The organism is Roseibacillus persicicus (assembly GCF_014651675.1).
GTDB classification, from domain to species: Bacteria; Verrucomicrobiota; Verrucomicrobiia; order Verrucomicrobiales; family Akkermansiaceae; genus Roseibacillus; species Roseibacillus persicicus.
The window spans coordinates 1-102,902 of sequence record NZ_BMXI01000019.1 but is presented as its reverse complement, the minus strand read 5'-3'; the positions used below and the strand labels follow the sequence as shown (position 1 = coordinate 102,902).

General features: G+C 55.3%; 71 protein-coding genes, 2 tRNA genes and 2 pseudogenes. 48 read left to right on the top strand and 27 right to left on the bottom strand.

The features are described from left to right. Positions 1 to 224 precede the first annotated feature (224 nt). A complete protein-coding gene (locus IE099_RS18640; RefSeq protein ID WP_189573561.1) occupies positions 225 to 746 on the bottom strand; it encodes a hypothetical protein in 522 nt (173 codons plus the stop codon). A gap of 402 nt (positions 747 to 1,148) precedes the next feature. On the opposite strand from IE099_RS18640, the gene IE099_RS18635 reads away from it, so the two are divergent. The 9 genes and pseudogenes from IE099_RS18635 (at position 1,149) to IE099_RS18600 (ending at position 11,427) form a co-directional block, all read left to right on the top strand. After that, positions 1,149 to 2,279 (top strand): integron integrase, encoded by a 1,131-nt coding sequence (locus IE099_RS18635; protein ID WP_345778130.1) that lies wholly within the window; start codon positions 1,149 to 1,151, stop codon positions 2,277 to 2,279. Between the two features lie 244 nt (positions 2,280 to 2,523). Beyond that, a complete protein-coding gene (prmC, locus tag IE099_RS18630) occupies positions 2,524 to 3,387 on the top strand; it encodes a peptide chain release factor N(5)-glutamine methyltransferase (RefSeq protein ID WP_229809588.1) in 864 nt (287 codons plus the stop codon). Between the two features lie 18 nt (positions 3,388 to 3,405). Next, the gene (murA, locus tag IE099_RS18625; RefSeq protein ID WP_189573559.1) at positions 3,406 to 4,680 is read left to right on the top strand and encodes a UDP-N-acetylglucosamine 1-carboxyvinyltransferase; all 1,275 of its coding nucleotides are present in this window, start codon (positions 3,406 to 3,408) and stop codon (positions 4,678 to 4,680) included. 211 nt (positions 4,681 to 4,891) lie between these two features. Continuing rightward, complete coding sequence (locus IE099_RS18620) at positions 4,892 to 5,938, top strand: hypothetical protein (protein ID WP_189573556.1); 1,047 nt, start codon at positions 4,892 to 4,894, stop codon at positions 5,936 to 5,938. Between the two features lie 305 nt (positions 5,939 to 6,243). Next, the gene (locus IE099_RS18615) at positions 6,244 to 7,152 is read left to right on the top strand and encodes a CPBP family intramembrane glutamic endopeptidase (protein ID WP_189573554.1); all 909 of its coding nucleotides are present in this window, start codon (positions 6,244 to 6,246) and stop codon (positions 7,150 to 7,152) included. Further along, positions 7,077 to 7,361: pseudogene (locus tag IE099_RS21160) on the top strand (double zinc ribbon domain-containing protein); the annotation flags it as partial. The gene IE099_RS18615 and the pseudogene IE099_RS21160, both read left to right, overlap by 76 nt. Positions 7,362 to 7,376: 15 nt before the next feature. Further along, the gene (locus IE099_RS18610; protein WP_189573551.1) at positions 7,377 to 7,892 is read left to right on the top strand and encodes a ComF family protein; all 516 of its coding nucleotides are present in this window, start codon (positions 7,377 to 7,379) and stop codon (positions 7,890 to 7,892) included. Positions 7,893 to 8,115: 223 nt separating this feature from the next. Then, positions 8,116 to 8,949 carry an acetyl-CoA carboxylase, carboxyltransferase subunit beta gene (gene accD / locus IE099_RS18605; RefSeq protein WP_189573549.1) on the top strand — a complete coding sequence of 278 codons (834 nt, stop codon included), beginning with the start codon at positions 8,116 to 8,118 and terminating at the stop codon, positions 8,947 to 8,949. A gap of 30 nt (positions 8,950 to 8,979) precedes the next feature. Beyond that, on the top strand, positions 8,980 to 11,427 hold the full coding sequence (locus IE099_RS18600; RefSeq protein ID WP_189573547.1) for a tetratricopeptide repeat protein: 2,448 nt from the start codon (positions 8,980 to 8,982) through the stop codon (positions 11,425 to 11,427). Between the two features lie 69 nt (positions 11,428 to 11,496). On the opposite strand, the gene IE099_RS18595 is transcribed toward IE099_RS18600, so the two are convergent. The 3 genes from IE099_RS18595 to IE099_RS18585 all read right to left on the bottom strand — a co-directional run bounded on the left by IE099_RS18595 (position 11,497) and on the right by IE099_RS18585 (position 13,808). Beyond that, positions 11,497 to 12,441 carry a phosphotransferase gene (locus IE099_RS18595; RefSeq protein ID WP_189573543.1) on the bottom strand — a complete coding sequence of 315 codons (945 nt, stop codon included), beginning with the start codon at positions 12,439 to 12,441 and terminating at the stop codon, positions 11,497 to 11,499. A gap of 216 nt (positions 12,442 to 12,657) precedes the next feature. Further along, a complete protein-coding gene (locus tag IE099_RS18590) occupies positions 12,658 to 13,269 on the bottom strand; it encodes a type II secretion system protein (protein ID WP_189573540.1) in 612 nt (203 codons plus the stop codon). A 311-nt stretch (positions 13,270 to 13,580) separates the two neighbouring features. Next, positions 13,581 to 13,808, bottom strand: coding sequence for a hypothetical protein (locus IE099_RS18585; RefSeq protein ID WP_189573537.1), 228 nt, complete (start codon positions 13,806 to 13,808; stop codon positions 13,581 to 13,583). Between the two features lie 300 nt (positions 13,809 to 14,108). On the opposite strand from IE099_RS18585, the gene IE099_RS18580 reads away from it, so the two are divergent. Next, positions 14,109 to 14,714 (top strand): rhomboid family intramembrane serine protease, encoded by a 606-nt coding sequence (locus IE099_RS18580; RefSeq protein ID WP_189573535.1) that lies wholly within the window; start codon positions 14,109 to 14,111, stop codon positions 14,712 to 14,714. A gap of 5 nt (positions 14,715 to 14,719) precedes the next feature. Here IE099_RS18580 and IE099_RS18575 read toward each other — a convergent pair whose 3' ends face one another. Beyond that, positions 14,720 to 16,627 carry a glycoside hydrolase family 2 protein gene (locus tag IE099_RS18575; protein ID WP_189573532.1) on the bottom strand — a complete coding sequence of 636 codons (1,908 nt, stop codon included), beginning with the start codon at positions 16,625 to 16,627 and terminating at the stop codon, positions 14,720 to 14,722. A gap of 107 nt (positions 16,628 to 16,734) precedes the next feature. Between IE099_RS18575 and IE099_RS18570 the strand changes: the two genes are divergently transcribed. The 3 genes from IE099_RS18570 to IE099_RS18560 are packed head-to-tail and all read left to right on the top strand — an operon-like array spanning position 16,735 to position 20,938. Next, the gene (locus tag IE099_RS18570) at positions 16,735 to 17,124 is read left to right on the top strand and encodes a Dabb family protein (protein ID WP_189573529.1); all 390 of its coding nucleotides are present in this window, start codon (positions 16,735 to 16,737) and stop codon (positions 17,122 to 17,124) included. A 58-nt stretch (positions 17,125 to 17,182) separates the two neighbouring features. Next, positions 17,183 to 19,735, top strand: coding sequence for an endonuclease/exonuclease/phosphatase family protein (locus IE099_RS18565; protein ID WP_189573528.1), 2,553 nt, complete (start codon positions 17,183 to 17,185; stop codon positions 19,733 to 19,735). 51 nt (positions 19,736 to 19,786) lie between these two features. Then, positions 19,787 to 20,938 carry a PQQ-dependent sugar dehydrogenase gene (locus IE099_RS18560; protein ID WP_189573526.1) on the top strand — a complete coding sequence of 384 codons (1,152 nt, stop codon included), beginning with the start codon at positions 19,787 to 19,789 and terminating at the stop codon, positions 20,936 to 20,938. Between the two features lie 10 nt (positions 20,939 to 20,948). Here IE099_RS18560 and IE099_RS18555 read toward each other — a convergent pair whose 3' ends face one another. After that, a complete protein-coding gene (locus IE099_RS18555) occupies positions 20,949 to 22,232 on the bottom strand; it encodes a DUF4832 domain-containing protein (protein ID WP_189573524.1) in 1,284 nt (427 codons plus the stop codon). A 98-nt stretch (positions 22,233 to 22,330) separates the two neighbouring features. Between IE099_RS18555 and IE099_RS18550 the strand changes: the two genes are divergently transcribed. Beyond that, positions 22,331 to 23,380, top strand: a complete 1,050-nt coding sequence (locus tag IE099_RS18550; protein ID WP_189573521.1) for a Ca2+-dependent phosphoinositide-specific phospholipase C — start codon at positions 22,331 to 22,333, stop codon at positions 23,378 to 23,380. Here the strand turns inward: IE099_RS18550 and IE099_RS18545 are convergent. The 3 genes from IE099_RS18545 to IE099_RS18535 are packed head-to-tail and all read right to left on the bottom strand — an operon-like array spanning position 23,377 to position 26,233. Further along, positions 23,377 to 24,819, bottom strand: a complete 1,443-nt coding sequence (locus IE099_RS18545) for a methyltransferase (RefSeq protein WP_189573519.1) — start codon at positions 24,817 to 24,819, stop codon at positions 23,377 to 23,379. The two genes, IE099_RS18550 and IE099_RS18545, sit on opposite strands and share 4 nt — an antisense overlap. Beyond that, a complete protein-coding gene (locus tag IE099_RS18540; protein WP_189573517.1) occupies positions 24,816 to 25,697 on the bottom strand; it encodes a type VI secretion system tube protein Hcp in 882 nt (293 codons plus the stop codon). Before IE099_RS18540 ends, IE099_RS18545 begins: the two co-directional genes overlap by 4 nt. A gap of 23 nt (positions 25,698 to 25,720) precedes the next feature. Further along, the gene (locus tag IE099_RS18535) at positions 25,721 to 26,233 is read right to left on the bottom strand and encodes an Hcp family type VI secretion system effector (RefSeq protein WP_189573514.1); all 513 of its coding nucleotides are present in this window, start codon (positions 26,231 to 26,233) and stop codon (positions 25,721 to 25,723) included. Positions 26,234 to 26,427: 194 nt separating this feature from the next. On the opposite strand from IE099_RS18535, the gene IE099_RS18530 reads away from it, so the two are divergent. Continuing rightward, positions 26,428 to 26,925 (top strand): CHRD domain-containing protein, encoded by a 498-nt coding sequence (locus IE099_RS18530; RefSeq protein ID WP_189573511.1) that lies wholly within the window; start codon positions 26,428 to 26,430, stop codon positions 26,923 to 26,925. A 46-nt stretch (positions 26,926 to 26,971) separates the two neighbouring features. On the opposite strand, the gene IE099_RS18525 is transcribed toward IE099_RS18530, so the two are convergent. Continuing rightward, the gene (locus IE099_RS18525; protein WP_189573507.1) at positions 26,972 to 28,366 is read right to left on the bottom strand and encodes a sulfatase family protein; all 1,395 of its coding nucleotides are present in this window, start codon (positions 28,364 to 28,366) and stop codon (positions 26,972 to 26,974) included. 39 nt (positions 28,367 to 28,405) lie between these two features. Next, a complete protein-coding gene (locus IE099_RS18520) occupies positions 28,406 to 29,440 on the bottom strand; it encodes a class I SAM-dependent methyltransferase (protein WP_189573504.1) in 1,035 nt (344 codons plus the stop codon). A gap of 93 nt (positions 29,441 to 29,533) precedes the next feature. Here IE099_RS18520 and IE099_RS18515 point away from each other — a divergent pair, with 93 nt between their 5' ends. From IE099_RS18515 to IE099_RS18485, 7 genes are all read left to right on the top strand, one after another. Then, positions 29,534 to 32,017 (top strand): transglycosylase domain-containing protein, encoded by a 2,484-nt coding sequence (locus IE099_RS18515; protein WP_189573501.1) that lies wholly within the window; start codon positions 29,534 to 29,536, stop codon positions 32,015 to 32,017. Beyond that, on the top strand, positions 32,017 to 33,120 hold the full coding sequence (locus IE099_RS18510; RefSeq protein WP_189573486.1) for a hypothetical protein: 1,104 nt from the start codon (positions 32,017 to 32,019) through the stop codon (positions 33,118 to 33,120). Before IE099_RS18515 ends, IE099_RS18510 begins: the two co-directional genes overlap by 1 nt. 27 nt (positions 33,121 to 33,147) lie before the next feature. Next, complete coding sequence (locus IE099_RS18505) at positions 33,148 to 34,488, top strand: TonB-dependent receptor (protein ID WP_189573483.1); 1,341 nt, start codon at positions 33,148 to 33,150, stop codon at positions 34,486 to 34,488. A 13-nt stretch (positions 34,489 to 34,501) separates the two neighbouring features. Beyond that, on the top strand, positions 34,502 to 34,948 hold the full coding sequence (locus IE099_RS18500) for a hypothetical protein (RefSeq protein ID WP_189573480.1): 447 nt from the start codon (positions 34,502 to 34,504) through the stop codon (positions 34,946 to 34,948). A 64-nt stretch (positions 34,949 to 35,012) separates the two neighbouring features. Then, positions 35,013 to 36,314, top strand: a complete 1,302-nt coding sequence (locus IE099_RS18495) for a cation:proton antiporter (RefSeq protein ID WP_189573478.1) — start codon at positions 35,013 to 35,015, stop codon at positions 36,312 to 36,314. A 78-nt stretch (positions 36,315 to 36,392) separates the two neighbouring features. Beyond that, a tRNA-Leu gene (locus IE099_RS18490) sits at positions 36,393 to 36,480 on the top strand. Between the two features lie 133 nt (positions 36,481 to 36,613). After that, the gene (locus IE099_RS18485) at positions 36,614 to 37,717 is read left to right on the top strand and encodes a metallophosphoesterase (protein WP_189573475.1); all 1,104 of its coding nucleotides are present in this window, start codon (positions 36,614 to 36,616) and stop codon (positions 37,715 to 37,717) included. Positions 37,718 to 37,754: 37 nt separating this feature from the next. Here IE099_RS18485 and IE099_RS18480 read toward each other — a convergent pair whose 3' ends face one another. Further along, entirely contained in the window at positions 37,755 to 38,357 is a 603-nt protein-coding gene (locus IE099_RS18480; RefSeq protein WP_189573472.1) for an SOS response-associated peptidase, read from the bottom strand. 69 nt (positions 38,358 to 38,426) lie between these two features. After that, positions 38,427 to 39,968, bottom strand: a complete 1,542-nt coding sequence (locus IE099_RS18475; protein WP_189573469.1) for a hybrid sensor histidine kinase/response regulator — start codon at positions 39,966 to 39,968, stop codon at positions 38,427 to 38,429. A gap of 440 nt (positions 39,969 to 40,408) precedes the next feature. Between IE099_RS18475 and IE099_RS18470 the strand changes: the two genes are divergently transcribed. From IE099_RS18470 to IE099_RS18455, 4 genes and pseudogenes are all read left to right on the top strand, one after another. Further along, positions 40,409 to 41,206: a carbon-nitrogen family hydrolase gene (locus IE099_RS18470; protein WP_189573466.1), complete on the top strand. Its 798-nt coding sequence runs from the start codon at positions 40,409 to 40,411 to the stop codon at positions 41,204 to 41,206. Continuing rightward, positions 41,203 to 52,116, top strand: a complete 10,914-nt coding sequence (locus IE099_RS18465) for a non-ribosomal peptide synthetase/type I polyketide synthase (RefSeq protein ID WP_189573463.1) — start codon at positions 41,203 to 41,205, stop codon at positions 52,114 to 52,116. Before IE099_RS18470 ends, IE099_RS18465 begins: the two co-directional genes overlap by 4 nt. 2 nt (positions 52,117 to 52,118) lie before the next feature. After that, complete coding sequence (locus tag IE099_RS18460; protein WP_189573460.1) at positions 52,119 to 52,784, top strand: 4'-phosphopantetheinyl transferase family protein; 666 nt, start codon at positions 52,119 to 52,121, stop codon at positions 52,782 to 52,784. Between the two features lie 83 nt (positions 52,785 to 52,867). Further along, positions 52,868 to 54,750: pseudogene (locus IE099_RS18455) on the top strand (peroxidase family protein). Between the two features lie 72 nt (positions 54,751 to 54,822). Here IE099_RS18455 and IE099_RS18445 read toward each other — a convergent pair. After that, positions 54,823 to 55,080, bottom strand: a complete 258-nt coding sequence (locus IE099_RS18445; protein ID WP_189573451.1) for a hypothetical protein — start codon at positions 55,078 to 55,080, stop codon at positions 54,823 to 54,825. 107 nt (positions 55,081 to 55,187) lie between these two features. Here IE099_RS18445 and IE099_RS18440 point away from each other — a divergent pair, with 107 nt between their 5' ends. The 3 genes from IE099_RS18440 (at position 55,188) to IE099_RS18430 (ending at position 58,457) form a co-directional block, all read left to right on the top strand. Beyond that, the gene (locus IE099_RS18440) at positions 55,188 to 56,144 is read left to right on the top strand and encodes an SDR family NAD(P)-dependent oxidoreductase (RefSeq protein WP_189573448.1); all 957 of its coding nucleotides are present in this window, start codon (positions 55,188 to 55,190) and stop codon (positions 56,142 to 56,144) included. 115 nt (positions 56,145 to 56,259) lie between these two features. Further along, positions 56,260 to 56,943 (top strand): putative polyvalent protein kinase domain-containing protein, encoded by a 684-nt coding sequence (locus IE099_RS18435; RefSeq protein WP_189573446.1) that lies wholly within the window; start codon positions 56,260 to 56,262, stop codon positions 56,941 to 56,943. After that, positions 56,940 to 58,457: an ArnT family glycosyltransferase gene (locus IE099_RS18430; protein ID WP_189573444.1), complete on the top strand. Its 1,518-nt coding sequence runs from the start codon at positions 56,940 to 56,942 to the stop codon at positions 58,455 to 58,457. The genes IE099_RS18435 and IE099_RS18430 overlap by 4 nt, the downstream gene beginning before the upstream one ends. 12 nt (positions 58,458 to 58,469) lie before the next feature. Here the strand turns inward: IE099_RS18430 and IE099_RS18425 are convergent, their stop codons facing one another. The 5 genes from IE099_RS18425 to IE099_RS18405 form a co-directional block, all read right to left on the bottom strand. Continuing rightward, positions 58,470 to 59,180, bottom strand: a complete 711-nt coding sequence (locus IE099_RS18425; protein ID WP_189573442.1) for a DNA alkylation repair protein — start codon at positions 59,178 to 59,180, stop codon at positions 58,470 to 58,472. Positions 59,181 to 59,206: 26 nt separating this feature from the next. Next, positions 59,207 to 59,473, bottom strand: coding sequence for a type II toxin-antitoxin system RelE family toxin (locus IE099_RS21095; RefSeq protein WP_189573440.1), 267 nt, complete (start codon positions 59,471 to 59,473; stop codon positions 59,207 to 59,209). Further along, complete coding sequence (locus tag IE099_RS18415; RefSeq protein ID WP_189573438.1) at positions 59,454 to 59,648, bottom strand: hypothetical protein; 195 nt, start codon at positions 59,646 to 59,648, stop codon at positions 59,454 to 59,456. Before IE099_RS18415 ends, IE099_RS21095 begins: the two co-directional genes overlap by 20 nt. Positions 59,649 to 59,727: 79 nt before the next feature. Beyond that, positions 59,728 to 61,173, bottom strand: coding sequence for a MiaB/RimO family radical SAM methylthiotransferase (locus tag IE099_RS18410; RefSeq protein ID WP_189573436.1), 1,446 nt, complete (start codon positions 61,171 to 61,173; stop codon positions 59,728 to 59,730). A gap of 117 nt (positions 61,174 to 61,290) precedes the next feature. Continuing rightward, a complete protein-coding gene (locus tag IE099_RS18405; RefSeq protein WP_189573434.1) occupies positions 61,291 to 61,911 on the bottom strand; it encodes a hypothetical protein in 621 nt (206 codons plus the stop codon). 157 nt (positions 61,912 to 62,068) lie between these two features. On the opposite strand from IE099_RS18405, the gene IE099_RS18400 reads away from it, so the two are divergent. Further along, positions 62,069 to 62,977, top strand: a complete 909-nt coding sequence (locus tag IE099_RS18400; RefSeq protein WP_229809586.1) for a tyrosine recombinase XerC — start codon at positions 62,069 to 62,071, stop codon at positions 62,975 to 62,977. 54 nt (positions 62,978 to 63,031) lie between these two features. Here the strand turns inward: IE099_RS18400 and IE099_RS18395 are convergent, their stop codons facing one another. Continuing rightward, positions 63,032 to 63,796: a hypothetical protein gene (locus IE099_RS18395; RefSeq protein ID WP_189573430.1), complete on the bottom strand. Its 765-nt coding sequence runs from the start codon at positions 63,794 to 63,796 to the stop codon at positions 63,032 to 63,034. 122 nt (positions 63,797 to 63,918) lie between these two features. On the opposite strand from IE099_RS18395, the gene IE099_RS18390 reads away from it, so the two are divergent. The 4 genes from IE099_RS18390 to IE099_RS18375 all read left to right on the top strand — a co-directional run bounded on the left by IE099_RS18390 (position 63,919) and on the right by IE099_RS18375 (position 70,943). After that, positions 63,919 to 64,761, top strand: coding sequence for an ABC transporter ATP-binding protein (locus IE099_RS18390; protein WP_189573427.1), 843 nt, complete (start codon positions 63,919 to 63,921; stop codon positions 64,759 to 64,761). A 221-nt stretch (positions 64,762 to 64,982) separates the two neighbouring features. Continuing rightward, on the top strand, positions 64,983 to 65,945 hold the full coding sequence (locus IE099_RS18385) for a hypothetical protein (protein ID WP_189573424.1): 963 nt from the start codon (positions 64,983 to 64,985) through the stop codon (positions 65,943 to 65,945). Positions 65,946 to 66,049: 104 nt separating this feature from the next. Next, entirely contained in the window at positions 66,050 to 70,420 is a 4,371-nt protein-coding gene (locus IE099_RS18380; protein ID WP_189573421.1) for a beta strand repeat-containing protein, read from the top strand. A 211-nt stretch (positions 70,421 to 70,631) separates the two neighbouring features. Next, positions 70,632 to 70,943 (top strand): type B 50S ribosomal protein L31, encoded by a 312-nt coding sequence (locus IE099_RS18375; protein ID WP_189573418.1) that lies wholly within the window; start codon positions 70,632 to 70,634, stop codon positions 70,941 to 70,943. 393 nt (positions 70,944 to 71,336) lie between these two features. Here the strand turns inward: IE099_RS18375 and IE099_RS18370 are convergent, their stop codons facing one another. Further along, on the bottom strand, positions 71,337 to 72,326 hold the full coding sequence (locus tag IE099_RS18370; RefSeq protein WP_189573415.1) for a hypothetical protein: 990 nt from the start codon (positions 72,324 to 72,326) through the stop codon (positions 71,337 to 71,339). Positions 72,327 to 72,511: 185 nt separating this feature from the next. On the opposite strand from IE099_RS18370, the gene IE099_RS18365 reads away from it, so the two are divergent. Both IE099_RS18365 and IE099_RS18360 read left to right on the top strand, forming a co-directional pair. Then, the gene (locus tag IE099_RS18365) at positions 72,512 to 74,944 is read left to right on the top strand and encodes a DUF1592 domain-containing protein (RefSeq protein ID WP_189573412.1); all 2,433 of its coding nucleotides are present in this window, start codon (positions 72,512 to 72,514) and stop codon (positions 74,942 to 74,944) included. A 4-nt stretch (positions 74,945 to 74,948) separates the two neighbouring features. After that, positions 74,949 to 76,229 (top strand): DUF1552 domain-containing protein, encoded by a 1,281-nt coding sequence (locus IE099_RS18360; protein ID WP_189573409.1) that lies wholly within the window; start codon positions 74,949 to 74,951, stop codon positions 76,227 to 76,229. Positions 76,230 to 76,243: 14 nt separating this feature from the next. On the opposite strand, the gene IE099_RS18355 is transcribed toward IE099_RS18360, so the two are convergent. The 4 genes from IE099_RS18355 to IE099_RS18340 all read right to left on the bottom strand — a co-directional run bounded on the left by IE099_RS18355 (position 76,244) and on the right by IE099_RS18340 (position 80,444). Further along, positions 76,244 to 77,272 carry a YHYH protein gene (locus IE099_RS18355; protein ID WP_189573406.1) on the bottom strand — a complete coding sequence of 343 codons (1,029 nt, stop codon included), beginning with the start codon at positions 77,270 to 77,272 and terminating at the stop codon, positions 76,244 to 76,246. Between the two features lie 95 nt (positions 77,273 to 77,367). Beyond that, positions 77,368 to 79,782, bottom strand: coding sequence for an ATP-binding protein (locus tag IE099_RS18350; RefSeq protein WP_189573375.1), 2,415 nt, complete (start codon positions 79,780 to 79,782; stop codon positions 77,368 to 77,370). Between the two features lie 65 nt (positions 79,783 to 79,847). Further along, positions 79,848 to 80,033 (bottom strand): hypothetical protein, encoded by a 186-nt coding sequence (locus IE099_RS18345; RefSeq protein WP_189573372.1) that lies wholly within the window; start codon positions 80,031 to 80,033, stop codon positions 79,848 to 79,850. Beyond that, positions 80,034 to 80,444 carry a hypothetical protein gene (locus tag IE099_RS18340; protein WP_189573370.1) on the bottom strand — a complete coding sequence of 137 codons (411 nt, stop codon included), beginning with the start codon at positions 80,442 to 80,444 and terminating at the stop codon, positions 80,034 to 80,036. It lies immediately after the preceding gene. A gap of 193 nt (positions 80,445 to 80,637) precedes the next feature. On the opposite strand from IE099_RS18340, the gene IE099_RS18335 reads away from it, so the two are divergent. The 3 genes from IE099_RS18335 to IE099_RS18325 all read left to right on the top strand — a co-directional run bounded on the left by IE099_RS18335 (position 80,638) and on the right by IE099_RS18325 (position 85,864). After that, a complete protein-coding gene (locus tag IE099_RS18335) occupies positions 80,638 to 83,376 on the top strand; it encodes a hypothetical protein (RefSeq protein WP_189573367.1) in 2,739 nt (912 codons plus the stop codon). Positions 83,377 to 83,546: 170 nt separating this feature from the next. After that, the gene (locus tag IE099_RS18330; RefSeq protein WP_189573364.1) at positions 83,547 to 84,737 is read left to right on the top strand and encodes an N-acetyltransferase DgcN family protein; all 1,191 of its coding nucleotides are present in this window, start codon (positions 83,547 to 83,549) and stop codon (positions 84,735 to 84,737) included. Then, positions 84,728 to 85,864 carry an alanine/ornithine racemase family PLP-dependent enzyme gene (locus IE099_RS18325; protein ID WP_308428535.1) on the top strand — a complete coding sequence of 379 codons (1,137 nt, stop codon included), beginning with the start codon at positions 84,728 to 84,730 and terminating at the stop codon, positions 85,862 to 85,864. The genes IE099_RS18330 and IE099_RS18325 overlap by 10 nt, the downstream gene beginning before the upstream one ends. A 164-nt stretch (positions 85,865 to 86,028) precedes the next feature. Here IE099_RS18325 and IE099_RS18320 read toward each other — a convergent pair. Next, positions 86,029 to 86,121, bottom strand: a tRNA-Tyr gene (locus IE099_RS18320). A gap of 62 nt (positions 86,122 to 86,183) precedes the next feature. After that, the gene (locus tag IE099_RS18315; RefSeq protein WP_189573361.1) at positions 86,184 to 87,158 is read right to left on the bottom strand and encodes a DeoR/GlpR transcriptional regulator; all 975 of its coding nucleotides are present in this window, start codon (positions 87,156 to 87,158) and stop codon (positions 86,184 to 86,186) included. 159 nt (positions 87,159 to 87,317) lie between these two features. On the opposite strand from IE099_RS18315, the gene IE099_RS18310 reads away from it, so the two are divergent. The 9 genes from IE099_RS18310 to IE099_RS18270 all read left to right on the top strand — a co-directional run bounded on the left by IE099_RS18310 (position 87,318) and on the right by IE099_RS18270 (position 102,427). Further along, positions 87,318 to 89,432, top strand: a complete 2,115-nt coding sequence (locus IE099_RS18310) for a cadherin repeat domain-containing protein (protein ID WP_189573358.1) — start codon at positions 87,318 to 87,320, stop codon at positions 89,430 to 89,432. Positions 89,433 to 89,435: 3 nt separating this feature from the next. Further along, positions 89,436 to 89,891, top strand: a complete 456-nt coding sequence (locus IE099_RS18305) for a hypothetical protein (protein WP_189573355.1) — start codon at positions 89,436 to 89,438, stop codon at positions 89,889 to 89,891. 18 nt (positions 89,892 to 89,909) lie between these two features. Next, the gene (locus IE099_RS18300) at positions 89,910 to 96,623 is read left to right on the top strand and encodes an FG-GAP-like repeat-containing protein (protein WP_189573352.1); all 6,714 of its coding nucleotides are present in this window, start codon (positions 89,910 to 89,912) and stop codon (positions 96,621 to 96,623) included. Positions 96,624 to 96,724: 101 nt separating this feature from the next. Beyond that, entirely contained in the window at positions 96,725 to 97,015 is a 291-nt protein-coding gene (locus IE099_RS20880) for a hypothetical protein (RefSeq protein ID WP_189573349.1), read from the top strand. 88 nt (positions 97,016 to 97,103) lie between these two features. After that, positions 97,104 to 98,093: a tail fiber protein gene (locus tag IE099_RS18290; protein WP_189573346.1), complete on the top strand. Its 990-nt coding sequence runs from the start codon at positions 97,104 to 97,106 to the stop codon at positions 98,091 to 98,093. A gap of 18 nt (positions 98,094 to 98,111) precedes the next feature. Beyond that, positions 98,112 to 99,113 (top strand): tail fiber protein, encoded by a 1,002-nt coding sequence (locus tag IE099_RS18285; RefSeq protein WP_189573343.1) that lies wholly within the window; start codon positions 98,112 to 98,114, stop codon positions 99,111 to 99,113. A gap of 17 nt (positions 99,114 to 99,130) precedes the next feature. Further along, positions 99,131 to 100,105: a phage tail protein gene (locus tag IE099_RS18280; protein ID WP_189573341.1), complete on the top strand. Its 975-nt coding sequence runs from the start codon at positions 99,131 to 99,133 to the stop codon at positions 100,103 to 100,105. Between the two features lie 2 nt (positions 100,106 to 100,107). Beyond that, positions 100,108 to 101,067, top strand: a complete 960-nt coding sequence (locus tag IE099_RS18275) for a phage tail protein (RefSeq protein ID WP_189573339.1) — start codon at positions 100,108 to 100,110, stop codon at positions 101,065 to 101,067. A gap of 145 nt (positions 101,068 to 101,212) precedes the next feature. Beyond that, positions 101,213 to 102,427, top strand: a complete 1,215-nt coding sequence (locus IE099_RS18270; RefSeq protein ID WP_189573337.1) for a tyrosine-type recombinase/integrase — start codon at positions 101,213 to 101,215, stop codon at positions 102,425 to 102,427. Positions 102,428 to 102,902: the final 475 nt, after the last annotated feature.

The following is a 102,902-nucleotide window of genomic DNA, read 5'->3' as shown; positions in this document are numbered from 1 at the left end:
ACAAATCCGAGGAGCCAACCTAGAGTTCAGCTCGAAAAAACCAACGTTCCACTGCCTCGTCAAAGCGAAAGAAATCGTCCTAATAATACGATTCCAAGCGAACGTTCCAGCCCTGCCAAACCGACCGTTCAGCGAGCTTTCACTTGTTCTACAACCTACAAGCATGCTGTCAATTGCCAACTCGCCAGCGCGGTCGGGTTTGGCAGCGGCGCCTTGTTCTGCACCTATTTTGGCAACCAGCCTCGAATTTCTGCAGAGCATCTAAGGTATGCCTCTAAATACAAAAAATCAGGAAAAATACCGTAAGCTCTCTCGAGGGCTTCGGCTCTAGTCTCAGGAACGCCAACTGGTATGCAAACAACTCGATCTTCAAGTATATCGAGACACCACGCATCGCCATCAGAATAGTCTCCGGTCCAAGACGCAAACTGAACTAGCCCAGAATCAGCAGCCAGCTCACTGAGTGGCGAGCAGTCCGTTTGATCTTCAATAAATGTAGATGCACCTAGAACCTCAATAATTTCAGCATTGTAGTAATCTTTACGCAAAACAGTAGAGAGAAAGCCTTTCATAACAGGATTCCCATTCTTTGTTCTTGGTAGGCGAATCAGTTCAAACACCTTCTCGAGCTCGTTTTCTGACGCTGGAAGTTTCGACGAGAGGCTCACTCCTAGTTCATCAAAAAGACGAAGCAATTTTTGTCCGGCCTCCTGCCCATCACTATAGCTTCCAGAATAGATTTCCATTTTAAGGATTTGGCAGAACGTTAATTAGACAGAATAGCGGATATTGTCAATTCGGCAGAATACGTGCGAATGGGATTAGGCAGAATCTGTCTAATCCCGTTAGTCCGATTTGGAGGTGACTTTTTGGCGTTTTTGGCGTTCTGAATGTTTATCATGGGTAAGAAGGACCAGGATTCAGGGAATAAGGCGAGTTCGAGACAGCAATTTGCAGTCCAGTTCCGGAGCCTACTTACCCAAAAGGGGGTCTCGGAGGCGGCTATTCCCTATTACGAAAAGCGTTTACAGCACTGGGGTCGAGTTTTGCGCGAAAGAGCTGAAAATCCCAAGGATGTTGCTTTTGTCAATTGGATCCGTTCTTTAGCAGAAAGACCGCATGTGGAGTCTTACCAAATTCAGCAGGCGATGCGCGCTGTGCGTTGGGCACATGGCGAGATTCTAAAGGAAAGCTGGATTAATTTGGTAGATTGGAAGGAGCTGAAGGATGAGCTCAGTCTGATGGAAACCTCACAGGAGGTGGATCGGGTTTCTCGCGAGGAGTATGGGAGGCGTCTGCGGAACAAGGGGTTTAACCCGAGTAGCTTGGCGATCTTGATGAAGGTTTTTGTTGCGCTACGGGGTCGGAACTATGCGCTCCGAACCGAAAGAACCTATTTGAGCTGGGCGGAGAGGTTTGTGCGGTCTGTCGAGGCTAACAAGTCTCGATTTTCGACTGAGCAGGCACAGTTGTTTCTAGAGAATCTGGCGTTGGAAGACCATGTTGCTCCTGCGACCCAGAAGCAGGCGCTGAGCTCTTTGTTGTTCCTATTTCGCGAGGGCTTGGGAATGGATGAACCGAATTTTGGTTCGTTTGCGCTGGCAAAGTCAAAGCGACGGATGCCGGTGGTGCTTTCGCGGGACGAGATGAAGAGCTTGTTGGGCGAGATGGAGGGCACGTGGGGCCTGATGGCGGAATTGCTGTATGGTTCGGGTTTGCGGCTGATGGAGGTGATGCGCTTGCGGGTGAAGGATATCGATTTCGATCTGGGAATGATTGTGGTGAGGGAGGGCAAAGGACGGAAGGATAGACGGACGGCATTGCCGAGGAGTTTGGAAGAGAGGTTGCGGGCTCACTTGAAGGAGATTCGGGCTCTTTACGATTTGGATAGGAGTGAGAATTTGGCAGGCGTCTGGCTTCCGTATGCGGCGGAGAAGAAGGCTCCGAGCTGGGCGAAGGAGTGGGGATGGTTTTGGTTGTTCCCTTCCCAACGTCGCAGCGTTGATCCTCGCGGGGGTCATGTGAGGCGCCATCACCTGAATGAGAATGGTTTACAAAAAGCGATCAAGACGGCTGCCATCCAAGCTGAGATTGCGAAGAAGGTGAGCTGCCATTCGTTGAGGCATTCCTTTGCGACTCATTTGTTGGAAAGCGGGAAGGATATCCGGACGGTGCAGGAGTTGTTGGGACATGAGGATGTGAGAACGACGGAAATTTATACGCATGTGTTGAATCGTCCCGGGGATGTGTTTGTGAGTCCTCTGGATGATTTGGGGTGATTTTTTTGACAGGATGGACAGGAGTTCTCAGGATGGATTTCTGGGACAGAATTGACTGAATTTTTGGAATTACTTTTGGGACGACGGTTTTTGGGGATGGGATTGGTGGGGAGTTTTTTCGACAGGATGGACAGGATTTTCTGGATGAGGTTTTTTGGGACAGAGTTGACTAAATTTTTGGGATTGGGGCTGGGGGACGGTTTTTTTGGGGAGTGGGCAGGATTTGCGATGGATTTGGAGGCGGGTGTCCCCCACCCTTGCGGAGGTGACGACTGTTTTGGAGGTGATTGATGGGGGGACGGCCTATCTGGAGAAGCGCGGAGTCGCGGATGCTCGATTGAATATGCAACGGTTGGTGGGTCACTTTCTGGGATATACGAGGGTGCAGCTCTATCTGGAGTTCGACCGACCACTGACGGAGGAGCAACTGGCTCCGATCCGGGAGGCTTTGAAGAGGCGGGGGCAGGGCGTGCCGCTGCAGCATGTGGTGGGTGAGGTGGAATTCATGCGCCGGGACTTTCTCTGTGATGGCCGGGCCCTGATTCCCCGCCCCGAGACGGAGGAGTTGGTGACCCTGATTTTGCAGGAGAAAGAGACTTTGGCTGAGCCGACCCGGGTGCTGGATGTGGGAACGGGGTCGGGGGTGATTGGTCTTTCGCTGGCGTTGGAGCTTCCAGCGATGGGCGAGTTGGTTTTGGCCGATGTCTCGCCAGACGCTCTGTCGTTGGCGCGTGAAAATGCGACTGCGCTGGAAGTGGAGGCTACTTTTCTTGAGAGTCATCTCTTTTCGGCAGTGGATGGAACCTTCGATCTGATTGTGGCAAATCTGCCCTATGTGCCGGAGAATGACAGGGATTCGCTGGAGCCGGAGCTGGCCCATGATCCGGATTTGGCGCTTTTCTCTGGCCCAGATGGGTTGGATCTTTTGAAAGCTTTTATCGCAGAGGCAGGCGAATATTTGAATCCCGGCGGCCTGTTGGCATTGGAAATCGGGCATGAGCAGGCGGAGGCGGTGTCACAATTACTGCTGCACTTTTCGTTTACGGACATTGACATCCGGTCCGATCTTTCGGGAGTCTCCCGTTTCCCGTTTGCCCGAAGGCTCTAATCCCCCCATTACAAATCTATGGACACACTACTCGTTCACGGTGGCACCCGCTTGAAGGGCGCCATTAATATCTCCGGCTCTAAGAATGCTTCCCTCCCGATTCTCGCAGCTACCTTGCTAACCGAAGAGACGGTTATTATCAGCCGGGTGCCCGATGTCTCGGATACGAATTATATGCTGCAGATTCTTTCGGCGCTTGGCGCGGAGGTTGAGCGGTCGTCGGGCACGGTGCGAATCAAGTGTGCGAACATTGTGCCGGATGCTCCTTATGAGTTGGTGCGCCGGATGCGGGCGTCCATTTGTGTGATGGGTCCCCTACTGGCGCGATTGAATCGAGCGACAGTTTCCCTCCCCGGTGGATGTGTCATTGGCGACCGTCCGGTGGATCTGCACATCAAGGGCCTGGCGGCTCTGGGTGCCGATTGCGATGTGGAAGGGGGTAACATGGATCTCAAGGGCCCGCAGGGTGGTTTGGTCGGTTGCGAGTTGGACTTGCGCGGAAAGCATGGCCCGACCGTGCTGGGCACGGACAACATCATGATGGCAGCTTGTCTGGCGAAGGGGACGACGATTATTGAGTCAGCGGCCTGTGAGCCCGAGGTGGTTGATCTCGCGAACTTCCTAATCTCGATGGGAGCAAAGATCGAGGGTGCGGGGACCCGCCGAATCACGATCGAAGGGGTGGAAAAGCTAGGTGGAACTGAGCATACGGTGATTGCGGATCGCATCGAGGCAGGAACCTTTATGGCTGGGGCTGCTGCTTACTCCGAGGGGGTGACCTTGCACCGGGTGGTCGAGGAAGACTTGGCGGCAGCGACGCAAGTGCTCCGAAACTGTGGGCATAGCGTGGAATTCAGCAACGAGGGAACATCGGTTACGGTAAAGCCGGGTGAGAATCCGATTGGGGCCCAAATCACTACGGCCCCCTACCCTGGATTCCCGACCGATATGCAGGCACAGTTCAGCGCTTTGTTCGCGACGACTCCGGGGATCTCGGTGATCGAGGATACGATCTTCCCACAGCGATTCATGCATTGCGCGGAACTGTCGCGAATGGGTGCCAATATCAAGGTGGATAATGGGACTGCCGTGGTGACGGGGGTGAATCAGCTCTCTGGGGCGCCAGTGATGGCTTCGGACTTGCGTGCTTCGGCGGCTCTGGTTCTGGCCGCGCTGTCGGCGAAAGGCACGACTGCAATCAATCGCCTTTATCACATCGACCGGGGTTATGAGCATATTGATGAGAAGCTTTTGCTGTTGGGTGCGGAGGTGGAACGGGTTCGGGAAAAGTAGATCGTTATAGCCTTCTTTGCGGGGCCGCAATGAGGCTCAGAATTCGCGCGGGACGTCGGCTTTGGCGGACGAGGGCTCTCGTTTTTTAGTCGCCAAGCGGTTTGGGTTTCTTGGGGAACGGGGCTTTTTTCTTTTGAATGGCAACCCGTGGTGGAGTTCCGGGAAGTGCCAAGTTCTCGACAGGCCGTTCGGGGTGCGGTAGCAAGAGGTGATGAAATGGCCCTTTGCTCTGATTATTCTGGCTCCCTTTTCCCATGGTGAAGTGGTCGATGTGACCCTAACTTTGACTGCGGCGACGGCGGATGAAAACATTTTGGACTTGGGCCTCTCCGTCTCGGGTATCGCGAGTGACGACACTTCGGAGGCTTCCGGCACGGTTTCGGCGCGCATTGATATTGCGCCCGAGTCTGGAGAAATCTCCACTTTGGAGCTTGTTACCGCAGACGTCACGACCACTGGGGTGAGCTTTGTCGGAACCTTCATTTTCGCAACGGTTTACGATCTCACGACCTCTGATCTGGGGGTGACGCTCGATACTCCTGCTCCGCCGGCTCCTGTCTTCGATTCCCTGTGCGCGGCCGATTTCCATGAATTGACCATCAATTCCGGAACTTTGACTGGCTCTTCGGCAGTCGGCGAGATTCCGCCCCAAGACTTTGCCGATACTCCGGTCACCGGTTCTGGAAGCCCGGGTGACTTTATTGAGATTTCTTCCACTCTGAATGTGGAGCTCTCGACAGCCACTGAGAAGGTCTATGATCTCAACTTTGTCTATCCCGTTGCGATCACACAGGTGATTGAGGTGACTGAAGACTTTTCCGCGACTGTTGCGGCCAATGGGACGGTTCGCGCGATTGGACAGGTGAGCCTAATGACCGAGCCTCCGAACCCTTATCTGGAATGGGCGGCGGAAAACGGCGATTCTGACGCGCCCTTCGTGGGAAATGATTTTAACATCGAGCTGGAAAATGGTCTGTTCTGGGCTTTGGGATTCGAGGCAGGCGATACACCCAGGATTTTTGACAGGGAGGCAGCTGGCGCGTTCGCCTTGGAGTTGCCTGCCGGGGGGACGGTGGCCGAAGTGGTGGTAGAGGTCGCGACAGACTTGGATTCGGTCGAGCCTTGGACTCCCCTTCCAAGTGGCCAGCTGAGTGGAGCGGTGAATCCGATTCCGGCGGGGACCACGGGGACCTTGTCCATTGAGTCGGTTGGCGAGGGGAGGTTCTATCGCTTGTCGGCAGAATCGCCGGTGGAGTAGGGGTGGAAGGCCGTTGCCTTGTGCTTTTTTTTGGCCAGGAAAGACAGGATCTTTCAGGAGGCGTTTGGGTGAAAGTTTCCCAGCTATCGGGTGATGGCAATTTCAGGTTCGGGTGAGGGTTGGATCGGCGCTTGCGCTAGGCTGGGTTGGTCGGCAAGCTTCGACTGCGCGTGAGAAGTCTCTGGTCCAATGATGTAACGAAACTGCTGCTCTTTCTGGTGGCGACGTTCGCGCTGGCTGCGTTTCTGGTTCCTCAAGTTTACAACTTGGGAATGTTTCTAGGGGAAATTACCGCAAACAAGTCGGTGAACCCATTTTTAGACTATGTGGGCACTCATGCGCGTAAGGCGGATTACGCGCGCTTTTTCAATCGCTCGCTCTATCTCGCCGCTCTCATTCTCCTGCCTTTTCTGCTCTTTTCTCTGGAAGCCAAGAAGGCAATCGCGACCACGCGGGGCCCCTGGTCCTTTGCTCTCCCGGCTCGCTCCATTGCTCCCAATCGAGGGCAGGCCCTGGTGCGGCCTCCCCACCCATTTCGTCAGGTGCTGGGCGGGTTCTTGTTGGGCTCAGTCTTTCTCTCGGCTGCGGGGGCCTTGGCCATTCTCTTTGGGTTCTTCGGATGGAAAGGAACGTCCCCTTCAGCCGTGATCCCCGAGGCGATGACGACTGCGACCGTCGTTGCCTTGCTGGAAGAATTCATCTTTCGCGGGGTGATTCTGGGCATCTTTCTCCGGACCTTTCGACCTTCTTTCGCAATCGTCTTTGCGGCTTTTCTCTTTGCCTTTCTTCACTTCCTCAGACCGCCGGACGGTCTGGTAATGGCCAATCCGGAAGGCTTGTGGACGGGCTTCGATTTTCTGCAGGTGACAGTCCAGCGTTTGTTCGAGTGGGAGCTCATTTTGCTTCAGTTCGCACCGCTGCTCCTCGCAGGGGTTCTTCTTGGAGTGACCCGCTTTCTGACTTCGTCGCTGTGGCTACCCGTCGGCCTCCATGCGGGTTGGGTGTTCGCCTTCACCGTATTCGGTGATTTGGCCACTCCCCGGGAAGGTCATCCGGAGTGGACGAACTTCGTGATCGGGGAGAACCTCGCGCAGGGGCTATTGCCCTTGGCCACATTGGGGATGAGCGCTCTGATCATTTGGGTCGTCTACCGAGAGCCCGACTACTACGAAGAGGTGCACCCCGACAGCCCCTTGGATCCCTCCCCTACCTAGCCGACCCTCAACCCCCAAGTAAATCCCCCGCCTTGGCCACCCTCCTCGACTGGCTCTATCCCCCAATCTGTGTCCTCTGCAAGCTCTCGCTCCGGGGAGGGAAGAACCTGTGCGAGAGCTGCGAGACTGCGCTACCACGCCTTCCCAAAAGCCACTGCAGACGCTGCGGACAGGTTTTCGATGGAGACTTCGAGCCTCCGGCAGGATGCCCGAATTGCTTGTCAATGAAGCCAGCCTTCGACTTCGCCGTTGCTCCCCTGCGGTCCAGTGATGACAGCATCAGCCTCATCCATCAGCTCAAGCTTCTCAAGCATCCCGAACTTGGAGCTGATCTGGCGGGAATCGTCGCCAACTTTTTTCACGAGGAGAGGCGGCTTCGAGAACTCAAGGAGCCGCTGCTGATTCCTGTTCCGTTGTCAGGCAAGCGCTTGCGGGAGCGACAGTTCAACCAGGCGGAAGTCATCGCCCGCCCCTTGGGAACGGCCCTTGATTTCCCCGTCTTGCAGGCGCTCAGGCGGGTGAAAGACACCCAACGACAAGCGACTCTTTCCCGAAAAGAACGACTCAAAAATCTCCGAAAATCCTTCGCTCTCCGCGTTCGGCCGGAGGTTCTCGCGGGACAGAATCTCATTCTGATCGATGACGTTTTCACCACAGGTTCGACTGCACAGGAATGCTCGAAAGTTCTTCGCGCGGCTCGGCCCGCCTCGATCACCGTCCTCACGGTGGTGAGAGCCTGAACGGTCGCGGCCTCCAATCCGAACGCGGAGCCCGAGGGCTCTTTTGCCGGGGATGGAGGGACATATTTCGGCAGATTCCGAGAGATTCATCCAAGCTAGGTCCAGTTTGAACGGCTCCCAACGCGATGAAAATCGGCACGAATTGGCAGAACGCGGCGTGAGATTGGGCATAATCTGCCATTGTCCCCCGTCGATTGAAGCCTTATTCTTTTCCCAACACAACATGGGCATCTTCAAAAAACCACCATTGCGAGGCGGCAAGCGCAACCAGGGTCTCCCCGACGACCTCTGGACCAAGTGCCACCAGTGCGACGAGCTAATCCACTCTCTGGACCTGAAGCAGCACAACCACGTTTGCCCGAATTGCGGCAATCACTTCCTCCTTCCGTCGCGTGAGCGCATCGCCCTTCTGGCCGATCCCGATTCTTTCGAAGAGATGGATCACGCGCTCTTTTCGGCTAATCCCCTGGGATTCTCGAACTACCCCGAGAAAATTGATTCCATGCGGGAAAAGACCGAGCTGAATGACGCGGTCGTGACCGGCCGGGCGACCATCGATGGCTTCCCGGTGGCTCTGGCGGTGATGGACTTCAAGTTCTTTGCGGGATCCATGGGTTCCGTGGTAGGCGAAAAGATCACCCGTGCCATCGAAACCGCCACGAAGGAAAAGCGTGCAATCATCATCGTCTCCGCCTCCTCGGGTGCCCGCATGCAGGAAGGGATGCTATCATTGATGCAAATGGCCAAGACCTGTGGAGCCCTTTCCCGCCATCAGGAAGCATCCCTCCCGTATTTCTCCATTCTCACCCATCCCACGACAGGGGGCGTGACCGCATCCTTCGCAACGATCGGCGACATCAATCTCGCGGAACCCGGCTGTATGATCGGTTTCGCTGGGCCTCGCGTGATTAAGGAAACGACCCATCAGGATCTCCCCAAGGGTTTCCAGACCGCGGAGTTCATGCTGCAACACGGGCTGGTTGACGCCATCGTGGACCGCAAGAATTTGCGCCCCAAGATCGCCGAGATTCTCGCTTACCTGATGCCCAAGAGCTAGCGGCAAGCGGCGGCCGACCACCCTCTCCCCATGCGAGCACTCACCCTGTTACTGCCAATCGGCTCTTTGCTGTTCGGCGGTCTGATTCTGCACGGACAGGAAGAAATCGAATCCGCGCGGGAAGCGATGGCGGAACGCTTGCCCGACGTTGCGGCAACGCGGCTGCAGGACTACCTCAAGGCCAATCCCAAACTGGCAGCCTCGGAGCGATTCGATGTGATTCTGATGCTTGGAGAAGCCTTGGTTCGTTCTGGTGAAGCCGAAAAGGCATTGGAGGAGCTCGCCAAACTGCCCGATCGCCTTGTCGAGCAGCGCAACTATTGGCAAGGGATGGCGCTGGCGCACCTGCAGCGCCGCGATGAAGCTTTAGCCAAATTCGACGCGGTCGGCGGAGAAAGCCCCCTTTTCCCCCAAGCAAGATTCAACGCTCTGGAACTCTTGGTCAGCAATGGCGACTACAGCAAAGCGGCGGAAGGAATAGCAAAACTCCAAAGCGAGCATGCGAAGTATCGGCCGGGACAGGTTGCTCTTCTAAAAGCACAGATCCATCTGGCCAAGGGAGAACTAGACGATGCACGCAAATCAATTGCATCGACCGAAAGCGAAACCAAATCCGAGAGTGAGAGGCTCATACTTCTGGGAAGGATAGAGCTCGCCGCCCAAGAGCCGTCCAAGGCGCTCACAGCGTTCTCAAAAATCCTTGAAGACCCCGCCCCGATTCCAATCAAGAATCTGGCTCAGTTGGGAAAGTGTGACGCCCTCAGTGAGCTTGGGCAAAGCAAGGAAGCCTTGAGCGCTCTCGTGAACCTGCTGGGAAGCGAGTCCGTAGAGCCTCTGCTCACTATTTTGCCGGCCCGCTTCGAGATTCTTTTTAACAAATCAGAAGACCCAAAGTCCTTCGCGCCTCCTCTGGATGCCTTCGTACAGTCCAAGACTTTGGGAGAGGACAGCAACTATGCGACGGCACCAAAGCTACTCGCTTGCTACTACCTATCTCGTAGTTTGGGCGGGGAGCAAGAGAAGACGCTGCTTCAACTGATGACCGAATTGAAGCCCAAGCCCGAAATGGCCTCGCGAGTTCATCTGCGGCTGGGCGAAATCGCTTGGCAAAGTGGAGATCGGGAGAGGGCTCGGACCGAACTCACAGAAGCAAAGACCTCCGCGCCCGACTCTCCTCTAGCAGCAGTGGCGAGCGACTTGCTCGCGCGGCTCGCCATTCAAGAGCAAACTCCAGAAACGGCGCGGGAGCTATTCGCCAAAGCGGCGGAACATCCCGATACCGACTTTGCAGAAAACGCCCTCCTCAATGAGGCCGTTCTCCAGCTCTCCACCACCCCGAACGCTCCCCTATCAGCTCTAGCGAGCAAGCTGAGCTCCGAAGAAAGCAAGGTCGCCCTCGCCTTGGAAAGAGCGCTCGCGCTGGCTCGAAGACAAGCTCCCGAAGCGCGGCAGGCACTGCTGGATTTTCTCGAGAAGCATCCGGACCATCCTCGCATGGCGCAAGCTCGCTTGGCATTGGCGGGAGTTTTGTTAGGTGAGTTGCAGCCAGACTTCGAGCTCATTGAACAGCAATTGGCAACCTTGCCCGAACCTCTCTCGAGGGAGCTTTCGCGAGAAAAATTTCGCATCAGCTATCGCTTGGGTGGGATCACGAACAGCTGGGAGCAAGCGGTAAAAAAAGGAGACGAGCACCTCCGCAATTTCCCCGAGGCGGAGAACGACCCTTACTTCCTGCTGCGCTTGGCAGAGAGCAGCTATCGAAGCGAAAACTTTGACCGCGCCAGCTCTCTCTTTTCCAAGGCCGCCGCCCTTCCCGATGCCGGTGAATTGACGGAAGTCGCTCTCTACTATTGCGCCCGGGCGAATCTTGAAATTCCGCTGCCCGAGTTCACTGAGGCTGGTCTCGATATCTTGGACAAGCTCATCACCCGCTCCGGGCCCTTGGCTACCGAAGCCCGTTTACTGAAAGCGCGGGAACTTCTGAACTTGGGACAGGCCGACGAGAGCCTCAAAGTTCTCGCTGATATTCCAGGCGATCCAGGCGACCAGCCCGAGGCGGCCCTGCTCAGTGCCAAGGCCTATCGCGAGCAAGCGACGAACGAACCGAAGCGATACGAGAAAGCAATCTCGCTCTATCAGCGCTTGCTGGATGATCCCCGGACGACCTATCAGCGGTCCAATCAAATCCATTACCTGCTCGCCCAAACTTATCGCGAGAGCGGGCAGCCGGATCTCGCCATCGAGCCCTGCATCCGGGTTGTGGATCGACTGAACCGGGCTCCTGATGAAACCGAGGAAGAGTGGAACTACTACTACCGCTGCGGATTCGAGGCCATCGACATTCTGCTGGAGGCCAACCGAGCGCGGGCCGCCCTCATCCTGGCTCGCAAGCTGGCACAGACCAAAGGCCCCGGGGCGGAGCAGGCTAAAGTCCGCGCGGAACAAATCCAGCTGGACCACCTTCTCTGGACCGACTGATTACAGTCCGCGCTCAATCGCTTTGGATGCCGAACAGCCAAGGGCTGTAAAATCCTTGGCCGAGCGAAATCACACATCCAGGAACGGCCCGAGAACATCCTCGAATTCCGAGTCCGCGATCACTTCCTTGAGTAAGCGAACCGCGACGGGGATGTGGGTGCGATACCAATCGTTGTGGTAGTTCTCCACGATGTTGCCATAGGCACCCAAGGCCTGCATGAGCCGCTGAATGGCACAATCGCGCAAGAGCTGGGGAATGGGGCGCTCTTCGGTAATATCTTCCCAAAGATCCAGCATCCGTTCGCGGTCCTCGGCGCTATGGTCCATGTAAGGATCATAGAGGAAAGATGCGAGATCATACTCCTGGTGACCCCAGCGCATTCCCTGAAAGTCGATGAGGTAGGCTTTTCCCTCGGAAAGAATAATGTTTTGCGACTGCAGGTCGCGATGAACGAGGTGCCGGTGGCTCTTGCCGAGACGGGCGCTCAGGGACTTCAACTCCTCGCTCTCGCGGAGGTCGTCACCATCGCGGCCCAGGTAATCGCCGACAAAGTGGTCGATGAAGTAGTTTTGCTCCCACTCATAGGTCTCCGCGGTGAAGGGAGGCATCATCTCGAGGTCCTTGGGAACTTTCGTAAAAGCCAATTTATCCAACTGGGCAAAAACCGAACGATAATAGGGTTCGCGGACCTCATAGGGCTCGTCCTTGAGCGAAAGAAGGTCCTGCTCTCCCAGATCTTCCACCAGAGCCAGGCCCTTGCCCGGATTATCATAAATCACGAGAGGCACGTTCAGCTTGGCCGACTTCAGAAAGGCGGCAATCGGGAGGAAAAAGGCATTGTCTGCCCGCTCATCGGTATAGTGCAGACCGATAAAGGTGGGATGGCCCTCCGGCTTTAACCGCGCAAGGGTCCGGCCGGATGCGCCACTGGTGATGGGCTCGAGAATCACCTTGTGAGTCGGGTAAAGGTCGAGGTGCTGGCGGATTGCAGTTAGAAGGAGGTCGGCGGCCATGGGGAACGGGAGATGAAGGCGATGATGAAACGGAGAGTGACGCTTTTGTCAATGGTAGGAAGAGAAATTGTGTGTGCCGACTCCCCCGTCCCAATGTCTCCCATGGGTGAAATCACGACACGCAGCGCCCGGCGAACCCTTGCTGAAATAAAAAAAGGCCCGCCGTAGCGAGCCTTTCTTCCAAAAAGTGTTTCGGCGGTCAGAAGCCGCAGAGAATTAGTTGAACCAAGAATAAACGTTGTCCTTGTTCGCTCCAGCCTTCGCTCCCGAGCGATTCCACTCGCCATCCTTACCGCTGGACCAACCCACCGCGCGACGGGCAATGATGCGACCGGGCTTGAAGGGGTCATCGAGCTTCTCGTTGTAGCCGTAGTCGAGAAGGAGAATGTATCCGCGATTATTCCCTTTCTTGCGCCATGGGTCATAGAGCTCCGCAGTGTTGTTATCGAGCCAGAGTCCGTTGAAAGCCGAGTTCTTGGAAGAGCCCCGGGCCGCTTCACCAGAATAGAAGACCTGTTCCTTCTTGTTCATCCCATCAACGTTGATTCCAGCGAGGACAGACATAATCGGCTCGGTGGTTTCCACCTCGGTATCTTCCGAAGGCGCTGAACGTGAATTGGCGGGAAGAATGTTGTAGGTCGAATAATAGGTATCAACCGAGGTCACCAGAGTCGTCAAAGCGTTCTTGGCCTGTAGCTTCACCGCGTTTTGGCGAACCTTGCCCACAACAGGGATTAGAATGGCCATAAGCGTCACGATGATAACGATGACGACGAGTAGCTCCACCAGCGTGAAGCCCTTGCGAGAGGAAATGCGAGAATTTTTCATAGTGTTCAATTGGCTGTGCGACCTGAAAGTTAGGAAAGAAAACACCTGCTTGTCCATCCAGAGTTTTGCCGCTTTAGGCAAAGATAGAACAAAGGGTCCTTTCTTTCAAGGAAGAGACCGGTTGGAAAAGGATAAAATCGCCCTTCAAAAGCTTCCGCCCTCAGAGATGTAGATACGAAAAAGCCCCTCAAAAAGAGGGGCCAATCAAGCCTCGATCAAAGCGGGGTGCCACGGAAAACCTCCGCCTCGCCCAAGGTCCAACTTGATTTTCTAATTGTTAGAAAGTCCGGCCAGCCAGGCTTTAAAGGGAACTAGCGAACAAGAATTGAGGTCTCTCCATCGGTATTGTCTACCTGGAGACGAAGGCGTTTGAAGTCGCCGTTTCCATCATTCAAGGACTGAAGCATTTGCTGCTCTTCCTGAACCATTACGATTTCGGCTTTCTCCTCCTGATCTTTCGTAATCACTGACTTGCAAATCAAGACGGTGTTGAGAACGCAGTGGAGGGCGAACCCGATGAAGATTACTTTGAATTCCATGACGCCCGATTATTAACCCAACGGATCCCGATAGGCAACATTTTTTTATAATCTCGTTCTTAAAAAAGTTAAACTTTGTCGGTTTTTTTATACTAATCGAGCCCGTAACTCGCTGATAATCATTAGGTAAAATGCGAACACAGCCATAAATTCAACTTTTACATTTTTTTAATAAAAATTAGAATTCTGGGACTGAGCCTTTGATTTTCGGGCCTAAACTTGCAGTTTGAGCCTACGCACGTATCACTCACCCCGATGATTTCTTCGGGGCAGAAACTCTTGTTGGGCTTGATAATTGCTATGGTGACTACTTTTGTCGCCCAGCTGATCAGCTTTGGCGCGATGGCGGATGCGATGGCGTTCCCCGCCCGAATCGAAGCGGCATGGGAACATCTGCGGGCTGGAGAAGCGACCGCTGCGGATTGGCAAACGTTCTCCACCCTTCTCACGGCCGCATTCATGCATGGGGGATGGGATCATATTCTCTTCAACATGCTCTTTCTCTGGATCTTCGCGGGCTTGATTGTGGACCTCATGGGTTGGCGTTGGATGCTGGGCCTTTTTCTGGCCACCGCCATTGCCGGTTCCATTGGAGACGTCATTCTGCGTTCGGGTAGTCCCGTTCCCGCGTTGGGAGCCTCGGGTGCGGTGATGGGCTTTGAGGGAGCCTACCTGGGCTTGGCGGTTCGGTGGAAATTGCCTTGGCCGCACATCTTTCCAATGGCTCACCCTATCCCCCCCGCCCGCTTGGGTATTCTGGCCGTAGTCGGTTTTATCTTGGACATTTCCGGTGTAGTCGGACCGAGCACCGGGGTGGCCCACGGCGCGCATCTGGGAGGATTCATCACCGGCCTTTTCCTGACCTCTTTCGTCGCGCCCAGACCACAGGCGCTGCGGTCGAGTTAGGCGCCCTATTCTCTTGTAAAGTCGAGCTCGCGGAACACATCACGGGCCATCTTGGGCTCGTAGCCTTCGGAATACATTCCCATACCGCTCCAGCCATTGGCTTTCCGATTGCCAGTGTAGGTCTTGCGCGAGCGGTAGTCCTTCAAGGTCCAGAAGGTATATCCCGCCAAGGGCGGTGTGTGCTGACGGAGAACCTCCCACTGCCTACGCAACAGATCCGCCTGCCAATCCTCGGTCCCCCGCTGGCCTTTCTTCCCCCGTCGTCCCAATTCGGCCCACGAGCCATTTTCCATGATAATGATCGGTTTGCCGGGGTTTTGCTCGCGGACCAATTTCATGTCCGGTTCCAGGTCATCGAAAGAGTCCATCGCTCCCCGATATTCGTTGAAGCCCACCACGTCCGCCCACTCGAAGTGTGGCTCGCCAAAGTGTGGATGCCAGGCTGCCCATGTCACTGGCAGCATTCCCCCATCGATCTCGCGCACGAGGCTCCGGTTCATTTTCACAAAAGGCTCATACTCGGGGCAGAACTGGTGGCACTCGTTGTTCGTGCACCAAAGAACGACTGATGGCCGGTTCATCAAATCCCAGACCGCAACCCGACCCATCGACTGGAAGATCGAAAAGGGATCGCGGGTCTGCGCGTCCATGGACTTTTCCTTATACCAAAAGCCGCCCCATTCCCCCGTCAACATCAGCCCCATCTCGTCCGCCAATTGATAGACCACCGGATCACATTGCCGCACTGGCAAGCGCACGAAATTGGCGCCTGCCTCTTTTGCCAAAGCGAGAATTTCCCGATGCTCTTCCCGGGAGATGGCCGCGCCCTTCTCGGTTTCGCAATAGGCCGCGACCCCCTTCAGGAAAATCGGTTCGCCATTCAGAACCAGCTGTTCGCCCTGCACACCGAATTCGCGCAAGCCAAAGCGCAGTTCGGTGCCGTCCGCGATTTCCCCCGCCCCATGGAAGCGAATTTGCAGCTGATGCAAATTCGGCTCCGCAGGGCTCCAGCGTCCGGCCTCCGAATCGAGGGTCTCTGAAAATTCTAACACCCGCACGGACTCAGGCTCGAGAGAGACCTGGCGTTCGAAAGTCCCGTCGGCCAGGGCTGAACTGGCCAAGGTGATTTTCCCCTCTTGCTTTTTCGCAGAACGATTGGAAATCACCACCCGCCCCTTGAGCTCGTTGCCCTCGGTGCGGACCTGCACCTTGCGAATCGTGACCTCGCTCTCCTCCCACAGGGCCACCGAACCCGTCATCCCCGCGTAAGGCCAGTAGTCCGGGGCCTTGGGGTATGGAGTGTGGATTCCCTCAATTTCACGCCACTTGCCGTCCTCCCCCTTCCGGTGATTGGCCAGCCGGAGGACCTTGACCCGCACCTCGTTCTCTCCTGATACCAGCTCATCGGTCACCTCGACGGAAAAGGAGGCTCCCAGTCCCTCGTGCTGTGCGACTTCCTTGCCATTTACCCACACCCGCGCCCGCTCCCTCACCCCCCCAAATTCCAGCCGGTAGCGACGGTCCTCTTTTTTATCGCAAAATAGAACTCGCCGATAGTGGCCAGCCCCATTGAAGCGGGCTGGATTCTCAAAAGTCGTATCGTCTTGGTCCCAAAACTTGCTCTCTTCCATCGCCTCCCAATTGTGAGGCACCTGAACAACCCTTTCCTCCTTCTGCCCCTCGAAACGGAACTGCCACTCTCCATCGAGATTCGTCCGGGACCGCCACTCATTCCCCTCCGAAGCTTCGAAATCCGGCCGCGCCTCGCCGTACTGAAAGACCACCGGCGCCCCATCAACCATCCGGGTCTCGACCTTCATGGCGTGGGCGAAACTGGCATGATCGCCCAAATCAGGATCCGCAGCCAGAGGTAATTGGATGAGCAGCAGGCCAATAGCGAAAGTGAACTTCATGTGAAAGTGCTTACACATCGCACCGAGTCACCTCCTTTACAAAATTGATCACGATTTTTTCTCATAACATTTGCAGAAATGGTCATCGAAGCCGAGACTGTGCTGGTATGCTGAAAGCACTCTTAACCACACTGTTCGCCCTCTTCGCTGTCTCATCCTTTGCCCAAGCGGATTCACCCAAAGCTGAAGCCGGTCACTTCCGGCACGTCGTGATGTTCAAGTTCAAGGAAGGCACTTCCGCTGAAAAAGTCGCCGAGATTGAGAAGCACTTTGGTAGCTTGGAAGAAAAGATCGATACCATCGTCGATTATGAGTGGGGCCACGCCATCCCCGAGTCCCGAGGCTTGGACCAAGGCTTCACCCATTGCTTCGTCGTCACCTTCAAGGATAAGGCAGGTCTCGAGGTTTATGCTCCTCACCAAGCCCACCAAGACTTCATTGCGGTGTTCAAACCGCATGTGGAAAAGGTCTTCGTCTTGGACTACGTCTCCAAATAATCCTCTAACAAGCGAGAAAATCGCTACCATCAGGGTGTGTGCCATGAGAGATTGACCCATGGTACGCCCCCTTTTCCTTGTACTGCTCCTCGCGACCGGGGCTTTTTCGGTTCCCCTGAGGGTTGTTACCTTTAATATCGAGACGAATCGCGATTCCAACGATTCGGTCACCGAGGCGCTCAACGAGCCTGGCACCGCGGACTACAACTCCGTGCGCGACATCCTTCTCCGCATCAATGCGGACGTGGTCTGCCTTCAAGAGCTTGCCAATCCCGACGTCTCGAACGGCACGAACGGGAATACGAATTCCGATGTGCACTCTCTCGCCTCGGACTTGGGACTGCCCTACGTCATCATTCCTACTAGTAGTGGCGTTCTGGATTTCGGCCTCCGCAACGCCATTCTTTCCCGCTATCCCTTCGAGTCCGTCGATGAGATTGGGACCGGCGACTATATGGAGACTATCGGCTCGGTAGGATCGAATGGCAGCCGAGCCAAGGATGTCACTCGAGCGATGCCTGCCATCACTATCGATATCCCCGGTGCTGCCAAGCCCACCACCATCGTGACCCTCCACAATAAAGCCGGAAGCACCCAAAAAGACAGCTTCCGCCAATGCGTCGAGATGGAACGTCTGGCCCAATACCTAAACAACAACCTCCTGAACGAGACCGACAACATCGTTGTCCTCGGCGACTTCAACTTCTCCCGTAGCAACGACCTGACCTACACCTCTGAGCCAGCGGACCTTCCCTCGACTTGGAACCGTGGCACCGAGATTCCCCTGCCCCTGACCTACTCCCAAGACCCCGACTTCTATCTCCCCACCCCTTGGCAACTCACCGCAATCGATGCCCGGGCGGTCAATGGCAATGATGTCACTACGCAAGGCGGCTCCAATCTGGACTACATACTCACCACCCCCGCCATCGCCGAAGTTGGTTCGGAAATCTACCGCTCTACCCTCGACTCTTCCAACTCCCTCGGTCTGTCCAAAGTCGGCGACCCGCTTCCCGCCGAAACCTCCGGAATCGCCTCTGACCATTACGCGGTCTTTGCCGACCTGGAAATCGAAGACCTGTTCACCGCCTACTCTCTCACTGATGCCGAACCAAAAGTGGTCGAGACCTTTGACGGGTTCAGCGGAAACTTTCCTCCCGCGGCATGGACGAGTGCGGGAGCCGATTGGGCTGGCCTGTATCAGAGCGGGGATGGCCCGGCCCTCTATGCATTCGACTCCGCCGGAGATCGTTCGGTCGGCCTGATTGGCGGGCAAAATCCGGCGACCTTCACGGCTAGCTATACCAACGACACCTCCGCGCCCATTGAAGCCCTCGAGCTCAACTACCTAATCAGACAATTCACCAACAACGATCCCGGCACGAGCGACACCCTCACCGCCAGTCTGAGCATTGATGGGGGCTCAACAATTCCCTTGCCCGACCTCACCTTCACCGCGACTCCTTCCACCACCCTTCCGTTTTCCCAAACGCTTTCGACCACCCTCGGGGGTCTGAGCATTCCTGCAGGCTCGACTTTCACCCTAACTCTGACAGCCACCAAAGGAACTCCAATAGAGGGCACGGCCCCCGACGAAGCTTTCATCAATGAATTCCACTACGACAATGTGGGCACGGATCAGGATGAATTCATCGAGGTCGTAGTCAGCTCGGGCTTCACCGGTGCTCTCTCCGGCCTCGTAGTTGAACTCTACAATCAGAACGGCTCCAACTACGGCTCCCATCCGCTCACGAGCTTTGACAACTTTGCTTCTCCCTCTTTCTCCAATGGCTATCAGATTTTTTCGAAAGCGTTGCCCTCGAGCGATTTGCAAAATGGCGGCAACGATGGGCTGGCCTTGGTTTCAGATGGAAGCGTGCTCCAGTTTATCTCCTACGAAGGAACCACGACTGCCACCAATGGGTCGGCGATCTCCCTGACCTCTATGGACATCGGGGTCTCTCAATCGACCTCCAATCCCATCGGCACCGACTCGCTGGGACTGACTGGCACTGGGGCAGCCTATGCCGACTTCACATGGACTGAGTTCCTGGGGAGCCCATTTTCCCCCGGAGCAGCCAATCCCGGCCAGACCTTCGATGGCACGGCCTCCTCTTTGCCGCAGGCCTTCTCCTTCGACAACGTTACAGTCTGCATAGCCGAGCCGCCTGATAACGATAGCGATGGCGATCCTGACTCGAGCGATCCGGACGATGACAACGACTTTTTACCCGATTTGGTTGAGGCCGAATTGGGAACCAACCCGTTTCTCGCCGATAGCGATGGCAACGGGACTCCCGATGCGGACGAGGACTTCGATGGCGATGGACAAACCAATGGCGAGGAAGTTCTCGTCACCCTCACCGACCCGACTGATGCCAACTCCCTCTTTGTCGCTTGCCTCCAGACCCACCCGAACAATGCAGGACAGCTGGAACTCAGCTTCCCCACCCTTCTGGGACGCGCCTACCGGATCCGCAGCGGCGACGACCTCACCTCGCTGCAAATTCTCGCCACATACACGGGAACGGGAGAGACCTTCTCCTATCTCGTCGGCCCCAATCAGAGCCAGCCCACCTTTTTCACCGTGGAAGCCAGCTTGGCGAATTAAGTGATTGCGGGAAAGAGCATCCATGCTTCATTCGTTAAATTCCTGAACCTCATGAAACGCCTATTTCTCCCTCTCCTTGCCGCGCCCCTTCTTCTCCAAGCCGCTCCCAAGTTGGAACGAATCGGCGACACTTTCGAGCGTCCAATCTTCGTGACATCCCGTCCAGACAACGCCAATCACCTCTTTATCGTCGAGCAGGCGGGTAAGGTCTTTCTCCACGATCAAGCCAGCGGCAAAACACTTGCCGAGCCTTTCCTCGACCTCTCTTCCAAGGTTACCCGAAAGCACAATGAGCAGGGTCTTCTGGGATTGGCTTTCGCCCCCGACTACCCGGAGTCCGGTCGGTTCTACGCCAACTTTTCCAACAAAAAGGGAGATAATGAGATCGTCCGCTTCACCGTCTCCGATCCCAAGAATGCGAAGACTTGCAGCCTGGACTCCATGGAATCGCTTCTGACCTTGGAACAACCCTATGGCAACCACAATGGCGGCTACTTGGAATTCGGTCCCGACGGCATGCTATACATTGGCACCGGTGATGGCGGAGCAGCCAACGACCCCAAGGCCAACGCCCAGGATCTCAGCAACTTGTTAGGTAAGATTCTCCGCATCGATGTCTCCCCCTCGCAAGGTTATGAGGTGCCCAAAGACAACCCTTTCACCGGGAGCCAGGAAGCCCCTGAAATTTTCGCCTATGGTCTACGGAATCCCTGGCGCTGCAGCTGGGATGGAGAGGACCTCTACATCGCCGACGTGGGACAAAACAAATGGGAGGAAATCAACGTGGTGAACATCAAGCAACTCAATGGAGCCAACTTTGGGTGGCGCCCGCGTGAGGGTCTTATCGAAACCCCTGCAAAGAAAGTCGGTGGAGCCAAGCCCAAAGGAGCCATCGACCCTGTCGAAGTCTACAAGCATGGCATGGGCGACTACGAGGGGCTCTCCATCAATGGTGGCTATGTCTACCGGGGTTCAGTCAAAGAACTCCAAGGGCAATACCTCTACAGCGACCACATCAATCCCCGCATCTGGTCCTTCACCTACAAGAATGGCAAGGCGGTCAATCATCAGGATCTCACCGAAACTCTTGCCCGCCCCGATGGCAAAAAGTTCACCCAACTCGCGTCCTTCGGAATCGATGCGGATCAGGAACAGTATGTGGTCGAGATGGGTGGCGGGGCAGTCTGGAAGATTGTCGACTAATCGGACATTTTCAGAATTCCCCCAGCTCCAACCAAACATCGCCCTGCTCTTTGTTGGCAAACTTGAGAGGGCGACCATTCTCCATGGGATTTTTCACCCGCAGCCTCATTGGTTGACCTTCCCAAGTCGCAGGAAGCTCGGTGAGGGCTTGGTAACCTTCCATGCTACTGACCTTCATGAGATCCCAGCCCGGGTCCACTTTCTCCTCCCCAACCAAGAGCTCGACTGGCCACGGATAATAAAACGGAGCAACCCCTCGGTTCTCAAATTCAACCACCAGTTGCCCATCAACTACTTTCGCTGATGCGAGGTGAATCTCATAGCCCATGCGCCGGACTGCTGCTTCTGCATTCTGGCGTCTCTCCTGACTCAGGCCGGCTTTGAAAAGGCCGCTATCCATGAGCCAGGAAACATGGGTTTCTTCGACACACTTCGCAAAGTCCTGGGATTTGGGATGGGGCTTGCTGGTGAAGCTGGACTCCCACAGTTCCGGCCGCAACTCCCCCCCGATCGGTTGACGTTTCCACCTGTCCTCCGCTTTGGCTTTTTTCATCTTGGGAACGAAGTACCAACCGTCCTCTTCCTTTCCCGTATCAAGCGTGGCCCAAGCAAAAGAATCGTCGTGATAGCCGAAGGAGCGTTCGCTATTGCTCTCGTAGATCGAATCATTTTTCCCCGCCGGATAGCGCAGGAGCACTTTCGTTTTTTGAAAAGCCTCTTCATAGGCGTCCATGACCTCACCCTGCACCATTTTGGAGGCCCACAGATCATTGCGCGGATAGTTGTGCCACTCTCCCCAACTCCCTAACAATCCAATTGTGACAAAACCGACACGTTCGTCCCCATCGTATTTCTCCCCCAAAGCAGCGATGAACTCCTTCATGGCTTTGCGAAAATTCGGACTCTCATAATCGGGAGTATAATTCGTGGCTTCGTAGGTATTGTCGCCCTCCCACCTGACCACCTTGACGCCCTCATCCTCCAAAAATCCCGGGACGCGATTCCCCTTTCCCGGATATTCCGAATAGACCCGAAAACAAAGCTGTCTCCCCCGGCCCCTCACCTCTTCCAAAGTCGCTTCCAGAGGAGTCCAATCATAACGACCCCACCCTTTCATCAACTCATCCAAGGCGAAGTAGCGAAACTCCATCGCACAAGGAAAGTCCGCGTTCCGAGCGCTTTCCACATAGGGGACAAAGCCTTTCAAAGGGTTGTCCACCGGCGCGGGCGCATACTGATACTCCCTGGCTTCCGCTCCATGAAACAAGCCGACGAGTAGAATTAAAATGCGCATCAAGCAGTTACGACGAAAGAGTCCTCCATCTTCCATCGAGCCTCTTTTGATGGCCTTCCTTCTTCACTTTGCCGCATCATCTGACTAGCTTCTCGCGCGTGATCACTCTCTTCGTTTCTCTCGCTCTCGCCCTCTCCGCAGTTGCCGCAGAACCTGATCTCAACGTGCCAATAAGTGACTGCCAAGTGATCGGAACTCACAATTCCTATCACATCGCTCCCAAGCAAGCGGAACGTGATTTCATCAAAGTTAGTGGGGAGAAAAAAGTCAGAGGATTGGAGTATAGTCACCCTCCTCTCCCGCAACAATTTGATGCAGGCATTCGACAAATCGAACTCGACTGTTTCGCCGATCCCAAGGGCGGAGCATTCGCCGACCCCATGGCACTCAAGCTGGCCAAACTGGCAGGGAAGAATGTCACTCCATTGGAAGATCCGGACAATCTGCTGTCGGAGCCGGGCACCAAGGTGCTGCATTTTCCGGACTTCGACTTTCGCACCACCGTGCTAACCCTGACGCAAGCTCTTGCTGAGGTGCGAGACTGGTCGACGGCCAACCCAAGCCACTTTCCCATTCTGGTGCTTTTAGAGCTCAAAGGCTCGTCCTCCAATTGGCAAAGTGAGGCGCTGTTTGCCCTCGAAAAGGAAATTCTCACGGTCCTCCCGACCGAACACCTCCTCACCCCCGACCGCGTGCGGGGAGAGCACCCAGACCTCCGCACTGCCATTCGCGAGGATGGATGGCCCACCTTGCAACAGGCTCGGGGAAAGATCATTCTCGCACTCGACAATACCAACGAAGTCTTGAGCAGTTATCTGGAACCCGATCCACTCGTCAAAGGCCGTCTACTCTTTCCTTCCTGCCCTTCAGCCGACCACCCCTCCAGCGCCTGGTTCAAGCTCAACGACCCTTTCAAAGATTTCGACACAATTCAAAAACTCTCCAAGCAAGGCTATCTCATCCGAACCCGGGCCGATTCCGGCACAATCCAAGCCCGCAACAATGATACCTCACGCCGGGAAAAAGCCTTCGCGTCAGGAGCCCAGTTCATCAGCACCGACTACCCCGTCGCGAACCCTGATTTCTCTACTTACGCTGTCGAACTACCCAATGGAGCCAAGGAATTTTATCGCTTTCGTAAGGATTAATCTTTCCGTTCGACGGGTATAATCAATGTGCGGATCAGGAGCTCACGAACGAGTTCTTCGACCTGTGGGGCTATTGCTTGCGAATCGGCCCCCACCATCCCCGCCAGTTCGTCGAGGACACTTCTCACCGGAATCCCTTCGGAGGCTGCCTCAAGGATGCGAAGCAAGGCGGGATCAATATGGCCGTCATACAGTAGACAAGCCGGGCTGGTGATTTGCATCGTATCAGTCTCCCATCCCTCGCGCCCCATGACCGCCCCTTCGGTTTTGCGAATCCCGTTCACACGGGTGAAGTTGACATCGAGAAGGCTACCCGAGTGATTTCGCAACCAACCTTGGTTCCGAAAGAAACGCCCTATCTCTTCTCCCGTTTGCGGAAGAAAGTGAGTGATTCCGCGCGACTCCTCAAAGTGAAATTCCTCGCCCACTTCACACTTTCTCAGAATCACAAATCCAGAAGAAATTCCCCGGGTCCTGCGACGCTCGTAGTATTCCACCCACCGCCGAATTTCCGGCCTCCGGGCATCATCGTCCTGGAAGCGTGGATCCTGTCCCAGCCAATGGTGAGCATATTCTTCAGGTGACTTTCGTTGAACCTCGAAGAGCAAGGACTGCACTCCGGAATCAGGGATGGCAGCTGCCGGTATAGCCTGCCACCTGTCCGATGAGGCAAACTGCCAATCCAATAGCATGCAAGCAAAGCCCCCGGGATTGAGATGCTCGGCCAGCTGGGGAAGCAGAGCAGTCGCCACATTCTCTTGCTCCGGAGTGTCCAGAGCAACAGAGGAACCTCCCGGCGACTGCACGAAGGGCGGGTTGGCCACGATGAGATCGAAGCGCTCTCCCGCAACCGGTTCCAACCAAGCGCCTTGCCGCCAGGAAATCTCGGGACCACCCAGCAGGCGCTGATTAAGTTCAGCGATTTGTAAGGCCCGGGGATTCAAGTCACAGGCCGTCACCTCACGCCCCGCCAGTGCCTCAGTCAATCCAATCCACCCTCCACCGCAGCAGAGATCCAGCACACTGTCGGGTTCGATATCGGGGATCAATTTCCGAACCATCCGGCTTGTGGGCGCCACTCCCATCACAAAGTCTTCCGGGGAATCAAGCAGGCGCTTCGGAAAGTCCTCCGCCAGGTAACCCTCGGGGTAAGCTCGAATACGATAGTGAGAACGAACCCGTTCTCCCTTTTCCTCGAGAATTCCAAGATCCACCAACTCGTCAAACGAAGTAGGCAGAGCCTCTTCAGCCGACTCCCTGGCACAACTTTCTCCAGAAAAGAACAGCCTCAAGAGCTGCTCTTGAGCCTCCGACCGGGGCCGAAATTGAATGGCATCCAAGCAACGAAACGCTTCCAACTCATTCTCCGTATAGCGCCCCGAAGCAAGATCTCCAAGAAACCGACCCGGAGACCAGCGGCCCAACAAATCATGATTCATCGCTCGACCACTTCTCGAATCGAGAAAAATCCCCTGGCCTGTTCCCGCAGAAAACTAACCGAGGTATCCAACTCACTGGCTTGCACCCGGCGGAGAAAAACTGGCTCCTTCGTGAGATCAGGGGTTGCATAGATGTCGTAGGATTTCGCGGGCTTCGTGGCCCACGTCAGACGAAAGCGACCTGGCTCCTGAGGGTCTGAGTCTCCCACCGGCACAAAGGACGAGGAAGACAGGCGGGGGTTGAGCCCGAGCCGGAATTCGTCCAAATGGGTCAAGCCATCCCCGTCACTATCGAGGTCGGCATCATCGCTTGTTTTATCGAGCCCAAAGAAATCCTCGAAGCGATCGGTCATGCCGTCACTGTCACTATCGACCCCATTATCGAGATCGGCATACGTTGCCTCAGCATCCCCCAAATCACTCTCGTAGCGGAAGAGAACTGCACAAAAGCTGAGCTGAAATTTTTCCAAACACACAGGCTCGCCGGACTCGCCCGTCGCAGTCTCCTGCTCACAGGCCTCCACCACAACATCACGAAAGAGGAGGCGCGCGAACTCAAGGCCTTCTCCGGTCGCATCATTTGGAGCGCCTTTGAGAAAAGCCACCGTGACCCGCTTCAAATAGCGCTTCCCTTCCAATGCACGCACCAGCTTCGGAGATGACCGGTCAGGGGATTTGACCAAAGTAAAGGAGCCGGCCGTCCCGTTGAAAAAAGCGCCAGAGAATTCAAGAGTATCGACCGCAATCCAAGAAGGATAGTCCGGATGCATTGCCTCCCCCTTGATGTCTCCAATCTTCATGTAAATCCTCGTTGCAGAAGAGAATTGCGCCAACACAAGCCAGACGACACAGGCTCGGAGAAATGAGGCTAACTTCATGGAAACTCCTTTCTACTTTAAGATTACCTGGTGAAGGAGCCCGATGAAATTGTGTCGGCAAGTGAACCCGAACTACTAAAAACATAGTAGGTCCACTCCACCTCGGTGTATCCCAGGGTCAGGGAATCGAATGGGATATTACTCTCTTCCTTTCGCTCATTCTTGTAGCTGAGCACCCGCACATTACTGAAGGTGATTTTATAATAAGCCTCCTCCGTCCCATTTGCAGTTTGCTTGGTGAAAACAACGGTCGCCTCTTCCAGGGTCTCGCCCGTCGCGCAGGCTAGCATCAACTTGGGTGAAGCCTTGTCCATTGGAAAGGAGATGGTGGGGATCCCAAACTTATTGTTATTGGTCACCCCATCGATCTCGATTTTGAAATAGTCCAGTTTTACATATTCTTCGAATCCAGGGGCGGTCACTTCCCCTTTGATATCTCCAATCTTGATGTAGGCTGCGGCATCCACATCCGTAGGAGCAAGCGCGACAAGGGGAGCGGCCAGAGCAAGTGACTTCGACATTTTTCCGATTTTCATAATGATTTCTCTAAGTGGTTCACTAGCGACTACCGAAATAGATGAGCGACTTGACAAAAAAACTTCAATTTTTTCGACTCACTTCGGAAAGGTTTAGGGATTAAACAATTGCCACGCCCCCCTGTCATAGGGTCCAATCAGGGGTGAATCTTTCGGTACGCTTCCAAGATTTTCACCCAACCAGACAAACCCATATGAAAAAGAAACTATCCCTTATCGCACTCATCGGAACTGCCGGAATCACCTCCAGCCACGCGGCAACCTACATCCTGTCGGGGACCATCGACCCGATTCAAGCCACCACCAATGCCTCGAATGTTGGCAGTGGCAGCGGAACCATTAGCGGTGACTACGATGATTCAACCAATCTACTCAACTACAGCATCACTTGGATGGACCTCACTTCCGCAGTGACCAACATGCACTTTCATCTGGGCGCTCCCGGGGCAACCGGTGGGGTGCAACTCGCGGTCGCCGGTCCTTGGACAAGCCCGCAAATGGGTTCGGAAACGTTATCGGAAACTCTCGAGACCAATCTCTTGGCTGGCAATTGGTATCTCAATATCCACACCTCAGATTTCGGCGGTGGTGAAGTGCGCGGACAAGTTGAGGTCTCTCCTGTCCCCGAGCCCAGCGCATCATTACTTGCCCTTGGCGCGCTCCCCATTCTTCTCCTCCGTCGGAGAGCTTGAGCCATAACCTTTTCAGCCAAGCCGTCCGTGCTAGCGGGCGGCTTTCCTAACTTTTCTTCAAACGCCCACCCGTTCTTCTTCCCGGGCCTTTTCTTTTCTGAAAGTCATCTCCCAAATCAGCGCGCATCTCCTCCGCCAGCTTTTGCATCCGCGCCACGACATCGGGATGCTGCTCGATCACATTGATGGACTCCGCGATATCGTCCTCCAAGTTGTAGAGCTCTAGCCCGGCCTCCGGCCAAAGGTAGGTTCCACGCAAGCCATCCTTCCCCGGCTGACTCCGCTCATCACGCCACTTGTGGGGGAAGATCAACTTCCAGGGACCCATCCGCATCGACTCGAGATTATTTTGTCCATAATAATAGAAGTAGGCCTCTTGCACCGGCCCCTCTTTCTCCCCGGAAATCATGGGCCAGGCATTCACCCCATCAATCGGGTGCTCCGGCAAGGGAACATCAAGAAGCGCCGCGAAGGTTGGCAGGATGTCAATCGTAGCCCAGAGATCATCTCGAACCTGACCGGGCTGAATCCGGGAGGGCCAGCGCATCACACAGGGCACCCGCACCCCGCCTTCCCAACTGGTGCCCTTGCTTCCCCGGAGAGGCCCCACCGTGCCGCCATGATTGCCATAGGTCATCCAGGGACCATTATCACTGGTAAAAATCACCCAGGTATTGTCCGCCAGCCCTAGCTCCTCAAGAGTGCGCAAGATCTCCCCCGTAGACCAATCAATCTCCTGAATGACATCGCCATAGAGACCTTGTTCGGAGCTTCCCTGTCGTTCCGGAGAAACATAAAGCGGAACGTGCGGCTGGGGATGGGCCAAGTAGAGAAAAAAGGGCTTCTCGTGATTCTTCCTTATGAACCGAACCGACCGCTCGGTCAGCCATTTGGTCATATAGGTTTGGTCCTCGACGGTGATGATCACCTCATCATCTTCAATCAATGGCAGACGAGGATAATGGCCTTTCACTTCGATCGGACCGCTGGGCCACATATCATTGGAGTAGGGAAATCCAAAGTAGTCGTCGAAGCCATGATGGATGGGAAGATATTGAGGAAAATGGCCGAGATGCCACTTTCCATAAGCGGCGGTTGCGTAACCAGCCTCTTGGCAAATCTCACCCAAGGTCACTTCATCGTCGTGAAGACCATTCTGATTCTTTGGCCCCAGCGCCCCCGCGAAGTCGATGCGATTGGCGTAGCATCCCGTCAGGAGAGATGCCCGCGAAGCCGAGCAAACCGCTTGAGAGACATGAAAATCAGTGAAGCGGATACCCTCTCCAGCCAAGCGATCAATATTCGGCGTCTTCCAGCCCGTGGCCCCCTGACAGCTCAAGTCGGTGTACCCAAGGTCGTCGCAGAAGATGAGAACAATGTTGGGCTTTTCAGCAAAGAGCGGAAGAACCAGCGAGAATGTGACAGATAGTAGACGCTTCATCCTGTTAAACAGGACGCTCATGAAGCGGAAAGCTTTCAATCATTCGCTCCCTAGCGTGGCACGAAAAACAGAAAACTTGGCGCCAAGATACGCGGGATGGGTGAGAGTTTGAAATTGCCGGATGAAGGAAGGATCCACCTGACCGTCCATCCGGGTGAGCAAGCGGGTGGCGGCTTGTGTGAGAAAGTGGCCCTGACTCTCCAGAAGAGCAGGCTGCAGCCCGACGGAGCGCGCATCTTCGGCTAGAGAGGTGAAATCCACATGGGCGGTGATATCGATTTGACCGGGAGTCACCAGAGGGTCTTCGCCCGCTTGATGACTGCCATAGGTTCGAATCGTACCCGTGGTTCGCGAGGGGTGGTAGAGGTCCGGGCGCTCAAACCCGTAGTCGAAGAGCAAAACTTCCCCCCCGGTGAGCACTGATTTCATTTCCGCGAGTAGATCCGCCAAGGAAGGACGGAGCTCGCTCTCGTAGCCTTCTTCGAATCGGCCCGCGACGATGGAAAGCCTGCCCTCAAGCCCGGCGCAGGGTTTGGCCAGCTCGAAGACGAGTCCGTTCCCTGCAGATGTCACCCGCTTTTCCCACCATTGGCCTTTCTCCCAGCGAATCAGCCAAAAAGAAAGGGCGTCGATCAGCTCGTTGGCAATCACCAGTCCCGGCTGGGCCCCGAGCTCGGCGGCCTCCGCCACCACCTCGACATTCTCCAAGCCCTCGGCCATCGCTGTCCGCTTCTGCGGCAGGGGCTCGACCACCGCGTAGTGCAAGGCTTGGCCAAAGCATCCCCCGATTCCCGTCCCAGCAGCTAGAATGTCTTTCGCAAGATCACCCTGTTCCGCGCCCCATTCCACAATGCGAAAAATGGAAGGCCTCCCCTGCCGTTCCCATGAGGAAAAAGCATACTCAGCCAGGATTTGCCCGAACAAGGGGCCGACCGACACTGCGGTGAAAAAGTCGCCCTCCTTCCCCGTGCGGGACTGCTTGGGGTGTGAATAATAGCCCCACTCGGGGTGGTAGAGGACGAGATCGAAATATTTTCGAAACGAAATCGACCCCTCGGTGGCGATTATGGCCATGACTTCTTCAGTCAAACGCGCAGTTGCCCCCGCGCCCTCTCCTAGGTAAGACTGTGCGCCAGAGCGCTCACTATCGGGCCGCATTCCTTTCTCATGAACAAGAAGCGAAACCAACGCAAGACCAAGCCTCCCTTTTATAAGCGGCGCGGTCTCTACATTTTCTTTCTGGTATGCGCGCTCCTGGGAGTGCTGGCCGTGCTGCTCTTCGACCAATTGGTCCTGAAGGAATACCGCGAGCGGGCGCTCAGCAACTACGACTACGACAAGGTCGACGATGTCGAAATCCCCAGTCAAATCTTTGACCGCAACGGCCTCCTGATCGGCCGTTCATATGAGGAGAACCGCTCCCTGGTCACCATCGACAAGGTCCCATCCGTCCTCATCAATGCCCTCCTCGCACAGGAGGATCAGCGCTTTTGGAAGCACAAGGGTGTGGATTGGAAAGGGGTCGCCCGAGCCGTTTGGCTAAACGTGAAGGCCCGCGAGACTACCCAGGGTGCCAGCACCATTACGATGCAGCTGGCCCGGAACGCCTTCAACCTTCAGAAGGAAGCCGAAGAGCGAGGTGAGTCCGGGATCGAGCGAAAGATCGTGGAGTCCTTCGTCGCCTTGGAAATCGAGAAAAAATACGTGGGCGATGTCTCCCCCGACGAGCGCCTGACGAACAAGCGCAAGCTGCTGGAGATGTATCTCAACCGGGTGCACTTCGGGAAAGGCTACTACGGCGTGCGGGCGGCGGCTTTGGGATTTTTTGGAAAAGAGCCCGAGGACTTGACCCTCTCCGAAAGCGCCTCGCTGGTAGCGTGCATCAAGAACCCACTCTACATCAACCCCATCCGCAACCCGGAGCGAAACCGCAAGGATCGCAACCACGTCTTTGCCCGCATGTATGCGGAAGGCACCATTCCCACTCGCGAAGAATACGAGCGACTCTGTGAGGAACCGGTGGTGACCAATCCCCGACCTCTGCGTCGAGGCACTTCCCACCTTTATGAAAAAGTTGTCGCCTTGACCCGCGATGTCGTGGGCGATGATGCCATGTCGCGGGGTGGTTTCTCCATCTATACCACTATCGACAAGAATGTTCAGGAAGCCGCCCGCAAGAGTCTGCGTGAACAGCTGCTGGAAATTGAACAAACGGAAGGCTACGACCACCCGTTGCTCTCCGCCCACGATAGGGAAAGCCAAGCCTCCCCCGGATATCTCCAGGGAGCTGTCATGGTCGTCGACAGCAGCAGCGGCGCGGTCATTGCCCACGTGGGGGGCCGCGAATATCTGCACTCGCAATACGATTTCATCGAGTCCGGCCGCCGCCCGATCGGCACCGCCTTCCTCCCCGTCGTTTACGCCTCCGCCTTTGAAGAAGGACGGTCACCGGCCACCTTGGTCGAGGACTTTCACATGGACCTGCGGGAAGTGGCTCTCGGTGGCACGGAGGGCATTCTGGGTGAATGGGGAGCCGAGATCATGGACCCCGTCTGCGAGGGAGACATCACCTGTCGCAAAGCGCTTCGAGATTCGAAAATCGCAGCCACCGTGCGCCTGGGCATCGATGTCGGAATCTCCACTGTAGCCGAGCAGGCCAACAAATTCGGCCTCCCCATTGAGTCTGGCGAGATGCTGGCCCGCCTCTTGTTGGGCTGGGAACAAAACTCCCTCTGGCAGGTCACCCGAATGTATTCCGCCTTTGCCCGCAACGGCAATGCACCGGAGTCGCCCTACTACATTGAGATGATTAAGGACTTGGAAGGCAATATCGTCTACCGGGCCCCCAACTCCAAGTCCCAGACCATGGAGCTCTGCTCGTCTTCGACCGCCTTCCAGATCCACTCCATTCTCTCCGACACGACCCATCACGGGAATCTGACTGACCGGGCCGGTCAGCTGGTTGAGCCAGAGTTCGCCACCGTCAAGACCGGCACCAATCACAATTTCTCCGACGCCTGGTCGGTTGGCTACAATGGCGAAGTCACCTGCGGGGTCTGGGTGGGCTTCTTGGAGGGGCGAAAGCCGATTTACGACTTCGCGTTCGCCAAAGACCTCGCCTTCCCCATTTGGGCCCGCACCATGAACGTGGCTGCCAACGAGTTCCCCGGCCAACGCATCAAGATGCCCCCCACTCTCACCGCCGTGGGACTTTGCGAGCGCTCGGGGCGCAAGGTGACCCGCTACTGCTATGATAGCGTCTTTGATCCTGAATCAGGGGTCAGTCTGGCTTCGACTTCGTATCCCGAATACCTCCGGGTAGGCGAGGCGGAGGTCGGCCTTTGCCCCGTGCATGGCGAAGGCGGCGTGACACCCTCCGGCGAGTTTGCTCCCGATACCGAAGAGCTGCGCCAACGCCGGCTCTCGGTCTCTCCAATCCCGGTGCTGGCGACCGCGCTTTTGGGAGACGACCCCTACGACGCCAAGGTCCCGACGTCAGTGGAAAAAGAAGATTCGGATGAGGAAGGGGAAGCCAGTGAAGGCCCCGGGCAAGAAAGTATGGGCTTCGTCGCCAAAGAAACAAGACGCGGCGAACGGGAGGCGACCATCCGATTGCGCCCACCGCCGCGCATCCAAATTTCCGACGAGTGATGAACGAGCAAAACGCGCGCACCGGTCTCTCCTCCAGAGGAGAATGGGCTCCCTTCATGTGTCCCGCCTGCCGCGGGTTATTTCGCGCCCCAACCGATCGGGAGGGCAAGGTCGAGTGCCCCCTCTGCGACACGCCGAGTTTGCTCCCCCACCGTGAAGTCAAAGAAGAGCCGCGCGTCATTGAGCCCTTGGAGAGAACTCCCAGAGCGCGCCCAAAAGAAGAGGATTGGGATTCGCGGAAGCAGAATACCGAAGAGAACAACTCTGGCTCGGGCGGCTTGCTGTTGGCCTCTTTCTTTATCTTCTCGATCCTGGTAGCAGTCGGAATCTTTTTCATTCTGCAAAACCGAGGGGCATCCAAAGCTCCATCACCCTCCGGCGAAAAGGTCTTCAAGGCCGAAAAATTTCAGGGAAAACCTTCGGATGGAATCACCGCCTCAGCACAGTCGGGCAGTTCGAACAAGCTCCTACAGGTCAACTCCGCCGACCTCGAGAACGCCCGGGAAGCGGCTCGCAATTTCTTATCTTGTGAAAAAATCGAAGACTTCGCCCCTCTCATTCGTGACGCGGATCGGGTGATGCCGCTCGTGACCGCCTACTACGCGCAAAAGCCCTTCGAGCCGGAAAAATTCCGCAGAATCAACGACGATGGGACGGCCCAAGTGGCCAAACGGTTCACCAGTTTCGATGTGATTCTGGAAAACTATATCACCAAGCCCATTGCGGTGGAAATCACGGACAAAGGCCCCCTCGTCGACTGGGAAAGCTGGGTTGGATATTGCGAAATCCCCTGGGAAACCTTCGTAGACGAAAGAATCAAGAAACCAACCGTCGTGCGCCTGACCGCCAGCCGCGCTTTCTACTTCAACTTTGAATTTCGCGATGACAGCAAGTGGCTGTGCTATCAGCTCGAACGCTCAGCCGACGACCCGGTGCTTTTTGGCTATCTCCCGATTGACTCCCCCCTCAAGGAACAACTCCCCCGAATTGGCGCAGGCCGGCAGACTTTCGTAGCGAAGATCCGCTACCCCGACAACGTGGTCGCCAAGAATCAAGTCCTCATTACCGACCTGATTCAATCCGGCTGGGTGCTCGGCCTCTAGTCCCTTTCCCTACAAACTTTCTCTTCCATGACCTCCCTGGACAAAGCTCTCCAACTCAATCTTGATCCCTCCATCTACGGTGTCTTCGCCGAAATTGGGGCTGGGCAAGAAGTCGCCAACTGGTTCTTCCGCGCGTCTGCCTCGGCCGGCACAGTGGCCAAGTCGATCTCAGCTTATGATATGACGATGAGCGACGCCATCTACGGCAAATCTGGTCGCTACGTCTCCCGACAACGGGTGAAAGCGATGTTGGACCACGAATACAACACTCTCACCGAACGCTTGTCCCCCGCGCGAGGTGCCAACTCCACTTTTTTCTCCTATTGCAATACCGTCCGGGCGAGAGGCTACCGCGACACCGCGGAGTGCCATGGCTGGATGGGCCTGCGGATGCAGACCAAGCCCGGTGGACCTGCTGGAGACATCCTCATCCACGTCCGTCTCCTCGATGAAGAGAACGTGGACCAAATGGAGGCTCTCGGCATCGTGGGTCTCAACCTAATCCACTCGGCCTTCTATTACCGCGACCATTTGGAGGAGTTCATTCGCCACCTCATCGACAATCTGGCTCCCGGGCGGGTCGAGATTGATATGCTCAAGTTCCGGGGCGAGCCCTTTCAATTCATCGACAACCGCATTTGCGCACTGCAACTCGTCACCGGTGGGCTCACAGACACCGCCATGTTCATGCCCGATGGCGAAGTGGTGCAACCGGCCGAGGTTCTCTACAAGCGCCCCGTGCTACTTCTCAGAGGCTCCTTCAACCCCGTCACGAAGCTTCACCTCGACATGCTGGAGCAAGGGCGGAAGCTCCACATCACCGGGGAGGATCCCATCGAGGTGTGCGAGATCTCCATGAACAACCTTCTCCGGGGCGAAACCATTGACTACGTCAACTTCCTGGACCGCGTGGATGCCCTGCAAGCATTGGGAAAGACGGTGGTCATTTCGCGCTGCGCGGAATTTTACCGGATTGTGGCCGTCCTGCGCAGATACACCTCCGAACCGATAGGCGTGATTCTCTCCATCGGGCTGCTCAATGAGCTCTTTAAGGAGAAGTGGTCGCGCCACCTCGACGGCGGTATCCTCGAATCCTTCGGAAGGCTCTTCAAGGATCATGTCCGCCTCTTGGTTTCCCCTTGGAAAAACCGGAAGACCGGCGACCTCGTCACCGCCGAAACCTTCCGCAGCCCCGAGCGATTCCGCTCCTTCTACCAATTTCTTTGGGAAAACGGCTATGTGGTGGACCTCCCTTGCGGCGATCCGGTGCTTCTCGACTGGACTCCACGCGATCTCCAACTCCTGAAGGAACAGGGCAACCCCGCTTGGCAAGACCTGGTTCCCAAAGAGGCTCTCGCGAAAAATTAACGCCTCCCATTCAATGCAACAGCCACCGCCCTACCAAATCAACCCCGCTCAACAAGCGGACAAAGACGCGGAACACCTCAATCTCCTGAGCATCTTCCACTACGTCAATGCGGGGCTGATGGGACTCTACCTTCTTTTTCTAATTGGCCACTTTCTGGTCGTGAACACTATGTTCAACAGCCCAGAGTTCTCCTCTGGCAGCTCTTCCCCGCCACCGGCTGAGCTCATGGGTTGGATACGGGGATTCTATGTGCTCATCGGTCTCATCGTGATTGGGCTGGTGGTGATGAACATTCTGGCCGCGCGCTTTCTGAAGACTTCTCGCAACCGCATCTTTCTTTTCATCCTGGCTGGCATCAACTGCCTCAACATGCCCATCGGCACCGTTTTGGGGGTCTTCACCTTCATTGTTTTGCTCAGACCTTCGGTCGCCGCCCGCTTTGGCTCCAATGCGGCCTAACAGCCCACGGGAAGAAAGATTCAGACTTGGGATTCAGCCGGCAGCCCCTTAGGCTCGCCAGCAGATGAATCTACTTGATGCCTCGGCCATCCTGCTGACCCTCGCGGCGGTCTTCGCCTATCTCAACTATCGCTTTATCAAGCTCCCCACGGCGATTGGCATCATGCTAATCGGCCTCTTCTTCAGCATCCTGCTCATTCTTCTGGGGGACTTCATTCCAGTGGTCTCCTCGGCCGTTGACCACTTTGTGGAAGGGATCGATTTCGACACAACTCTGATGGACGGAATGCTAAGCTTCCTCCTCTTCGCCGGTGCCCTTCACGTCAATCTCAACGACCTGAGGGACCAGAAGAGACTGGTCGCCATTCTCGCCAGCCTCGGCGTTGTGCTTTCAACCTTTATGGTAGGAGGTGCCTTCTACTACCTCTTTCCTCTCTTTGGGAAAGAAGTGCCCTTCATCTGGTGCCTGGTCTTTGGCTCCATCGTCTCCCCTACTGATCCGGTAGCGGTTCTGGGTATCTTAAAAAAGGCCAAGGTCCCCAAGTCATTGGAAACCAAAATCACGGGAGAAAGCCTGTTCAATGATGGGGTTGGCGTCGTCGTCTACCTGGCCCTCGTCGGCTTGGCGGTGGCTTCGGGAGGGGACCACGGGGACGCCCATGGCAGTCATGGCGACAGTGGCGCGATGGGCATCGCCAAGCTCTTCCTGTGGGAAGCGGGCGGCGGCATCCTGTGGGGTGGTGTGCTGGGTCTGGCGGGTTACTTTCTCCTCCGTTCCATCGACAACTATCAGGTTGAAGTGCTCATTACACTCGCTCTGGTCGCCGGCGGCTATCGGGCTGCCGGTGGCATGCACATCTCCGGCCCCTTGGCCATGGTCGTCGCCGGTCTCATGATTGGCAACCATGGGCGACTCCTGGCGATGAGCGACACCACACGCGTCCATCTCGACAAGTTCTGGGAGCTCATCGACGAGATTCTCAATGCCGTCCTTTTCCTTCTCATCGGTCTCGAACTCTTCGTCTTGAAGCTCAGCGGTCCAGCGGTCACCGCCGGCCTCGTCGCCATCGTGATTGGCCTGAGTGCGCGTTTCCTTGCGGTCTGGCTTCCCGTCACCCTTCTCAAGCGCAAACGCAATTTCTCTCCCGGGGTCATTCGCGTCCTCACTTGGGGCGGGATTAGGGGTGGAATCTCGGTCGCCCTCGCTCTCGGCCTCCCCAAGGATTCTGATTTCCGCGAACTCTTCCTCGTCATGACCTACGTGGTGGTCATCTTCTCGATCGCCGTTCAGGGCCTGACTCTCGGGCCTCTGGTTCGCAAACTCATCCTCTCGGATCCGACGATAAAACCGGAAGAATCCCACTGACGAAAATTTCCTGCCATTTCTTTTCAAGATTTTCTTGCATCCCTCCTCCTCTACCCCTAAGAGTCGCCGCTCGCACCTGCTCGGGTGGCGGAATTGGTAGACGCGCCAGACTAAGGATCTGGTGGGAGTTAATCCTGTGGGGGTTCGAGTCCCCCCTCGAGCACCATCTTTTTTTGAGAGACTTATGAGGAATCATAAGTCTTTTCTTTTTTTCACCCTACCCCTCGGGGAACCTCCCCCCCGTTCGGGTCTTTGACGGGGTCCAAGGCATGTCGGATCATCGGGTTCTTGCCCTTCCCATGATGCCCCGCCTCTTAGTTTTTTCGCTTCTCTTCGCCACCTCGCTCCTCCCTTCGCCAGGCCAGGTCCTCGCCAAAACCGACGCCCCCTCGCGGCCTTCGGAAAAATCCTGGACCATCGCAATCATCCCCGACACCCAGTACTATGTCCGTGACCGCGAAGACGCCAAACTCTTCACCGAACTCACGAAGTGGCTCACCGACAACCAACAAACCTACAACATTCGGCTCGCTCTCCACGTCGGAGACATCGTCGACGCGAATGATGAGGACCAGTGGAAGCGCGCCAAGTCCAGCCTCTCTCTGTTCGATGGGAAAATGCCCTATATTCTCGCCGTGGGTAATCACGACTTGGGAAAAAATTCATCGGACCGCAGCACCCTGCTCAACGACTACTTTTCTCTCCGCGACAATCCGCTCAACGAGGAAATCTTTGGGGGCTCATTCGAGGAGGGAAGACTTGAAAACGCCTACTACCACTTTCAGCACGGCGACCGCGACTACCTCATCTTTTCCCTCGAATTCGGTCCTCGCAAAGAGGTCGTAGCCTGGGCCAATCAGGTTGCAAGCCAGCATCGCGACCAGTCCTTTATCCTCCTCACCCACGAGTTCATCGACCAGGAGTCCACCTTGTTCAGTGAAGACCAGCGCCCCCGCCACACCACCCCGACGACGAAAAACAGTCCCTATTCATACGGTATCGCCAAAGAAGGGAACGTGCACTGCGGCGAAGAACTTTGGGAAGCGCTGGTCTCGAAGCATTCCAACTTCGAATTCGTCTTTAATGGTCACTACAAAGCCTTCCGAAAGGTCGACTCCCATTCCGACGAAGTCGAAATGGTTCGTGAACTAGCCGCCACCCACCGGAGTGACAACTATCCCGACGGACGCAAGGTTCATCAAATGCTCTTCAACGCCCAATGGGCTCCCCGCGGGGGAGAAGGCTGGGTACGCCTTCTGGAATTTCTACCGGACGGAAAAACAGTTAAAGCTTGGACCGTCTCCCCTTACCTCGCCCGTACCGCAGGCGATCCCGCCTCAGCTTGGGCCACTGGCTCGAATTTGCAATTCACCCTCACTCTACCACCGCCAATGGGGCAGTAAGGATCAACCCTGTGATCCGACCCGCCATCTCAGCCTTCTAAAACAGGTCCAGCTGTGTGCCGGCAGGCGGATTTTGAATCAAGGGATTGGCGCAGGGCTCATAATCAATCGACAGCGGATTCGGCGCGAACTTGCCAAGCTTTCCATCCAAGTACGACTCCCACTCACCTGTTTCCAGTAGCGCGGGCATTCGATGATGGATCGGAGCAACCATTTGATTGGCCTCGGTTGTGATCATGGAGAAACACCGGCCATACTCCGGGGACTCCTCCCATAGGCCAGCCATCCAGAACAACTCTCCGTCGCTCCTCCGGAAGCGAAACGTCTTCTTGCTTCCCTTCGGTCCAGTCCATTCGAAATACCCCGCAACGGGAATCAGACAACGTCTTTTCTCAAAGGACTCCCGCCACATCGGCCCCTCCAATTTGTCAGAGCGCGAATTGTTCACCACACCCAAGCCCGGGCGACGGAACCCCCAGCTCATCCTGGTGAGCTGACCATCCGAAAGTAACACAGGGGCTGAATCTGTTCGCCGAATGAGAAGGACCGACTTCATCTCTTCCAATTCGCGCACCGCTTGAGCCTTCAGCGCGCTGGGAAAGCTCCCCGTCTGTCCTCCGATATCGTAAGCATTGCACATTTCGTCCGCCCCTGACCCTACCGCCAATCTTTCTTTTGTAAATCGAGCTTGCAAGTGCGGGGAAACCCATCAAGCCCCCAGAGCCTTGGACACCGCACTCTGCAACTGAGCCAAGGAAGCAGGCTTTGCCAAGTGCTCCTTGAAGCCGACTTCCAGACTCTTGCGAATGTGAGCGCTCTGAGCATGACCTGAAAGAGCGACCAAATACGGCAGCTGCTCTGACGAAATTTTCTCTCTGATCCGACTGGCAATATCCCACCCCTCCAAATGCCCCGACAAGGAAAGATCGCAAAAAATGATATCCGGGAGCTGAGCGTCCAGCTGGATAAAGGCGGAACCTGCATCCGGCGCGACTTCAACCTCATGACCACACGCCTGCAGAAGTAGCTTCAAAGTAGTTGCCACATCCTCATCGTCCTCGATGAGAAGGATCTTCGCAGTCTCCTTCTTCTTCACCTCAATGGTCTCTTCCTCCTGATGCTTTTCAGGAGCCTCGGCCACGGGGAACCTGATGGTGAAGACCGCCCCCTTGCCCAAGCCATTACTCCGCGCACCCACGCTACCCCCATGAAGAGACGTAATCTCGCGAACGACCGTCAACCCCAGGCCCAAACCATCTCTGCTCAACTGATCGGCGCAGGCCCCTTGATGAAAGGCCTCAAACACCGAGCCAATCTCTTCCGCGCCCAAACCCACGCCATTGTCTTCGACTTCAATAAAGGCAGTTCCCCCCGTGGGATCCACGCCCAGTCTGACCTCGATTGCCGCCTCCTTCGGAGTAAACTTCACCGCGTTATTGAGAAGGTTGCTCAGACACTGCGAGATCCGAACCGCATCGCCATCCACCCAGATCCTTTCGCTGGCAGTATTCAGACTCACTTGAGTTCCGGCCTTGACCCCCCGGCTTTGAAAATCCCTCACGCAATCAATCGCGATTTGATTGAGCTCCAGACGTTCCTTGAGCAGCTTGAAATTCCCTGACGACAAGCGAGACACATCCAACGTGTCCTCAACCAATCGAGTCAAATGCGAAATTTGACGTCCAAGCACCGAGAAAGTCTTCTTAACCTCTCTCTCCTCCAGCGCACCGGAGCTTAGGGCCTGAAAACTATTGGAAATCGCCGACAACGGATTCCGAAGCTCGTGGCCCAGGATCGCGATGAACCGGTCTTTCTCTTCCGCCGCCCTTCTCAGATGATCGATGTTTGTTGTCGTGCCATACCATTTGACGATCTTCCCCTCAGCTCCCCGAAAGGGAACTGCTCGGCCAATAAACCAGCTATAGCACCCGGATTCAGAACGAATCCGAAATTCCTGCTCATGAACCCGTCCGGTCTCCAGGCTCTTCTGCCAATTTTCATTTACGCGATCGAGATCCTCGGGATGAATCAGTGGGGCCCAGTTCAAGTATTCGGGGTGATCCTCACTGATCCCAGTATACCGGGCCATCTGGGGACTGATGTAGTCCAACACCCCGTCTGGTTCGGCGGTCCAAACAATTTGGGGGAGCGACTCAGCCAAATGACGAAAATGCCCCTCAGCAATTTTGCTCGCTTCAATCTCAATCGGCTCCTTACTGAGACCGGTAAAAGCTTGGACTGTTCTGTTCATAACTAAAAGGCTGACGTCACCGGAATGGTCAAAAAAACCCACCAATGGACGATTTAATCGCGCTGAGCGGCCAACCTGACGATTAAATGGCTATATCACCAGATAATAAAGTAAATTCAATAGAAAGAAACAATCAACTAGGTTGAATCACTTTCAGAGAAAGCCAAGCTGAATGCGAAACGCGCGGAAACAGGAGCCCTTCCGTTCCCCATTTCAGTCCAACAAGAAATCTCATAACTCATTCATCTCGAATACAGAAAACCTCCGCCCCCGAGACACTTTCAAGTGTCAAATGAAGAAAACCCAGCGGCCGAGACCTGTTTTTAGCACAAAAAAAGGCACCTAAATCCATCGTTTTAACAAAAACGATTCATTATTTTTTGATTTAATTTAAGCTGAAATTGATTATCATTGCGGCGGGAATTTTCGCCCGATTTAACATGCTTGTTTATTGCTGTCAGCTGGATCCAATTTGGGAAGAAAAAGCCTCCAATCTCGAGAGGCTTGCGAGCCTCCTTGCTCAATCTCAAATCGAAAAAAACTCCCTCATTGTCCTGCCGGAAATGTTCGCCACGGGGTTCACGATGGATTTCGGGAAAGTTGCGGAGCCAGCGGAGCAATCCACGACCCTTTCCGCCCTCGCTGATTTGGCGAAAAAGCATCAGGCGGCCATTCTCGCAGGCCTCGTGCTGGAGCGGGACGGGCTCCGAACCAACGACGCGGTCCTCATCAATTCCGATGGCTCCCTCGGCGGAAGCTATTCCAAAATCCACCCCTTCACCCCTTCCGGCGAAAAAGAGGCCGGTTGCGCGGGCTCTTGGGTCCGGACCCTGCCTCTGGGCGAGTGGACTCTCTCGCCTTTCGTTTGTTACGACCTCCGCTTTCCCGAAATTTTCCGCATGGCCACTCCCGAGGCGGAACTGCTGGTCGTGCTCGCCAACTGGCCTTCCCCCCGGGTGGAGCATTGGGTCACGCTTCTCCGGGCTCGGGCCATCGAGAATCAGGCCTACGTCATCGGAGTCAACCGCGCGGGCTCCGACCCCAACCTCGACTTTCCCGGCCGCTCTCTCGTCATCGACCCCAAGGGCGAAATCATCGCCGAAGCGGGTTCGAAGGTCGAAGTCCTCGCCGCCAATCTCGACCTGAACGAAGTGCGCAAGTGGCGAAACGACTTTCCCGCCAGTGACGACCGCGTGGAATCCTTCAACTTGGGCGTGGATCACCTAACAAGTTCATGAGCGAATCTTCCGACAACAATCAATTCACTCTTGAGGTCTCCGCCACCTTCACCGCCGAACCCTTGGCGCCGGTTTTGGACTATTGGTTCCAGCGACTCGGCATCGAGACCTCGCTTCGCTTTGCGCCCTACAATCAGGTTTTTCAAAGCCTGCTCGATCCCGCCTCCCCTTTCCACCGCAACACGGGTGGGCTCAATGTCATTCTCCTTCGCCCCGAGGACTGGCAACGGTTCGGGTCCATGGGCACGGAGGAGTGGCAACAGGAACTCCGAAAAAACACCACCGAGTTCATCGCGGCCCTGCGCTCCCAAGCAGCCCCGCACCCAGGGCGCTACCTCATCATCCTGACCGAGCCATCGGAAGAAGTTGCCCGCGACCCCGCGATGTCGGCACTGGTCAACGAGCTCTGCAACGACATCGCCAAGAGCTGTCTCGAACTGAGAATCCCCGCAGTCACCGGCAAGACTCTCGCAAACTACTATCCGACCAGTAGCAAGCTCGACCCCATTGCCGACCGCGAGGGCCATCTGCCCTATACCGATGCTTACTATCAATCGCTGGCAACGCTCATTGCGCGACGCGTGCACTCCTCCGTCGTCCCTCCCCCCAAGGTCTTGGTGCTGGATGCGGACAACACCCTGTGGCCCGGGGTGGCTGCTGAAATCGGCGCCGAAGAACTGGAAATCACTCCACCCTTCCAAGCTCTCCAGCGATTCATCAAGAGCCGGAAAGAAGCAGGGTTGATTCTCTGTCTCGCTTCCAAAAACGAAGAGGACGATGTCCGCGAAGTCTTTCGCAAGAACTCCGGCATGATTCTGCGCGAGGACGACATCGTGGGATGGAAGGTGAATTGGCAGTCCAAGTCGTCGAACATCGCCGCCCTGGCCGAGCAACTGAACCTCGGGCTCGATTCCTTTGTCTTCCTGGACGACAATCCCATGGAGATCGCCGAAGTCGCCGCCAGCATCCCGCAGGTCACGGTGGTGGAGCTTCCGAAGAATCCCGACGACTTCGCGGAATTCCTCAAGCATCACTGGCGTCTGGAACTCCCCGACTCCTCCACCAGCGAGGACAGCCAGCGCACCGCCATGTACCAAACCATGCTGGCGCGAGAGGAAGTGCGCGAACAATCCGCTGACTACGAAACGTTCTTGCGCGAACTGCAGCTGGAAATCTCGTTCTCCAGCCTGACCAACGACAATCTCGCACGGGTAGCGCAGCTGACCCAACGCACCAACCAGTTCAACACCACCACCATCCGTCGCAACGAGGATGAAGTCACAGCCCTTTCCCAATCCGGCAAGGAAGTGCTCGCCGTCGAGGTCAAGGATCGCTTTGGCGACTACGGCCTTGTTGGGGTGGTTATCTACGAGGTATCCGGCAACCTTCTTACGGTCGATTCCCTTCTCCTCAGTTGCCGCGTTCTGGGCAAAGGAGTGGAACAGAAAATTATCGCGCGCCTCACTGAGATTGCCCGTCAATCCGGCGTCAGCGAGATCCTCATCCCTCTGCGCCCCAATGAACGCAACACCCCCGCCCGCCAGTTCCTGGAGCAAATCGGGTCCGGCCACTCCCAGTCCATAGGCGATGTAGTCCATTATCGACTCCCCCTCGCGGTAGCTGAACAAGGGGCGCGGCAACCCGTGCGCGACACTTCGGCCTCCCTGTCCCCTGCTGCAGCCACCACCAACCCCACTCTAATTTCTTCCCAAGAGTATCGCGCCATTGCTCTCCGGCATCGCGTGGACGAAATCGGGGCCGACTTCCAGGAGAAGGCTCGCCAACGTCCCGAGCTCTCCGAGCTCTTTGCCAAGCCGATGGGTGCGATAGAGGAAGCCATCGCCAGCCTCTGGAGCCAAGTTCTCCACCTGTCCCCCATTGGCCGCCACGACCGCTTTGCCGACTTGGGCGGAAAGTCGCTTCAGGTCATTCAGCTTCTCGCCAAGTTGAGCCGACACTTCGACAAGGAAGTCACCGCCCCCGAGCTCTTCCAGCATTCCACCGTGGCCGAACAATCCAAGCTTTTCACCACCTCCGAAGCCACCACCGAAACGGCCCCGGTGTCATTCGAAAGCAACACCAGTCGCGACATCGCCATCGTGGGCATGTCCTGCCGCCTGCCCGAGTCGCCCAACGTGCACCAATTCTGGCAGAACCTGTTAGATGGGAAAGAGTGCCTGACTCAGCTGACCGACGCCGACCTTCTTTCCGCCGGAATCGATCCCGCCACCGTCAGCAATGACTCCGGCTACGTTCCCGTCAAAGGCCTGATGGAGAACGTGGAAAACTTCGACGCCAAGTTCTTCGGAGTCTTGCCCAACGAGGCCAAGCTGATGGATCCGCAGCACCGGGTCTTTCTGGAACTCGCTTGGGATTGCCTGGAAGATGCCGGTTACAACTCCGAAGACTATGAGGGAAAAATCGGCGTCTGGGCCGGCAACTACCTCGACACCTACGCCATCTCCAACCTCGCCACCGATCGCGAATTTCTCGCGGACTGGATCCCGTCAATTCAGGTTGGCTCCCTGCAGGCCGAGCTCGGCAACGACAAGGACTACCTCGCCACCCGCGTCGCCTTCAAGCTGGACCTCCGGGGTCCGGCCATGACCGTTCAGTCTGCCTGTTCGACCTCACTGGTCGCCATCACCCAAGCCTGTCTCAGCCTGCGAGCGGGAGCTTGCGATATGGCTTTGGCCGGAGGAGTGACCATTACTTTACCTGAGAAAAAAGGGTACTACTTCACCCCCGACGGCATTCTCTCGCAGGACGGTTCTTGTCGAACTTTTGATGAAAAAGCGACTGGCACCGTGTTCTCCAATGGCGCGGGCATCGTGCTCCTCAAGCGGCTCGACGATGCCGTGCGGGATGGAGACCACATCCATGCCGTCATCAAGGGTTGCGCGCTCAACAACGATGGCGGGCGCAAGCACTCCTACACCGCCCCCAGCATCGACGGACAAGCCGGTGTCATTAAAGACGCCATCACGGACGCGGGTATCGATCCCTCCACTATCACCTACGTCGAAGCACACGGCACCGGCACTCCGCTGGGCGATCCCATTGAGGTCGCCGGCCTAACCAAAGCCTTCCGCGACCTGGGCGTCACCCACAAACAAGGCTGTGCCATCGGTTCGGTAAAGCCCTCCGTGGGCCATCTCGACATCGCCTCCGGAGTCACCGCCACCATCAAGACGGCTTTCTCTCTGGAGCACGGCAAGCTCCCCGCGACCCTCCATTTTCAGAAGGCCAATCCGAAGATCGACTTCGAGAACTCCCCTTTCCATGTCAACGCCGATCTCACCGATTGGCAGCCGAATCAGGGACCACGAAGGGCAGGCATTTCTTCCTTTGGAGTCGGCGGCACCAACGCCCACATCATTTTGGAGGAACCTCCCAAACAGGAATCCAGCCCCAGTGCCCGCCCCTATCAGATCTTCCCTCTCTCCGCCCGAAGCGATGAGGCCTTGGCGGCGATGAAGGACAATTTGGTCAGCTATTGCGCAAGCCATCCCGACCTCAACCCCGCCGATATCGCCCACACCCTACGCATCGGCCGCAAGCACTTTGCCAAGCGTCAGGTCCTCGTGGGTGACTCTCTGCATCTGGAGAAAGCCCGCTCCGCGAAAGGCTCGCCGAAACAGGTGGACGCCCCTCTCGTCTTCATGTTCCCCGGCCAAGGGTCCCAGACCGTGGGCATGGGACGCGACCTCTATCAGTCCGAGCCCTTTTTCCGAAGCGAGCTCGATCGTTGTGCGGAGATTCTCCTCCCTCTCATGGGGGAAGACTTGCGCGACACCCTCTTCCCCGCCCCTGAGGCGGATCAGGACGCGGCCGCCCATCGCATCAAGCAAACCATCATGGCCCAGCCCGCCATCTTTGTGCTGAGCTACTGCCAGGCCCGACTCCTGATGCACTGGGGCATGCAGCCAACCGCCCTCGTCGGTCATAGTGTCGGCGAACTCGTGGCCGCCACCATCTCGGGCATTCTTTCCTTGGAAGACGCGCTCGCCATTCTCGCCCAGCGGGGTGCCTTGATGCAAGCAGTCGAACCCGGCGGAATGCTTTCCGTCAGGCTTAGTGAAGAAAAGCTCGCCCCCCTCATCCCCGAGAGGCTCGACCTTGCCGCTGTCAACGGCCCCGAACTTTGTGTCGTTGCGGGTCCCCACGATGAGCTGGAAAAGTTCACCGCCACCCTCTCCGAACAAGACATTGCAGCCAAACCTCTCCACACCTCCCACGGCTTCCATAGCTGGATGATGGACGAGGTCGTCGAACCTTTTCAGAAGGTCATCGAAAAGGCCGCACTCCATCCTCCGCTAATCCCCATTCGCTCCACAGTCACCACCGAGTGGCTCAGCGACGACCAAGCCACCGACCCGCACTATTGGGCCTCCCATGTGCGCCGAACAGTGCGCTTCACCCAAGCGGCCGCGCACTTCTGCGAAGCCCCAGAAACCACATTACTGGAGGTCGGCCCCGGTCAGACCCTTTCCACGCTCTCGCGCCAAGTGGCAGACAAGAAGGCAAAGCAAGCCATCTTCTCCACCTCGGGCCACGCAGCCGACACGGACTCCGACGCCCTCCACTTCCAGCTCGCCCTTGGCCAGCTCTGGATCCACGGCCACACCATCGATTGGGAGGCCTACACCGGCGCAGAAGTCCGCAAGCGGGTTCCCCTCCCCACCTATCCTTTCGAGCGGAAGCGCTTCTGGATCGATCCCAAGCCGCTCACAACCGAAATCCCCGTCCCCCCTCAACCTTCTCAACCGCTTGCGCCCCCAGCGGCTCAAGCCACCCTTCCTCAAACTGTTCCACCCGTCATGTCCACCGACCGCAAGCCCGTTATCCAGGAAAGACTTTGCCAAGTCCTCAACGATCTCTCCGGAATCGAACCCGAAGAAATGGAAGCCGACGCCACCCTCATCGAGCTCGGCTTTGACTCCCTGATGCTGACCCAGGTCAGCAAGGAAATCGAAAAGGCCTTCGGAGTCGCCACCACCATGCGCCAGCTCCTCGCCGAGTTGCCAACCATCGGGGACATCGTCGGTCACTTGGATAAAGAGGCCGACCCCAGCCAGTTTCAGCCCGCCGCTGCGGCCCCCGCACCGACCGAAGCCGCTCCCCAGCAGGTTCTCCCGCAACAACCCGCGCAGGCAGCACCCCAGTTCGCCCCCGTGCAACAGCCTTTCCCAACCGTTGGCGGAGATCAGGGAGCGCTCATGGCGCAGATGATGAACATGCAGATGCAGCAAATGCAGTTCATGCAACAGCAGATGCAAATGCTGGCCGGCCTCCCTCCTGCGCCCAACGCCCTCCCGACTGCTCCCACCCCTCAAGCTGCCGCGATGCCGGTAGCCCCTATTCCTTCTACCCCCAAACAAAACGACCAACCCAAGGAAGAACCAAAGAGTGGCGGCACAGCCTCCGGAACAACAACTTCCATCACCCGCGATGCGGATGACTCCCTCACCACCCAGCAGCGCCAACACCTTGACCAGCTGATCAGCAGCTACGTGGCACGCTCAAAGTCTTCCAAAGAGTGGACCGCGAAGTATCGCCAATACCACGCGGACCCCCGCACCGTCTCGGGCTTCAACCGCTCTTGGAAAGAAATGATCTACCAGCTGGTGGTCAAGCGTTCCAAGGGCTCCCGCCTGCTCGATATTGATGACAACGAGTATATCGACATCCTCAACGGCTTCGGGCCCGGCTTCTTTGGTCACTCCCCCGACTTCGTGTTAGAAGCTGTTAGAAAACAAATGGAGGAAGGCTTCGAGGTCGGCCCCCAGTCCCCTCTCACTGGCGAGACCGCCCAGCTTTTTTGCGAGATGACCGGCAACGAGCGTGCGTCCTTCGTCTGCACGGGCTCGGAAGCGGTGCAAGCCGCCATGCGTCTCGCGCGCACCGCCACCGGTCGCGACAAGATTGCGGTCTTTACCAAAGACTACCACGGAAACTTCGACGAGGTCCTCCTGCGGGGCTCCCAAACCAAACGCAAGCCCCGCACCTTCCCCAGCGCTCCCGGAGTGCCCAAGTCGGCAGTCTCCAACATGCTGGTGCTGGACTACGGCACCGACGAGTCCCTCGAAATCCTGAAGGAACACGCCCACGAACTGGCAGCCATCATGATCGAGCCGGTGCAAAGTCGCCGTCCCGAATTCCAGCCCCACGAGTTCGTCAAGGCCCTCCGCACGGTGGCCGACGAGGCGGGCTCTCTGCTCATCTTCGACGAGGTCATCTGCGGACTTCGCGACGGCCCTCACGGCGCGCAAGGCTTCTACGGGGTCAAATCCGATATCTCCACCTACGGCAAAGTCATTGGCGGTGGGCTCCCTATCGGGATCGTGGCGGGCAAGGCCAAATACATGGACACCTTCGATGGCGGCCACTGGCAATACGGCGACGACTCTTTCCCCGAAGGCGACGTGACCTTCTTTGCCGGCACCTTTGTGAGACACCCTCTCGGCATCGCGGCGGCCAACGCCGTGCTGAAACATCTCAAGAGCCAGGGTCCTCTGCTGTGGGCCAACCTCAAAGCCCGCGCGGAACGCCTCTATCGAACCGTCGACCAGTTCATGGTCGACAACGAGGTCCCCATCCGATTGCCCGGACTCCACTCGCGCTTCTTTGTGCGGGTCGGCGAAGACTGCAAGTATGGCAACCTCCTCTTCTTCCATCTGAGAAAGAAAGGCGTCTTCATCTTGGAGGGCTTCCCCTCCTACATCACCACCGCGCACACCGACGAAGACATCGATTACGTCATTCGCGCCTTCAAGGAATCGGTGGCAGAACTGCAGGCGGGCGGATTCCTCAAAAAGACCGACGCCATCAAGCTCCTCGATGGCCCTCAGCTCACCGGTCCCCCTCCGCGCCTCGGCGGCAGTGCTCCGGCCAAGGTGACAGCCCCCGTCACCACCGAGAGCAAACAAGTCCTTGCACCCAAGAAGACCGAGAACCTTCCGCTCACCGAAGCCCAGCAGGAAATCTGGCTCGCCTGCCAACTCGGACACGAAGCCTCCTGCGCTTTCAATGAAGCGACCTCACTCGTCTTTGAAGGCTCCTTGGACAGCGCAGCACTCGAGAAGGCGCTCAATACCGTCGTCAATCATCACGACGCTTTGCGCTCGTCCTTCGACTTGGATGGCGACACTTGGTCCATTGCGGATCGAGTGGAAGTCCCCTTCCGGCATCAGGATCTGTCAGGTCTTTCCGATGAGGAAAAAGGAGAAGCGATTCAACTCGCGACCCAGACACAAGCTCTCACTCCATTCGATCTTCAAACCGCTCCTCTCCTTCGCGCCAAGCTCACGAAGGTCAGCGAAGACCGCCACATTCTCTTTCTAACGGCGCATCACATCGTTGCGGACGGCTGGTCCTTCAACGTGCTCATTGAGAACCTCAGCGATTGCTACAATGCTTTTTCGCAAGGTCTCCCCAATCCCCTGGAGCCTTCGGCGAGCTTTGCCAATTACGCTCTTCAGCGCGCTGAACACGAGCAGTCGGGCAAGCCGGACCCGCACCTCGACTACTGGATTTCGCAGTATCCGGACACCGTTCCGATTCTCAACCTGCCTACCGACCGCCCCTTCCCGCAGCACCGGACTTTCTCGGGCGCGACTTTGCACGAATCCGTCGACGCCAGTTTGCTGAAGAGCCTGCGCAAGGCCGGTGCCCGCTCAGGGGCGACTCTTTACGCCACCACTCTGAGCGCTTTTCAGATTTTGCTCCATCGCCTGACTGGACAAAGTGATCTGGTGATCGGAATCCCCGCCGCCGGACAGAGTTCACAGGGACTCGAGAACATGGTGGGCCATTGCGTGAACTTCCTGCCCCTGCGCGCCAAGGTCGAGGAGAACCAACCGTTTAGCGAGCTCGTGCAAATCGTTGCCGCCCGGGTTCTGGAAGCCTACGAGCATCAGGACTGCACCTATGGCCAGCTGGTTCCACGCCTAAAGCTGCAACGTCGTCCCGGCCGCATGCCGCTCACCGAGGTGGGTTTCAACTTGGAACGCATGGACTACTTCAAACCTTTCGAAGGCTTGGAAACCGAGTTCGTTGATAGTCCCAAATCCTTTGTCAACCAGCTGCTCTTCCTCAACCTCGTTGAGTCCAAGAACGGAGTGAGCATCGAGTGCCACTTCAACACCGCGGTCTTCAACCACAGCACGGTGGAGGGCTGGATGAAACAGTATCGCGAGATTCTCGAGGGCATCGCCAACAATCCGGAAGGCCCCTCTGGGAAAGAGCTCCCCGCCCCCGCGCCGCAGGCCATGGGTCGCCCACTCCCGCTCTCGGCAAACAACGAGACCGACTACCCCCGCACCTCCACTGTGCAGCAGCTCTTCGAAGAAGTGGCCGCGACTCATCCCGAGAGAACCGCTCTGCAACTGCGGGACTGGACGATGAGTTATCAAACCCTCAACCGCTTGGCCAATCGCCTGGCGGTCCAACTCCGCAATGCCGGGATCGAAACCAACCGCCCCGTGCCCGTGGTCTTGGACCGGTCCTTTGACTACATCATCTCCATCCTCGCTGTCCTCAAGGCCGGGGGTGCCTACCTGCCTGTCGATCCCTGCTATCCTCAGGAAAGAATCGCAGCCTTGATCGAATCCGCTCAGCCAAAGGTCATTCTGACTCGCTCCAACTTCAGCTCCCAGATTGCGGCACCGGCCCAATGTAAATTGATTGCGGTGGACGAGGTCTTCAACGACGAAGACGCCAATGATGCGGGCAGCGCGAACCTGCCACTCACGAACAAGGCGACGGACCTAGCCTACATCATGTTCACCTCCGGCTCCACCGGCAATCCCAAGGGAGTCGAGATTCCCCATCGCGGCATTGTCCGCTTGGTTAAGAACACCAATTACGCCGAGCTCGACGACAGTCAGGTCTATCTGCAGGCATCCTCCCTTTCCTTCGATGCTTCCACCTTCGAGATTTGGGCGCCTTTGCTCAATGGGGGTCGCCTGGTTCTCCTGCCACCGGGTGCGCCCAGCCTCGACACCATCGCCAAAGAGATTCGCGACCACAGGGTCACCACCCTCTGGCTCACCTCAGGGCTTTTCCAGCTCATGATTGATGAAAAACTGGAAGCTCTGCGCCCCTTGAAGCAGCTCCTCGCTGGGGGCGACGTGCTCTCCAAGCACCATGTCGGCAAGGTTCTGCGCGAGCTCCCGGACCTCAGGCTCATCAACGGATATGGTCCTACCGAGAACACGACGTTCAGCTGCTGTCACACCATCACCTCGGCGGATCTGGACGGCAGCTCCATCCCGATTGGCAAGCCCATCTCGAACAGTGAGGTCTATCTGTTAGACGAACATCTCAACCCCCTCCCCCCCATGACCGAAGGCGAGTTGTTCTTCGGCGGCGACGGCTTGGCCCGGGGGTATTTTGAAAATGAAAAGCTCACTACCGAGCGCTTCATCACCAACCCCTTCTCCATCGAAAGCGACTCCAAGCTCTACCGCAGTGGCGACCGGGCCCGCTATCGCCCGGACGGCGTCATCGAGTTCCTGGGCCGCGTTGACGAGGAAGTGAAGATTCGCGGCTATCGCATCGATCCCAGCGAAATTGAAGAAGCTCTCTGCCGCCATGAAGCTATCACTCAAGCCCGGGTCGTTGCCCGCGGCGAATCGGCGGAGGACAAATCCTTGGTAGCCTACATCACCTCACGCACCGCAGTGGAAGAGGGCGAGGTCAAGGGCTTCCTGCAGTCCTTCCTCCCCAGCCATCTTATTCCCGCACGCATAGTGGCCATGGAAACGCTCCCCGTGACCGACAATGGCAAGGTCGATGACAGCGCCTTGCCGACTCCCGAAGCGGACTCGGCGACCCCTGAGCAGAACCTCCGTTATGCGGAAAGCGAGACCGAGAAACGCATGGCTCAACTGTGGAGCCGTGTGCTCAAGATCGACGAGGTGCCCGCCAACCGCTCCTTCTTCGACCTGGGAGGCCACTCGCTGCAGGCGCTCAAGCTTTTCAATCAAATTGAGAAGGAATTCGGGAAAAAGCTCCCCCTCTCCACTCTCTTTGAAAGCCCCACCATCGAAGGGCTCGCAGCCCGCTTTGCTCCCAAAGAACCAGCCAAAGCAGCTCCAGCCAACCTCACCGCGATCCGCAAGACCGGCAGCAAAACGCCGATCTTCTGCATCCATGGAGGGGACGGCGGAACCTTGATCTATCGTAGCCTGGCCGAGCGTGTGGACCCGGACCGCCCATTCTATACTCTCGAAGCGCCCGCGCTCTCGGGCGAAAGCGATATTGCCACCACTATCGAGGAAACTGCGGCAACCTACCTCGAACAAATCCAAACCGTACAAGCCGAAGGACCTTATTTGTTAGGCGGCTATTGTTTCGGAGGCATTGTGGTCTACGAAATTGCCCAGCAGCTCAAGGCCCAGGGACAGGAGATTGAATTGCTTTGCCTCTTCGACACCGATAATCCAGCAGTCGCTCCCCGCTACCTTTCCCTCGCGGAAAGAGCGTCCCGCCAGTGGCAGGAGAGCTCGGAGAAATCCTGGGTGGGCAAGGTCGGCAAGCTGAGCGGACGCTTCGGCGAAGGCCTGGTGAACAAGTTGAAGGTGGGAACCGAAAAGGCAGCCGCCAGCGTCGCCTCCTCGACCGGAATGGACATGGGTGCCAAGCTGCAGACCGTGATCGTTCGCGAAGCCCACGACAAGGCCATGCAGCGCTACCGTCCCCGTTCCTACGATGGCGACGTGGTGCTCTTCACCGCCGAAGACCAGGGCGATGGCGTGATCTACCCACCTCACTTGGGCTGGGACGGTTATGTGCGCGGGCAGTTGGAGCTGATCCCCATTCCGGGTGAACACCTCACGATTTTCCAAGAGCCTCACGTGGAAGACTTTGCCAAAGAGCTGCACAAAATTCTCTCCGTCCGCGCCTAGGCATGAGCCCCCACCCGCCCCTTCCTACTGCCGGGGAAGTCCATGTCTGGAAACTGAAGCAGGAAGGCGGCGAGAAAACGCGGCTCTCCCCTGCTGAAGTTGAGCGCATGGAGCGATATCGCTTTGCGAATGATCGCCATCGCTACTGCGCCACCCAGTCGCACAAACGGACGATTCTTTCGCGCTACCTCGGAGAAAGGCCAGAAGACCTGAGCTTTACTGAAAACCAGCAAGGAAAGCCCGCTCTCCCCGGATTGGAATTCAGCATTTCCCACACCGCCGGCCTCAGCCTCTTGGCCGTTACTACTAGAAATCCCGTAGGAATCGACATCGAGCGTATCCAGATTCCGGAAGACCTCGACAGCTTGGCTGAACGCATTGCGAGCAAGGCCGAGTGGACTCACTTTCTTTCTCTCTCCAACGAGGACAAATCGAACCTGTTCTTTCAGCTTTGGACAGCCAAAGAAGCCTTTGTCAAAGCCTTGGGAACCGGCTTCGAAATGGAGCCCCACGAACTGCAAACCGAGCTCCCCTCACTTGCATCGATTTCGCATCTCGGAAAGAACAGACATCTGCTCCACCCCTTCAACGCCATACCGGGGTATGTGGCTCATCTCGCCAGCAAGGAAGCGTTTACCAAAGTCACCTCCTTCGACTTTTCTGATTAGAGCTTCCGTTACGAAGTCTTAACACTTCTCGCCTGCTTCGACATCAAGGCTTTACACGACTGCCTTTCCATCGGGGCATCATTATGAAAGCGAGATTGAAAAAGATGAATCCGGCTCGCGCTTCTCAACCCCAAGAGAACCACGAGAAACCAACCCCCATTCAGGTAGGCGAGACCGCTCCCCTTCCCATTGTCAGAAAGTCCGCGAGACTTTGGCTCCCCGCACTTGGCTTCAGCTTTTTTGTCTTCGCTCCCGCCTACGGTCAATCGAGTGATGATTCCCAAACCCGTGACGACCGACAACTCCCCCTCACCCCGCGACCGATGAAACGGTCTCCCCAACCGACGGAGGAATCCCGGGAGGAGGTCCGGCGCGAGCGCGAAGAAGTCGACCTCGACCTCCCCGCCGAAATCGCCCCCATCGACGGCTACGGCAACAATGTGGAAAACCCTTTCCAAGGTGCCGCCGAGCAGCCCTTCATTCGACTGGTGGACCCCGCCTACGCCGACGGCGAGAGCGACCCCTCGGGAGCCGACCGCCCCAATGCCAGAGCGATTTCCAATGCCATCTGTTCCCAGTCGGAAAGCATGCCCAATGCCTTGGGTGCCACCGACTATCTTTGGCAGTGGGGGCAATTTCTGGATCACGATATTGTGGAGACCCCCACCATCGACCCTGCGGAGCCTTTCAACATCACCATTCCTGCGGATGACATCTGGTTCACCCCGGGATCGGAAATGCCGATGAACCGCTCTTTCTACGAGGAACATAGTAGTCCGCGCGAGCAGATCAACGCTCTCACCTCCTACATCGACGGTTCCATGATCTACGGCTCTACTGAAGCACGGGCCTATGCTCTGCGAGCGCTCGACGGATCTGGGCGCCTCCGCGTGACTGACTCCGACTTCGGCGACCTCCTGCCTTACAACTTCACCGGACTGGACAATGCCCCGGTGGCCTCACCCAACTACTTTCTCGCAGGCGACGTGCGAGCCAATGAGCAGGTGGGTCTAACCGCGATGCACACGCTCTTTGTTCGAGAGCACAACCAATGGGCCGAACGCTACCTCGAAGAGAATCCCGACGGAACTGGCGAAGAGGCCTATCAGTTTGCCCGCCTGATTGTCACCGCAGAGCTCCAAGCCATCACCTATCGTGAGTTCCTGCCCATCCTTTTGGGGGAAAGAGCCCTGCCGCCTTACGAAGGCTACGACCCGGAGGTCGACGCCAGTATCGCCAACGAATTCGGGTCCGCGGCCTACCGCATGGGACACACCATGCTTTCTTCCCAACTGCTGCGAATCGATGCGGAGGGAGAGGAAGCCGCAGAAGGCCACCTGTCATTGGCGAACGCCTTTTTCAATCCCATTCATATCGAGGAAAACGGAATCGACTCCATCCTGCGCGGATTAGCTGCACAGACTTGTCAGGAACTGGACGAGAAGTTGGTGGATGAGGTTCGCAACCTCCTCTTCGGCCCTCCCGGATCCGGTGGTTTCGATTTGGCCACCCTCAATATCCAGCGCGGACGTGACCATGGACTTCCCACTACAACACCCTGCGCCGAGCGGCCCGACTGCGCCCCGCCCGTCGTCTGCGGGACATCAATCCCGAGTTGGAAGAGACCCTGCGCGAAGTTTATGAGTCACCGGATCAGGTCGATCTCTGGGTTGGCTGCCTCAGCGAGCCCAAGGTGCCCGGCGCAATGGTGGGGCCTCTTCTCCACCGCATCATGGTCAACCAATTCACCCGCCTGCGGGATGGAGACCGCTTCCACTACCTCAATCACCTGCCCGCGGAATTGGTGAAGATGGTGGAAAAGCAAACCCTCGCCACCATCATCCGGCGCAATACCGACATTGGAGACGAGCTTCAGGAGAACGTCTTCCTATCAGCGGAGGAAACTTCTGCCGGCCGATCTTCTAACAATCGGGACAAATCCAGTCAGGACTCTCGGCGGCGTTAAGAGCGAACTTCTTGGATTGGAGTTTGGGAAAGGCTCGGGCTTCGGCCCGGGCCTTTTTTTTCGGAGCTCTCGTCATTGTATCCCGCCTCCGGTCCGCAGAGCTTCCGAACGCCGCTTGGCATCTTTGTTATCCAGAACCTTCTCCCCGTTTTCATCGTCCAGACCAACAGCCTTCCGTCGAGCCGCCCGCTCATTTTCTCGAACCGTTTTGCGTTGTTCGTAGGTTGGCATCATTTCCAGACCGGGAATAGGAGCCATCCACCAGCCAAAGAAATTGCCACAAACCAAGGTCACGATTCCCACCAAAACAAGAGTGATTGCAGACTTCATACCACCAAACTATCACAAACACCTAAGTATTGGAAGACGGGATCCGAGGGACTAAATTCCGCAATGGAACCTTGATTCTTGAAGCCAGACTCCTAACGCTATCTCTCTTGAAAGCGAAGAATATCCTTATCACCGGTGGAGCAGGCTTTATCGGGTCGCACTTGGCAGAGCTGCTCGTGTCGGAAGGCCATCGGGTGACCATTCTCGATGACTTCAACGATTACTACGACCCCGCCAATAAAGAGGCGAACCTCTTGCGCTTTCAAGAAAAAGTCGAAGTCATCCGCGCCGATATTCGTGATGCCGTCGCCGTGGAGCGGGCCTTTGCCGGCGGCCACTTCGACAGCGTGGTGCACTTGGCCGCCCGGGCGGGAGTGCGGCCCTCGATCTCCGATCCCAAGCTCTACGTGACCACCAACATCGACGGAACCTTCAATCTGCTGGACGCCTGCCGCTATCACAAGGTCCCCCAGTTCATCTTTGCCTCCTCCTCTTCGGTCTACGGCGTGAACGAAAAGGTCCCCTTTGCCGAAACCGATGCTCTCACCCGCACCATTTCCCCCTACGCCGCGACCAAACTGGCCTGCGAGCAGATTTGCTCGAACTACTCGCACCTCTTTGGGATTCGCATCATGTGCCTGCGCTTTTTCACCGTCTACGGCCCACGTCAACGGCCCGACCTCGCGATTAACAAATTCACCAAGCGCATCCTCGCAGGCGAGCCCATCCAGCGCTACGGCGACGGCAGCAGTCGGCGCGACTACACCTTCATCAGCGACATCGTGGCGGGGATCCGGGCCTCCTTGACCTACGAAAAAAGTGACTTCGAAATCGTCAACCTCGGCGGCTCGCACACGACAACCCTGAGCGAACTGATCGAAACCCTCGAAGACGTGATTGGCAAGAAAGCCATCATCGAGCAACTGCCCGACCAACCGGGCGACGTCCCCCAGACTTCGGCTGATGTCTCCAAAGCGAAAGAGATTTGGAACTGGGAGCCTCAGGTTTCGCTGCAAGAGGGACTGACCCAATACGTCGAATGGTTCCGCGATCGGGGTCGCTAGGCGCGCAACCGCTGGCGGGGCAGTGACTTGCCAGAGGACGGAATTCGCGGTAATCTTCCTCCATGTCCTTGCCGAATGAACCTCAGCCGATTTCCATGGAGGATTCGATTAGGCTATGGAACTTGCAACAGCAGAAGAAGCCGCTATCCGAGGCGGACGCGAAATTAGTCGAGCAAGCCGTGATCTGGCAGATGTGGAAAAGTCACGGGATCCGGCTCAAAGATGGGAATTCTTTGTCCAATGCCAGTTCCAAGCCCTCAAAGACTTCTCTCGAAAAAACAACTGCCTCCTAACTTCTGCAGCAATGCCGAAAAACAACTTCGGCAAGGGAGGAATGGAACACGAAATTTTCCATCATCCGCAGCAAGACCGCTTTTGGAAGGCGACTTTTCCCAATCTCGCAGGATTCGGACCTTCGGGCTATTTCACCCCTGGAGGATATCTCCGGCGGCTGAGACTCTCCAATCTCATCTTCAACGACGACGTACGGTTTGAAGGGGTTCTCGAAAGACCTAGCGGAGCGTCCATCGTCACTTCCCAACAGGCAGTTCACCCTCATCCCGAACGCTTCGTTCCCACCCAGGAGGAAATCTCTGGCCTCCTGACCTCCCTCGGTTTCGAGCAAACTCGCGGGACGGCGTGGTATCGTGCTGCCGATGGAATCACGTTGGGGGACTGTCACGACCGCAACTTCATCCGGACACCAGTAGCTAGCATTGTTGCGATTGACGTTCAGCCCGTGTTGGACGATGGACATGCCTTTGAGGATGTCATTCCTTGGCCTTCGACTCTTTCATGAAACAACTTTCGCCCACCCGCCAGTTCCTCTTTTTCCTTTTCGGGGTCACTGTGTTTCGCCTGCTCTGGCATCTTCTTCTCAATCCGGTCGGCATCATGGGCGACGAGGCTTACAATTGGGATTGGGGCCGCCACTTGGCTTGGGGCTACTATTCGAAGCCTCCGGGTTCAGCCTGGCTCCATGCCTTGGTGGGCTTTGTGAGCAATGATTCTCTCTTTGCAATTAAAGCCACTTCGACTCTGCTGGCGGGAGGGAGCGCCCTTTTCTTTTTTCTCACCCTCCGGCATGTCTTCAGCGAGCGCTTCGCCTACTGGGTCGGGCTGATTTACCTGCTGTGCCCCGGCCAGCAAATGGTCTCTTCCATTCTAACCGCCGATGCGCAGTTGCTGCTCTACTGGAACCTCGCCCTCTTTGCCTCCGCGCGCATCCTTTTTCCCAAGAATGAAAATCCCCCCAATTTCCTCAACTTCTTCCTCCTCTTCCTCGCTCTCGCGCTCGGCCATCTGGCCAAGCAGATGATGCTGATTCAGATCCCACTCCTCCTGATGGCGGTGGCACTCATTCGCCCTACTCTTTTCAAAAACCCCCTCCTCTACTTGGTCCCTATTGCCTCGTTAGTCAGTCTCATTCCACCCCTTTATTGGAATGCCCAGAACGATTGGATTACGGTCGAACACACTGCTCATCACTTCGACTCCGAAGAATTCTCCATCCTCGATATTCTTGAGCGGTTCGGCGCTCTTCTTTCGCTCTCGGCTATCTTACTCACTCCCTTGGCGGTGGCGGCAATTCCGCGGTCTTTGAAGCTGTGGATGAGAGAAAAGCGAAAGGTCGACCCGAAGACCCTGTTTTTCATTCTCTATGGTGCGCTCCCCTTTGCGGTGATGTTCGCGATGACCCTCCGGCAGGACGTCAACCCCAACTGGCCGGCCGCCTACCATGGGGGCACCCTGGCTCTGGCTGGTATCTTCTTCGCCTTCAAAGGAGAAGACCTCACCAAAGCTTGGCGCGTTTCGATGCGAATCGCGGTGGGTCTTACCGCGATGGTCGTGGTCGGGTTCCCTGCTGCGGAGTTTCTCTTCAAGGTCACCCCGCTGAAGGCCCAGCGCAGAACCTATTGGGGATACCCCGAGCTCTCCGCCAATATTGCCAGTCACAATCCCGATGGCGACCACGCGATTATCGTGCTGGGCCACCGCGATGGAGCCTCCGAGTTCGCCTTCAATATGCCCGGCAAGCCCGAGGTCCATGTCTGGAACGAGGGCGACACCATTGCCCACCAATATGACTTCTGGCCCGGCCCCGAGGTTGGTACCCCCACCCTTCTCATCATCGAACAACGCCGCGAGAGAGACGTCGCCGAGATCACCGACCGCATGCGCGAGTCCTTCGACGAGTTCGAGTTCTTGGCCGAATACGGGCTTCATCCTTCGCGGGACTACCCGCGGTTCAAGGTCTACCGCACCTCACCTCTCAAGTCCTGGCCCTCGCCCGTCGAGAGCTCGCGGCGCTAGTGCCACACGGCACTAGCACTTGATGGTCTTGCGCTTCTTGAAAGCCCGGCCCGACCTCTCCATCTTCTCGATGTATTCCAGCGCGAGGGGCACTTTGCAAGAGGTCTCGCCCATATCGACCTCGACTTTTCCCAGCTTTTTGGCAGTGGCCTTGGCCTGCTTGGAAAGAGGCTTCACATAGCCGCCCACCGAAATCACAAAGCCATTCATGGTGTAGCGAATTCGGTCCGGTGCCTCGGAAATCTCTGATTCGGTTTTCTGGAGAAGTCCTTCGATCTCACCCAAATCCAACTCGTCATCCGCAGTGGTCGCGACCACTCCCGAATAGGTCGTCCATCCAGTGAAAGCGACGCTCTCGTTCTTTGCCGAAATCCACTTCATCGCCAGCTCGCGGGCGAAAGGACTCTCCACCGTCACCCCCGGCACCGAGTATTCCGCAATCATGCTCCACGAGGCGTTCTTGGCCCAATCGTTGAGCTGCTTTTTCGTCATTTGCCGCCCGTCGGCCACGATTCCGGCGAGATAGATCGCATCGACATTGCCGGTCTCGTAGAGAGCGAGCGCTAGCTCCTGCTCACCCTTGATCTGTTTGGCGATCACCTTGAGGTCTGCGATTTTCACGCCAAAGAACTCACCCGTCGCCCCATGCCGTCGGTAGATTTTGCGAGTCTGCTCGGACCCTTTACTCTCGAGCGCGGCTAGGACTTCGGCGACGGCATTCATGGCGAACTGAGGAATCAACTAGCGACCTATCGCCTACGATACACATCTTTGCGATGACCTACTCGAACAATTTCAATCAGAACCGTCTCCTCAAAAATCTCGTAAATGATGCGATAATCGCCGACCCTTATACGGTAGGCAAGATCACTCCCTGCTAATTTCATGCTGCCATTAGGCCTCGGCTCTTCACCAAGAGACTCGATCGCGGCAACAATTCTAGGGAGAGCTTCTTTAGAAATCTTCCTGAGATCACGCCGAGTCGATTGACGCCACTTAATTTGGTAAGAGGCCATCGGCTCGCAGCTCAGCAACGATTTGTTCGTGAGACACAGTGGGTTCTTCCCGACGATCTGCGATTGCCGCCAAGTCACTCAAATCTTCCAATAGTGAACGATAATTTTCGATGGAAAGAAGAACAGCGGTCCTTTCTCCCGCCTCGTTCGTCACGTAGCTTGGTTCGAGTGTCATAGCCTGAAGCTAGCTTCTCAAAGTAAGTTTGTCGAGACGTTGGTCACGCCCCAATAAAGAGTAATCCACTCGGTTGAACTCAGCCCAAGTCGGGCCGTCCATAGAGCGTGTAGCCGGTCGAGTCCTCGACGTGAACGTCGAAGATCTGGCCTTCCATGCGCTCGGCGTCGCCGTCGAAAATCACGATCTTGTTGTGCACCGTGCGGCCACTGAGACGTTGCTTGTTGGTCTTGCTGGGACCTTCGCACAGAACCTGCTGACGGGTGCCGATGAGGGCGGCGTTCTTGGCTTTGGTGAGCTCACCTTGAATGCGGAGCAATTCCTGATTGCGCTCTTCCTTCACCTTCTCCGAGAGCTGGCCCTCCATCTCTGCTGCAGGAGTGTCCTTGCGCTTGGAGTAGCGGAAAATGAAGCTGTTATCGAAGCCGATCTGCTTGACGCAATCCACCGTCGCCTGAAAGTCCTCCTCCGTCTCGGTCGGGAAGCCCACGATGATGTCGGTGGTGATCGCCATGTCGGAGCGAGCCCCTTTCATCTTCTCGCAAATCTCGATGAACTTCTCGTTCTTATAAGGCCGGCGCATGGCCTTCAGGATGCGGTCACTACCACTTTGCATCGGGAAGTGAATGTGCGAACAGAGCTTGGGCAAGTAGGTAAAGGCCGCCACGAGGTCATCGCGGTAGCCGATGGGGTGCGGACTGGTGAAACGAATGCGCTCGATGCCGTCCACCTCGTGCACCGCTTCGAGGAGCTGAACGAAGGGCGACTTGCCGTCCACCTTCGGAAACTCGGTGCGGCCATAAAGATTCACAATCTGCCCGAGCAAGGTGATCTCCTTGACCCCCTGATCGCGCAAGACCTTGATCTCGTCCACAATCTGCCTAATGGGCCGTCCGCGCTCTTTGCCACGGGTATCGGGAACGATGCAGAAGCTGCAGCGCATATTACAGCCTTGCATGATACTCACAAAAGAGCTGGCGCCTTTTTTAGCCGAGGGAATGTGGTCACGGATGGTGTTCTGGCTCCCCGCCTCTTCCTCGATATCGACGAGACCGGCGGAAACCGGCTTGGGCTTGTTGTTGCCGCCGATGGGGCGAATCGCGACCTCATCCTCCACGCGAGTAGTGACCATTTCTCCCCCCACTTCGTCCATGCGACCGACCATGCGGCTGCGCAAAATGCCATCCACGTGATGAAAGACCCGGTGATATTTCTGGGTGCCAACGACGACGTCGAGGTGCGGAATGCGTTCGAAAAGCTCTGCGCCACGGCTCTGCGCCATGCAGCCCATGAAGCCATAGACCACGTGGGAGCGTTCCTCGCGGTGCTTGCCCATCATCCCCATCTTCCCGAGCGCCTTCTGCTCGGCCTGATCACGCACGGAACAGGTGTTGACGAGAATGGCGTCCGCATCGGTTTCATCCTGGGTCAAAGTATAGCCTCCGTCCACGAACTCGCGAGCCACTTGCTCGGAGTCGCGTTCGTTCATTTGGCATCCGTAGGTCTTGATGAATACTTTCGGCATAGGGCGGGAGCGAGGGTTTAGCGCTTTTGGAAAAAAACTCAATCTCGGAACGACGACAAAAAAGAGAGCAGAGGATTGCTCCCCTGCCCTCGGTAAAATTCAGTCAGCTAATCGACTTTAGAAGTAGAAGCGCATTCCGATCTCGATGTTGGTGAGGTTGTCACCAATCTCGTCAGCCACGCCGAAGACGTCGTCAGGAGACCAAGAGAAGTTCACGCCACCGTAAACAGCCATGTGAGAACGGATGAAGTACTTGATGCCGAGCTCGCCGGAGAAAGCTACGCCTTCAACTCCGCCGATTGTACCAGCAGGGTCGGTTGGGTCGAAGCGGTCACCGGAAGAGGCATAGGAAGCGCCAAGACCGACGTAAGGAACCCACTTGGAACCAGTGGAAAAGTTGTACTCAGTGAAGATACCGAAGCGGCTGTCGCGAAGGATGTCGCCGTCCTCACCAGCCCAGTCGACGGAGAAGCCAACTTCCCAGTTGTCCTTGATGAACCAACCGTAAGTGAAGTTGAGGTCCCATTCCACACCATCGTTGAGGTCGACGCTACCACCGATACCGAGCTCCTGAGTTCCCGCTGCAAGCATGGGGAGGGAGTCATCGGATACGTTCATGAAACCGGAGTTTCCGCCAGCCTGCTGGAGACCGACACCGTCATCTACCACGCCACCAGCAAAAGCCGAAGTAGCGGTCGCGAAAGTTCCTGCGACGAGGAGTGTTGCGTATTTTTTCATTTTGTTATTAGGGGATAGGATTGAGGCAAACACCACCGTGGCGATGCTTGCCCTTGCCAGACACAAAGACGCACAAACTCAGCCACTTGGCCACATGAATTTTTTTCATTTTAGCTAAAATAAAACTTGGCTTCTCTAAAGTAACAAAGTCGCTAAAGTGGAGGCTCATCGAATTTTGACCTATTTCATCGATAGCTTCATTCTCTTTCTAGCGACGGAAAGAGGTCTCTCCCCCGCCTATCAACTCTCCGTCCAGCAATCCCTCGCCTCGCTTTCCCGCTGGATGGAAGGGAAAGGTTTTTCCGAACCTTCCCAGCTCACCACCGAAGACCTCACCGCTTTTCTCACATTTCGCCGGAAGGAAGGCCTCTCGGCATCTTCCCAACGGATTCTGGTTGTTCACCTTAAGGTCTTCTTTCGCTTTCTGGTGTCCCGACACGCCCAACCCCGCGACCCAGCGGAAGCGCTACTGGCCCCCAAGGAACCAGCCAAACTTCCCGAGACTCTTTCCGCCCATCACCTGAGCGGCCTCCTGAGCTCCATCGACCCCGCCAAAAGTCTGGGGAAAAGAGACTTGGCCATGCTGGAACTCTTCTACTCTTCAGGGCTGCGCCTGTCGGAGCTCTGCAATGCCCGACTGGAACATCTGGACGAAGACGACGCCATCCTGCGGGTAACGGGTAAAGGCAACAAGACTCGCCTGGTTCCAGTCGGCGATCGGGCGCTACAGGCGATCTCCCGCTATTTGACCTCCGAGCGCCCGGCCCTCGTCAAATCCGGGAAAGCGTCCTCACACATCTTTCTCTCCGTCCGCGGCGGAGCCCTGTCCCCCGACCGCGTGCGCCAGATTGTGAAAAAACGTGCCCAACAAGCCGGCCTCCCCCACAACATCTATCCCCACCTGCTCCGGCACTCTTTCGCAACCCACCTTCTCGAGGGCGGAGCCGACCTGCGGGTGATTCAAGAGCTACTGGGTCACGCCGATATCTCGACCACCCAGATCTACACCCATCTAGACCAGAAACACCTGATGCAAACCCATCAGAATCACCATCCCCGGGCATAAAAAAACGGCCCCCTTCCGGAGGCCGTCCTTTCCAAATTGTTCAATTCGTGGAGCTTACTTGAGCTTTACCTTCACCTTTTCCTGAGACTCCATCTCGAAGCCTTTGATCTCTTTGACTGCTTTCGCAAAGTCTTCCCGGCTACCTTTCTTGAGATTCGACATCACCTTCAAGCCGCCTTCGTTCTTCATCAACTCGTCGAAGTTCATGGACATCAGAGTGACGGTATTCCCATCGCGGTAAGTCGCATTGGTGGTTTCGATTCCGCCTTCGAACTCCAATTTTGAAGTGATCTTAAGGCCAGCCATCATCGGAGCAGCCATCATCATTTCCTCTTCCCCCATCTCGTCATCTCCAAATGAAAAGTCTTCTTCGGCGGGATTCGGGAAGGTGACGGTCAGTTCGCCATCCTTGAAGGAAAACATCTTGAGTTCCTCATCAGGCACCACTTCCTCATCATCCATCATTCCGTTGGGGTTGTAGGTCACCTTATTGATGTCGCTGAACTTGTAGATGGAGGTGATCACGATTCCGCCATCCTTATCTTCTTTGGAGACGCTCACGAACTCGACGCCCTCACCATATTGGGCAGCCTTTTCCTTCAGCTTCTCTTCACTGAAATCAGCAAAGGGGTCTTCACCACCCTCTTGACCAGCCCCCATCTTCATCATGGCAGCCATTTGGGCGCCGAAGGTAGCCTTCTCCGTCAGAGTGCCGGAACCGTCCTTTTTCACCGAAATGGTCGATTCCATCTCCAAACATCCGCTGAGTCCCACCAGCGCTACCATTGCCCCCAGGAGGGCCATTGCTTTCTTAATCATAGCGTCTCCACTATGCCTTTCCCACAGAGTTCGACAATCGCAATTCCCTCTTTCCCTTATTTTGGAAAAGAAATCTCGTCTCGGTCTTTTCACAACTTGTCCGAAGGGATTACACTGCCCTTGTGAGCCAACCCGCTGTCGAAATCAAAGACCTCGTCAAAGAGTTCCCCGCTGCCATCCGGAAGACCCGCCACCGTGCCGTGGATCAGGTCTCCCTAACGATTCAGCCCGGGCAGGTCTACGGCTTGATTGGCCCCAATGGCTCGGGCAAGTCCACCACCATGAAGGCCCTGCTGGGTCTGCTGGCCCCCACCGAAGGAACCTGCGAGATTTTCGGGAAGAACTCGCTCAAAACCGACTCCCGCAAGGACGTGGGCTACCTGCCGGAGAACCCCTACTTCTACAAGCACCTCAGCGGGCGCGAAACTCTCAAGTTCTACGGCAAGCTCTGCGGGATGAAAGGCAAGCAGCTCACCGACCGGATTGAGGAGCTTCTCGAACTGACCTCCCTCACCGAAGCCGGAGGCCGCCGCCTGGCCGGTTATTCCAAGGGCATGCTGCAGCGCATCGGGCTGGCGCAAGCCCTCATTCAGTCACCGCGTCTGCTCATTCTCGACGAACCCACCGCCGGGGTCGACCCCCTCGGGTCGCGCCAAATCCGCGACCTGATTCTCGATCTAAAATCCAACGGCATCACCGTCTTCCTCTGCTCGCACTTGCTCGAACAGGTACAGGAAATCTGCGACACCATTGGCATCATTCATCAGGGAAAAATGCTCAAGCAAGGTCCGCTGGAAAAGCTCGTCGCCCTCGAAGACCAAACTGAGATCATGCTCCAAAACGCCTCCCCCGAGTTGCTCGAACAAATCAAACAACTCGTCGCCGCCGACGGCAAAGGCGAACTCCTCTCCGCCACCCATCCCCGGACCTCCCTGGAGAAGCTCTTCTTGGAAGAAACCAAGTAGACGCCACCCAACGGCAACCGTATCTCAGGCGTATTTTGGCAAACGATCTTCTCGGAGTGCGGAAGCTACGCTGTCCGCGCTCCAAAAGAGCTCCAGAACTGGCAACGATGAAGGGCGGCTTGCTTCCGCTTTGCGAGAGAGTAAGGGAGAATCCCAAGACTGGGCAAAGCTCTCCCGAATAATTCTTTAACCTTTCCTAAATACCCGTAAACTCCCCCACCATGGCCCGCGGGAGAACGACCAGAACCTCCAAAAAACGAATCGACCTGAGAGCTCCCCGCAAGCGGAGCAAAAAGGCTCGCAAGACTCCCCTGAAGCGGCGTCCCACCTTGCGCGAGGCGCTTCGCACCGCCGACCGGGTGGCCCGCGATCGTTCCAACCGTCGCGTCCACGCCCGCAAAGGCCTGCGAACCATCCAAGCTTCCCTCGACATCCCCCTCCCCGAAATCGGCACCATCGACTTCGATGAACCCGAAGAGCATCCGCTCTCGATGGCTGAACGAGTGATCCGCTTCATCATCGGCATCCTTCTGGCCATTCCCTGCGCGGTCACCACCATCACCCTCTTTCAGCGCGTTTCGGAGCGCGACTTCACCTCCAAGTTTTGGCACACCTCGGAGTTCTTCTTCTTTTCCATCGGTTGCGGAATCTGCGCCACTTGGCTGCTGAGCGGTATTTTTCGCAAAACCTGGCTCTACCTTTACGTGCTGGGTCACGAGCTCACCCACGTGATCTTCATCTATCTTTCATTTGGAAAAGTCTCGGGATTTTCCGTCGGTTTGGACGGAGGCTATGTGGTGACTAACAAGTCAAATGTCCTAATCGCACTCTCCCCCTACTTTGTGCCTTTCTGGTCCTTGGTGGCGCTGCTGGTGCTGACCCCGATCTCTTACTTTTTCCCCGACCTTCCCCACTATCGCCCGGTCTTGTTCGGGGTCATTGGCAGCACCTGGACCTTTCACCTCCTCTTCACCTGCTGGATGATTCCCCGGGATCAACCGGACCTGAAGGAGAACGAGACCTTCTTCTCGCTGATGCTCATCATTCTGGCCAACATCGTTCTACTATCGGCCTTGCTTTGCTTTGCCTCTCCCGACCTGGGCTGGCGGGACTTTGTCTACAATTGGTATAACAACCTCCTCGACCTCTTCGTCGAGCCCCTCGTCCATCGCTTCGACCGTTAGGAGAGCAAGCGAGCGATAGAAACTCTTTTCAAAAAAAACTTCTCTCCCAGTCAGAAGGAGAAGTTCCGCAGGTATGCCTTGGCGAACCCGAACACGCCAACGCTATGAAAATCATCTTCCTGCTCAGCCTCCTCTTCTGTCTCCCTCTCATTGCCGGGATCGAAATTCGAGGAGGCACCAACTTCAACACCATCATCTCCAACGGAGATACCACCCCCCGCACCACGGACGGAACCGACTTCGGCGATGTGACCGTCCCAGGGAGCAAGACCGTTTCCTTTCAAGTGAAAGCCACCGGCAATCTGGAGACCATCGTCTCGATCACTGAAGACGGAGCCGCATGGGACATCTCGAGCGGGGGCGGCTTCGGAAATCTATCACCAGGTTCCACGAGGACCTTCAATGTGAGAATGTCCCCAACGGCGGCAGGCTATAAGGCCGCGACGGTGACCATCGCCACTGGCAGCGGACTCTATACCTTTAAGGTCGAAGGAAACGCGTTGGGTGAGCCCGAAATCGTGGTGCGCGGACAACTGTTCTCGGGGCAGCCCTTCGTGAATATCTCAGACGGGGACTCTTCCCCCACCCCGACAGACGGAACCTCCTTCGGCAGCCGCGGCGTTAGCGAGGGCTCTCTATCACACACCTTTCAAATCGAAAACACCGGCACCGCCCAAATCGAAATCGATTCCATTACCGATGACTCCAGCGAGTTCTCCATCTCTGGAGCCCCCTCGACCGTAGGCGTGGGGCAGACCCAGACTTTCCTCGTCAAATTCAACCCCACCAGCTTCGGCACCAAGACTGCCACCATCACGATCCAGAACAATGACGCCAACGAAGACCCCTTCACCTTCGAAGTCAACGGCATTGGCGAAGCCTCGAAAATCAAGGTCTTGGGAGGCAGCAGCCAATCCATCAACATCGCGGCAGGCGACACCACGCCGCGCACCCTGGACAACACCGACTTCGGCACCGTGGTCGCTGGGAGCGGGACCGTCACCAAGGTCTTCAAGATTGAAAACACGGGTAACGAGGATCTCTTTGTCACTGCCGTGAGCGAAGACGCCAATGCCTTCAGCATCACTGGTGCGCCCGGACCGCTCAACCCCATCGCTCCCGGCGGCAGCAACAATTTCAACATCATTCTGGATGCCGATGTCGCGGGGACGAAATACGGGACCGTCACCATTCTCTCCAACGATCCCGACAACGGAGCCTTCACCTTCGACATCACTGCCGAAGCCACCGGCGACCCCGAGATCGTGGTCCGCGGCCGGCTCAACCACTTGACCAGCTTCACTAACATTTCAACGGGCGACACCTCCCCCACCACCGTGGATGGCACCGACTTTGGCTCCCAAGGGGTTCCGGATGGTTATATCGAACACACCTTCGAAATAGAAAACACAGGCAATGCGAAACTGAACATCGAGTCCATCACCGACGATTCCAATGCTTTCGTTGTAGTCGATGTTCCCAATTCAGTAGCAGTTGGAAACATCCAGACCTTTGGCATCCGCTTCAACCCGGGATCCTCTGGACAAAAAACTGCGACCATCACGATCGACAATGACGATCCGGATGGCAACGAGGACCCCTTCACCTTCGAGGTCACCGGACTCGGACTATTTGGCAAGGCCGAGATCTACGGAGGCACGAACTTTGGTGAATTGATTGCCAACAACGACGACACTCCATCCGTGGTGGACGGAACTGATTTCGGCTCCGTCAATGCTGGCATCGGCACGGTCAGCAAGACTTTCCGCATCAAGAACGATGGCAACGACACTCTCACAATCTTGGGAATAAGCGAAAGCGGTTCCGCCTTTAGCATCTCTGCCCAACCCAGCATGCCAGCGGCAATCGCGCCCAATGGGACGCGCGACTTCACCATTCTCTTTGCCCCCACGGCGGCAGGGAACAAGTCTGCCACGGTAACCGTTCTAACAAGTGACACCGTCTTGGGACGCGACAACTATACTTTCGACATTATTGGAGAGGCCAATGGCGTTGCGGAATACTCGGTCGCCGGTCGGCAGAACAGTCTCCTGTCCTATCAAACCATCCCCAACGGGGACACCACTCCAAGCATTCCAGACGGAACGGACTTCGGCCCCAAGGGAGTGAGTGATGGCGGCGTGACCCGCACCTTTGAAATCGAAAACACCGGCAGCGCTCAACTCGTCATCGACTCCATCGTCGAGCTTTCCCCTCACTTTTCAGTTTCCAATGTTCCCTCTACCGTGGGCGTGAACCAGACCAAGACCTTCACCGTCACCTTCAATCCCACGAGCAGTGGGAACAAGTCGACGACCATCAATATCACGACCAATGCCGAAGGCGAAGAGTCCTATTCCTTCAAGGTCACCGGCGAAGGGACGGCCCCCGAATTGCTGGTCGAGGGTGGTCCGACCGGAGGACGCGGAACGATCGCAAACGGTTCAACAGATCCCGAATCGGGAGCGCACAACAATTTCGGCGAAATCGAAGCGGGAACCTCCCGCACCCGGACCTTCCAAATCACCAATATCGGCAACGAGCAGGCGACCATTACCGCGATCGCGGAAGACGGTAATGCCTGGAGTCTAACAGGTGGCTCGCTGGTTTCTCTTCCCGCGGGTGGAACCCACGACTTCACCGTCACCTTGGCGCCGACTTCAGCCGGTCCGAAAGCCGCTACGGTCACCATTCTGAGCAACGACCCCGCCGGTCCCTACATCTTCGAGGTTACGGGAACAGCCACGGGCGAGAGTGACATCGACGTCTTCGGCAGCATCGTTGGAGTTCCCACATCCGGCCTCGTCCCCGACGGTAGCACTGGAGGTTCCACGGGCAACGGCACGAGCTTTGGTGACCAGGGAGTTGCCGATGGCGGGATTAGCCACAGCTTCGAAATCTTTAACAAGGGCAATGCCAAGCTCACAATCTCGAGCATCCAAGAGCTCTCCCCCCACTTCTCCATCTCCGGCGCGCCATCTTCGGTGGGAGTGGATCAAACCGCGACCTTTACCATCACCTTCAACCCGACAAGCCAAGGGACCAAAGAAACCGAAGTCACCATCACTTCCGATGCCCCCGGGGACAAAGCCATCTACACCTTCGTGGTCATGGGCACGGGTGAGGCTCCGGATATTGCGATCAAAGGAGGCACCAACTTCGGGACCAATATTCCCAACGCGGACATCACTCCCTCTGGTCTGGATGGAACGGACTTTGGAAACGTCAATGCGGACTCGACCGTAGTGACCCGCACTTTCCAAATTGAAAATTCAGGAAACGAAAATCTGAGCATCCTCAGCGCCCACAGCGACAACAACGACTTTACGCTGGCAGGAGTTCCCTCCCCCCTGACTCCAATTCCACCCGGAGGCACCAACGAGTTCACCATCGCCTTCGACCCGGCGAACACGGGATTCAGTTCGGCCACAATTTCCATCCAGAGCAATGATCCTGACGAAAGCCCCTTCACCTTTTTGGTGGAAGGCTTTGGCACTGATGATTCGCCTGAGATTGCGGTCATTGGCGAAGAAGGCGATCTTTTGGAAAACGATCCACAGTCATTCAATGCCAGCACGGACTTTGGTGATGTTGAAGTCGGAGGGCCGGCCAAGAGCAAAACCTTTACCATCGAAAACCGAGGCACTGGCACCCTCACCGTCACCTCCATCAGCGAAGATGGCGCCCGCTACCAAATCACCAATTCCCCCACCGGTCCGGTCGAGCCCGGAGAGTCCCTCGAGTTCGAAGTCGTCTTTAGTCCGAACGCCGCGGCGACCTTCCTGGCGACGGTCACTATCGTCAGTGACGACCCCAACGAAAGCCCTTTCCGCTTTGACGTTTCAGGAACGGGCACGACTGCCGTGGTCCCCGCCGAACCCGAAATCAAGGTGAACGGAGGACAGGCTCTCAACGTCAATATTGGCAATGGAGACACAACCCCGCGCGTGTTCGACGGAACCGATCTCGGCTCAATTGTGGTTGGCGAAAGCAAAAACCGCACCTTCCGAATCGAAAACACGGGTGATGCCGATCTCACGATTTCTCAGGTAATCCTTGTCGGTGCTCCCGGCGCAATCACCGGCTTTCCGAGTGTGGTGACCGCCGGTAGCACTGCCGACTTCACGGTCACAGTCGCTCCGCAGCTTGCGGGCCCCCAGACCCGAACCCTTCGCATCTTGAGCAACGATGGCGACGAAAGCACCTTCACCTTCGGCCTCACCGCGACCGGCGTCGATCCTCTCAATCCGCTTTCCATCGAGAATTTCCAAGTGATCGGCGAGAATCTGGAACTCACCTTCATCTCGGACCCGGCAAAGACCTATCAGATCGCCTACTCCTTCGACCTCGAAACTTGGAACTCACCCGGCGGATTGGGAGGTCTGCAAGGTGACATCAACGAACAAACCTACCTCATCACGGGCGTGGTGAATTCCAGCAATCCCAAGGTCTTCCTACGAGTCGAGGAGGAATAGACCAGGACCACGGTCAGTTATTTTCCACAAAAGAACCTTCCCCCAAGTGCCGGGAGAGAGAAGAGGAAGACATTCCCCCAAGAAGAAATGCACTGCCCTTCCCGCTAAAGAAGGGGAAAAATCAGTCGCATCGACCTTGACTCTCTCCCGTCACCGTGGTTAACCCTCCCTCCCGCGGCGTCGGTAACGTCGCAATCCACCTCGGACTCCCATGAAAAAAGACATTCATCCCGATTATCATCCGACCGTCTTCCAAGATATGACGACCGGCAAGCGCTTCATCACCCGTTCGACTGTGAAGTCGGACAAGACCGAAGAAATCGACGGCGTCGAGCACGTCGTGGTCTCGATGGGCATCACTTCTGACTCTCACCCCTTCTTCACTGGTAAAGCCCAGTTTGTGGATACCGAGGGTCGGATCGACAAGTTCCAAAAGCGCTTTGGCACCACTCGCCGCGCAACGAAGCCAAAGCTCACTCCCAAGGTCGCGGAAGCTGCTCCTGCAGCAAGCGAAGAGGCCTAAGTCCCTCTTCAGCAATACTCAATTTTCAATGGAAAGGCGGAACTTCGGTTCCGTCTTTTTTATTAGCCTCTTCAGGCTCGGCCAAACAAGCCGACACACCTCAAAAAATTTCATGACAAGAAGAATGCTCCCTTTCTGTCAGTTGAGAGCACTTTAACCTTCCCCTCACAAACCTCTCCTTTCAACTTGAGGATGATTGAACGGGGAAAGTCCAGAGCCGAATATTGCTGAACTCGTTTCAGACCTGATGAGCGATGCCGAAGGAGAGCTTGCGATGCGTCAGGTGACCCACCCTGACCAAGCCGAACCAAGCGATTGCATCGTGATCCCCGCTACTGACGAATCTCAATCTACTCCTCGATGAGGGGCCGCGATATCAGCCCCTCGAACGACCTAAGATTCCTCAGGCAGAGCCAAACGGACGAATGAATCCCCTTCCGGTAATTCGATGGCAAAGGATCCCGCAGACCCCGCCGCGACCAGCGTTTGATTCCAATGCTGCAGATCGGAGGAACTTTCCACGAACAAGTCACTTCGAGTGCCGGTAGACGGAAGAGATAGCGCGACCTTTCCCAAGTGAGGTTCCAAGATCCACGGCACCTCCCGCACGCCAACCGATAGGCCCAAGGCATAGAGAATGCCGACCGGAACAGCGCCCAGCTTGTCAGAAGCATCACGCGGAACGGGCGCCCCGGAATCGGTCACCCACTGAACCAAACCAGCCGACGGAACCATCACCTCTCCCACAGCCTCGAAACCACCGAGGTCACTAATTGTCATCTCGAAGGGATCCGTGATGAAGGTCTCCGCGGTCGAATCATGCTCCAGCGTCACCTCATAGCGGTCCGAAACCACTCCAGCTTCCAGCAAAATGGCTTTCACCGAGGTCGTTCCCCGGGTTTCCCCCGAGAGAGGCTCTTCGGCATAATCGACCGTATGCTCCAAAATCAGAGTCCCCGCGTAGAAATAGTTTACAGTCAGGGTTCCACTCTTGAGCCGAATGCTGTGGTGCTCTTGCTCGAGCTGTCCCGTCCCGGGCTCCACCCCGCCTCCCGCCTCATTCGTTGACAAGTCGCTGCTCAGGCCGTCGAAAATCAGCTCGAAACTACCCAGTTCTGCAGGGTCGTTGGGCACATAGTTCGAGCTCCCTCCAGAGTAAGTCAAATGGCATCCGTCTTGATAAAAGAAACTCGTCGGCTCGCCTGATGCCGGATCGATTGTGATATCAGCCCTGAGGTTTCCCCCAAAAGCCTGTTCAATTTCCGCATAACCAGAATCCGTTGCATAAGTGCTGATCCCCACTCCACCAGGCACGACCAGCAACTCGATCGGAGCCGCCCAAACTGGCAAAATCAAGAGCGGAAAAATTCGGAAAACGGACATCGGAGTTTAGGATAAAAGCGCTTTGAAAGACTAAACCGAGAGCAATTTGCCTGCCAGAGCAAACTGATTCACCGCCTCTCCCCGAAATTCCGCAAAACGGGTTCCCACTCGAAAATCTGCTCCCAAGCCACTGTCATCTCATAAAATTCGATAGAATGAGAAAGCAGAAAAAGTAATCTGCCACGATGGTTTCTCCCCGCCCCCACTTTCCCTTCAATACTCGGCACTGGTTCCGTCGCATCTGCCTCCTCCTCGCGGTCGGGACTGTGTTCTCCCACACCAGGGCATTTGCGAATCCCATCGAGATCCCCGAGACTCTCGATGATGTTCTCGCATTCTACTGCTACGATTGTCACGACGACTCGATTAGCAAGGGAGGCTTGGACCTGACCAGCACCCCCTTTGACCTCGGGGACAAGCAACTTTTTTCAGATTGGATTCACGTCTTTGATCGAATCAAAAAGGGAGAAATGCCTCCTCACGATGAGGAACAACCGACCACTCAAGAGCGCGAAGACTTTCTAGCCGAACTCAATGCCATCCTCCTTGAAGCCGACCAGAAACAAGTGGCGGAGAAAGGGCGGGTCCACGGCAGACGCCTGACGCGGATTGAGTATGAACACACACTCCAAGACCTCCTCGGAATCAAGATCCCCCTGTCCAACCTCCTCCCTGCCGACGAGAGTGGAAAGGACTTTGAAACGATCGCGGATGCTCAAAGATTAAGCCACTTTCACCTGAGCCAATACTTGGAGGCAGCCGACCAAGCTCTCGAGGAAGCCATGAACAGAGCAAGTCGGGGGGAGCAGCAATTCTATCGAAAGTTCAATGCCAAGCAACTCACCGCCGAGTCCCGCTCGGTGGGACAGAACTATCGTGGTCCCCAGGCAATCAACGGTCGAATTTACAGTTGGGCCCGCGCAATCAGCTTCAATGGCAACATGGCGGCAACCCGCGTCCCTGCCAGCGGGTGGTACCGTATCACCGTGAAGAACGTCCAAGGGGTCAACCCCGGTCCGGACGGAGCCGTCTGGGCCACGCTCAAAATTGGTTCAGGTCGCTCCAATGAACCCATTCAATTCGTCGCCGATATCATCGAGGCAACCGGCGACCCCAAAGACTTCGTCTGTGATGCATGGATGCAGGCAGGCCATCTGGTGGAGATCCAACCTGCCGAGGGAACCAATAAACTGGTTCGCATCGACCCTGAAGCGAGGAAGAAGGACCTCCACTTCTACCATGGTCGCAACCTCGAACAGGAGGGATACGCAGCTATCGCCTTCGACTCCCTCACGCTCCAAAGAGTCTACCCCGCAGGCACCCGAAACAAAATCCGCAATCGGCTCCTCCCCGGGATTCAATTCTCGGGAGGAAAGCCAGTCCTGCAAAACCCCGATCGGGAGATTAAGCGCCTCATCACCCGCTTCGCCTATCAGGCCTTTCGGCGGCCTGTCTCCAGCTCACAGCTGACCCCCTATCTAGAGCTCGCCCTCGCCCGCTATGACGAGACGAACGATCTGTTCGAGGCTCTTCGCGAAGGATACCGGGCCATTCTTTGCTCGCCGCGTTTTCTTACTTTTGTCGAGCCCCCCGGTCAGCTCGATGACTATGCTATTGCCAGCCGACTCAGCTATCTCTTTTGGTCCAGTCTCCCCGACCAGACTCTCATGAAAAAGGCTGCCGAGGGAAAGCTTCGCAATCAACAGGTTCTTCTCAATCAAGCCAACCGGCTCCTGGCGCATCCCAAGTCCGAGCGTTTCTTTGTCAACTTCACCGACCAGTGGCTGCAACTCAATCAAATTGGATTCACCTCTCCAGATCCGCGCCGTTTCCGCCAGTTCGACCCCGTGCTTCAAGAATCGATGGTGCGCGAAACCCGAGCCTTTGTCAGGGAGCTCTTTGACAAAGACTTGAGCGTTCGAAACTTCGTGCAGTCCGACTTCAGCTTTCTCAACACCCGTCTCAAGACCCACTACCAGATGGATGACGCCACAGTGAAAGCTGGTTACGGCCTGCAAAAAATACCCAGTGGTGAGAATGCCCGCAGCGGGCTCATCACCCAAGGCTCCATTCTCAAAATCACCGCCGATGGTTCTGTCACCTCGCCGGTGATCCGGGGAGTGTGGATTGGGGAAAGAATCCTAGGCCGCCACATCCCACCGCCACCCGCCAACGTCCCCGCCATCGAACCCGATATCCGGGGAGCGATTAGCATCCGCGACCAGCTCGAGAAGCATCGCGCCGACAAATCTTGTGCGGCGTGCCACCTGAAAATCGACCCCCCGGGGTTTGCTTTGGAAAGCTACGATCCCGTGGGCCGTTGGCGTGAATTCTATGGCAAAGCCAATCGTTCCGCCAAAATCGACCCTTCCGGAATCACCCTCGACGGGCAACAATTCGAGGACATCCGGGAGTGGAAAGCCCACTTTGCCAAGCAGCACGAAATCCTGGCCCGTGCCTTTGCCGGCAACCTGTTGGCCTACTCCACCGGAGCCGACGTCCGATTCAGTGACCGCCCCGTCATCGAAGATATCCTCAAGACCACCAAGAAAGATGACTACGGCGTCCTCTCTCTCCTCCAAGCCGTCATCACCAGCGACTCCTTCCTAAAAAAATAACACTATGTCCCCCTTCAACATTCACACCGGTGCTCAACTCTCGCGCCGCCGCTTTCTCCGCAACGCGGGGATCGCAATCGGCTTGCCGATGCTCGACGCCATGACCCCGGCCTTCGCCGCCGAACCAATCAAAACACCCAAACGCTTTGTTGGGGTCAGCCTTTCACTGGGCCTCCACAGCCCCAACCTGGTCCCCCAAGATGCGGGCTTCAACTACCAGCCATCCCAATACCTTCGTTCGCTGCAAGATATTCGCGACCGCTTCACAGTCATTTCCGGGACTTCTCATCCCGGGGTTACCGGCGGTCACAAGGCTGAGAGCAGCATCTTCTCAGCTTGCCCCAATCAAGGCGGCAGCGCTGAACGCAATACCATCTCCCTCGACCAATTGATGGCCAAACACCTCGGCCACGAAACCCGCTTCCCCTCGCTGGTCCTTACCACCGGAGGACAACGCAGTCCTAGCTATACGGAGAACGGAGCTATGATTCCCGCTATTGACGATCCCCGTGCACTCTTCGAACAACTCTTCGTTGACGATGATCCGAAGGTCATTCGCCGCAAGGAGGAATTGCTGCGCAGCGGCAAGAGTATACTTGATATCGTCGGAGCGGAGGCCAAAGCCCTTCAACGAGAAGTTGGCAACGGAGATAGGGAAAAGCTCGACTCATGGTTCACCAGCGTTCGCGAGCTCGAACAACGGCTGGAGATGAACAAACAGTGGGTCAACAGGCCCAAGCCCCGCATCGGCAAACAACCTCGCGTTGCGGAGCGCGACAATGCGGCCGACATCGAACGCGCCACCCTCGACATCGCTCTCCTCGCTCTTCAAACTGACTCCACCCGTTTCATCACGCTCCATTGCACCGGCAACGTCGTGCGCGGAATTGATGGAGTCGAGGAGAGCTATCACGGGCTCAGCCATCATGGACTGGACGACGACAAACTTCGCCAGCTCACCCTCGTGGAGCAGGCCATGATTGACTCTTGGGGGAACTTCGTGCGCCAGCTCAAAGCCAGCACACATCAGGACCGCTGCCTCTTGGACGACACCACTGTATTGCTAACTTCCAATTTGGGTAACGCCTCTTCGCACAACACCCGCAACATGCCGGTTCTCCTTGCGGGTGGCAGCTTCAAGCATGGTCAGCATTTGGCCTTTGACCAAAATGACAACTACCCGTTGCCCAACCTCTATCTCAGCGCACTTCACGAAGTCGGTCTCATGCATGAAAACTTTGCCACCTCGACCGGCAATATGAAGGGCCTCGAAAGACAGACTTAGAAGAAAACAAAGACTCAGTTTCTCTCCCCTCGAGGAGGCCCCATGCGGCGGCCTCCGGGACCACCTTGCCCCGGGCCACCTCCACCACCGGGGCCCTTCACCGCGGGGGTCCCCCGATAGTTGCGCAAGATGACGGGCCACTTGTTGGTGATAAAGTAGGCGTAGGTCCCCTCCGGAAAGTCGGGGGTCACAGTGAAACGTCCATTGCATTCGTCGAGGGTTCCCGAGCCTTCCACATACTCGTAGTCATCGGTGAAAGCCCCGTCGTAGGTGCCCCCGGGACCATTAGGTGGTTCGGGTCGTTCGCCTTTTTTCAAACGATAGCTCGATGTCATCTCGACCAATTCCGATTCGGGATCCTTGGGATCGGAATAGCCATAGAGCGCGTAGATGGGAAAGCCGTCAAAGGCCCAGCCAATGATGGGCGAATGGGTCTCGGTCGAGAATTCGATGCCCTCCAGATATCCGGCAGGCTTTCCGTGATAGTGATACTTCCCGCCCGGCTGCACGTGGGCGTAGTTTTCATCGAGACCAAAGTTGATTGCCCCGCCCAAGGCCTCGTAGTTCCAAGGCCGGCTCTTGCCATCCTCACCAGTCCAGAATTCGCCAGTGCCCGCCTCCACATAGACCCCGTTCAACAAGATGCCGACGGCGGTGCGGGCAGGTGTTGCCTGGTCGTTCATCTCGGGTTTCAGCGGCAGCGTGATGTCCGCCTTCTGCTCAGTCATCGTGTTCGGGTTTCCCGCGTTGGGGAACTTTCCAATCTTGTGCTCCGGGACGACGTTGGAGCTGATGATGCGCGAATCGCCTTCAATCTTGATGGACACCTGGCTCTCGAATGGAGCCTCTTGCTCAGCAGGAATCAGTTCCAAAGGCTTGGACTCGGTTTCGCTGTAGATGCGGCCGGAACCACCGGGTCCACCCCCACCCGGCCCCCGACGTCCGGGAGGATGGGGTCCGTTGGCATCTTGCGCGATCGCAGGAGCACTCAAGCCGACCAAAGTGGCGGCACAAAGGGTAATTTTCAGATGCTTGGTTTTCATAGTGAACTTGTCACTCCTACTAACCTCACAATTGTTAAGCTCATGTTACGAGAGTGCAAATTTCTTGAAAAATCTGCCTCTCGCCACTCGACGCCTCACCAGACTTTCTCTCCCCGTTCATCGTAGGGAAGCCAAAGCAAGGAAACGGAGGTCACCTCGATATCCTTCTTGTAGGGCTTCACCGACTCGGTCTCGAACTTCATGTAAAGAGGGTCAAAGTCCCGGTCCATCTCGGCGATCTCTTCCTTCAGTTCTGCTTCCAAGCGCGCGACTTCCTCTTCCAAGCCCTCCACCTTGCGCTCCGCCACTTTGACATCCGCTCGCTGCTGATAGGCGCGTGAGGCCGAGGTCACGGTGCTGCCGCGAGACTTTCGCGCCCCGAACAAGGCACCCAGAATCCCACCCACAATCTTCGCTCCCGTCTGCATGGTCGCGGTGTGGGCTTGCGCCTTTTCCTTATCCAAAGCGAGCTCCGCCCGATCCAGCTGACCCTCCTTGGTCCGCAGCTTGGACTCGTATTTGTCGCGTAATTTCTCCACCGCCTCGTCACGCGCTTCGCGGGCCTTGAGCTGAAGCCGCGCCCGAAAGTCCCCTTCGCCCTCGCCCATTTGCGAGTATTCATCGAGCTCGTCGCAGAAGAACAACTCCACGCGCTCGTTGCGATAGAGCCAGTCCTCGAACTCGTCTTCCACCGGCTTGTAGTTGTCCGCGTTCATGGCGTAGCCCGGCAGATTGGCGAAACCGACCCCCATGCGCGGCTGACTCTTCAGACTTTTCAAAGGGACGGTGCAGCCGCTGTCCTCTTCCCAATCAATCCCCCGCTCCCCGATGGGATTCACGAAACGAATGAGGCGCGAGCCTTCCATCTTTGCCTTCTTGGAGGAAAAGTGAACCTCGGCCTCCCGCAGCAAGGCGGGATGATACTCCACCCCTTCACTCTCTCCGGCGAAGAGCACGAAGAACTCCTTCACCCCCTTGCCCACTAGCGGACGTTCGCCTTTGGGAGCCTCGGGCTCGGCCTGGCTCATGGCCATCGGGTTGGCCGCAGCTACTACTTTCTTAGTAGTTGAGCCCTCGAACGCGCCCCGCTTGGGATCCATCAGGGTCTTGATCTGTCGCCGGGTCAAGGGACCACGCAGATAGCTCATCACCCAGCGGACATGAAAGACCGTGGGGGCCGCATCATGCACGTTGTTCATCAGAAAGACCCGCCCCTTCAGTCCCGATAGCAACTCGCTCACCATCGAGCGGTCAAAGTTCGCACCGCCCTCGCTCATCGCGCCCTCCAGACCATCCAGAACCCGCATCTTGTCGCGCTCGGTCTGCAGGCGCCCCAGCCACCAGGTTCCGATATTGGAGAGCGCCTTGTAGTCGAGGTCCACCGGGTTCTGCGTGGCCACCAGGACCCCCAAGCCAAAGGCGCGGGCCTGCTTGAGCATGGTCATGAGCGGCTTCTTGCTCGGTGGATTGGAGACCGGCGGCAGGTAGCCGTAGATCTCGTCAATATAAAGCATGGCCCGCAAACTGGTGGTGCCGCTCTGCGCCCGCATCCAACCCAACATCTGGTTGAGGAGAAGGGAAACGAAGAACATGCGCTCGGTGTCGCTGAGATGGGCAATGGAGAAAATAGAAACCCGCGCCTTTCCCTCTGGAGTATACATCATGCGCTGGATATCGAGCGGTGGCCCCTCCAACCAAGTCGAGAACCCGGGACTGGCTAACAAGTTATTAAACCTAAGAGCCAGCTTCTGACGATCCTTCTCACCATAAAAGCTCTCGACATCAATCACCCCCACTTTGCCGAACTGAGGTCGCTGGATATTGCGAATCAGCCCTTCCAGCGAAAGACTTTCCTCATTCCCCCAGCAATGCTGGAAAATCGCCCCCAGTAAAACCGCCTCCGGACTCTGAATCGGATCCGCATCCACTCCCACCAACGAAAGCAGCGACGACACCGTGCTCTCGATGCGCTCACCCAACAGCTCGCCATCATCCATCACCTCGAAAGGCGGGACATCGAGCGAACTCAGGATCGAAACCGGAATCCCCGCCTTGCTCCCGGGGGTGAAGACATTGATGTCCACTTTGTCCCGCATTTGCTGCACCCGCTCCCCACTTTGCCCCCAATCCGCGATGCCGTTCTTCCACATCTCCGCCACGCCCGAGGCAAACTCAGGAACCGTCTTACCCTTCTTGCGCGCGTCATCCTCATTGACCCAAGGCTCGAAATCACTGCCCTGAAAGCTAGGGAAAGTCAGCATCAGGTTCGGGATATCACCCTTGGGGTCGATCACGATGGCAGGGATATTATCCATCGCCGCCTCCTCCAGTAGTCCGAGACAAAGCCCCGTCTTGCCCGAACCCGTCATCCCCAGCACCGCGCCGTGGGTCACCAGGTCCTTGGAGTCATAGAGGGTCAGATTGTCTTCCAGCTCGCCCTTCGCCAAGTCATAGCCCCGGCCCAGGTAAAACTTCCCCAACTTCTCGTAATCAGAAACGGCAATATCCATGCCTCAGGCTGTCGCCAAAATGCAAAAAAGAGAAATCGAAAATCAAGAAAGCCTGTTCCGCACGATCACTCGGCGTCGACTTCTTCGGAAGACTCTTCACTCTGCTCTTCAGTGGGCGAATCCTCTTTGCTTCGTAGGCCTTTTAAAAATCCGCTCACCTTCCCCGCCGCTTTCTCTTTCAACTCCTCGGTCAACTTCTCCAGCCGACGGGACTTGAGTGCAATGACTTGATCCTTTCCCGTCAAATCCACTTACACGGGCTCGTAGCGCTCGTCGGTAACCACAAGATAATCCCAACGGTAGGTCAAATAGTCATCTGCCCGCGTCTTCGATTGAACCCGTCCCGAATCCGACCGTAGCTCATATTGCACCGCCCACGCAGGAATCACCGAATCCGACGAAAAGCTGACGCGAGCTTTCAGAAAAGCTTCGTGCGCAATGAAGCCTCCCACACCCAGCGCCACCAATCCATAAGCCAACAACTTTGGGAGCAGGTCTTTCGGCTGAAACCTCCGATGACCTTGACGCAGATTGGGACGCTCTTTCTTCCGCCCCACGAGCCAAAGAATCCCCCAGATAGCAAGCTCCACCAGAAGCACGACCAACTCCACGATAAGGACAATCAGCGCAATCAAGGCTTCCACCAAGGCTACAATCATCATCGGAATTGCCTCCAAACCATCCATCTGCCGAGTCTCTCTTTCGCAAGGAAAGATGAAAAGTCTCAAAATAGGAGCGACCAATTGCGGTTGACCCAGAGTAGTCAATCAAACCTCTAATTCCTTCACCCTTCCGAAGGATAGCAAGCTTCCCTATTTTCTCCCTTTCGCTATCTTTACTCTAACAACGACCCCGATGAAAATCCTGCGCCCCCTCCTCTTCTTCCTTCTAGCCCTCCCCGTCATTGCCCAAGAATGCCTCGACTTCGAGAATTTCACCTCTGGCACCATTTTCAGCGGAAGTCAGGAGAGCATCTCGTTCAACACCACCTTTCTCGCCCAGCCCAACCAGCTTCCCGGTGGCGGCTCCACCTCTGGCGGCTCGGTTTCCGTGGGACAATCGATTTCGGCCCTCAATTCCGGACAAGCTCTGAACGTGAACAATGCGGCGGTCCAAATCTGCCTCCCGGGCCTGAAGGAGGTTTCGTTCCGTTTCTCCAACCAAGGGGGCTACTTCAACTTTTCCATCGATGGCTCTTCTGTGGCCATTCCCGCCAACGAGCCTGGTTCCCTCAGTGTCAAGGGCGTCGACATCGTCATTACTGGCACCATGCCCAACAACCGTCTGACGGGCGAAATCACCCTCACCGCGCAGGACGGAACTTTCGAGTGCTTTTCAGTCGGCGGGCAAGAGTTGCAGATCGATGACATCTGCTTCCTCACCTGCGAAAACCCCAGCAGTCCGGATAGCGCGATCCCAGAGATTCATTGCGTCGAATTCGAAGACCTCGACAAGCAAGGCCCCTTCCCGATTGAGAGTTCTTACGTTGAAAATGAGATCACTTTCAAGATTAGAGAGCGCGACGGGGCCTTTGGGCAAGCAACCTCGTCCACCCTTCGCCAGGCGGGACATCTCGGAAAGGAGTTTCACTTTCAGGACAGCGGATTCAACGTGGGTTCCGATTGCTGGAGCGTGGTTAAATTTCACTTTTACACCAAGGAGCAGGTAGAGGTCACGGTGAATGGAATCACTACCATCGCATCAAGCATCTCCGCGCTAGACGGACAAATGATCGGCGACGCAATGGTCGTCATCCAAGATAACCCAACCAACTCGGGTCAAGGTATTGCTTGCTTCCTGGGGCGGATCGAAGATTTCGCAATCACGGGAAAAGACTTCTACCTCGACCACTTTTGCGTGGCTGATTGCCTACAGGATTGCATCGACTTCGAGGGCGAGAATGTCGGAACCAAATACGTCAAAGGCGACACCATCAACGAGGACGGCTTCGAACTATCGATTGCAAATCCTCAGAGCATTGACACCCCGGCTCAGATCTCCACTGACAACCATGCCTTGGGATCGGGCAATGAGCTCCTTCTCAACGCTGGAGAGATCAACTTCGGCAAAGTCTGCTTCAATGGGCTCGCCTTCCAATATGGCCAATTTACCGACAACTTCACCTTATCTATTGGTGGGGCTCAAGCCGTTGGGAATCGCCTAAGTGAGCTGGACGGCCAAACCATCGGCGATATGACTGTGGAAGTCTTTGTCACGCAAGCCCACGGCGATTGGGAACGAGGTGTCATCCGCCTCAATGGCGCAGCCAACGAGATCGCCCTTTACGCCGAGGGCCTCTACCTCGATCGGGTCTGCATCGAAGAATGCCCGGAGCCTCTCGTGGTGGGATTTGGGGAGGAGCCTCTTGGCGAAGTCTATGAGAACGGCGACACCTTCGGCGAGGACAACACCACCTTCACCGTTTGCGACTTCCGCATCAACGACGAGGGCAGCGCAACCATCACCGGGGACAACCAAACCGGCGGCACGGGACAAGCGATCGACCTCGACTTTGCTTCCCTCAAGTTCGACCTCCTCTGCGCCTCACGCCTCTCCTTCCAATTCGCCAATTTCGGAGCCAACGGAGGTCCGCAAGGTTTCGGCCTCGATGTCCGAATGGTGATCAACGGCATCAGCTCAGGGAATGTGCAAAACTTCACCGAGCTCAACGACACCAGTCTGGGAGGAGCCTATATCAGCGTGGTCTCGTCCGGCAACTCGGGCACCGTGACCATCACGGGCGATCTCGAAAGAGTGATCATCGGAGGCTTCAACATCCAGCTCGACAACCTGATGCAGACGCCCTTCACCGGGGGGCCCCAGTGCCACAACTTCAACACTTGGGACCCCAGCCTCACATACGGGATATTCAATGAAGACCTCATCTACCACGACGATGGTACCGCGATGGCATTCCTCTATTTCATCACCGTCGACGACCAATACCTTGACGGAACCGCCACCATCTCCAACACGCAATCCGCAGGAGGGAGTGGCCAGGAACTCACCTTGCTCAATTCGACCGCTTATATCACCGAGCTCTATGGTGATTGGTCCGACGTCTCGTTTCGCTTCCGTGACTTGGGACTCGCTTCCGGTCGCCAGGCCTTGCTAACAGTCAACTCTGAGACCTACAGCTATGACCTCATCACCGATTTGGACGGGCAAGTTTTTCACGCCGGGACCGACGCCGAAGTCACCGCCTCAGTCGTCAGTGAAGTCCGCGATGGAAAGATTGTCGGCATCGTCAAACTGGACGGCATCGTCAATCAAATCGCCATCGGCGGACAAGGTCTCGTCATCGACGACATCTGCGGCACCCGGCAACCCGCCCCCATCCTGATTGACAGTCAAATCGTCAGCGTGGAGCAAACTGCGCCCGGCGAGTTCACCTACATCTGGGACGTCGAAGCGCTCAATGTCCAGGACTCTGACTTCTTTGTCGGACGAAGCACCGACCTGTCCAGCTTCTCCCGCTTCTACGACCACAACGTTACGGTGCAAAGCCTCGGCAACGACCGCTACCGTGTCACCGAGACCCAACCCATCGACGTCGAAAAACGCTTCTACAAAGTTTACCTGCGGTCGTTTTAACTCACGGCACCGAAACAAGGCGATAAGAACAAGTATTCCTATCTTCCTTTCCAAAGCCTGTTACAAGGCCCTCTTACCTGTTCATCTTGGTGGGGATTTATCGTCGCCTTTTGGCCCCTGCCGATGGCGCGATTCTGTCACCTCCTCCGAGCCCAGCTTGAGGAGCCACCATGTCAAAAAAGTCCACTACCCCGTCGTCATCATTCTTCTTTAACGACCTCCCCACCCCAGCCGCGACTACTAGCCAAAAGGAAAAGAAGCCCTTTCTCAGTCTGGGAAAAATCCATCCCGATACCGCCATCGTCTACTGTGAAGGACAATTTGGCGAGATTGATGGCAAGACCGCGAACGGTCTCGTGCGCCATTCCGAAAAATACGAAATCCTCTCCATCATCGATAGTCAGCGGACCGGTCAGGACGCGGGTGCCGTGTTGGATGATGCCCCGAACGGAATCCCCATCTGCCGCGACCTTGATGAAGCCTTGGCCAAGGCAAATCATACCCCACGCTATTTCATCTACGGAATCGCTCCTGCCAGCGGATTGCTGTCGCCAGTGGAGCGAAAGCTTCTTCTGCGAGCAATCTCGCGAGGAATGAACCTCGTTAACGGACTCCACGAGTTCCTCAACGACGACCCCGAGTTCGCCGCTGCTGCCGCACGGGCAAAGGTCACCATCCGCGATGTGCGACAGCCCCGGGATAAGAAAGATTTACGCGTCTTCAGTGGCCGAATCTCCCAGGTCACCTGCCCCCGCATTGCCGTGCTCGGCACCGACTGCGCCATCGGCAAGCGCACCACCGCTACCATTCTCGCCAGCGAATTAAAGAAGCGTGGAATCAAAGCCGTAATGATCGGCACGGGTCAAACCGGCATTATCCAGGGCGCGCGCTACGGGCTGGCTCTCGATGCCGTCCCCTCCCAATTCTGTGCTGGGGAACTGGAAGCCACCATCGTGGAAGCCTTCGAAAACGAGGCTCCCGATGTCATCCTCATCGAGGGACAAGGCGCCCTCAGCCACCCCGCCTACTCAACTTCCAGCTTCATTCTACGGGGAAGCTGTCCCCACGGAGTCGTGCTCCAACACGCGCCCGCGCGAAAGCACCGCTGCGACTTCGAGACGATGCCCATGCCCACCCCGGCATCGGAAATCAAACTCATCGAGACCTTCTCCGACACCAAAGTCATCGGCCTCACTATCAATCACGAAGACATGAGCGACGCCGAGGTCACCACGGCCATCGAACACTTCGAAAGCGAGCTCGGCATCCCCGCGACCGACGCCCTCACCCGTTCACCAGAACGCTTGGTCGAGATGGTTCTCGCGGCCTTTCCCCAACTAGGGGGTTCCCCATCAACATAGCCCCCTTAGCAGCTCCCCGCCTGGAGATCGACCTAGGCAAGATCCACCACAACGCCGTCACCCTCGTGGACCGGCTTCATCAGCGCGGCATCTCCGTCACCGGCGTCACCAAGTCGACCTTGGGCTTGCCAGAGATCGCACGAACTTGGCTGCGGGCGGGCGTCCGGGGTTTGGGTGACTCGCGCTTGCAAAATATTCAGCGCATGAGGGCTGCCCACGTCTCGAGCACCATGACCTTGCTCCGCTCTCCCATGCCGAGCCAAGCCAACCAAGTGGTCACCCAGACCGAGGTTAGTCTCAATACCGAGCTCGACGTCATCACCAGTCTTTCCAAAGCCGCACAGAAAAACAATTGCGTTCATGGCATTGTTCTGATGGTGGAATTAGGCGACCTCCGCGAAGGCATCATGCCTGAGCTGTTAGAAAAAACCGTCCGCACCGTTCTCAGCCTTCCCAACATCCTCTTCATGGGAATCGGCACCAATCTCGCCTGTCGCAGCGGAGTCTCTCCCGACGCGACAAATATGGGGCAGCTCTCCTCTCTCGCCGACTCGCTGGATGCCACCTTCGGCCCCATCGTCAACACTGTCTCAGGAGGCAATTCCGCCAATCTCATCTGGGCCCTCAGCGGAAACAACACCGGCCGCATCAACAATCTCCGTCTTGGCGAAGCGCTTCTGTTAGGCTGCGAACCTCTACACCGCACCGTCATCAAGGGCCTGCACCCCTCGGCCATCACCCTTTTCGCCGAAATCATCGAGCTGAAGACCAAACCCGCCCAGCCTTGGGGAAAACTTGCCCAAGCGGCCTTCGGGGAAGTTCTCCCTGGCAGCCAGAGAGGCACCATCACCCAAGCCATTCTCGCCATCGGTCGCCAAGACACCGACCCCGACGGCCTGACTCCCCCACCCGGCATCAAGATCCTCGCCGCCAGCAGCGACCACCTCGTCGTCGACGTCAGCAACTACCGCAGCAGTCTGCAAGTCGGCAGCGAAATCCCCTTTCAGCTCGACTACAGCGCCCTCCTCCGCGCCATGACCTCCCCCTTCATTTCGCAGATCCTAAAAAAGCCCGATCCGAATCGCATCGCGAGCAAGGCCGGCGCCTTCGTATCCCCCTTACCATGACGCCCCTTCATCGCATTCAGAATCCCCTTTTCAGCTCTCATTCGAGGGCAATGCCAACATCCCCAATCATCTCGCTTCCTAAATGACCGCTCTTACGAAAAAGCTTCGGGGTCGGCTTGCTCTAGGGGCTAGCCGGAGAGGCAATTCGCCTCCAAAGAAAAAAATGGTGCGCACGAGAGGAGTCGAACCTCCACGCCCATCGACATAAATCTCTCATTATAAGCAACATAAGGAACCAAAAACGTCCTCACACACGCACAACCATCCCCAGTGTTGTAGATTTTGTTGTCACTAAACTCTCAGCACAGTTCGCTTAAGACTAAATAGAGCCAGAATCTTCAATACCCGAAATGATATTCACACCAGCACTCAGCAGCTCCTCCTTCAAGCCTGCACGCTCTTCCTTGTGAATTCCAGCGTCCGTGACAAGGCAATCCACCGAATCGAGATTCGCAAAAGGACTTGCCCCCAAGGAAAAATCCCGTGTGATTTTAGAGGAATCAGCCGTAACGATCTTGAAATCTGCGCAGGCTAGAAAATGACTCTTCACCATGGCCTCCTCTACCCCGTAACAGGTGTAAGCAGCAGTAGACCCAAGGATCAAATTGGTCGCGGCAACAACAGCGACGTCCAATTTTAAGTCCCAAGCATTCATGCACTTTATCGCCAACTCTCCGGTCACAGAATCTGACAAATTCCGAATCTGCCCCCCTACCACGAAAACTTCGAATGGATAACGCAAGCCTCCAAGCACCTCGAAATGGGTCATGCAATTCGTGAAAAATCTTAATCTTGAAAGCGTGGAGCAGGGAATCTTCGCTCTAGAAACCAACCTACAAACAGCCTCATTTGTCGTGCCGGAGTCCGTGCCCAAGACCCTCACGTTTTTGTCCCAGAGCTTACTCAGTTCTTTTTCCACTGAACAGGCACCAATCTCTTCATGCATTAGTTCCTCTCGGGAATAGAAACGCTTTGTATTCGCCCCCTCATTGAGACTACTTTGCTCTGGACCTAAAAGCATTGACGCTACTACCCGAGCAATCTGCGCTTTTTCCTCTTGTTTTTTGTTTTTTCGGACACGCAGAGTCTGAGGAACATGCGCGTTCTCGCGGAAAATCATGCCGTTTTCCGAAACAATATTGAGCCCGTAATCAACAAGATGTTCAACATCAGCCTGTATGGAGTTTACGCCGAGTGACTCTCCAAACTTCTGACGAAGGTCCCCGTGCTTAACAAAGCCTTTTTGATCAATCTCTCTCAAAATATAGGCTCGTCGGTCTTTTGGCTTAGACATATTAAGAGCCGACTACACCAGAGAAAGAAGCAACTCAACAAAAATCCTGAATAAAAACACTCACGAAAAGCGCAAAATCGGGACCGAAATCAACCATTAGTAATTTTTCTGAACAATATTAACAGTTTTGTTCAAAAATAAATTTACAACTCCATTTTCATGATTCAGCTTTTCTCCATGCACACCGGAAAACTAATTGCAGCACTCGGGGTCATTGCTTTCGGCCACGTAGACGCACAGTCGTTCCCCCCCGCTTCTGGAGGGCACTTCTCCTCACCAACCGGACCAGCTCCATCAGTAACGATTGATGTTGATGGAGAACTCCAGACAATCCGGATGGAGAGCTCGTCTTTCGGCGCACCATATTCACTGGCACCACTCAAACCTCTAACATTACCCGAGAACATTGTAATTTCTAATCGCTCACACTCTGGAGCAATCCACCTGACCTGGGAGGCTCAAGAGTTCCCTCGCTTGAACTATGCCATCTACCGCTCTCTTGACGTATTTACAGATGACCCAGAACTCATCGGCCACTCTGACTCGGGGTCCTTTATCGATACCGAGGCTCAAGCCGACACTCTTTACTACTACCGAATTCAACCCGCGAGATCAGACCTAGGTCGATACGGAGGACTCACTGAGCCTCAGCTGGGGTTTTCTACCACGCCACACGATGCAGGGAACCAACAACTGATTCTACACCTCAACACGACGGACACCCCGGTGGTTGATCGCTCAGGTTTTGCGCCAGTGGTTTCAGTCACCCAAAATGGCGCAACCTCCCTGAACGTTGTCGAAGTGGCTCAATACGAAGAGCTGAACATCTCGACCGATGAATTCACCATTCATTTAGAGCTCGCCTTAAACGAGCTTGGTGAGGCCCTTCCAGTTCTCGAGCAAAGCGGCATGAAGCTAACTCTGCAAGGTTCGGGATCGGGAACCTCGCTCCTAGGTTACTTTGGAGAAAGCCAGACCTCAGAGTTTGAGATTGGATTGGCTGGTCAACAAACACAATCCATCTTTCTCATCGCTGAAAGCGGCCAAGTTCAAGTTTTCCTCAATGACTCAGCAGTAGCCTCCGCATCATTCGCCCAAAATCTCCTACTCCCCTCAACAGAGCCACTTCAGCTCTATTTTGGAGCCTCTCTCCAGACAAAACCTAAGACTTTAGAGATTTACAGGAGACCTCTTCATGAAAACGAAAGGCAGATCATCGCCTCAAATTCATCTGCTGTCTTGTTCCTTAGTCCCTCGACTATTTCCGAAAATGCTGAACCAACGATTGTGGGCGCACTCACTCTTTCTAGTAGTCCGAACGCGACCTTTCAACTTTTAGGGGATCCATCCTACTCCTTCGAAATCGTTGGCAACCAAGTCAGAACGACCCAACCAATCGACTACGAACACTTCCCGCTAGTTACTCTCACCGTCCAGGCCACTCCCAATTCAGCTTCTCCGGTGGTTCTGCAAACAATTGTCCAAGTCTTAGACCAGCAGGACAGTTCACCTACCGCCCTTGAAGAAAGACTGGTTTTTGGAACGAATCCAAACGAGCTGGACTCTGACAACGATGGCTACTCTGACCTCAATGAGATTTTTTACCTTGGAAGCGACCCCACTCAACCAAACAACCCCTTTGAAGTAAACCTCATAAGAAACGATGATGGAGTCTTCCTTGAATTTGAATCACGTTTAAGTGGCCTGACGTTTTTCAACATCAGAGGTAATGCGAGTCTCTCCGCACCGTGGTTTAGCATTCCAGTAGGTCACGATTTATCTGCGCTCTCCTACAACGGTGCTACGTTTAAAGAGGAAGCTTTCTCCATTTCTAACTTTTCTCCATATTTTGAGAGTCGAAACCAACCACAAGTCTTTCGTTCCGAAAATCTGCAACATCTCGAAGAAGACGGAAAGCTCTTCGCATACGTGGATGTCAATTGGTATGACTTTTCCGAAATCCCGCAGATTCTAAATTGGGACTCAGACGGGGACGGACTCTCAAACGCCGCAGAAAGCTTCCTCAACCTGTCGACCACCCTTAGCGACACTGACGGTGACGGCCTCACCGATTTAGATGAAATCATTGCGGGAACTAACCCGCACGATCCTGCAGACGGATACATCCCCTTCCCCCAGCAAGAGCTTGACCCTGTCGCCAACCGGGAACTGGGATTCCCTATACCCAATCAAAGTAGCTCTTCTCAACTGACTCTAGTTCTCCCTACCGGACAGATTATCTCTGTCGATCAAACCTTACAACCACGCCAATAATTCATGAAGATCGCACAAAGCATTCTACTAGCCACCATCCTCTGTCTCTCAGGCATTTTCATTGTTTTGCTTTTCACAAAACAACCCAACGACGACGCCATCTCAGAAGACAATAAGCAGTTAGCTGAGACTATCTCACCAACCGCACGAGGAGCAGAAAACCTCTCAGTAATTTCCGGCATGCTTCCACAGCTCGATTCTGAAACCCAAATCACTTCCGATATTGACCTCACGGAACACCAGAGCGTGATCGCTGAGCGTTCCCCAGCAAACGTTGTTCCCCTAGCTGCCACGTCGCAAGAAACGACACCCTCTAACAACCAAGTAGAGCCCCCGAAATCAATCGTCCGCTCATTTTCTTCTCTCGAAGAAAACCCCTCTGCAACTCCAGGAACCCGAGAACACCAACAACTCGTTAACGAAATGATTCGCAAGCGAGTTCAGCGGCTCAAGCAATAATTTCACTCGGAAACAACAATGCAAAATATTCTAAAAAATACTTTCCTTAAGGTAGCAGTAGTCGCTCAAGCCTTGCTTCCCCTCAGCGCTCAAGTTGCTGAGGTCGGAACCCTTCCCGGTGACTTCATGGTCGATAATACCGGAAGAGCCAATTTTTCTATTCCTCTCGCTCTTCCCTCGGGAACAGCAGGCATGGAACCTTCCCTCTCATTCGACTACTCCAGCCAAACAAGTAACGGCTATTTGGGAGTAGGCTGGAAACTTGGAGGCATCCAATCCATCACTCGTTCGTCTTCCACTTGGATTCACGACGACGAACAAATCGACAGCGTAGATTTTGATGAACTTGACCGCTTCATGCTAAATGGCGAAAGGCTCAATCTGGTCAACGCTAGCTCAAGCTACGGAGCCGACCAATCTGAATACCGCACCGAAGTTGAAAGCTTCACAAAAGTCATTGCCTTTGGAAGTGCGGGAAACGGCCCAGTATCTTTCAAGGCATGGACCAAGTCTGGACTCATTCTCACTTTTGGAGGAACTGAGGACTCAAAGATTGAAGCCAGTAATCGCTCTGATGGCAGCATCCTCGAATGGGCTCTCTCCAGAATCGAAGACACAAGCGGCAACTATATAGACTTCAGCTTTAACGAAACTGATGCCGAAGAAGGCACGAGCGAATACTACCTTGTCAGAATCTCTTACACTGGAAATGAGAACGCTGGTCTCGCGCCCTATCATTCAGTCGAGTTTCAATACGAATCACGACCAGACACCAGAAGCAGCTATGGCGGCGGCTCAGGAGTATCCCTAACCAAACGCTTAAAGCGCGCAGTCATTTCAGCTGAGTCAAACCCTCTCAGTTTCTACGAACTCAACTACGTGCAAAGTCCGGCGACCGGACAGAGTGTCATCGACTCAATCCAACTATTTTCAGGGTCACCAAGCAGCCGGAAGAACTCCTACCTAAACCCCACCCTGTTCGAGTGGCAAAGCTCGCCCAACATCAGTCCTGGCTGGGTCCAAACCTCCACGCTTGATTTTCAAAACGACCTCCGGAGTTCTGACTTCAAAGACCAAGGGATGCGCATTGCAGACTTCGACTCCGACGGACTCCCCGATTTTTTAGCTGGCCTCTCAGGCAGTCGTGAAGCGATCAAGAATACAGGGGCTGATTTTTCATCGCTCACAGGTTCAGACTACACCCCCACCTTCGACTTCACTGACAGCTCCGAGCGGGACCTAGGTTACCGGACTGTTGACGTCGATGGCGACCAAATGGTCGATGTTTTGTTCAGTCGAAATGGCAGTAAAGCGGCCTTCCGAAACAACGGCACCGGATTCGAAACAGCACCTTCCACTTGGCTCCTTGCCGACGAAATCGTCGATAGTAACTACATTCCCTACGGACGCTTCGTCGAGCTAAACGGAGATGGACTTCCAGACTTCGTCAATCTTCAACAACGCAGAGCTTACATCAACCTCCATGGCGAAAATCAAGGTTCCGCCAATGTTTGGGACTTGGCCACAAATTACGCCATCCCATCCGACATTCCCAATAGCTCAAGTCAACTCGGAGCAATCCGCCTTATCGATCTGAATGGTGATGGTCTCAGCGACATTCTCTATTCTTACCAAAGCGGAACAACGCTAACCAGCATCTCCTACCTCAATTCAGGAGGTGGATGGGTATCAGCCCCAAGTTACAACCTGGCTCAAGCGCTGTCTGACTCCAGCAATGGTGAACAAGGAATTCGCTTCTGCGATCTCAATGGCGATTCTCTCCCCGATTACATCTTCCACCACGAGACTTCCGGTTCACAAACCCAAAAAGGAGCTTACCTCAACAGTGGAACAGGCTGGATTTCTGCAGCTACCTTCATTCCCCCTCTGCTTGTCAGCTCCAACTCCACCGATAACCGGAATGATCACGGAAGCTATTTTGGAGACCTCAATGGTGACGGTCTGGATGACTTCATTCTTTCCAACGAAGGCATTGATGGAGGTTCAGCTCAAAGCGCCACCTACCTGAATACCGGCAAAGGTTGGTCAACCGAATCAGCAAACGACTACGAGCTTCCACATCCACTCGTGAACAGCGAGCAAAAGAGCTATGGTGCCACCTTCCTCGATGCCGACGGAGATGGTGATATTGACTTTCTTTACGCCCACGATGGGACACGCGAACTCTTCCTGAATACCGTTAAGCGCGACGTCATGGTCTCAGCTCAAAACGGCTTCGGGGAAGAAACATCAGTAGACTACACAACAATCGCCGGCAGTAACAACCTCGTATATACCAAAGGCAACGGCGCTCAATTTCCTATCGTCGATCTTCAGACCCCTCTTTTTGTCGCAAGCTCAATCACCAAGGAAGACGGAGTCGGAGGTCTCTACCGTTCCGTTTTCTCCTACATCGGTGCTCGCTCCCATTCACAAGGCCGTGGCTTCCTAGGCTTCCAAACTTTTGAAAGCTTGGATGAGAGGAGGGGCATTTCCACAATCGAGACCCTTTCCCAAGTCTTTCCTCACATTGGCATGGTGAGTCAGTCAGAGGAATACATTGACCTCTCTCCCAGCCAAGATGGAAGCGACCTCCAACTTCTCTCTCAATCTTCGAACACTCTCAGAAAGGTTCAAATCGTCCACGACGATACCGTCAATCCTTCCCTCTCGACGTATTGGCCGGTCGTTTCCTCTTCCACTGAGCATTCCATCGTCTTCGTTGATCCAAATATCGAAGCAGAGGCTCAACCCTCGGCCAGTCAAGTGCTTGAAAAGCCTGACTCCACCACCACCACATACTTTCAAGGTCTCACTTCGAACTATCCCACGGACCCAACCTCTGAACTTGCCGCTTCCGGAAGTAGCTTCTTCGGCAACATCTCACGCATCGATATCGACTATGGCGATGGAATCCACAGCGACACCACTCTCAATCTCTACTCCCCCGCCAACACCTCCTCTTGGATTCTCGGGCGTCTTATCCAATCCAGACGACTGGCTTTTAAGGGGTCAGAAGTCAGGCAACGCGTTTCTGCCTTCGGCTACGACCCTGTCACTGGGTTACAGACCAGCGAAACAATCGAGCCGTCGACTATTCTCGATGATGGCTTTGTTGCTTCAATTACAAGTGATTTCACCGCTAAGACCCTCCAAACACGGTATCAACGCGACGGCTTCGGAAACATTGAGCGCACCTACCTCAGTGGAACCGCGTTGCCGGAGTATCTAGCCTCACGCAACTACTTCGACCCAAAAGGCCGCTTCGCTACCAAAACCGAAAATGCCCTCGGCCACCCTGCATACACCTCTTTCCATCCCAGCTTCGGAGAAATTACTCGAGCGGAAGACGCCAACGGACTTCAGACTATCTTCCACTACACCCCTTTTGGCCTCCTCCTTCGTAGCGACCGACCTGACAAGACAAGCACCTCCATTTCCCGCGAGTGGTGCTCCGAGAGTGAGCCTGGCACATACAAAATCCGAACCGAGACCACTGGTCAGCCATTTCAAATTGAATACTACGATCACCTCCAACGGAAAGTCCTCACCGCTGTCGAGGGTCCCGACGGTAGGATTATTCAAAACTACAACCGCTATAACGCGAAGGGCGAAGTAAAAGCCGTCTCCGAGCCTCACTTTGAAGGCAGCTTTAACACCTACGAGACTCAATCATTCCAGGACGCATTAGGCAGGACCTATAAAACCCAAGCTCCAGACGGCACCCTTGTCTACCAACTCGATGCAGGCCTTCGCCAAATCGAACTGCGCAAATACAATCACCTCAACGAGATCACCCGCACCCTGAGCAAAACAACAGTTCTCAATGCCAAGGGTCAAGCCTCGGAGGTTATTGATACCGAGGGCAACGCTATCACTTTTGGCTACACCGCCATTGGAGATCTTGCTTCCAAACAAGCACGTGACAGCTCGGGCGAGCTTCAACCCCTTCAAAACAATCTCTACGACGACCGCGGCTTCCTTCGCGAGACCCGGGACGCCGACATGGGATTTCGGCAATATCAATACTCTGCCGAAGGAGACCTGAAGCAGGAAACCGATGCCAAGAATCAAGTCACTCGCTACGACTATGATATTCTCAGACGCCCCACCGATACATTCTTTGACGGCTCAACTAGCGACCCGAATGACGATGAAAGTCACCATTGGCGCTACGACTCCACCGCCAACTACAACAATGCAGGGCGCGGCCTCATTGGAGCGAAATCCTTCGAGTTCGTCCAAGACTCGAATGGCCAAACCACCTTCATCCAAGCCTACGCCTTCGACCAATTTGCCCGTCCAATCTTCGAGATACATCAAGTCGATGGCAAAGAGTTTCTCACTCAACGCACCTTCGATGCTCAAAGCCGGCTCGAGACCCAGCAATTCAGTTGGCGCATCCGGGCCTTCGAACAAAGCAAGTCTGACCGCCGCTGGGAGAAATATGGTTTCAAGAATATCCGCACGGACAGTGGTTACATCACCGAGGTCACCAATCTGGGAGGCGTCAGCTGGTGGAAAGCTGACCCTTCGGATATCAATCCACAAGGACAGTTCAAAGAATTCAAGCTCGGGAATGGAGTCGAAACTTTTCAGACCTTCGATGACCAAAATCATTTTTTACAATCCATTCAGTCTGTCTTTTTTGATGACATAAACGGAGGCGTCAAACGCGTGCAGGACTGGTCCTTCAGCTTTGACGGTCACGGCAATCTCAAGTTTCGCACTGACTCACGAAACACCAACAATCCCCTACGCGAGTCCTTTGACTATGACCTCCTTGAACGATTGACTCACATCGGTAGCCCTCTCACCGGAGGTCAACTAGAGGAGGTCGCAAGCTACGATCCCTATGGTCGCATCAAGACTAAAAACGATGTCACCCGCAATCCAGGCAGCGAATATATTTACGACGAAGAACATTTCCATGCTGTCGAATCAGCTGGTGACCTGAGGCTAGATTACGATGCCAACGGCTGCATGACCCAACGCACCGATACCCGGACTGGACGAACCAATTTTACTTGGAACGGATACTCCAAACCCCGCAGTATCCTCAAAGGCAACACCGGCTCACTCTTCACCTACGGCCCGTCACGTCAAAGGGTCACACATACCTTGCGAAAAGGCGGTGTAGATTCCACCAAGAAGGTCTATATCGGAGGCCTTTTTGAGCAGGAGCAGGAAAGCGTTAATGGCGCATGGCAGACCAAGACCACTCGAGTCTACATCCCAACCCCAACTGGAGTCGTAGGCGTCTATCATCGCAAGGCAGATGATTCGACTCCGACTTACCCGAATGCTCAGCCCTATGCACCTGACGGCTATCGTTACTATTTCCACCGAGATCATCTCGGCTCCGTAGATGCCATCACCCGAGAAGACATCTCCATTGCTGAGGACTTCGTTGAAGTTCTTAGTTACAATGCGTGGGGTCAGCGACGTGATGCCCAAACTTGGCAAATTCTAACTCCAGACCATCAACCCGGACGCCCCACAGATCAGGGCTTCACTGGCCACGAAATGCTGGATGATCTCGCCCTCGTTCACATGAATGGTCGCATCTACGATCCATATTTGGGTCGCATGCTGTCTGCCGACCCTAACATTCCTGACCCAACAAATCTCCAGAGCCATGATCGCTACAGCTACGTTCTTAACAACCCCGTCAGCTACACCGACCCATCAGGATACTTCTTCAGAAAAATTTTCAAAGCTGCCTCAAGCTTCTTTCAAAAATTTCGTTCTACCATTATCAGTGTTGCCCTCAATGCGATACCAGGAATAGGACAATACCTGGCAATCGCTTACAACACCTACGAGGGCTTTCGTAAAGGAGGGATACGAGGAGGACTAATAGGCTTCGCTTCATCATTAATTGGCAGCGCCTCGAAACTCTCTTCTAATTTGTGGAATAGTTTAAACATTAGTCCAGGCTTAGGGGGAGCACTAGCAAATGGAGTTTTCACCATCGCAAGCGGAGGGAATGCTCTGACATCAATACTACAAGGGGCCACAAGTTCACTTTTAGGCAACGCAAGTCAAAGCATTAAATTTCTAAGTAACAACTGGATCGGTCGAATTATAAAATCAGCTATTATCGGGGGTACTTCCTCAGTTATCGGGGGGCAGAAATTCGCAAACGGGGCTCAATCCTCTGCATTTCTGCAAATATTCCAACATTCAAGAACTTCATCCAACACAGAATCTGAAGGCTACACTATAAATAATAGCGACAATAGAAGAGATAGCATTCCGAGCGGAGTCACAAAAATATTTAGACGGCTTTTAGGATTTGACTCAAGTATTGACATTGGCGACGTGCAGTTCGATATAATAGGAGGAACAGAAAAACAACGCTCAGATACAATCACATCAATTGGGCACATTTTCAGTACACCGAGAGGCCAACAAATGCTATCGACACTGCAAAGAAGAAATGGATTTTTAGGACTATTCCCGCAAAGCTTTAACGTAGACTTAAGAGTTTCCAACAACGCTTTCACTTTCACTCATCATGACACGATATACGTTGACCCAGCATTAAGCACAAACATTCTCACCACCCAAGGCTGGATGCCAGCCTCGACCACCCGAATAATTGCGCACGAGTTAGGCCACGCAATCATGGGGGATCGAGATAACGGACCATTAAATTTGCACAACACTATACGCAACGAGAACCCGATTATGAACTCATTAGGACAACCCTCTCGCATAAGGTATTGAACATGAAAAATCTCATCTTTGTGATACTTACCTCACTGTTATCGATTTCCGCCTGCTCCAAACAGAAAACACAAATGTATCAGACAGTATTCTACGTCCCGATGAATGCCGAAACCTTTACTCCCATCACCGAGAATAACATCGAAGAAAAAGGAACAAAGAAAAAATCACGGTCAAAAAAACATAATTTCCACAATTTTATACACCAACTTCATTTGCGTGGAGTTCCCGGAAAAATCGATAGCGACAAAATTCGGGTGAAATACATTTTTAAAGATAAATTTGTATTAATCGACTCTTCAGGAGTCATACTAATAGACGGAGTCGAAAAAAGAACAGACAAACATGGAATCAAATCTATCGAGAAATTTATATTACATTTTTTCCGATGAACCACCTCGGCACTTCTCACCCGCAAGCAAACAGGTCACATGAAATGAACCATCGCCACTGAGAGGCAATCAAAACACCTAACTTCCCATGAGAAAATCATTTTCAATCATTTTCCTTCCACTTCTCTTCAATTTATACGCTCTTGATTTTGCCACCGCCGAGTTATTCTGCTACAGTAGCAAGCTAACTAAAAAAGACGGAACAGCTTTCCAAAATGGCCAATATCAATTGAGCTTCCATATCTGGGACAACCAAAATGCAGGAGGATTCCTCTGGGGAAGAAGTCTTCCAGTCCAACTCGTCGATGGAAACTTCAACACCCTGTTAGGAGACAATACCGGAGCGACCATTCCGTCCGCTCGATTCAATCAAATCGCTGACGCATTTTCTCTCCCCGAAACTTTTATCGAAGTCACCATCGAGACCCTTCCTGACGGTTCTACGTCGGCCTCAGGCACGGCAACCTTCCCTCGTCAACGCATTGCCTCCGGCGCCTATTCCTTTAGAGCCAAGAAAGCGGACAATGGAGTCCCAGTAGGCACCGTCGTCGCGTTTGCAGGAGTCAACGTCCCCGAAGGCTGGATGCTCTGTGACGGCACCGCCTTAGACCGGACCGAACATCCCGAACTCTTCGCCGCCATCGCCACCGCCCACGGGGCCCCTTCCGAATCAACCTTCAACCTCCCCGACTACAGAGGCCGCTTCCTCCGCGGCGTCGACGGCCCCGACGGCCCCGACGGCACCAACTCCGACCGCGACCCCGACTCGACAACTCGAACCGCCATGGCTTCCGGAGGAAGCGCAGGAAACGCCCCTGGCAGCGTTCAAGCTGACGACTTCAAAGCTCACCGACATCTCACAACCAGACACGATAACGCCAATACTGTAGACTTGGATTCACCAGACGAGACCATCGCTCGCCAAAGATATCAGGGCCAACCCGGCCTTCACAACGCAAACTTCGAGTATGATTTGGGCGGTCATACCGAAGAACCGAATGTAGGACGCACCAGTCAATCTGGAGGAGCAGAAACCCGACCCGCCAACGCTTACGTGAATTACATCATCAAATACTGAAAAAAAATTATCCGAACCATGCATGCACTCTCCATTACTTCTCTCTTTCTTCTATTCTTCACCTTACCCTCATTCAATTTAAAAGCCTCCGAGGTTTTCAACTACAGCGGAAAACTAAGGAACGAAAGCAGCGTGGCTTTCGAGAGCGGACAATATGAACTAGGCTTCCGGATCTGGGATAGCCAATCAGACGGACAACTGCTTTGGGGAAGGACTCTTCCCGTTCAAGTGCTTGACGGCAGCTTCAACGTCTTATTAGGAAACGACTCAGGCAATCCGATTTCTGGAACTCGGTTCAATTACATTGGCGATGCGTTTTCTTTACCGGAAACCTATATTGAAATTTCCATCGTTGCCCTCCCTAACGGAGCGGCACCTAGCTCAACTTCAGCAATCTTCCCACGACAACGCATCGCCTCCACCGCCTATTCTTTTCGCTCAGAAAGCGCTGAAAGCGCAGACAATGGCGTGCCTCCCGGCCTAGTATCCCCCTTTGCTGGGGCAAGCCCCCCAGAAGGCTGGCTGCTCTGCAACGGTCAAGAATTGAATCGCATCGATTACCCGGAACTCTTCGCAACAATAGGAACTGCGCACGGAACCTCTTCGGAAACAACTTTCAATCTCCCCGACTATAGAGGCCTCTTCCTCCGAGGTGTCGACGGCCCTGACGGCACCAACTCCGACCGTGACCCCGACTCCGCCACCCGAATAGCTATAGCACCCGGCGGCAACACCGGCAACACCCTAGGCAGCGTCCAGGATGACTCATTCAAGGCTCACCGTCATTTTATAGCTTCCACACAAGCACCAATTTCAGGAGATGACGGTGATCTTGTTACCCAAGCTGGAACCCTTGTTTGGAGACGCGTGAATTCAAATGGCGGTTTAGGAGGATTCCCTGATCTTGCTTACGAATTTGGCGGAAACGATGAAGAGGCAACAGTTGGAGAAGCAAGTCTTTCAGGGTCAAATGAAACACGGCCCAAAAATGCCTATGTTAATTACATCATCAAATACTAATTCATTTTTCTAACTCAATGAAATTCATCTTCAAAAAATTTACGACAATCTTTCTTATCGGTTTACTCTCGATATCGGCTTCCGCCTCCGAACTCTTCAACTACAGCGGTAAACTCACTGAAGAAAATGGCAACTCCCTACAAGACGGACAATACCAGCTCACATTTCGCATCTGGGACAACCAAACTGGAGGAGAACTCTTGTGGGGACGAACTCTTCCCGTTCAACTTGTCAATGACGACTTCAACGTCCTACTAGGGAACGATACCGGACAAGCCATCCCGTCAACCCGCTTCAACCGAATCGGAGATGCTTTTTCCCTCTCTGAAACCTTCGTTGAAGTATCGATTGTATCTCTCCCGGACGGAACACCATCTGCAGCAACCTTTCCTCGCCAACAGATTGCATCAGCAGCCTATGCCTTCAATTCGCAGAGAGCTAGGACTGCTGATAACGGAACACCCTCGGGAGGAATTATCGCTTTCGGCGGACAAGTAGCCCCTGAAGGTTGGCTGCTTTGCCATGGTCAAGAACTGAACCGAAACGACTATCCCAAACTCTTCGCCGCAATTGGAACCGCACACGGAACCTCCTCCGAAACCACCTTCAACCTACCTGACTATAGAGGCAGCTTCTTGCGCGGCGTCGATGGTCCAGACGGCACCCCATCCGACCGCGACCCAGACTCATCCAGTCGAACTGCGATGTCACCTGGTGGAACTGAGGGCCTAAACGTAGGAAGCGTTCAAAACGATGCATTCCAAGGACACTTTCACAGAGTTGCACTTGGCTCAAGTCGAGGCGGAACCAAGGGAGGGTCATCTCTTGATGACTCAAACAATATGGATGTGATCGACAGCAACGGTGAACAAGTCTTCAAGACTTGGCATACAGCAACGGAAGTTGAAACCGATTTCACAAATGGTGAGCCTCGAACTTCATCTGAAACTCGCCCCTCAAACGCCTATGTAAACTACATTATCAAATTCTAAATATGAAACAACAACACACAATCTCCCTATTTTTCACAGTCCTCCTTTCTGGAATTTCAGACCTTTGCTCAAGCACTCCTGAAATTTTCAACTACAGTGGCCGTCTCACACAAAACGACGGTAAACCAATGGCTGACGGAATCTATAAAATCGGCTTTCAATTTTGGGACAACGAGACGGGAGGAGACCTACTCTGGGGTCGGAGCATCGACATCAGTATCACTGATGGTAATTTTCACATCCTCCTGTCCAATGAGGGAGGCGAAACTATTCAAGGAAGTCGATTTAATCGTCTCTCAGACACATTCAACCAATCCTCCACTTTCATCAGTATAACAATCTTAGACCTTCCTGATGGAACTCAACCAAACCCACAAAGCGCGACCTTTCCTCGAGAACAAATTGCTTCCACGGCTTATGCTTTCAGAGCCCTCCACGGGGTTCCAACTGGCACGGTCGTTGCATTTGCAGGAACAACTGCACCGGAAGCTTGGATTCTCTGTGACGGAAGCCCTCTCGATAGCGTGGCAAATCCAGAGCTTTCCAACCTCTTTACGGTAATCGGAACAACTTACGGAGGTGATAGCGCTTCAAACTTCATGGTCCCAGATTTGAGAGGACGTAACATACTTGGTGTCGGCCAAGGAAATACAGCCGAAGGGCAACAAACAGGAAGCTTGAGAACTTTAGCTGAAAAAGGAGGCGCTGAAACTCACACTTTAGCTGAGAATGAGCAAAATTTTAAACAGCTCTATTGGGACGCAGTCTCTGAGCATTCAAAACGAGGCTGGAACGATGCTTTGGTTCCATTGGACGGCTCCTACTCTCCATGGATTCAAATAGCTCGCGCAGGTGCAGGTGACCACGCAAGCCACAGGCTTAAATATAACAGCGGTCCACCAGCGGTCCCCCATCACAACATGTCACCCTTCCTAGCATTGAACTTTATCATTAAACTCTGAGATAGGAACAGGATGCCGTTTCAGAATTTTCGCTTTCAATCATAGAAGCATGTAACCGTCGCAACGTTATCAACAAGTTTCACACTGCTCAAAGCTCGTAAAATTTGAACTAAACCTACCGGCGCCTTCATCCTTCCGGGTTGTCATGGCGTCGATCTTCAAGCGAAAACAATCTCCCGTATTCTATGCGGCCTTCAAAGGGGCCGACGGGAAGCGTGTTTACCGCTCGACAGGGACCAAGGTAAAGCGAGAGGCACAAGCCATCGCAGTGGAATGGGAAAAAGAAGAGGACAAACTTCGCAAGTCCTACTCATCAAAACATCGTGTTGTTGCCGAAATCGTCGCAGAAATCAAACGCCTAGCCAACGAAGGCGAGCTTACTGAAGCTCATGCCCGAAAGGCAGTCTCAGACATCTATCAGCACTACAGTGGCCAAGAGCTAAAAATCTCCTCCATTAAAGAATGGCTCTGGGAGTGGAGCAAAACGCATAGTCCTACCGAGTCTTTTGCAGCAACCGAAAGCAGAAATCGCAGTATTCGCCACGTTCTCGAAGCTCTTGGTAAGAAAGCTGATAAGCGCCTCGACCTCATCACCACCGAAGACCTAGAAGAAGTCAAAGCTTGGCTTGCCGTCCAAAAGGCAAGAGGAGGGCGCACCGTTAAAAAATCAACTCAAAACCACAAACTCGGCCATCTGCGGGGGGCCTTTCGAGAAGCCTTTGATCGAGGCAAAATCTCGAGAAATGTCGCAGCCCCCATTAAGAACTTTCCTCCAACCGACAGCGAAATCATCGGTGAATTCGATCATGAGGAATTAGTAGCCCTTATCAATGCTGCCGAGGGAGAATGGAAAGCGGGTATCATTCTTGCAGCTCACACAGGTCTAAGACGGGAGAATATTATTCGCCTCAAATGGACCGAAGTTGCTTTATCCGAAAGAAAACTCCACGTCCGCCTCGTCAAACAACGCGACGGGAAAAAACCAAAAGTTGGCAGCATTCCCCTGACCACCGACGCCTTTAACGCTGTTTCCCGCCAAGTTGGAAAGAACGAAACCTACGTTTTCGATGAACTCTCCAAGTTAAAAGGAAGCGATCCGAACAACCGGTTCAACAAAATCATGGCTGAAGCGAAGGTTCCAAAACGAAAGACTCTCCAAGGGGGGATCGAAGTCAAAAGAAGCTTTCATTCTCTTCGGCACACCTTCACCTCTCTCCTTGCCAATCGGGATATCGCGCCGGAAATCCGTCAGGAGCTCACAGGCCATACCAGTAGCGAGATCCATCAAATCTACACACACCTTGGCGATGAAGTTCTCCGCGATGCGATTGGAAAACTTCCCTCATTGAGCAATTCATAGGAAATCAAACAAAGGGCTTTCAATTGAAGGCAGAAATCAACCTGCCTTCTGACACGCTGGCGAAGCGCAGGGGGTAGCAACTGCAAGGGAGGGGGCTCACCCAGCCTGCACAAAATGAAGTGCAGCGAAATGGCGGAAGGTTGGGGATACCCTTGCAGGCGCGTGGGGACCGCGTCCCCCTAGCCGATAGAAAAGTCGACCGAACTTCGTGAACACGATGTTCAAGGCACAACGGGAGGTGGCAGGAAACACGAGAAGGCTGCTGGAGGGCGAAGAATGAGAACGCTGCAGACTGCTGGTGTTTCGCGGACTGGTGGCGGCGGGGCGTTGCGGGGTGTCCCTGCTTGAAGGGGTCGGTTCGCACGAAGTAGACCGTTTTTCAAATGAACTTGCCGTTATTCGGAGTAAGGATTGCAGACTGATTTAAGAACATCAGGTTCCTTGAGGAGCGCTCGGATGGATTGAAAAACCTTCT

What these genes read in the sequence shown, in the direction of transcription:
- IE099_RS18560 (WP_189573526.1), top strand. Translation starts at nt 19,787, where the DNA reads ATGAAACGCCTATTTCTCCCTCTCCTTGCCGCGCCCCTTCTTCTCCAA.
- IE099_RS18360 (WP_189573409.1), top strand. Translation starts at nt 74,949, where the DNA reads ATGTCCCCCTTCAACATTCACACCGGTGCTCAACTCTCGCGCCGCCGC.
- IE099_RS18285 (WP_189573343.1), top strand. Translation starts at nt 98,112, where the DNA reads ATGCATGCACTCTCCATTACTTCTCTCTTTCTTCTATTCTTCACCTTA.
- IE099_RS18465 (WP_189573463.1), top strand. Translation starts at nt 41,203, where the DNA reads ATGAGCGAATCTTCCGACAACAATCAATTCACTCTTGAGGTCTCCGCC.
- IE099_RS18270 (WP_189573337.1), top strand. Translation starts at nt 101,213, where the DNA reads ATGGCGTCGATCTTCAAGCGAAAACAATCTCCCGTATTCTATGCGGCC.
- IE099_RS18585 (WP_189573537.1), bottom strand. Translation starts at nt 13,808, where the DNA reads ATGGAATTCAAAGTAATCTTCATCGGGTTCGCCCTCCACTGCGTTCTC.
- IE099_RS18315 (WP_189573361.1), bottom strand. Translation starts at nt 87,158, where the DNA reads ATGTCTAAGCCAAAAGACCGACGAGCCTATATTTTGAGAGAGATTGAT.
- IE099_RS18475 (WP_189573469.1), bottom strand. Translation starts at nt 39,968, where the DNA reads ATGAACAGAACAGTCCAAGCTTTTACCGGTCTCAGTAAGGAGCCGATT.
- IE099_RS18310 (WP_189573358.1), top strand. Translation starts at nt 87,318, where the DNA reads ATGATTCAGCTTTTCTCCATGCACACCGGAAAACTAATTGCAGCACTC.
- IE099_RS18505 (WP_189573483.1), top strand. Translation starts at nt 33,148, where the DNA reads ATGACCTCCCTGGACAAAGCTCTCCAACTCAATCTTGATCCCTCCATC.
- IE099_RS18470 (WP_189573466.1), top strand. Translation starts at nt 40,409, where the DNA reads ATGCTTGTTTATTGCTGTCAGCTGGATCCAATTTGGGAAGAAAAAGCC.
- IE099_RS18590 (WP_189573540.1), bottom strand. Translation starts at nt 13,269, where the DNA reads ATGAAAAATTCTCGCATTTCCTCTCGCAAGGGCTTCACGCTGGTGGAG.
- IE099_RS18500 (WP_189573480.1), top strand. Translation starts at nt 34,502, where the DNA reads ATGCAACAGCCACCGCCCTACCAAATCAACCCCGCTCAACAAGCGGAC.
- IE099_RS18535 (WP_189573514.1), bottom strand. Translation starts at nt 26,233, where the DNA reads ATGAAAATCGGAAAAATGTCGAAGTCACTTGCTCTGGCCGCTCCCCTT.
- IE099_RS18640 (WP_189573561.1), bottom strand. Translation starts at nt 746, where the DNA reads ATGGAAATCTATTCTGGAAGCTATAGTGATGGGCAGGAGGCCGGACAA.
- IE099_RS18540 (WP_189573517.1), bottom strand. Translation starts at nt 25,697, where the DNA reads ATGAAGTTAGCCTCATTTCTCCGAGCCTGTGTCGTCTGGCTTGTGTTG.
- IE099_RS18460 (WP_189573460.1), top strand. Translation starts at nt 52,119, where the DNA reads ATGAGCCCCCACCCGCCCCTTCCTACTGCCGGGGAAGTCCATGTCTGG.
- IE099_RS21095 (WP_189573440.1), bottom strand. Translation starts at nt 59,473, where the DNA reads ATGGCCTCTTACCAAATTAAGTGGCGTCAATCGACTCGGCGTGATCTC.
- IE099_RS18300 (WP_189573352.1), top strand. Translation starts at nt 89,910, where the DNA reads ATGCAAAATATTCTAAAAAATACTTTCCTTAAGGTAGCAGTAGTCGCT.
- IE099_RS18570 (WP_189573529.1), top strand. Translation starts at nt 16,735, where the DNA reads ATGCTGAAAGCACTCTTAACCACACTGTTCGCCCTCTTCGCTGTCTCA.
- IE099_RS18635 (WP_345778130.1), top strand. Translation starts at nt 1,149, where the DNA reads ATGCGCGCTGTGCGTTGGGCACATGGCGAGATTCTAAAGGAAAGCTGG.
- IE099_RS18305 (WP_189573355.1), top strand. Translation starts at nt 89,436, where the DNA reads ATGAAGATCGCACAAAGCATTCTACTAGCCACCATCCTCTGTCTCTCA.
- IE099_RS18575 (WP_189573532.1), bottom strand. Translation starts at nt 16,627, where the DNA reads ATGAAGTTCACTTTCGCTATTGGCCTGCTGCTCATCCAATTACCTCTG.
- IE099_RS18330 (WP_189573364.1), top strand. Translation starts at nt 83,547, where the DNA reads ATGTCAAAAAAGTCCACTACCCCGTCGTCATCATTCTTCTTTAACGAC.
- IE099_RS18395 (WP_189573430.1), bottom strand. Translation starts at nt 63,796, where the DNA reads ATGATTAAGAAAGCAATGGCCCTCCTGGGGGCAATGGTAGCGCTGGTG.
- IE099_RS18340 (WP_189573370.1), bottom strand. Translation starts at nt 80,444, where the DNA reads ATGATGATTGTAGCCTTGGTGGAAGCCTTGATTGCGCTGATTGTCCTT.
- IE099_RS18555 (WP_189573524.1), bottom strand. Translation starts at nt 22,232, where the DNA reads ATGCGCATTTTAATTCTACTCGTCGGCTTGTTTCATGGAGCGGAAGCC.
- IE099_RS18365 (WP_189573412.1), top strand. Translation starts at nt 72,512, where the DNA reads ATGGTTTCTCCCCGCCCCCACTTTCCCTTCAATACTCGGCACTGGTTC.
- IE099_RS18370 (WP_189573415.1), bottom strand. Translation starts at nt 72,326, where the DNA reads ATGTCCGTTTTCCGAATTTTTCCGCTCTTGATTTTGCCAGTTTGGGCG.
- IE099_RS18620 (WP_189573556.1), top strand. Translation starts at nt 4,892, where the DNA reads ATGAAATGGCCCTTTGCTCTGATTATTCTGGCTCCCTTTTCCCATGGT.
- IE099_RS18485 (WP_189573475.1), top strand. Translation starts at nt 36,614, where the DNA reads ATGATGCCCCGCCTCTTAGTTTTTTCGCTTCTCTTCGCCACCTCGCTC.
- IE099_RS18530 (WP_189573511.1), top strand. Translation starts at nt 26,428, where the DNA reads ATGAAAAAGAAACTATCCCTTATCGCACTCATCGGAACTGCCGGAATC.
- IE099_RS18545 (WP_189573519.1), bottom strand. Translation starts at nt 24,819, where the DNA reads ATGAATCATGATTTGTTGGGCCGCTGGTCTCCGGGTCGGTTTCTTGGA.
- IE099_RS18350 (WP_189573375.1), bottom strand. Translation starts at nt 79,782, where the DNA reads ATGGATATTGCCGTTTCTGATTACGAGAAGTTGGGGAAGTTTTACCTG.
- IE099_RS18380 (WP_189573421.1), top strand. Translation starts at nt 66,050, where the DNA reads ATGAAAATCATCTTCCTGCTCAGCCTCCTCTTCTGTCTCCCTCTCATT.
- IE099_RS18425 (WP_189573442.1), bottom strand. Translation starts at nt 59,180, where the DNA reads ATGAATGCCGTCGCCGAAGTCCTAGCCGCGCTCGAGAGTAAAGGGTCC.
- IE099_RS18495 (WP_189573478.1), top strand. Translation starts at nt 35,013, where the DNA reads ATGAATCTACTTGATGCCTCGGCCATCCTGCTGACCCTCGCGGCGGTC.
- IE099_RS18290 (WP_189573346.1), top strand. Translation starts at nt 97,104, where the DNA reads ATGAGAAAATCATTTTCAATCATTTTCCTTCCACTTCTCTTCAATTTA.
- IE099_RS18580 (WP_189573535.1), top strand. Translation starts at nt 14,109, where the DNA reads ATGGTGACTACTTTTGTCGCCCAGCTGATCAGCTTTGGCGCGATGGCG.
- IE099_RS18445 (WP_189573451.1), bottom strand. Translation starts at nt 55,080, where the DNA reads ATGAAGTCTGCAATCACTCTTGTTTTGGTGGGAATCGTGACCTTGGTT.
- IE099_RS18565 (WP_189573528.1), top strand. Translation starts at nt 17,183, where the DNA reads ATGGTACGCCCCCTTTTCCTTGTACTGCTCCTCGCGACCGGGGCTTTT.
- IE099_RS20880 (WP_189573349.1), top strand. Translation starts at nt 96,725, where the DNA reads ATGAATGCCGAAACCTTTACTCCCATCACCGAGAATAACATCGAAGAA.
- IE099_RS18275 (WP_189573339.1), top strand. Translation starts at nt 100,108, where the DNA reads ATGAAACAACAACACACAATCTCCCTATTTTTCACAGTCCTCCTTTCT.
- IE099_RS18335 (WP_189573367.1), top strand. Translation starts at nt 80,638, where the DNA reads ATGAAAATCCTGCGCCCCCTCCTCTTCTTCCTTCTAGCCCTCCCCGTC.
- IE099_RS18595 (WP_189573543.1), bottom strand. Translation starts at nt 12,441, where the DNA reads ATGGCCGCCGACCTCCTTCTAACTGCAATCCGCCAGCACCTCGACCTT.
- IE099_RS18405 (WP_189573434.1), bottom strand. Translation starts at nt 61,911, where the DNA reads ATGAAAAAATACGCAACACTCCTCGTCGCAGGAACTTTCGCGACCGCT.
- IE099_RS18525 (WP_189573507.1), bottom strand. Translation starts at nt 28,366, where the DNA reads ATGAAGCGTCTACTATCTGTCACATTCTCGCTGGTTCTTCCGCTCTTT.
- IE099_RS18510 (WP_189573486.1), top strand. Translation starts at nt 32,017, where the DNA reads ATGAACGAGCAAAACGCGCGCACCGGTCTCTCCTCCAGAGGAGAATGG.
- IE099_RS18520 (WP_189573504.1), bottom strand. Translation starts at nt 29,440, where the DNA reads ATGGCCATAATCGCCACCGAGGGGTCGATTTCGTTTCGAAAATATTTC.
- IE099_RS18600 (WP_189573547.1), top strand. Translation starts at nt 8,980, where the DNA reads ATGCGAGCACTCACCCTGTTACTGCCAATCGGCTCTTTGCTGTTCGGC.
- IE099_RS18435 (WP_189573446.1), top strand. Translation starts at nt 56,260, where the DNA reads ATGGAACTTGCAACAGCAGAAGAAGCCGCTATCCGAGGCGGACGCGAA.
- IE099_RS18355 (WP_189573406.1), bottom strand. Translation starts at nt 77,272, where the DNA reads ATGAAAACCAAGCATCTGAAAATTACCCTTTGTGCCGCCACTTTGGTC.
- IE099_RS18375 (WP_189573418.1), top strand. Translation starts at nt 70,632, where the DNA reads ATGAAAAAAGACATTCATCCCGATTATCATCCGACCGTCTTCCAAGAT.
- IE099_RS18480 (WP_189573472.1), bottom strand. Translation starts at nt 38,357, where the DNA reads ATGTGCAATGCTTACGATATCGGAGGACAGACGGGGAGCTTTCCCAGC.
- IE099_RS18410 (WP_189573436.1), bottom strand. Translation starts at nt 61,173, where the DNA reads ATGCCGAAAGTATTCATCAAGACCTACGGATGCCAAATGAACGAACGC.
- IE099_RS18385 (WP_189573424.1), top strand. Translation starts at nt 64,983, where the DNA reads ATGGCCCGCGGGAGAACGACCAGAACCTCCAAAAAACGAATCGACCTG.
- IE099_RS18515 (WP_189573501.1), top strand. Translation starts at nt 29,534, where the DNA reads ATGAACAAGAAGCGAAACCAACGCAAGACCAAGCCTCCCTTTTATAAG.
- IE099_RS18430 (WP_189573444.1), top strand. Translation starts at nt 56,940, where the DNA reads ATGAAACAACTTTCGCCCACCCGCCAGTTCCTCTTTTTCCTTTTCGGG.
- IE099_RS18280 (WP_189573341.1), top strand. Translation starts at nt 99,131, where the DNA reads ATGAAATTCATCTTCAAAAAATTTACGACAATCTTTCTTATCGGTTTA.
- IE099_RS18610 (WP_189573551.1), top strand. Translation starts at nt 7,377, where the DNA reads ATGAAGCCAGCCTTCGACTTCGCCGTTGCTCCCCTGCGGTCCAGTGAT.
- accD (WP_189573549.1), top strand. Translation starts at nt 8,116, where the DNA reads ATGGGCATCTTCAAAAAACCACCATTGCGAGGCGGCAAGCGCAACCAG.
- IE099_RS18415 (WP_189573438.1), bottom strand. Translation starts at nt 59,648, where the DNA reads ATGACACTCGAACCAAGCTACGTGACGAACGAGGCGGGAGAAAGGACC.
- murA (WP_189573559.1), top strand. Translation starts at nt 3,406, where the DNA reads ATGGACACACTACTCGTTCACGGTGGCACCCGCTTGAAGGGCGCCATT.